Below are 115343 nucleotides of genomic sequence, written 5' to 3' on the forward strand. Positions count from 1 at the left end.
GTCCGCAACAAGGTCGTATGAAGCGAATGTCACAGTGTTAAATGCCAACAAAGCGATGCTCATGAAAGCACTTGAAATAGGGAAATGATGAGCGTGAAAGGAAGAGATGACAGATGCCAATTCAATCGATAAACGGTATAGGTAATGCGACAGGCATGATGAAAATCAATCAAAGCATTCAACCTACCCCGTTCGAAGCGCAAAAAAGCTTCGGATCGTTTTTAAAGGATGCCATACAAGAAGTGAATGTGAAGCAAATCGAATCAGACAAAATGACCCAAAAGCTAATTTTAGGGGAAGATGTCGATTTGCATAATGTCATGATCACTGCACAAAAAGCGTCAATCGCATTGAATGCGACGATGGAAGTGCGCAACAAGGTAATTGAAGCCTACCAGGAAATAATTAGAATGCCAGTATAAAAGCGAAGGCGACCGTTTAGCCCTGACAGTCAGGGCAATGATGTGCTCGCAACGCTTCGCTTTTGCTCGCAAACGCCGTTCTTCGTAACGGCATTTACTATGTAAGCAGACCGGGGGATCAGAATGAAAGAAAGAATGACGAAAATTGGAACTGACGCAAAGCAGTTCTGGTCGAGTCGCACGAAACGACAAAAAACTACATATATCGGGTCCGCGGTTGCTGTCGTTATTTTCGCTGCTTTTCTGACATATTTCTTGTCGAGGACAGAATTTGTTCCTCTGTACAGTGACGTTTCGCGTGCGGAAATTGGCCGTATCAAGGAAGAGTTGGATGCGCAAGGTGTTCCAAGCCAAATCGCTCCCGGAGGCACATCTATTTTAGTTCCAAAAGAAAGAGTGGATGATCTACTGGTAACCCTCGCTGCTGAAGGTTATCCGAATACAGGAACGATCGATTATTCCTTTTTCTCTCAAAACGCCGGTTTTGGCACGACGGATAATGAATTTGATGTGATCAAGCTGGGTGCGATGCAAACTGAATTAGCAAATCTCATTAAAGGGATCCAAGGAGTTAAAGATGCAAATGTAATGTTAACGTTGCCGACGCAAAGTGTCTTCTTAAATGAATCTGTGCAAAGTGCAAGCGCCGCAATCATATTGAATACGGAACCCGGACATCAGTTTACGGAACCGCAAATTACTGCATTATATAATTTAGTGTCAAAAAGTGTACCGAATTTATCTACAGACGATATCGTCATAATGAACCAGTACTCCGAGTATTTCGATTTGAAAACATCAGACCAGTCGATTGGCACAAATGTAGTTAGCCAAATGGAATTGAAGAAGACGATTGAACGTGACTTGCAAAGGAAAGTCCAAATGATGCTTGGCACGATGGTCGGTCAAGATAAAGTCATTGTCTCCGTTACGACCGATATCGACTTTAAGCAAGAAAACAGGCAAGAAAACCTTGTCGATCGCGTTGACGAAGACCTGGACAGTTTAGCAATCAGCGTGCAAAGGATAACAGAGTCATTTTCCGGCAACGGTGCTGTCGCAGGGGGAGTTCCAGAAGCGCAAGACCCTACCGATAACCGTACAAATTTTGTGGAAGGCAACAATGCAAACGGAGAATATGAAAGAGTCGAAGAGACTGTTAACAATGAAGTGAATAGGATCAGAAAAGACATAGTCGAAAGCCCTTATAAAATACGTGATATTGGTATTCAAGTAATGGTGGAACCACCTAATGTAAATGACATCGCATCCTTGACACCAGGTGTAGAAGAAGATATTCGTACGATATTGGAGACGATTATCAGCACGTCAATCGATAAGAGCTATGTGCCGGCTGATGTCACTGATGATTATTGGCAAAACAAAATTGCAATCTCCACGCAAACTTTTAATGGGAAAATGACCCCAGCTCCGCAGACAGCTGAAGCTGTAATTCCTTGGTGGGTTTATGCGATTGGTGCAGCTTTACTTGTTGTCATTGGAATCCTGATCGTTGCATACTTCCGCAAACGCAGGCAGGAAAGAGAAGCGGAAGAGGCGATGATTCTTGAAGAACAGCGTGAAGCGTTGCATGTGGAAGATATCAATTTGGAACAAGAAACAGAAGCAACTCTTCGCAAAAAGCAACTTGAAAAGATGGCCAAGGATAAGCCAGAAGAATTTGCTAAATTATTGAGAACATGGATAGCCGAGGATTGACGGAGGGATGAACAGTGGTAAGGAAAGATAAAGGAATGACGGGCAAGCAAAAAGCTGCACTCCTGCTCATATCGCTCGGCCCTGAAGTTTCAGCAGCCGTCTATAAGCATTTGACTGAAGAAGAGATAGAACGGTTGACACTTGAAATTTCAGGTGTAAAGAAAGTCGATTCATCTGTAAAGGAAGAAATCATCGAGGAGTTTCATAACATTGCTCTTGCCCAAGATTATATTTCCCAAGGCGGTATAGGATATGCGAAGACCGTTTTGGAAAAGGCATTAGGAAAAGAGCATGCTCAAGCAATTATCAATCGGTTGACCTCTTCTTTACAAGTAAGGCCGTTCGATTTTGCGAGAAAAGCAGATCCGAGTCAAATATTAAACTTCATTCAAAACGAGCATCCGCAAACAATTGCCCTCATCCTTTCGTATTTGGAAGCTGAGCAGGCGGGAATGATTCTTTCATCACTCCCGCAAGAAATGCAGGCGGATATCGCAAAACGGATTGCAACGATGGATTCGACTTCTCCTGAAGTCATCAGTGAAATCGAAGCTGTTTTGGAAAGGAAACTATCTTCCACGGTCACCCAAGATTTCACGGAAACAGGAGGTGTGGATGCAGTCGTACAAGTATTGAACGGCGTAGACAGGGCAACCGAAAAGACGATTTTGGACGCCCTCGAAATCCAGGATCCGGAGCTTGCCGAAGAAATTCGCAAAAGAATGTTTGTTTTCGAAGATATTGTCACGTTGGACAATCGTTCCATTCAGCGCATTGTACGTGAGTGTGAGAATGAAGATCTCATTTTGTCAATGAAAGTATCCAGTGAAGAAGTGAGAGATATTCTCTTTAAAAACATGTCTCAACGGATGGCCGAATCATTCCAGGAAGAGATGGAAGTAATGGGTCCAGTCCGTTTGCGTGATGTTGAAGAGGCGCAAGCACGGATCGTTTCCATTATTCGTAGATTGGAAGATTCAGGTGAAATCATCATAGCCCGTGGTGGAGGGGATGACATCATTGTCTAACATTTTTCGTTCTTCCCATACGATTTCCGAAAAAGGAAAAGTGAAGGAAATCGCAATTAGGAACTTGAACATGCCGACGATTGATGGGAAACAAGAAGAGATTTCAAAAGAGGTCCTTTTTATGGAGCGCGACCGTCTGCTGAAAGATGCGCGTAGACAGATTGACATTGAAAAAGCCGAAATTGAACAGTTGAGGCTAATGGCGCAAGAGGACATCGCTGCAATGCAAGCTGCCTGGGAGCAAGAAAAGCAAGCCTTGCAGCAACAGGCTTATGAAGAGGGATTCCAAGTCGGATATGAAGAAGGGCGAAATAAGTCGATATCCGATATGGAGGAATCAGTGAAAACTGCGAATGAAGTCACTGTCCACTCGAAGGAAAACGCACAGAAATACTTGGAGTCGCAAGAAAGAATCATATTGGAGATAGGATTAAGAACAGCAGAACGGATTCTCGGACATACGTTGGAATCGGATGAGGAAGCATTCCTCTCGATTGTGAAAAGGGGATTGAAGGAAGCGAGAGAGATGAAAGAAGTGAAGTTATATGTTTCCGTACCTCATTTTGAACTGATTTCATCGAATCGTGCCGAACTTGCATCCATATTCCCGCCGGACGTCCCGTTTCTCATCTTTGCAAATGATGATTTCGACGTAAATGACTGTATGATTGAAACGAACCAAGGCCGAATCGTTGTCAGTGTGGATGAACAATTAAACGAACTGAAAGAGAAGCTCGTTGAGATGTTGGAAAGTGGTGACTGACGATGAAGAAAGCGAAACAATTGCTTGATATCATCCCAAAGATGAATACCTTTCCGAAATTCGGGCGTGTCGTCCGGGTTGTCGGCCTCATGATTGAATCGCAAGGACCCGAAAGTTCGGTCGGGGATGTTTGCCATATCCATTTGAACAATGGAGGCAAAAAAGATTCGGTTATATTGGCGGAAGTTGTAGGATTCCGAGAAGAAATCGTCATCTTGATGCCTTACTCGAATATTACCGATATATCGAGCGGCTGTCTCGTCGAATGTACAGGGAAACCGCTCGAAGTTAAAGTCGGCATGAACCTGATCGGAAAAGTGCTTGACTCGATGGGGCAACCGATTGATGATAGTCCGCTTCCGAAAGGGTTATCGACCGTTAGGACGGAACAAAATCCACCCAATGTCATGACACGCCAGCCAATCAGTGAAAAACTGGCTGTTGGCGTCAAGGCGATCGATGGAATGTTGACGGTCGGAAATGGCCAAAGGGTTGGGATTTTCGCTGGTTCCGGTGTTGGAAAAAGTACGTTGCTCGGGATGATTGCAAGAAATACGACGGCGGATTTGAATGTTATCGGACTCATCGGTGAGCGTGGACGTGAAGTCCGTGAATTTATCGAGCGCGATTTAGGTCCGGAAGGGTTAAGCAAGACGATCGTCGTTGCCGCAACATCTGACCAGCCTGCTCTCATGAGGATAAAAGGAGCGTTTACGGCGACAGCAATCGCGGAATATTTTCGGGATAAAGGGATGAACGTCATGTTAATGATGGATTCCGTCACCCGTGTCGCGATGGCGCAAAGGGAAATTGGTCTTGCGGTTGGAGAACCACCTGCGACTCGCGGGTACACACCGTCCGTGTTTTCTATTTTACCGAAGCTCCTCGAGAGAACTGGTACGAATGACGTCGGTGCAATTACAGCGTTCTATACAGTGCTCGTTGATGGGGATGATATGAACGAACCTATCGCAGACGCGGTGCGAGGTATACTTGATGGCCATATCGTTTTGGATCGAACGCTCGCAAACAAAGGCCAATATCCCGCAATTAATGTCTTAAAGAGCGTCAGTCGTCTAATGAATCATATCGCGAGCCCGGAACATGTGAAAGCTGCTGAAAAGCTCCGTGAATTGTATTACACCTATGACAAATCGGAAGATCTTATTAACATAGGTGCGTATAAACGTGGTACGTCAAGGGAAATTGACGAAGCGATCGAATTCGAACCACATATTACAAACTTCTTAAAGCAAAGCTATCAAGAGAATGTGAGTATGGAACAATCAATTGAAGAACTGATATCACTTGCTCCAGGAGGTGGCACAAGTTGAAGCCTTATCAATACCGATTTGAAAAAGTGCTGACATACCGGGAACAAGAGAAAACTGAAACCGAAATCGAATTCAAAAAAGCAGTTGATTCCTTCGAAGCAGTGGCAACCGAGTTATACGAACTGTTGAAAAAGAAGGAAGATAACATTGCTGATCATCAGGAAAAAATGAGAAAAGGATTCTCCATTAATGAAATCCATCATTATGCACGGTTTATCGACAGCCTTGAAAAGCGGATTGATGTTCTGCAGCAATCGGTCATAAAAGCCCGTTCCAAAATGAATTGGTATGAGGAGAAATTGCTTGAGAAGACGATTGAAGTGAAAAAGTTCGAAAAGATGAAGGAAAAGGACAAAGAACATTATCGTGCTGAAATGGAACAAAAAGAAGCAAGTATGTTGGATGAAATATCTACATTGAAGTTCCATAGAAGAGAAACAGGGTGGTAATTTGGCGAGGAATTCAAAATTGCAAACTGAAGAGAAAATCGTTGAAAAGAAGAAAGGCACCCGGCTCTTCCAGGAAGTGTTGCTTTGGACGCTTATCCCATTGCTTTTCACGACGATGGTCCTGTTAATCATCGCTTACGTTGCTGATGTGAACGTTTTTGATAAGGCGAAAGAGTGGACCGAATCGCTTCCATTTGGTGAAAAGAAGCAAGATGAGGAAATCGGTGACGATACAATCATCGCAGAGCGCGTCGTTGACTTACAAGCGGAAATTCAAGAGAAGGAAGCGCAAGTTTTCAAACTCCAGGAAGATTTAGCGAAATCAGAGGATGAAAAACAAGCTCTTCTCGACGAACAAACTAGTTTGTTAGCTCAAATTGAAGCATTGAAGATGGAAAAAGATGATTATAAACGTGATATGAAAGAAATCATTTCAACTTTCGAAAAAATGTCCGCAAAATCGGCAGCTCCAGTCATTACAAACATGAGCGATGCAGAAGCGATCCAAATACTTGCGAGCTTAAAGCCTGAAGTTCTCGCATCGATACTTGAAAAAATGTCACCAGAAGATGCCGCGAAATATACGAGTCTTATGACAAAGTAATTGGAACCGATCATTGAAAGGAGGTGAAACGAAAAGTGAACATAGGAGCATTACAAGCGATGACCGGGATGAACATGCAACCTACAGCAGGGAATGCACAAAAAGGTGGAGCAATGGTGCAGAAGTTCGGTTCAGTCCTTGCGAGTGTCACTTCGCAGTCAGCTGGAATTGAACCTGTAGCGAGAGAAAGTAATTCGAAAATTCCGCTTGAATTGATTCCGGATTTATTCAATGCAACGACTATTGACCAATTAGAACAGGCGTTACAAGCTATTTCGGGCAATGAAAAGATAGAGCTTCCTGAAACTCCCGAAGAGATAGGAAATACTGCTAGTTTAGAAGAATTTTCAAAACTATTGTCGGTAAATCCTGATGAAATGCTTGAAAAACTAAAGGAATTGTTGCAGAAAGCCGGGTTATCATCAAACGAGATGGATGAATTAACCGTCACATCAAACATGTGGACGATTATTCAGTCCATCGATGAAGCGGGAATTCGTTTTTTTGAAAATCTGAATAATGAACTTCAAAACCCAGAATCCCGGAATGAAGCCATTCAACTACTCGCTTATTTAAAAACAGTAGAATTGATTGCACCTAAAACCGATATGGTTTTGACGATGGAACAGAAGGTTGACAGTTTCCAAACATTCCTCATAGGAGCTGCGGCGCAATTCGAAGAAAAAGTTGCCGTAATGGGCAAACAAGATCCGTTGCCATTCATCCAGCAGAAGGCGGACTTTAGAATTGTCCTTGAAGCCAATTCATCCATGTCGACCAATGAGGAGAGCACACGACAAAAACAAGCAGAGACACAACCGAATAGTGCAAGTTCCGCCATTGCAAATGTCACTTCACTAAAAGCAGAATTCTCAGTTCAACAGATGGAATCGAATCCGTCGAACCGTAGCGAGTCGCTGTTAAGAGAAATGCAAGCATTAATGAAACGAGCCAATTTCGGACAAGTCGGTGGCACCAATCGGATGCTCATTAAGCTATATCCCGAACATCTAGGCCAAATCCGTATCGAGTTGCTCGAAACGAACGGAATTATGACAGCGAGAATCCTTGCATCAACTGCATTGGCAAAAGGAATGCTCGACAGCCAACTGCATCAACTAAAACACGCGTTTAACCAGCAAAACTTGCAAGTTGAACGGATTGACATAGCACAATCGATCCAAGAAACGAATCGAAGTGAACGAGAGCAATCCTTTAATGAACAATTCAAACGCGAACAACAGTCTGATGAAAACAAGCAAAACAAATCATCAGAAGAAGAGCGATCATTCGAGGAATATATGATCGAATTGGAGGTGTAGAAAATGATAGATGGACAAAAACCGATAACGGAATCCATGTTCCTCATCAATAAACAACGGGATCAACGCAAAACCGGACCCGAGACGATGGACAAAGATGCATTCATGAAAATTCTCATCGCCCAACTGCAAAACCAAGATCCGACGAACCCAATGAAGGACAATGAATTCATTGCGCAGATGGCACAGTTTTCATCTTTGGAACAAACGATGAAATTGGCAAACGCATTTGAAAAATTCGCTGAAGCTCAAAACCAAAGCCAACTAATCCAATACAATCAATTCGTCGGAAAGAATGTCCGATGGCATGAATTGACGAATAAAAAAGACGAAGCAGGGAAGCCGATTGTCAACGAAGGAACCGGCGTTATCCAATCTGCAAAATTCGTAGATGGATCAGTCGTATTTACTATGGCAGACGGGAAGGAACTGTCCCCCGGCAATATTTCAGAAGTACTAGCAAGCTCAGGAAATACAAATAGCTTAGTAGAAGCAAGCCTGTTAATTGGTAAAACTGTTGGATATATGGATGGAGAAGAGGAAAAGTCCGGAACAGTCGTATCTGTCTCAAATAAAGAAGGGAAACTGCAATACATTTTGGACGACGGCAGCCGACTTGACGGAAACACATTCACTTCCATCAGCCAATAAGAAAAAAGGAGCGAGTGTATGGACAAGCTGAACATCCACCACGTTCCATCGCAGCCACTCATCCGCCATGGACAACGAATGAAAACACCGCCACAGCCAACACAATCATTCCTGGAACAGCTGAACAAAGCAATCCAGCCACAGGAACTGAAAATCAGCAAACATGCGACAGACAGGCTAAGAGAGCGGAACATTCATATTACTGAATCTGAATGGGCACACATCACAGACAAGGTGAATGAAGCAAAAGTGAAGGGAATCAAAGAATCGCTTGTACTGATGGACCAAGCAGCACTCATCGTCAGCGCAAAAAATTCAACCGTCATTACAGCGATGGATCGCAAAGAAGCAAGAGACCAAGTTTTCACAAACATCGACGGCACAATCGTGCTCAACTAACTCCGGCAGGACCTCAGAAAGAGGATGCCGACGTACTGCCGACCGACAGAGGCAGACACACTTTTACAATCCGAGAGGGGAAAAATTAATATGTTACGATCAATGTACTCAGGAATCTCAGGCTTACGGAACTTCCAAACGAAATTGGATGTTATCGGGAATAATATATCTAATGTTAATACTTATGGGTTTAAGAAGGGACGTGTGATCTTTAAAGACTTAATTTCTCAGACTGTGGCGGGAGCTTCAGCTGCAAGTGATTCACGGGGGGGAGTTAACCCGAAGCAAGTAGGACTTGGATCACAAATTTCTACAATTGATACAATTCACGCGGGAGGATCAACACAGTTTACAGGGAATACATTGGACTTGGCTATCTCCGGAGACGGCTTCTTCCAAGTAGCAGATGCCACGACTGATATTGAAGCGGTCGATGGAGACGAATTTACATCAAGTCCTTTGTACACTCGCGCAGGAAATTTCTATATGGATAACAGGGGATATTTAGTTAACTCTGATGGGAAATATTTAGTAGGATATTCAGCCGCAGATCTTGAAGGTTTGGATCCAGAGGATGTAGATCCAGATGTTATGCCAGATCCACAACCAATAGTAATCCCTACAACAGCGCAGTCAATGAGTATCGGTCAGGATGGCACCATTACTTTTGTAAATGCTGCAGGAGATTTAAAATGGGCTGGGCAATTAATTTTAGCAAAATTCCCTAACCCAGGTGGTCTTAATAAGGTTGGAGGTAACTACTTCCAAGAATCAACAAACTCCGGGGTTCCAGTACCAGGAGTTGCCACTACAACAGGAATCGGGGAAATTGTATCTGGCTTCCTAGAAATGTCCAACGTCGACCTTGCTGAAGAATTCACTGAAATGATCGTCGCGCAACGTGGTTTCCAAGCAAACACACGTATCATCACAACATCTGACGAAATTCTTCAAGAACTTGTCAATTTGAAACGATAAGAATAAGAATCTAGTGATATATAATAAGAATTAATTATTCTACACTAGGATTGAAGCGTAGGGCGGCGACTCCTGCGGGAACAGCGCGAGCTGAAGACCCTGGACTGAGCGAAGCGAGGGAAGCGGCTGAAGCCGTGCCCGCGGAAAGCGTCCGCCAGCAGCGGAAATCCGGTATTCAAGCATAACCCTGTGTGCTTTGAAAAGTTTATGCGCTTTTAGATGCATTTATGCTCCATTACACACATTTATGCGCATCTCTGACAAGTTATGCGTTTCTAGAGTGATTTATGCGCAATTAAACGAGTTTATGCGTGAGTAAACAACTTTATGCGTTTTTACAGCAAAGGAGGGTCGGGCCGGCCCTGTGCCCGGCCCCTTACATATGATCAAACTTACACGTCTCAACGGCAAAGCGTTCATGTTGAACGCACTATACATAGAAAAAGTCGAATCGTTTCCCGATACGACCATTACTCTGACGACAGGCAGCAAATACGTCGTCCTGGACCCTATCGACGAAGTCAACCGCCGCATTATTGATTTCTATCAATCGGTCCAATTACTAGCGAATCCGCATATCCGGGGTGAAGAAAATGAAGAATAAAGCACTGACTATTATATTAATCATTGTCGTTACGTTAACGCTTGTCGGAATCATTGGATTAATACTTACCCTACAACTAAAAGCCGACTCCGGAGATAAAGAACCGACAATTGATGACATTCTTGAAGCATCCGTAGACGTACCGGAAATCATGACTAACTTAGCAGGACGTCAATTTATCCGGATTTCATTGAAAATCCAAACGACCGATAAAAAAGCGGCTGAAGAATTGGAAAAACGCGACTTCCAAGTCCAAAACATCGTCATTCAAGAGCTCTCGGAAATGACCTCGAAAGATTTTGAAGGAAAAGCTGGGAAGCAGGCATTCGAGGATTCCATCAAAGCACAACTGAATCCACTCATGCAAGAGGGTGAAATTGAAAAAGTGTACATCGTTTCCTACATTATCCAGTAATTAACTGATGGACATATACTATGCCGGGAGGTGGCCTTATGCCGGGAGATATTTTATCCCAACATGAAATTGATGCGTTATTATCAGCATTATCGACAGGTGAAATGTCGGCGGAAGAGATTAAGAAGGAAGAGGAGACCCGGAAGGTCAAAGTATATGACTTTAAACGTGCCCTCCGCTTTTCGAAAGATCAGATCCGAAGTTTGACAAGGATCCATGAAAACTTTGCAAGGTTGTTGACGACTTACTTTTCCGCACAATTGCGGACGTATATTCAAATAAATGTCGCCTCGGTGGATCAAATCCCTTTTGAGGAATTCATCCGATCCATCCCGAATATGACATTGCTTAATATTTTTGACGTTCCGCCACTTGAAGGAAATATCATTATGGAAGTCAATCCGAACGTCGCTTATTCCATGCTTGATCGATTAATGGGCGGTGTAGGGGAAGGCCCTGGAAAAGTGGATAATATGACAGAAATCGAAACAAAGATTTTGACGAATCTATTCGAACGGTCATTTGATAATTTACGGGAAGCGTGGTCTGGCATCATCGAAATAGATCCGTTTCTATCTGAAATGGAAGTGAATCCACAATTCCTTCAAATGATTTCACCGAATGAAACGGTTGTCGTCATTTCATTCAACATTGTCATTGGAGAATCAAGTGGAATGATTAATATTTGTATTCCGCATGTTGTTCTTGAGCCGATTGTCCCGAATTTATCGGTACGGTATTGGATGCAGACGAATAAGAAAGAGCCGACACCTGAACAAAGCATCATTTTGGAAAAACGGTTGAAAAAAGCTACTTTGCCGATTACGACAGAATTAGGGAGTGGGTCGATGTCGGTTGAAGATTTTTTATATTTGCAAGTGGGCGATGTCATTCCGCTTGATCAAAAAATTGAAGATCCGTTACTTGTCAAAGTGGGCGACATACCAAAATTCACAGCCCAACCTGGCCATCATCGAAATAGGATGGCTGTACAAATTATCGATATATTGAACGGAGGGGATGAAGATGATGAGTGATAGTGTGCTATCCCAAGAAGAAATTGAAGCATTGTTACGTGGGGAGCCGATCCGTGCAGAAGAGCCTGCAACATCGTCCTCTGATAATCAGGATTATGACAATCAATTAAGTGAAATGGAGAAAGACGCCTTAGGAGAAGTCGGGAATATTTCCTTCGGCAGCTCCGCTACAGCCCTCTCCTCGTTACTTGGCCAGAAAGTGGAAATTACAACTCCATCGATCTCTGTAGTAGATCTCAGTATGCTAAAGACGGAGTTTATCCAACCGTATGTAGCGGTCCAAGTAGAATATACGGAAGGTTTGCATGGAACGAATCTCCTTGTCATTAAACAAAGTGACGCTGCAATTATCGCTGATTTGATGCTTGGTGGAGATGGAATGGCGCCAAATGAAGAATTGAATGAAATCCATTTGAGTGCAGTACAGGAAGCGATGAATCAGATGATGGGTTCCGCGGCGACATCGATGTCCACTGTATTCAATAAGAAAGTGGATATTTCCCCTCCTTCCATTGATTTAATGAATATGCAAAGCGATGAAGGCATAGATAAGATCCCGAAGGACGAGATGATGATCAAAGTTTCCTTCGAATTGAAAGTCGGAGAGTTAATTGATTCGAGTATTATGCAGCTCTTCCCACTGCAATTCGGTAAAAATCTTGTAACGTCTCTCATGGGGATGGGTGCCGAAGAGGAAGCCGCAGTGACTGTAGAAGAGCCGGTCAGGCCTGCTCCTACATATGGGCAACAACCGAGCCGTCGTGAATATTCACCCGAGGACACTGCCGGATTTTCCAATAATCCAAGCACATCACAAGCAATGGAGCAGCCTTATCAGGAACAACCGTATTATGAGCAGCCGCTTCAACAACAGATGCCACAACGGCAGCAAAAACCACCTGTTCATGTACAGGAAGCCCGATTTGCTAGCTTTGAAGGACCTTCATTGAATCAAGTAGAAACCAACAATTTGAATATGTTGTTGGATATCCCTTTACAAGTGACGGTGGAGCTTGGAAGGACGAAACGGTCTGTTAAAGAAATCCTTGAAATGTCAAGTGGTTCCATCATAGAATTGGATAAGCTGGCGGGAGAACCGGTGGATATTTTAGTGAACAACCGTCATATTGCCAAAGGGGAAGTCGTTGTCATCGATGAAAACTTTGGTGTGCGTATTACAGATATTTTAAGCCAGACAGAACGCTTGAATAACTTACGATAGGATCCGGGAGGTCAAGAGAATGGGTAAACGTATTTTAATTGTGGATGACGCAGCTTTCATGCGTATGATGATTAAAGATATATTGACAAAAAATAATTTTGAAGTGGTCGGTGAGGCTGCTGATGGTGTGCAAGCAGTTGAAAAATATATGGAATTGAAGCCAGATCTCGTTACGATGGACATTACAATGCCCGAAATGGATGGCATTGCGGCGTTGAAATCCATTAAGGAGAAAGATCCATCTGCGACAATTATTATGTGTTCAGCAATGGGGCAACAAGCGATGGTGATCGACGCGATCCAAGCAGGGGCAAAAGACTTTATCGTCAAGCCTTTCCAAGCTGACCGTGTAGTCGAAGCAATCCAAAAAGCAATAGGTTAACTCATGAGAGTATCAATTAATCTGAAACGATTGTTGCCATTGTTTATCGTACTTTTCGTAATGATGCCTTTTGGAAATGTACATGCGGAAGCCGATCAGAACAAGTCTGTCTCCGATTGCTTAGGACAAGGCAATGATTGCGGACAAGATTCAAAGAATGTGAATGAGATAGACGAGCCAGCTGCCGACACGTCGCAAGACGGGGCAGCTGTTGGCTTGTCATTGTGGGATTATATTAAGACGCTCTTTGCATTGCTGTTTGTCATCGGTCTTCTTCTCGCTCTACTGAAGTTCATTAATCGGAAGAACCGCATGTTTGACCAGCATCGATTCATAAAAAATGTCGGGGGGCTCTCCCTTGGTCAACATAAATCCATTCAATTGGTAGTCATCGGCGATTCCTACTATTTGATAGGCGTCGGTGATGAAGTAAGACTATTGAAAGAGATTACAGATCCAAAAGAGATTAAGGCACTCGAGAGTTATTTTGACGAAGACGAACTTCAATCTCCGCCAGGAATTATGAGCAAGTTGTTGACGATGCTTCCTCAAAACAAAGCGGACACATCGCTTAATAGCGACGAACCCGCAGATTTCAAAAAAATGTTTATAACTAGGCTCGATGAATTAAGAGCGGAACGTAAAAAGCATTTGAACCGATTGGCAGAAAAGGAGCGCAAAAAAGATGAATGATTTCGTCCAGTTCTTTTCGGACAGCGATCCGACAAATGTATCGACATCCATCAAATTGCTTCTACTCCTTACTGTCCTGTCACTTGCCCCGGCGATCCTTATACTAATGACTTCTTTTGCACGGATTGTCATTGTTTTGTCGTTTGTCAGGACGGCACTTGCAACGCAGCAAATGCCGCCAAACCAAGTGATTGTTGGGCTTGCCCTATTTTTGACTTTTTTTATTATGGCACCTACTTTCCAAGAGGTGAATGAAACAGCGCTGACACCGCTTTTTGCAGAAGAGATCACATTGGAAGAGGCATATGACCGGGCAAGCTTGCCTTTCAAGGAGTTCATGAGCAAGCATACGCGGCAGAAAGATTTGGAGTTATTTTTACGATACAATCAAGCGGAGCGTCCTGAAACGTTGGAGGACATCCCGTTGACGATGTTAGTCCCGGCTTTCGCTATTAGTGAAATAAAGACTGCATTCCAAATGGGCTTCATGATCTTCATCCCGTTTCTCGTTATTGACATGATTGTCGCAAGTGTTCTTATGTCAATGGGGATGATGATGTTGCCGCCTGTTATGATTTCATTGCCATTTAAGATTTTATTATTTGTCCTTGTCGATGGATGGTATTTAATCGTCAAGTCTTTATTGCAAAGTTTTTAGGTGCAAAGTTTTTAGATGCATAGTTTTTAGGTGCAAATTAGGAGTGGTTATCGAATGACAGGCGAATTAATTATAGCGATAGCCGAACGCGCGGTATGGGTCATTTTATTGACAAGCGGTCCGCTGTTGGTTGTCGCACTGGTTACCGGCCTAATCGTGAGCATATTCCAGGCGACGACGCAGATACAAGAACAGACACTTGCATTTGTGCCGAAAATCATTGCAGTCCTTGTTGCCATCGTCATTTTTGGACCTTGGATTTTAGCTAGGGTGACAGCATTCGCGGCAGACATTTTTGATAACCTCGTCCGGTATATCGGGTGATTAAATGGAAGAACTAATTCCTTCTATCGCTGCTTATTTGCTCATTTTGACAAGGGTGACTGCTTTCATCGTAACTGTCCCTTTGTTTTCCTATCGGGCAATCCCGACGACACAAAGGATCATATTTGCTGCAGTTGTCGCTTGGATCATGGTCTATACGATCGATGCACCTGAGCTCGAAATCGATGGTACATACATACTCCTTGTGATCAAGGAAGCTACAACCGGCCTATTCATCGGGGTTATCGCCTATATCGTCATGTCTGCAATCCAAATTGCGGGAGGCTTCATCGATTTCCAGATGGGCTTTGCCATCGCGAATGTCATCGACCCCCAAACTGGAGCTCAATCGCCGCTCCTTGGTCAGTTTTTCAATGTCCTCGCGATGTTGCTGCTGCTCACATTGAACGGACATCATATGCTTCTTGATGGGATTTTTTATAGTTATCGTTTTATACCGATTGACATGCTTTGGCCATCATTCGGCGAGGAGAGGCTTGCTGAATTTGTCACAAGAACTTTTGCGATGGTCTTCGCCATCGCATTCCAAATGGCTGTACCGATTGTTGCAACTCTATTTCTTGTCGACTTGGCACTCGGCATTACAGCGAGGACAGTTCCTCAACTTAATATTTTCGTTGTCGGCTTTCCCATTAAAATCGGTGTTAGTTTTCTAGTGCTTGTGACGATGTTCACCGTAATGATCGCAATGATGCGTAAATTATTTGAACTGATGATAACAGCGATGAGGGATTTGATGATCATCTTAGGAGGTGGCTAATTTATGATTCGTTTGGATTTACAGTTCTTTGCAGGCGAAAAGACTGAAAAGGCCACTCCGAAGAAGCGTCTCGACTCCCGAAAGAAAGGACAAGTCGTCAAAAGCCAGGATGTCACAACTGCAATTGTCCTTCTTTTTGTATTTTTGTTCCTTTTCTTTACAGCAGGTTTCATGCGGGATCGGTTCTTCGTATTCTTTACACATTCATTTACAGAATTCATTTCGATTAACGTACTGGATATCGATCAAACGATGATCATCTATCAGGAAATAATTGTTCAAATGGCATATATTCTCTTACCTGTCATGGCAATAGCAGTCATTGCGGGAATAGGCGGGAATTTGATGCAGTTCGGAATTCTATTTACTGCAGAACCCTTGAAATTCGATCTAAAAAAAATTGATCCGATCAAAGGACTAAAACGGATATTTTCCATCCGAGCACTCGTTGAATTATTGAAATCGTTGTTGAAAATATCTTTTATTGGATCTGTGACAACAATCCTATTAATGATGAATATCGAAAAAGTTTTAGGTCTTACATTTAAGACGCCCCATGACACATTAGTAACAGTCGGGCAATTGGTCGCGTTGATGGGTATTGTCGCTTCTTTTGTTCTTTTATTCATTTCGATATTAGACTATTTTTATCAGAAATATGATTACGAGAAAAACTTGCGGATGTCCAAACAGGATATTAAGGACGAACACAAAAATACAGAAGGGGATCCGATCATCAAATCGCGCATTAAACAGCGTCAAAGGGAAATGGCGATGAGAAGGATGATGCAGGAAGTACCCCAAGCGGATGTCGTCATAACGAACCCGACCCATTTTGCAATAGCTTTAAAATATGATGATGAAAAAATGGATGCACCAATTGTCATTGCGAAGGGCGCCGACTTCATCGCACAAAAAATCAAGCTGATTGCAAAAGAACATAATATTGTCATGGTAGAAAACCGCCCTCTTGCAAGGGGACTCTACGATGATGTTGAAATCGGTGATCGTATTCCAGACCAGTTTTTCAAAGCGGTCGCCGAAGTATTGGCATATGTATATCGCATTCAACGGAAAATATAACGGGATCAGCAAGTCTGCAGATTTGAAGTACTCCTTCGGAAGCAATCACGCATAGGCGTGATTGATAATATATTTTGAGAAAGTAGGGATGGCATGCAGTTTAAAGATATAGGAGTGCTTGCAGCAGTCATAATGATCGTTGCAATGCTCGTCATCCCATTACCGACTTGGCTACTAAGCTTTCTGATTATCATTAATATTACTCTTGCGCTATTGGTTCTCATGACGTCTATGAATATGCAGGAAGCATTGCAGTTTTCTATCTTTCCTACACTCGTATTATTGTTGACACTTTTCCGCCTTGGCTTGAACGTTTCAACAACCCGTGCAATTCTTTCACAAGGGGATGCTGGCGGTGTGGTTGACACATTCGGCTCATTCGTAACAGGTGGAAATATCGTAGTCGGTCTCGTCGTCTTTATCATATTAGTCATTATCCAATTTATCGTCATTACGAAAGGATCCGAGCGAGTTTCTGAAGTGGCGGCCCGCTTTACGCTCGATGCGATGCCAGGTAAGCAGATGAGTATCGACGCTGACTTGAACGCAGGAATGATTTCCGAGACGGAAGCAAGAGCGCGACGTGAAAAAGTGAGTAGCGAAGCAGACTTCTACGGGGCTATGGACGGAGCAACGAAATTTGTAAAAGGGGATGCCATTGCCGGTATCATTATCGTCTTCATTAATCTCCTTGTCGGAATGATCATCGGAATCGTCCAAATGGATTTGCCGTTTGCAGAAGCTGCGACCAAATTCTCAAAACTCACCGTCGGGGATGGTATTGTTTCTCAAATACCAGCTTTGCTCATATCAACTGCGACAGGTATCGTCGTAACACGTGCAGCTTCCGAGGGTAATCTTGGTTCTGACATTACGAAACAGCTACTAGGACAACCTAAACTACTTTATGTAACTGCCGCAACCATATTCCTGCTTGGCCTGTTTACACCGATCAATGACCTCCTTACGATTCCGTTAGCATTACTTCTCGTCGTCGGAGCGTTTATCATGTCGAGACAGCCGGAAGAAGATCCGGAAGAATTGCTGGAGATGGAAGAAGAGGTTGAAACGGAAGGGATGAAAAGCCCTGAAAATGTCGTCAATCTATTGAATGTCGATCCAATCGAGTTTGAATTCGGATACGGCCTCATCCCGTTAGTTGATGCACAGCAAGGCGGGGATTTACTTGATAGGGTCGTCATGATCAGAAGGCAGCTCGCACTAGAGTTAGGGCTTGTTATTCCAGTCGTTCGGATTCGGGACAATATTCAATTACAACCGAATGAGTACCGGATCAAGATAAAGGGAAATGAGCTAGCTAGAGGGGAACTCCTTCTTGACCATTATCTTGCAATGAGTCCGGGCGGTGATGATTCCATTGTCGGAATCGATACGATTGAGCCTTCATTTGGTCTTCCGGCAAAATGGATTACGGAAGATGTTAAAGAAGACGCAGAAATTATGGGGTATACGGTTGTCGATCCTCCAAGCGTTGTTTCGACGCATTTGACAGAAGTGATCAGGGCGAATGCAGCTGATCTCATTGGACGTCAAGAGACGAAGCAACTCGTCGATCATGTCCGTGAAACGTATCCGATTTTAGTGGATGAACTGACACCAACACCACTTTCCATCGGTGAAATTCAAAAAGTGTTGGCGAAATTATTGAATGAAAATGTATCGATCCGAAACTTGCCGATCATTTTTGAAACATTGGCAGATTATTCGAAGTATACGTCTGATATTGATTTGTTGACCGAATATGTACGCCAATCACTTGCGAGACAAATCACATCCCAATACTCGACGGGCGTCGATGCGTTAAAAGTGTTGACCGTCTCAGGCAAAGTGGAAAAATTGATTGCGGATAATATTCAGCAAACTGAGCAAGGCAATTATTTGTCAATCGACCCTTCACATTCCCAAGAAATATTAGAGTCGATTGCTAGAGAGGTAGAACGAGTCGCTCTTATGGACCAATCACCTGTCATCCTTTGCTCGCCTGCTATTCGAATGTATTTAAGGCAAATTACAGAGCGGTACTTTCCGCAAATTCCGGTGTTATCCTACAATGAACTGGAAGCTTCTATTGAAGTCCAAAGTGTTGGGGTGGTGGATATTTGATGAAAATGAAAAAGTATACAGCTGATACGATGGTGGAGGCAATGAAGAAAGTAAGAGCCGATTTGGGCGATGATGCTGTCATCCTCAGCTCAAATGTCGTCACGACCAAAGGTTTTCTAGGTTTTTTTCAAAAGAAGTCCGTTGAAGTTGTCGCCGGTTTCGACGAGCCAGCTTCTTTTCAAAAAGAATCGGTGCTTTCTTCGAAGCCTGCTCCTACGATGGAAGAAGTGCGGAATGATGATGCGGAATTAAGAAAAGAAATGGTCGAAATGAAAAGACTGCTACAAGAAATGAAGCAGTCCTCCATATTCGAAAATTTTCCCGACGATTTGAAAGTTTTTCTTACCTATTTGGCAGATCAGGAGTTATCACAGCATTTGATTCTCCAAATTGGCAATGAAATCTTTACGAAGATGAAAGAGGAAAAGAAAGATTTTTCGAGGGCGGAACAATTACAAATTGCAAAGAACGTGTTAGCGGAACAATTCTCGGAATTACCTTTTGGAGGCATTTCGTTTTCCAAGAAATATATTAACGTTCTTGGTCCGACCGGTGTTGGGAAGACGACGACAATCGCTAAAATTGCGGCAAGAGCCCTTTTGGAGCATAAAAAGAAGATTGGCTTTATTACAACGGATACATATCGGATTGCTGCAATCGAACAATTGCGCACGTATGCCAATCTATTACAAGCGCCGGTTGAAATCGCCTATAACAGCAAAGACTTTGAAGAAGCCATTGCAAAAATGGCAGATCGTGATTTGATTTTCATAGATACAGCAGGACGAAATTATAAAGAGATGAAATTCGTAAATGATTTGAAGCATTTGATCGACTTTTCGTTGGATATGGAATCATTCCTTGTCTTATCTGTCACATCAAAAGAGGATGATATGAGGACGATTATCGAGAAGTTCACTTCTTTCCCAATTGAAAAATTCATCTTTACGAAAGTGGATGAAACAGGATCGATTGGACCGATGTTCAATTTGATGAAACAATATAGTATTGGAACTGCTTATTATACAGATGGACAGGAAGTACCTGAAGATATAGTTGAAGTCGATATCGACAAGATGCTCAAATTATTATTGGCAGGTGCTGAACATGCGTGATCAAGCAGAAGCACTTCGGCAGAAAATGTTGAAAGCGCAAGGCCGCCTAGCGAAGTCAATTGCAATCGTGAGTGGGAAAGGAGGAGTCGGCAAGTCCAATTTCTCAACAAATTTCGCCCACTCATTGCGTATAAAAAAGAAAAAAGTGATCGTCATCGATATGGACATTGGCATGGGTAATATCCATATATTACTTGGCGTAACACCAACATATAGTTTGAAAGATTATTTGATCGGTGTTCAACCATTGGAAAATGTTATTGCAACAGATGATGAAGGTCTTGAATTCATATCGGGCGGGTCAGGTCTTGACTCCGTATTAGACTGGTCAGAGGCGATGTTTGAGCGTTTGCTTAACGCATTCGAAGAATTGCAGAAGCAATACGATTTTCTAATATTCGACATGGGTGCAGGTGCCACGCAGCGCTCAATTGAATTAATCATTGCTGTTGATGAAGTGATCGTCATCTCGACATCAGAGCCTACGTCTATTACAGATGCATACTCCATGATGAAATTCATCTGTTTGAAAGACCCGGATAAAAAATTCAGCATCGTTAGCAATCGGGTGGCAAAAAATGATGATGGCAATGATGCGGTGACCCGTTTGCAATATGCGATGCGAAAGTTTTTAAACAAAGACACGTCCATTTTAGGGTTTTTACCGGAAGACGATGCCGTCCGTAAAGCGGTAGTCGCCCAAAAGCCATTTATGCTACTCTATCCGAATGCTCCTATTTCAAAGCGAATGTCAGCAATCACTGAAGTTTTTGTCGAAGTGGATAGAACGGATGAAAAGCGGGGGACTCGTTTCCTTACGAAGTTGAAGGGGATATTTTCGAAAGGGCGTGTGTGAAATGGGTGTCGGCAATGTGAAAAAAGTTCTTGTCGTTGACGATTCTGCTTTTATGCGAAAACTCATAACGGAAATGCTTTCGACACACCCGCTATTAGAAGTGATTGGAACTGCCCGTAATGGCAATGACGCAATTTCAAAAGTCATTGAACTTCGGCCCGATGTCGTTACGATGGATGTCGAAATGCCACACATGAATGGTCTCGACGCATTGAAAAGAATTATGGAAGAACAGCCGACACCTGTCGTCATGCTTTCGAGTACAACCGATATCGGAGCAGAAAACACATTGACTGCGATGGAATATGGGGCAGTTGACTTTGTTGCTAAACCGGGAGGGGCCATTTCGCTTAATCTGCAAGAAGTGGAACAGGAAATTGTGAGGAAAGTCGTAGCTGCAACAAACGTTAATATTTCAACTCTCGTAAAACAACCTAAATTGCTACCAAAATTGCAGACCAAGAAAGAGCAATTTACGAATGAATCCAATGTCCCATCGTTAGTTGACCACGCCGATCGAATGGAAGTTTCGATAAAGAAAAAGATTTCCAAAGCACAACCAACTTTTGTTATAATAGGTACATCGACAGGGGGACCTCGGGCACTGCAAGAGGTGTTAACAAGATTGCCATCTACTATAAACGCCCCAATTTTGGTCGTTCAGCATATGCCACCTGGTTTTACAAAATCATTGGCCCAACGGTTGGATGGGTTAAGCGAAATTCGAGTTAAAGAAGCCGAGAATGGAGAACTCATTCAAAAAGGCGTTGCCTATATCGCTCCGGGCGGCAAACATTTGAAATTCGAAAAATGCCCATTAGGATTTTGCTTACGTCTCGACGATTCGGAACCGCCGAGAACGGGGCATCGGCCATCCGTAGATGTACTATTGGAATCGGCTGCTGAAAAGCCTGAACTGCAATTCGTTACAGCTATCATGACAGGGATGGGGCATGATGGAAGAGAAGGGATGCGAATATTAAAATCTTCCTGCTCTACGGTTACGATTGCGGAATCTGAACAGACGTCCGTCGTCTATGGCATGCCAAAAGCAGTAAAAGAAGCCGGTCTCGTAGACAAGGTCGTTGATGTACAGTGCATTGCAACAACAATTATGGAAATCTTACATTCTTGAGGGGGCGTCATTATGGATACAAATCAATACCTTGAAATGTTTCTTGAAGAGAGTAAAGAACATCTTCAAGCGTGCAATGAACACTTGTTGGAATTAGAAAAAAATCCAGAGGACTTGGGGATTGTCAATGAAGTGTTCCGTTCAGCTCATACATTAAAAGGAATGTCCGCGACGATGGGTTATGATGACATCGCAGATTTGACACATAAAATGGAGAACGTACTAGATGCAATCCGAAATTCGAAAATAAACGTCACATCAGAAATCCTTGATGTAGTCTTCAAAGCAGTCGATTACTTAGAAGAAATGGTAATGGATATTGAAGCAGGCGGGACAGGGAAGAAAGATGTACAGAATCTAGTATCTGCTTTAAATAGAATTGAAGCTGGACAAGTACCCTATGATTCCTCTGCAGCAGAAACTGCAGCTACGACAGTAGTAACCGGAACGATTGAATCAGCAGAAGCTCCTACGCTCCACTATGACGACTACGAATTGACGGTTATAGGCCAATCGCAAGAGCAAGGATTTCATGCATTTGAAATTTCGGTAACACTTCGAGAGGATTGCTTGCTCAAAGCTGCAAGAGTGTTCATGGTCTTTGAGATACTTGAAAAATCGGGAGAAATCGTCAAGACAAAACCGACAGTTGAACAGTTGGAAAACGAAGATTTCGATCAACTTTTCACCATCGTTCTCATTACTCAAGAGGAAGCAAGTGTCCTCGAAGCGAAAGTAATGAAAGTGTCTGAAGTGGAACATGTCCATGTTAACCCGATTACTAACATATCCCAACCGAAGGGAAAGCCGACCGCTGGAAATGAAGCGGAACCTGTAGTGGCAGCCCCTGAAAAAACGGTAAAAGAAGAATCCTCTCAAAAAGGAAAACGTTCAGCAAATGCTCCACATGCGAACAAGACAATCCGAGTAAATATCGATCGGTTGGACGTTCTCATGAATCTTTTCGAAGAGCTCGTCATTGATAGGGGACGTTTGCAATCGATAGCGAGTGAATTACATAATCCTGATTTGAATGAAACAGTTGAGCGGATGACCCGCGTATCGGGCGATCTACAAAATATTATTTTGAATATGCGTATGATTCCAGTAGAGACAGTATTCAACCGCTTCCCGAAAATGGTGCGTCAGCTTGCTCGCGACCTTGATAAGAAAATAAATCTTGAAATCATCGGTGCAGAAACTGAATTGGACCGGACAGTTATCGATGAAATTGGCGATCCTCTCGTTCATTTGATCCGAAATGCTTTAGATCACGGCATCGAAAGCCCTGCAGAACGACTAGCGAAAGGGAAACCTGAAGAAGGAACGGTTACTTTAAGGGCTTATCATTCCGGGAATCACGTATTCATTGAGCTTGAAGATGACGGGGCCGGTATTAATAAAGAGCGGGTTCTACAGAAAGCACTTGATCGTGGCATCGTAACTGAAGAGATGGCTGCCACTATGACAGAGCGGCAAATTTCTGAGCTGATTTTGGCTTCCGGTTTTTCAACAGCCGAACAAATTACAGATGTTTCCGGCCGTGGTGTCGGACTGGATGTCGTAAAAAGTACGATTGAATCGCTCGGCGGCTATATAACCATTGATTCCAAGGAAGGGCATGGTTCGCTGTTCCAAGTGCAATTACCATTGACGTTGTCCATCATTTCAGTCATGCTCGTCAATCTTGATAAGGATATCTATGCAATCCCGCTCTCGTCGATTATCGAAACGGCAATTATTCAAACCTCCGATATAATGAATGCACATAATCAAAAAGTGATTGATTTTAGAGGTAGCATCGTTCCACTTGTCAACTTGAAAGGAATTTTCGAAATGGAAGACGAGCCAGAAATGGATGAGTTCCAATCGGTTGTCATCGTTCGGAAAGGCGAGAAGATGGCCGGACTTGTTGTAGATTCCTTTATTGGACAACAAGAGATCGTTTTGAAATCACTTGGCAATTATCTTCAAAGCGTATTTGCCATTTCTGGCGCTACCATTTTAGGAAACGGCCAAGTTGCGCTAATCGTGGATTGCAATGCATTGATCAAATAGGCGGGAGTGAAAAGAATGGCTGAAGTAAGTGGAGTAGTTACGAATGAAATGAAAGTCATTGTGTTCCAGTTAATGGACAAGGAATATGCCGTTGGAGTGGAGGTCGTCGAGTCGATTGAAAAGCTGATCTCGATTACAAAAGTACCAAATACACCTTCCTATATAAAAGGCGTTATTAACTTAAGAGGCGTCGTCACTCCAATTGTCGATTTGCGCGAACGATTCGGCATGGAAAGGAAGCCTCTTGACGATAGCAGCCGAATCATTATCGTTTCTTTGGAGGAATTTGAAGTTGGACTCATCGTCGACGCCGCGAATGATGTAATTGATATTCCTGTTGATTCTATCGGGCCGCAGCCCGAAGTCGTTGGCTCCGTTGAATCCGAATTCATTTCCGGAGTTGCGAAAGTCGGAAAACGTCTATTGGTCATGCTGAATCTGGACAAAGTGCTGCAGCCTGTGAAACGGGTGACAACCGATGAAATCTGATTATCAAATCACCGATATGCATCTAGACGTACTGAAGGAAATCGGAAATATCGGCGCGGCACATGCGGCTACTTCCTTGTCCCAATTACTCGACAGAAAAATCGAAATGCACGTTCCGAAAGTGACACTCGTTTCGTTTGATGAAATGTTTGAATTGGCAGGAGGAGCTGAGAGAATCGTCGCTGGCATCTTCCTGCGGATTCAAGGTGACTTATCTGGCAACATGTTTTTTGTTTTGCCGATTGACTCTGCAAATGAATTTATTAGAAGATTGATCGGTGATGCAACGTTCGACTTCCATGCATTGCCGATTCCGGACATTGGCATTTCGGCAATGCAGGAAATCGGTAATATTTTGTCTGGCTCTTATCTATCAGCTTTGTCGGATTTCACAGGTTTGAAAGTCCATCCAACCGTTCCATCGTTAAGCGTCGATATGGTCGGGGCGATCGTCAGCTTCGGACTCATAGAAGTATCCCATTATAGTGATGAGGTCATCGTTATCGATACGCGTATCGAGGAGGAAGGCGATGACGGTAGTTCTACTGTGGATGGCCATTTCTTTCTGCTGCCTGATCCGGAATCGTATATTACGATTTTCCGTTCTTTAGGTGTGTTATAAGATGAATGTAATGAAAACAGTAGTTAAGGTAGGCATTGCCGACATGAATATCGTTCATGGGCCTAATATGATCCGGACATCCGGTTTAGGCTCTTGCGTCGGAGTTGTCCTGTATGATGAAGTGAAGAAGATAGCAGGACTTCTTCATGTCATGTTGCCGGATTCAAGCCTCGGAAGGTCGAACAATGTAAATGTAGCAAAGTTTGCGGATACGGGCATCTATTCATTGATGGAAATGTTAAAGGCGGAAGGGGTTCGTCCTTTATCATTGAAAGCTAAAATTGCGGGTGGATCCCAAATGTTCCAATTCGGATCAAGTGACTCTATTCGGATTGGCCCCCGGAACGTTGAAGCTGTCAAAAAGGAGCTAGCCCGACTTTCTATCCCGCTTATTGCCGAGGATACAGGTGGTTCGAGCGGGCGAACAATAGAGTTCGATCCGATGACAAGTGCATTAAGTATTCGGACAGTCAATTTAGGTACAAAAGAAATCTGAAGTAAAAATAGTAGTAGTGAAGCGACTGAACGGTTCAGTCGCTATTTTTTGTCGAAATTTGCTATAATAGAATTTAAATAATAACTAATTTTTTCGTGAACATCATGGGAGGTGAGAGATTCGATGTCCAAAGAGGATCTGACGGAAGAAGATGCATGTTGGAAACAATGGTTGAATGACCGGGATCCCGATGCCGGCGATAGGCTTGTCCGGAAGTATACTCCTCTCGTCAATTACCATGTGCAGCGAATCGGATCCAGCCTGCCAAGAAATGTTTCCAGGGACGAGATTATGAGTTTAGGGCTTCAAGGACTGTTCGATGCGTTGACGAAGTTCGATCCAGGCAGGGATTTGAAGTTTGATACATATGCCTCCTTCAGGATTCGTGGATCGATCATAGACGGGTTGCGAAAAGAAGATTGGTTGCCCCGTTCCTCAAGGGAAAAATCGAAAAAACTTGAGGAGGAGATTGCTAAGCTTGAGCAAAAATTGCTTCGGCATGCAACTCCTGAAGAAATTGCGGATCATCTAGGAATCACAGTCGAAGAAGTGTATCAGACAGTTCAAGAACACTACTTCTCAAATGTTCTTTCCATGGATGAAAGTATGAACGAGGATGACGAGGAGGGGCAGAAGTCCTTTATTTTAAAGGATGACCAAGAGCGAACCCCCGAGCAGCAAATCGTGATGGGGGAGCTTGTCGGCGATTTAGCATTAAAAATCAAAGAACTGAACCAGAACGAACAATTAGTGTTGAATCTATTTTACACAGACGAGATGACTTTGACGGAAATCGGTGAAATATTGAACTTATCCACATCTAGAATTTCTCAAATCCACTCGAAGGCGTTGTTTAAATTACGGAAATTACTGTTACCTGAAGTTGTCGATGGAGGGATTTTATGAGTTTAAAAGGTATTGAACTCCAGATTGCAATTCCTAAAACGTTCGAAGCGGGTAGAATGGCAGAGCAAAAACAGCAGCAGTCGCAGCTCCACCAAAATCAGGCGCAACTACTTAATGAAAAAGAACTGTTGAAAAACCGTGAGAGCGTGCGGCATTCCGAGAAGTACGCCAAACTCGATAAGGATTCAAAGAATAATCATCAGGATCACGAACAAAAAGAAAAGAAACAGCAACTTAATGAAGAGGATAAGAAGACGATGCACCCTTATAAAGGATCATTTGTCGACTTTACAGGATGACTCATATGCAAACGGTATTTTTATTATTTTTATTCATACTACAAATAATCGGTTTTTACTTCATGGCGTTACTATATATGAAAATCTCCAAATTTAAGAATTTGGAAAAGAAGCAACGGAAAATGATGGATGAAATGGACGATGCAATCGGTGCATACTTAGCGGAATTGAAAATGGAAAACGAGCGGCTTATAAGTATTATCGAGGAACGACAAGCAAATGAAGAGCCCGCTGAATATTCACCACCAAGCCAAAGGCAACCAGAGCCTGAGCGACCGGCAGGAGAGGAGAAGGCCTTCACGATCACGTCACCTGCTTATCCTGTGAAAGCGGCACTGAAATCCTATCAGACGGCACCTTTATTGACGAAACCAAAATTGAACGAACGAGAGAATAAAGATGCGGAAATGGATGATCGAACAATTGCCATTCATATGCATGACGAAGGAAAGCCGATTGAAGAAATTGCGAAAAGGCTCGGAAAAGGGAAAACTGAAGTCGAGTTGCTTCTGAAATTCAGATGATGTGAGTTGCAATCGTTTTATCGGTATGGTATATTATCAAATGGTGTTACTACACACGTATGTGGATGATTGGAAAAGGTGCCGAAAGGTCATTCCATCACATGAAACATACGGAGGAATCTAACCAAATTGGAGGAAAAACAAATGTCAGTAATCTCAATGAAACAACTGCTTGAAGCAGGTGTGCATTTCGGTCACCAAACTCGTCGTTGGAACCCGAAAATGAAAAAGTATATTTTCGTGGAACGTAACGGAATTTACATCATCGATCTACAAAAGACGGTGAAAAAACTAGAAGAAGCTTATGACTTCATGCGTCAAGTTGGTGCTGAAGGCGGAAAAGTCCTTTTCGTCGGTACGAAAAAACAAGCACAAGATGCAATTAAAGAAGAAGCAGAGCGTGCAGGAATGTACTACATCAACCAACGTTGGCTTGGTGGTACACTTACAAACTTCGGTACGATCCAAAAACGTGTTGCACGTATGAAAAAGATCGAAACGATGGAAGAGGACGGTACATTTGATGTACTTCCGAAAAAAGAAGTATCTGAACTACGTAAAGAGCACGATCGTCTTGTAAAATTCCTAGGCGGTATTCGTGATATGAAATCATTGCCGGATGTCATCTTCGTTGTTGACCCTCGTAAAGAGCGCATCGCAGTTGCAGAGGCAATCAAATTGAACATTCCACTCGTCGGTATTGTTGATACGAACTGTGATCCGGACGAAATCGACTATGTCATTCCAGCGAATGACGATGCAATCCGTGCGGTTCGTCTACTTACTAGCAAGATGGCAGATGCATTAATCGAATCAAGACAAGGCGCTGATGAAGAAGTAACTGAAGAAGCGACTGAAACGGCAGCTGCAGAGTAATAGTAGTAATAGAACAGACGATAAGCGGCCAACCCCCCTTATCGTCTTTTTTACAGAATAGGTTCTGTTAAAACTCATTGTTGAATTATGTGGCTCCGTTGATTGGAGCGAAAGCCGTAACGAAGAACGGCTTTTGCGAGTAAAAGCGAAGCGTTACGAGCACATCATTGCCCCGCCGTAACGAAGAACGGCGTTTGCGAGTAAAAGCGCAGCGTTACGAGCACTATAAATCAACAATGTCGAAGATTGTCGTCTCAAATCACTCATACAGGAGGAACTAACAATGGCAATTACAGCACAAATGGTAAAAGAATTGCGCGAAAAAACAGGCGCAGGTATGATGGACTGCAAAAAAGCACTTACTGAAGTGAATGGTGATATGGAAGCAGCAGTAGACTTCCTTCGTGAAAAAGGCCTATCCAGCGCAGCTAAAAAAGCTGACCGCATCGCTGCGGAAGGGACAACTGATATCCTTGTAAAAGGAAATGACGCTGTCATTTTCGAAGTGAACGCTGAAACAGATTTCGTTGCTAAAAACGAAGCGTTCCAAACGCTTGTTAAAGAACTTGGAGAACACCTATTGGCAACTAAACCGGCTACTCTCGAAGAAGCTACTGAATCTAAAATGGAAAACGGACTTTCCGTTGCTGACCATATTTCCAATGCAGTTTCTAAGATCGGTGAGAAAATCACTCTCCGCCGTTTTGAAGTGAAAACGAAAACGGATAACGATGCTTTCGGTCCTTACCTTCACATGGGTGGACGCATTGCTGTATTGACAATTTTAGAAGGCACAACTGACGCAGAAGCTGCGAAAGATGTTGCTATGCACATCGCTGCTTTGAATCCGAAATACATTTCACGTGATGAAGTGTCCGAGGAAGAAGTAGAGCGCGAGCGTAAAGTCCTCACGGAGCAAGCGTTGAACGAAGGAAAGCCTGAAAATATCGTTGCAAAAATGGTTGAAGGCCGTCTTGGAAAATACTTTGAAGAAATTTGTGTTCTTGACCAAGCATTTGTTAAAAACTCCGATCAAAAAGTACGCGATTTCGTTAAATCGACTGGTGGAACTTTGAAAGAATTCGTTCGTTACGCAGTCGGCGAAGGAATCGAAAAACGCGAAGACAATTTCGCTGATGAAGTCATGAGCCAAGTAAAAGGCAACTGATTAGATATAAAAAGTAATTAGGGGACACAATTTTGTGTTCCCTATTTTTCGAGAAAACTGAGTAGACGGAGGGTACATATGGGCGTCCCAAAATATAAAAGAATTGTCTTGAAGCTTAGCGGCGAGGCGCTTGCGGGTGATAAAGGCTACGGTCTCTCACCGGCAATTATTAAAACAGTCGCTGAACAAGTGAAAGAAGTTGTCGACCTTGGCGTGGAAGTCGCAGTCGTAGTTGGTGGAGGAAACATTTGGCGAGGGAAAGTCGGAAGCGAGATGGGCATGGACCGAACAACCGCCGACTATATGGGTATGCTCGCCACTGTTATGAATTCATTAGCGCTTCAGGATGCTCTTGAAAAATTAGACGTCGAAACACGTGCGTTGACATCGATCGAAATGCGGCAAGTAGCCGAGCCGTACATTCGCAGAAGGGCGATCCGCCATTTAGAGAAAAAACGTGTTGTTATTTTTGCTGCTGGTACAGGAAATCCATACTTTTCAACGGATACAACGGCTGCACTAAGAGCGGCGGAAATTGAAGCTGATGTCATCTTAATGGCGAAAAACAATGTGGACGGTGTCTATTCCGCAGATCCATTAAAAGATGAAAATGCAGTGAAATATACGGAACTGACATACTTGGAAGTCATTAGTCAAGGACTTGAAGTCATGGATTCAACTGCTTCAACCCTATGTATGGACAATGATATCCCTCTCGTAGTATTCTCAATTATGGATAATGGAAATATTAAAAAGGCCGTGCTCGGTGAACCAATCGGTACGGTTGTGAGGAGGAATGGGTAAATGCCGAAAGCGTTAATGGACCAAACGAAAGACAGAATGGAAAAAGCGATTGGATCATTCACAAGACAGCTTGCTTCCATCCGTGCAGGACGTGCGAATGCTTCATTGCTGGATCGGATTTCAGTCCTTTATTACGGAGCTCCGACACCTTTGAACCAAATGGCAGGTATTTCAGTGCCTGAGGCAAGACTGATGGTCATCCAGCCATATGATAAAACGACTTTGGGTGATATTGAAAAGGCGATCTTGAAATCAGATATCGGTATCACTCCTTCCAATGATGGATCGGTCATCCGTTTGGCAGTTCCTGCATTGACGGAAGAACGACGTAAAGAATTGGTGAAAGAAGTTAAAAAGGAAGCGGAAGACTCCAAAATTGCAATCCGCAACGTTCGTCGGGATGCAAATGACGAGTTAAAAAAGCTCGAAAAAAACGGTGAAATCACAGAAGATGAATTACGCCGTGAAGTTGATGAAATCCAAAAATTGACTGATTCCTATATCGTCAAAATCGATGAGATTGCCAAAGATAAAGAAAATGAAATTTTGGAAATCTGATTGAAGAACTTTCTATACAATGGGGCGTCCTACTTTCAGGACGCCTTTTTTTCTGGCCATATTTCATACGTTTCGTTGAATGATAAATATTTCACCATCCAGCAAGCATAACCTAAATGGACACGATCTTTTATTTTCAAAGAAACGATTAGCTGTTTTAAATGAAATTTATCGTCGGATTTGATACGATAGACTATGTACTTGCTCAAAAAGCAGGCGAGTGGAGGAAACGGAATGCTAGATAAACTGTTACGGAAAAAAACTGTAGAGAACGGACCGTCAATTTCCGACAGGCTTACGAAAGTCAAGAGTAGAACAATACCTTCACACGTCGCCATTATTATGGATGGAAACGGCAGATGGGCAAGACGACGAAATTTACCTCGGATTGCCGGACATCATGAAGGGATGAAAACCGTTCGGAAAATCACTCGGGTCGCGAATGAGATTGGCATCAAGGTCTTAACTTTGTATGCATTTTCAACAGAAAACTGGAAACGGCCTAAAATGGAAATCGATTTTCTCATGAAACTGCCTGGAGAGTTTCTGACAACGTACTTGCCTGAGTTAATTGAACAGAATGTCAAAGTGGAGATGATTGGCAACTTCGATGCGTTGCCGCCACATACAAAAGATGCAATCGTGAAAGCAATCGAAGCGACTTCCAACAATGATGGGCTTATCCTTAACTTTGCCATGAACTACGGAAGCAGACTCGAAATGGTGGAGGCAGTGAAAGAAATCGCTAAGATGGCTGTCAACAACCAAATAGTAATCGATGAGATAGACGAAACGTTAATCGAGTCATATCTCATGACATCTCACTTACCCGAACCGGATTTACTCATCCGGACGAGTGGGGAAGTCAGATTGTCGAATTTCATGCTTTGGCAGCTAGCATATGCGGAATTTTCCTTTACAGAGGTTCTCTGGCCGGACTTCGATGAGTCATGCATGTTAAGTGCAATCGAAGAATTCCAAATGCGCAATCGAAGATTTGGAAGTGTGGAAGGGGATACAGAAGTTTGAAACAGAGAATTATTACAGCAATCGCAGCATTGGCTATATTTTTCCCGCTAGTCATCATAGGCGGGCTCCCATTTACAATCGCCATTTACATTATTGCTTCAGTCGGATTATTTGAATTGCTGCGCATGAAAGATATCCGGATTTTTTCTTTCGAAGGTATCCTCGTTTGGATTGCTCTCGCGCTTATTTTGTTGCCATCCGTATGGACTGAAGAAGTGTATCAGTGGATTGGCTATACGAAAATTGAAATGCTGTTCGCACTCATTCTTATTTTATTGATTTATACAGTCATCTCAAAAAACAGGTTCACTTTCGATCATGCGGCGTTCACAGCATTTAGTGCATTATACGTCGGCATCGGATTTTATTATTTGATTGAAACCCGGTTTTATGGGTTTGAATATGTATTCTATGCACTTCTAGTCATTTGGACAACAGACTCGGGTGCTTACTTTATTGGAAGAAAGATTGGTAAACGTAAACTATGGCCAGAAATTTCCCCAAATAAGACAGTAGAAGGCTTTGTCGGCGGAATCGCCTTTGCTGTCTTATTTGCGTGCGTATTTCAAATCTTTTATCCGATTACGACTTCATTTTTAATGTTGACGATTGTAACGGTCATCGCCTCGATTGTCGGTCAATTGGGTGATTTGGTCGAGTCCGCATTGAAGAGGCATTTCGGTGTAAAGGATTCGGGGAATCTTTTGCCGGGACATGGAGGAATACTTGATCGATTCGATAGTCTCCTTTTCGTGTTGCCGCTCATTCATTTTTTACATCTAGTCGGTTGATGGAAAGGAAGATATGTATATTATGACAAAAAAAATTAGTCTACTTGGTGCCACGGGGTCAATTGGCACACAAACTCTTGACATTATTCAATCTAACAAAGAGCAATTTAAACTCGTATCTTTTTCAGCTGGGATGAATATAGAAAAAGTAAGGGAAATTACAGCGCAATTCCAACCTGAGATTGTGTCTGTCATGCAAAAGGACGATGCGCAAAACTTGCAAACCGAATTTCCCCAAACGCGTTTCGTACATGGTAAAGAAGGACTTATGATTGTCGCAGCACAAGCAGGGGCGGACATGCTTGTCAATGCGGTTATTGGGAGCATTGGACTTGAGCCGACGATGAAAGCGATCCAAGAAGGAATTACAATTGCCATTGCTAATAAAGAGACGCTTGTTGCAGCAGGAAACATCGTCATGGAAGAAGCGAGAAAACGGAATGTTTCACTCCTTCCAGTTGACAGCGAGCATTCAGCACTTTTCCAAGCCCTCAATGGCGAAAATCCGAAGCGTATTTCACGGCTTATTCTAACTGCATCCGGTGGTAGTTTCAGGGACTTGACAAGGGAGCAGTTAAAAGACGTTACCGTAGAGCAGGCATTGGCTCATCCAAATTGGTCAATGGGTAATAAATTGACAATCGACTCAGCTACGATGATGAACAAAGGACTTGAAGTGATTGAGGCACATCATTTATTCGACATGCCATATGACAGGATCGATTGCTTACTGCATAAGGAGAGCATTATCCATTCGATGGTTGAATTCGAAGATACGAGTGTCATGGCGCAGCTCGGTTCCCCAGATATGCGAGTGCCGATCCAATATGCGATGACGTATCCGGATCGGATTCCGATGCAAAACGCAAAACCGCTTCGTCTAGAGGAAATTGCTACCCTCCATTTTGAAAAGATGGATTTCGACAGGTTCAAGGCTCTTGCCCTTGCCTATGAAGCAGGCAAGAAAGGTGGCACGTTGCCGACTGTGATGAACGCCGCGAATGAAGTGGCTGTACAATTGTTCATGAAAGGCAAAATTCCTTTCCTGCAAATCGAGGAGATCGTAGAACGGATGATGGACAATCATCAATCAATAACTTCACCGGATCTTGAAACGATTTTGGAAATTGATTCAATTACCCGCAAAATGGTGTATGATATGGTGAAATGAGTAATGTATAAATCGGCCAATTGGCCAGTTAAGGTGGTTTTTTATGGAGACGGTTATTGCGTTTATTATTATATTTGGCTCTCTCGTTTTTTTTCATGAATTAGGGCATTTCCTTTTCGCGAAAAGGGCTGGCATCATGGTCAGAGAATTCGCCATCGGGTTCGGTCCGAAAATTCTTGCCATCCGGAAAAAGGAAACTCTCTATACGATCCGCATTTTACCACTTGGCGGATATGTTAGAATGGCAGGAGAGGATTTCGACACGATTGAATTGCAACCCGGCTATCGTGTAGGGGTTATCTTGAATGAAAACGATAAGATCGAAAAAATTTATTTGAACCGTGATGTCTCAAATCCGAACGTCCTATTTTTAGAAACCGAAAAAGCGGATTTAAGTAAAGAGCTTTTCATCGAAGGGTATGACGAAGATGGAAATCTCGTGAAATATGAAGTTTCCCGAGATGCGGTCATCTATGAAAAAGGGCAAGAGACGCTGATCGCTCCTTATGATCGCCAATTTGACTCAAAGTCTTTAGGAAGCCGGGCAATGGCAATTTTTGCAGGCCCCCTCTTCAACTTTATCCTTGCTTTCTTCATCTTTTTAGCGATTGGCCTGTTGAATGGAATTCCTACAAACGAGCCCATCATTAAGGAAGTCGTTAATGACAGTCCAGCGTATGCTGCAGGTATGGAGGCAGGGGACTATGTCAAAGAAGTGGAAGGCGAGCCCATTGAATCATGGCAAGAATTCACCCAAACAATCCAGGAGAATCCAGGCAAAAGCCTTCAGATAAAAGTGGAAAGAGCCGGAGAAATGGTAACATTAGCGGTAATACCTAATAAATTGGTCGATGCAGGTAGAGAATATGGACAAATTGGTGTCCTATACGAACCTACAATGGAAAAGAACGCCTTAAAAGCTTTTGCGTTCGGGGCAGAGCAGACGTATAGCTGGATGGTAAGAATTTTCGAACTTTTAGGCATGCTCGTTACCGGCAAGTTCACCATTGACGCGTTAAGTGGCCCTGTTGGAATTTATAAAGCTACCGAAACAGTTGCACAATGGGGTGTATTTTCCCTGATGAACTGGGCAGCTGTGTTAAGTATTAATCTTGGAATCATGAACCTTTTGCCGCTTCCTGCGCTGGACGGGGGGAGACTGCTCTTCTTCCTATTTGAAGGATTGCGCGGCAAGCCTGTCGATAAACAGAAGGAAGGCATGGTCCACTTTGTAGGTATCATGTTATTGATGGTTCTAATGCTTGTCGTCACCTGGAACGACATCCAAAGATTTTTCTTCTAATACAACAGAATAATTCTAGAAATTCGAGGTGAAATCTTCATGAAACAATCACGGACATTCATCCCGACAATGCGTGAAATCCCGACCGATGCCGATATCATTTCCCATCAGCTTCTATTACGTGCCGGTTACATCCGGCAACATATGAGCGGTGTCTATTCCTACCTTCCTTTGGCGAAAAAAGTGCTAAGAAAAATTGAGGCAATCATCCGGGATGAAATGGAAGCGATCGACGCGGTCGAATTATTCATGCCGACACTCCAACAATCCGATTTATGGATAGAGACGGGTAGATGGGATACTTATGGTGATGAACTGTTTAGGCTTCAAGACCGTCATGAACGTCAAATGGCTTTAGGACCTACCCATGAAGAAGTCATCACATCACTCGTCCGGGATGAAGTAAAATCCTATAAGAAGCTGCCGTTAACGGTTTATCAGATCCAAACGAAGTTCAGGGATGAAAAACGACCGCGTTTCGGATTGCTTCGTGGCAGGGAATTTATCATGAAGGATGCCTATTCTTTCCACTCCACAGAAGATAGTCTTGAAGATAAGTATAATGAAATGATGCTGGCGTATTCGAATATCTTTACCCGGCTCGGTTTGAATTTCAGGGCTGTCATCGCAGATGGCGGAACGATCGGTGGCAACGGAACCCATGAATTCATGGCATTATCCGATATTGGAGAAGATACGATCGCTTACAGCGATTCATCTTCATATGCAGCCAATATTGAAATGGCTGAAGTCAATGTCGATTATGCAAAGTCAAAAGAAACATTGAAAGAGATTGTGAAAGTAGATACACCTGGCATAAGAACGATTGACGAAGTAGCGTCGTTTTTAAAGATCGAGCCATCGAAAGTGATCAAAACACTCATTTTCAAAGTGGATGGAACTTTAGCTGTCATCTTGTCCCGCGGTGATCACGACATCAATGAAATAAAATTGAAAAATGCATTGCAAGCGAAGGATATCAGTCTTGCAAGCGAACAGGAAATCGAAGAAATGCTTTCTTGTAAAGCGGGGTCTATCGGTCCTGTTAAACTGCCACTTGATTTGAAAGTATACGCAGACTACGCAGTCCAATCTGTTGTAAACGGCGTATGCGGAGCAAACGAAGAGGACCGCCACTTGATGAATGTGAATCCTGAACGTGATTTTGCAATTGAACGATATTTTGATTTGCGATTCATTCAAGAGGGTGACCCCTCTCCAGACGGAAATGGTACGATCCGTTTCGCCAAAGGGATCGAGCTAGGTCATATCTTCAAATTAGGAACAACATATAGCCAGCCGATGAAAGCGACATATTTAGATGATAACGGTAAATCCCAACCATTCATTATGGGTTGCTATGGAATTGGCGTCTCACGAATTCTCGCAGCTGTTGCGGAGCAGCATAATGATGAAAACGGATTAAAATGGCCAAAGCAGCTATCACCGTTCGATGTCCATCTTGTCACGATCAATATGAAAGATGAAGCGCAAAAAAATCTTTCGGATCAGCTTTATCACTTGTTAAAGTCCTATCGCTACGACATTTTGCATGATGATCGGGATGAGAGGGCAGGCGTTAAATTTACGGATGCCGATTTAATCGGAGTCCCTGTACGCCTGACGATCGGTAAGAAAGCGCAGGATGGGATCGTCGAAGTCCGATTCAGGGAGACTGGTGAATCAGTTGAATGGCAAAAGGAAGAAGTAACCGAAAAGCTACAAGCCTATTTCGGATAAAAATAAGTGGAGGAGAGGGAAGGCCAATATAAACTGGCACTTCCCTTCTTTTCACTGTAGAAACGGGGGTATACATATGGATGCGAAAGTGAAATTGTTGACGTTGCTACAGCAGATTGGAATGGCGGACGATCAAACAATCGCCCATTTCGAACATGGAACATTGGAACGTGTTGACATTCATCGTAAATCGAGAATTTGGCAATTTAACGTGGTGCTTGAAAAAACATTGCCTGTCCACATTTTTCAGTTATTCCAACAAAGGCTGAGAGAGGCCTTTACTTCCATAGCAGCAGTCCGTTTGAGATTAACTGTCAGATCGACCGAAGGAGATCCGGAATTGATTGTCGGCTATTGGCCATGTGTTTTGGAAGAAATGAGAGATATGTCTCCACCGATCCGTGAACGGCTTATCGGGCAAACACCGGTACTCGTTGGCGAAAAAATGACGTTGACGTGTGTGAACGATTTTGAACAGCAAACAATGAAAAATAAATATGGCCGTCTAATTGCTGAAGTATATGAATCATTCGGTTTTCCATCGATGGCGATCGAATTTACAATTACTGAAGATGCGGAAGATAATGAAGCTGAACGAATTGCGTTCCTCGCTCAAAAAGAAGCAGAAGAAAAAGAGTATGCAAAGAACGCCCTGGCTAATCTACAAAAAATGGAAGCGATGAAAAAGGAAAATGGAGATAATGGGAATGGGCCATTCGTTTTGGGAGTTCCAATTAAACCTGATGAACCAATTATCGACATCCAGACGATACAAGATGAAGAAAGACGCGTTACGATTGAAGGTTATGTATTTGATGCAGAAGTAAGGGAATTGAGAAGTGGCCGTTCATTGCTCACAATCAAAGTGACAGATTATACTGATTCGATACTTGTTAAAATGTTCTCGCGGGATAATGAAGACGCCGAACTTATGAAGACGTTGAAAAAAGGAGCATGGGTACGTGCAAGGGGCAGCATCCAGAACGATACATTCGTCCGAGATCTCATTATGATGGCTCAAGACATCATGGAAGTCGCTCCGGTTGTCCGAAAAGATACTGCCCCTGATGACCGCAAACGGATCGAATTGCACGCTCATACGACAATGAGTCAGATGGATGCAGTGACATCAGCATCCGCCTTAGTCGCTCAAGCTGCAAAATGGGGGCATCCAGCGGTTGCGATAACAGATCATGCGAACGTTCAAGCCTTTCCCGAAGCCTACTCCGCGGGTAAGAAGCACGGCATAAAAGTATTGTTCGGATTAGAGGCCAATTTGGTCGATGATGGAGTCCCGATTGTTTATGACGAGCAACATCGGTTACTTGAAAATGATACCTTTGTTGTTTTTGACGTAGAGACGACTGGACTTTCGGCAGTTTATGACACGATTATCGAGTTAGCGGCGGTTAAAGTAGTCAATGGGGAGTTGAAGGAAAGGTTTGAAAGGTTCGCCAATCCCCACCATCCGCTTTCTTCAACGACGACAGAGTTGACCGGCATAACGGATGATATGGTGAAAGATGCACCTGAAGTGTCGGAAGTCATACGAGATTTCAAGGAATTCATAGGAGATGCAATTCTTGTCGCCCATAATGCTTCGTTTGATATGGGATTCTTTTACGAGGCAAGCAAGAAGGCTGGTCTGCATGATCGAAACTATCCGGTCATCGACACACTAGAATTGGCACGTTTCCTCTATCCAGAATTGCGCAATCATAGACTGAATACATTGGCGAAAAAGTTTGATATTGAATTGACGCAGCATCACCGTGCAATTTATGACACGGAAGCGACTGCTTATTTATTTATCCGCCTTATGAAAGACGCGGCAACGGAAAAAGGAATCGAATACTTGGATGATTTCAATAAAAATATCGGTGAAGGCGATGCTTACAAACGATCGAGGCCATCCCATTGCACGTTGCTTGCAACAGATGATGAAGGGTTAAAAAATCTATTCAAGCTTGTATCCATTTCACACATGGATTACTTTTACAGGGTCCCGCGAATCCCTCGTTCTTTATTGATGAAATACCGCAATGGCCTTCTCGTCGGTTCGGGATGCGACAAAGGAGAAGTGTTTGAAGGCCTTATGCAGAAATCAATGGAAGAAGTCGAGGAAATTGCTCGATTCTATGACTATTTGGAACTGCATCCAAAGCCTGCCTATTCACATTTGATTGAATTGGAATTGATCAGGGATGAATGGAATCTTGAAGACATCATGAGGAAAATGATCAAGCTAGGGAAAAAGGTTGGACTGCCTGTCTGTGCTACAGGGAATGTCCATTATATTGACGAGACGGACGCCATGTATCGTCAAGTGCTCGTCCGCTCTCAAGGTGGAGCAAATCCGATGAACCGCCATTCCTTGCCTGAAGTCCATTTCCGGACGACCGATGAAATGCTCGACCATTTTTCGTTTTTAGGCAAGGAAACCGCGGAGCAGATCGTCATCGATAATCCGCAGTCAATTGCCAATCGTATAGGGGATGTGAAAGTCATCAAAGATGATTTGTACACTCCGACGATTGAGGGGGCAGATGAAGAAGTTAGGGAACTGACGTATTCAATGGCAAGGCATATTTACGGTGAACAATTGCCCGAAATAATCGAGGCAAGGATTGAAAAAGAATTAAAATCGATTATCGACAACGGCTTCGCGGTTATTTATCTCATTTCGCATAAGCTTGTAAAGAAATCATTGGATGACGGATATCTTGTTGGCTCCCGTGGATCGGTTGGCTCCTCCCTCGTCGCAACAATGATGGAAATCACGGAAGTGAATCCAATGCCTCCGCATTACGTTTGCCCTTCATGTAAGACAGCAGAGTTCTTTGATGACGGGTCAGTCGGCTCCGGTTTCGACTTGCCGGACAAAGCATGCCCGTCTTGCGGAACGATGTTTAAAAAAGATGGACAAGATATCCCGTTTGAAACGTTCTTAGGCTTCAATGGGGATAAAGTTCCCGATATCGACTTGAACTTCAGTGGAGAATATCAGGCGCATGCCCATAATTATACGAAAGAGCTTTTCGGTGAAGATTATGTGTATCGTGCTGGAACAATCGGTACGGTTGCAGAAAAGACTGCGTACGGCTACGTCCGTGGATATATGAACGACAACAATCTCCATTTGCGGGGGGCGGAAATTGACCGTCTCGTGCAAGGATGTACGGGCGTTAAAAGGAATACGGGACAGCATCCAGGTGGAATTATCGTCGTACCAGACAATATGGAAATATTCGACTTCACGCCGATCCAATTCCCTGCCGACGACACGACATCGAGTTGGCGTACGACGCATTTTGATTTCCATTCAATTGACAATAACCTACTGAAACTCGACATTCTAGGGCACGATGATCCAACGATGATTAAAATGCTAGAAGACCTTTCGGGTATCGATCCGAAAACGATTCCACCGGATGATGAAGGTGTCATGGCACTGTTCAGCGGTACATCGTCATTAGGGGTTACAGAAGAGCAGATCGATTGCAAGACAGGAACTTTGGGTGTACCTGAATTCGGTACAAGGTTCGTAAGACAGATGCTTGAGGAAACGAAACCGTCCACTTTTTCTGAGCTTATCCAAATTTCCGGGTTGTCCCACGGGACGGACGTGTGGCTTGGAAATGCTCAAGAGCTTATCCAAAACAAGATATGCCAATTGTCCGAAGTGATCGGCTGCCGTGATGATATTATGGTTTATTTGATTTACCAAGGATTAGAACCTTCTATGGCGTTCAAAATAATGGAATCGGTCCGGAAAGGGAAAGGGCTTACGCCTGAATTCGAAGCAGAGATGAAGGCGAACAAAGTGCCAGGCTGGTATATCGATTCATGTAAAAAGATAAAGTACATGTTCCCGAAAGCCCACGCAGCTGCTTATGTCCTTATGGCGTTACGAATTGCATATTTCAAGGTGCACCACCCGATCATGTATTATGCCGCCTATTTCACCGTCCGCGCGACTGATTACGATCTCGCGACGATGACGAAAGGTTCTGCTTCCATTCGTGCGAAAATCAAAGAGATTAACGACAAAGGATTAGAGGCATCACCAAAAGAGAAAAACTTGCTGACTGTTTTGGAGATTTCTTTAGAAATGTACGAGCGTGGATTCTCCTTCGCCAAACCAGATCTATATAAATCCGCAGCCTCGGAATTTATTATTGATGGCAACCAATTAATACCGCCATTCGACGCAATCCCTTCCTTAGGGACAAACGTTGCCAAAACAATTGTAGAAGCTCGCAAGGATGGCATCTTCCTATCGAAGGAAGACTTGCAGCAACGGGGGAGAGTTTCGAAAACGGTTATTGAATATATGGATTCATTAGGCTGCCTGGAAGGCATGCCCGATTCAAACCAGCTATCCCTTTTTTAAGCAACTCATCGTTTGGCAACAGCAAGCATTTGGCATCGTCTAGACTTCGGGCGCCAGGGGCTTGGGTCATCATTGCTCCCAACGCTTCGCTTTTGCTCGCAAAAGCCGTTCTACGTGACGGCTTTGCCTGTCGCCTCTAGGCAGGCGCCCTCCGCTTTTGTTATCTTCTACAATCCACCACCCTCCGCATTTGGCAGATTGTTTGCATTGATGCCCAGTAGATGGTATGATTGGAGCAACTTTTGCTATAAGTCTTGCGAAAAAAGAGTGGGATTTCCCGCTCTTTTCTGTTGTTCAATTCGAAAAGACATAGTTTGAATCAAATTTCGGGAGGGTTATGATGAGTAAAATTACAGAAGAAGTTGAAAAGCTCGTCAGTCCGATAGTGAACGACCTCGAGTTGGAATTGGTTGACATTGAATTTGTAAAAGAAGGAAGAGATTGGTTTTTACGGGTTTATGTGGATACGCCTGAAGGGAATATCGATATCGAACAGTGCGCACTCGTAAGCGAAAGACTTAGTGAAGAGCTCGACCGCACTGATCCAATTCCACAGAATTACTTTCTTGAGGTTTCCTCGCCTGGCGCCGAACGTCCTTTGAAAAAAGAAGAGGACTTCCAAAAGGCTGTCGGTCAATATGTATTCATTAAAACGTACGAACCGATCAATGGCATGAAAGAGTTTGAAGGCTACTTGCTTTCCTATGGTCCCGATGCTGCAGAAGTTGAAATCCGCATCAAGACCCGGAAATTGCAAGTAGTCATCGACAAGGAAAAAATTGCTTTTGCACGACTAGCAATCGATTTTTCCGCATAATTGAATATAGGAGTGATTAAATATGAGTAGTGATCTACTCGATGCACTGACAGCCCTTGAAAAGCAAAAAGGAATTTCTAGGGATGTAATTGTAGAAGCGATTGAAGCGGCACTTGTTACCGCATATAAGAGAAACTTCAACCAAGCGCAAAACGTCCGAGTCGATTTGAATTTGGAGCGAGGGACGATCAAAGTCTATTCCCGTAAAGATGTCGTGGAAGAAGTGGAAGATGAGAGACTTCAACTTGCACTTGAAGACGCTTTAGCGATCAATCCTGCATATGAGCTTGGAGATATCGTTGAAGAAGAGGTGACTCCACGCGATTTCGGAAGGATTGCAGCGCAAACCGCGAAGCAAGTCGTTACACAGCGTGTACGCGAAGCTGAACGGGGATTGATCTACGATGAATATGTAGACCGTGAAGATGACATTGTCAATGGGATTGTCGAGCGTTTGGACGCAAGGAATCTATACGTTGGTCTTGGCAAAGTGGAGGCGGTGCTTCCTGCGAGCGAACAGATCACTACTGAATCCTATCAGCCCCATGATCGCATCAAGGTATATATTACAAAAGTTGAGCGCACGTCAAGAGGACCTCAGGTATTCGTGTCCCGTACGCATCCTGGCCTTTTACGTAGACTGTTTGAAATGGAAGTCCCGGAAATCTACGATGGCACAGTTGAAATCAAGTCGATTGCACGTGAGGCGGGAGACCGGTCGAAAATCTCAGTCTATACAAATAATGAAGAAGTAGATCCAGTCGGGTCTTGTGTCGGTTCTCGCGGAGCACGAGTTCAATCCATCTCAAATGAATTGAACGGAGAGAAAATCGATATTGTTGAATGGTCGGAAGATCCGGTCGTCTTCGTTGCGAATGCGTTAAGTCCTTCAAAAGTATTGGACGTGCAAGTGAACGAAGAGGACAGATCGACAACTGTTGTTGTTCCGGATTACCAGTTGTCATTGGCAATTGGAAAGCGTGGACAGAACGCACGACTAGCCGCTAAATTGACTGGTTGGAAAATCGATATTAAAAGTGAAACGGATGCTCGTGAATTAGGCATCTATCCTCCTACTTTCAATCATACAGGTGAAGAGGGACTATTTGACGATGATGTATATGCCGTTACCGAAAATGGAAACGATGAATATGATGAGGATCCATATTTCGATAATGAACAAGAAGAGGAATCAGAATTAGAAACGATCGATTTATATTCGGATACAGACGAAGACAACTGATTTGAGAGGATGATTGCCCATGACAAGCAAAAAGAAAATACCTTTGCGTAAATGTGCAGCGACGGGTGAGATGTTGCCAAAGAAGGAAATGATCCGCATTGTCCGCACAAAGGAAGGTGAAGTTTCAGTCGATTTGACAGGAAAGAAATCAGGACGTGGTACATATGTATCGAAAACTGAGCAGGCTGTTGAAACAGCTAAACGCAATCGATCGATTGAAACTCAGCTTGGAACATCGGTGCCTGAGGAAGTTTATGATGATCTTCTGCATGCAATCCGTCGTGAGGCATTGAAATGAATTATCCTTCAGCAATCTTCCAACTGTTAGGGATGGCCGCGAGGGCCCGAAAATTGATTACCGGCGAAGAACTTGTTATCAAAGAAGTTCGTTCGGGGAATGCGCGTTTAGTCATCGTTTCTGAAGATGCTTCAAAAAATACGCAAAAAAAAGTAAATGATAAATGTAATTTTTACAACGTTGAGAAGCATGTGTTCGGGAGCCGTGAAACTCTCGGCCATGCAATCGGAAAAGAGTCGCGGGTCGTACTCGCGTTAACGGATGCCGGCTTCGCCGGAAAACTATCCGGGCTCCTCAACGAATATAACCGGGGGTGGGCTAATGACGAAGATACGTGTACACGAATACGCGAAACGAGTGAATCGGACGAGTAAAGAAGTCATTGAAGAGCTTGGAAAATTAAATGTGAATGTAACAAACCATATGTCGATGCTTGATAATGAGGCGACAGCAAAGTTGGATCAACGTTTTGGAAAAGGTGGTTCTACTCCATCCGATAAGACTAACAGCGGTCAAAATGGCAAGAAACCAGCTTCGAATGCATCAAGATCTACAGGCAATTCACGTCCGCAACATGAAAATCAACAAAAAGGCAATCGTCCAGCGCAAGGACAAAAACGCGATAGCCAAAATGCTCAAGGCGGCAATCGTCAGGCACAAGGCGGTAATCGCACTAACCAAGGTGCTCAAAGTGGAAACCGTCCAACACAAGGCGGCAATCGAGGTAGCCAAGGTGCTCAAGGCGGAAATCGTCCGGCGCAAGGCGGTAACCGCACTAGCCAAGGTGCACAAGGTGGGAACCGCCCAGCACAAGGCAGCAATCGTCAAGGACAAGGTACACAAGGCGGGAACCGTCCGGCACAAGGTACACAAGGCGGGAACCGTCCGGCACAAGGTGGCAATCGTGCGAGCCAAGGAGCACAAGGCGGCAATCGTCAACAAGGCAGTAATCGTCAAGGAGCACAAGGTGCTCAAGGCGGCAATCGCCCAGCAGGACGTGGCGGAAGACCGCCAGCACGTGGCATTAACCAAGGGCGCAGAAGACATCGTCCAGCACCGATGCCTAAAGTGGAAAAACCGCTACCGGAAAAAATCACTTTCTATGAATCGTTGACAGTTGGAGAACTCGCAAACAAACTTGGCAGAGAACCGTCTGAAATTATTAAAAAACTATTCATGCTCGGTGTTATGGCAACGATTAACCAAGAACTTGATAAAGACGCAATTGAATTGATTTGTGCAGAATATGACGTTGAAGTGGAAGAGGAAATCCGCATTGATGTAACGGATTTGGAAATTTATTTCGAAGAATCTGAAGAGCCGGAAGGGGAACTAACAGAACGTCCTCCGGTTGTTACAATCATGGGACACGTTGACCACGGTAAAACAACATTGCTCGATTCCATTCGTGATACGAAAGTGACTCAAGGAGAAGCCGGCGGTATTACGCAGCATATCGGTGCTTATCAGATTGAAGCAGAAGGAAAGAAAATAACGTTCTTAGACACTCCTGGTCACGCAGCATTTACAACAATGCGGGCTCGTGGAGCGAAAGTGACGGACATTACGATTCTTGTTGTCGCTGCGGATGATGGTGTCATGCCACAAACAATCGAAGCGATCAACCATGCAAAAGCAGCTGAAGTACCAATCATCGTCGCTGTAAATAAAATGGATAAACCGACCGCGAACCCTGACCGTGTTATGCAAGAATTGACAGAACATGGACTTTTAGCCGAAGCTTGGGGCGGAGATACAATCTTCGTACCGATCTCAGCTTTAAAAGGTGAAGGGATCGATCAGCTGCTAGAAATGGTTCTGTTAGTGGCGGAAGTTGCAGAATTAAAGGCTAGCAAGAATATCCGTGCAAAAGGGACTGTTATTGAAGCTCAATTAGACCGAGGCAAAGGATCAGTCGCAACCCTTCTCGTACAAGATGGAACTTTACGTGTAGGAGACCCAATCGTCGTCGGAAACACTTTCGGTAAAGTACGTGCCATGATCAATGACCTAGGCCGTCGAGTGAAGGAAGCAGGTCCATCCACTCCTGTTGAAATCACAGGACTAAACGATGTACCGCAAGCAGGTGACCGTTTTGTTGTCTTCGAAGACGAGAAAACAGCCCGTCAAATCGCTGAATCGAGAGCTGGCGATGCTTTGCAGGAGCAACGTAGTGAGAAAACGCGTGTAACGCTCGATAACCTATTCGATCAGATGAAGCAAGGGGATATGAAGGAATTAAATCTTATCGTCAAAGCAGACGTTCAAGGAACTGTCGAAGCGATGGCGGCATCCCTCATGAAAATCGAAGTCGAAGGGGTAAACGTTAAAATCATCCATACAGGAGCAGGCGCCATTAACGAATCAGATATTTCGTTGGCGGCAGCATCTAATGCAATTGTCATCGGTTTCAACGTCCGTCCGGATGTCAATGCTAAACGTGCAGCTGAAGAAGAAGGGGTCGATATTCGATTGCACCGTGTTATCTATAAGGTGATTGAAGAAATCGAATCGGCGATGAAAGGTTTATTGGACCCAGAGTACGAAGAAAAAGTAATTGGGCAAGCTGAAGTTCGCGAAACGTTCAAAGTTTCTAAAATCGGAACAATTGCTGGAAGCTATGTGACCGAGGGTAAGATTACTCGTGACGCGGGTGTCCGTGTTCTTCGGGATAATATCGTTATCTTCGAAGGTGAACTCGATACATTGAAAAGGTTCAAGGACGACGTAAAAGAAGTTGCTAGAGGCTATGAGTGCGGAATTACCGTTAAAAACTTCAATGACATTAAGGAAGGCGATATCTTTGAAGCCTTTGTCATGGAGGAAATTAAGCGGGCATGATCGTCTATGCAGAATGTACATTCTTTATACCTGATGTCCATTCGTTAAAAGGAAAAAGATCCGTGTTGAAACGAATGATGGATCGAGTGAAAAATGAATTCAACGTTTCCATCGCGGAAATCGATTATCAAGATTTGTGGCAAAGGACTACAATCGCTCTCGTGTCGGTAGCTTCGTCTAAAGAAGCGGCCGAAGGGGAGACGAGAAGAGCCATCCGTTTTTTGGAATCGAATCCGGAATGGGAAATGACAGAAATGATACTTGACTACTATTGATACGGAATCGGGGTGACATCCATGTCTATGCGGGCGAATCGTGTTGCTGAACAGATGAAAAAGGAATTGGGCGGAATTATCGGCCAAAAATTGAAGGATCCTCGCATCGGCTTCGTTACAGTGACAGATGTCGAAGTGACGGGCGATCTTCAACAAGCCACGATTTTCATTTCGGTATTAGGAAATGATTCGGAAAAAGAGGCGACTCTTGCCGGCTTGACGAAGGCGAAAGGGTTTATCCGCACGGAAATTGGGCAGCGGATCAGACTGAGGAAGACACCGGAAATCGAATTTGCATTTGATGATTCCGTTGAGTACGGAAATCGTATCGAATCCTTGCTTCGTCAAGTGAACAGTGAAGAAGAATGAACTAATGGAGGAAGTCGGTGTCCAAATGGACTTTCCGGCTTCCTCCATTTTTAGTAACAAGAAAGGAGGATGTGTATGGACGGAATTCTTCCGTTATGGAAACAAAAAGGGATGACTTCCCATGATTGCGTATTCAAGCTTAGAAAAATTTTTGGAATGAAAAAAGTGGGGCATACCGGAACGCTTGATCCGAATGTGGAAGGTGTTCTACCAATATGCCTAGGACAGGCGACAAAGGTCGCGGAATACATTACGGACGCGGGCAAGGAGTATATCGCAACTGTTTCGATAGGTACCTCTACCGAAACGGAGGACGGGGAAGGCGCAATTGTCTTGTCAGATAACTCCTATAAAAAAATTACCCGTAAGGAAATTCTTCAAGCTCTTGAGCAACTCACCGGTAAAATTGTTCAAATTCCTCCGATGTACTCGGCTGTAAAGGTGAAAGGCAAGAGATTGTATGAATACGCTAGAAAAGGCATCGAAGTTGAAAGACCCAAGAGACTCGTACATATCTATGAAATAGAATTACTCGATGACCAGGAATTGTTCGAAGGGGAACAGGTCAATTTCAAGATTCGGATTGCTTGTGGAAAAGGGACTTATATCCGAACGTTATCAGTTCAAATCGGTGAACAGCTTGGTTTTCCTGCCCATATGGCAAGTTTGGTTCGTACTGTTTCCGGAAACTTCCGTCAGCAAGATTGTTTGACGCTGGAAGAAGTGGAAAAGCAGAAAAAGGAAGGCACACTCGAACAATATATCCGTCCACTTGAGGAAGCACTTGCCGAATTTGAATTTGTAGAAACCGATGACGAGTTGTATGGTAAGATTATGAATGGACAAGTGTTACAACAGCATCCTTCACTCATGGAGCGGGATGAAATCGTTTTTACGAAATCAGAAAAAGTGATTGCAATTTATCGTAACCACCCGACAAAAAAAGGGTTGATGAAACCTGAAAAGATGTTTCCATTCAACAGGTAGGAGAGATTTCATGGAAATTTATCATTTACAATATCCATCTCATACAACAAACGATGAGAAAGGCCCTTTTTCGTTAGCAATCGGTTTTTTCGATGGGCTTCATAAGGGGCATCAAACCGTCATCAACGGAGCAAAGGCTAAAGCGGCAGAACTCGGAATCCGCTCCGCTGTCATGACATTCGATCCGCATCCTTCTCATTTATTTGGCAAGGGTGTAAATAAAGTCGGCTACATTACAAAATATCCTGAAAAATCAAGACTGTTGGAAGAAATGGGCATTGACGCACTATTCATAGTGACATTCGATTGGAACCTTGCATCCCTTTCGCCTAAACAATTTGTGGAGATTTTCATCAAAGGCTTAGGAGTCAAACATGTCACTGCCGGTTTTGATTTCACGTTCGGTTCAAAAGGTGCGGGGACGATGGAGCTAATGGCATCATTATCTGAAGGTGCGTATGGTACGACAATCATCGAAAAAGTGACAGATTCCGATGAGAAAATATCATCAACACGTATACGAAACCTTCTTTCGGAAGGAGATGTAGAAAAGACCGCTTCATTGCTCGGGAGACCGTTCAGAACGATCGGTACTGTCGTTGATGGCGAGAAAAGAGGCAGGCTGCTCGGATTCCCTACGGCGAACGTATCCGTTGACGAAGAGACAATTTTGCCTGCAAACGGTGTTTACGCTGTCATATTTTCTGTTGAGGGTCAATCGTATAAAGGTGTTTGCAATGTAGGGGTGAAGCCGACGTTCCATGATCCGAATACGATGAAACCAAGCGTGGAAGTCCATGTGCTCGATTACAATTCCGACCTGTATGGAAAAGAGGCCGCGGTCGATTGGATCGCTCGAATCCGGGCTGAGCAAAAGTTTGGTTCCGTTGATGAACTAATTCTTCAAATCGGCAAAGACAAAGAAACAGCCAAGAAATTATTGAACAAGATGAACTAATAATTTGTTATTTGTGATTCTAGCTACTTGGAGTGAAAGGCGGCGACTCCTGCGGGAATAGCATGAGCTGAAGACCCCGCAACGTAGCGTAGCGAAGTGAGGAGGCTGAAGCCATGCCCGCGGAAAGCGTCCGCCTGAAACGGAAAGTAGCGGTGTAATTTGGGACATCATTGTTGCATCTACGTTTCCCGCGTGTTATGATAAATCAGTGCAAGAGCACAAACCTTTCCTCGGCAAATCGAATCACCAACGATTGCTCGGGATTTGGGGATATTCAATTATTAGGAGGTGAAAAGGATGGCTATTACACAAGAGCGTAAACATGAATTGATCAACGAATTCAAAACTCATGAAAACGATACTGGATCTGCAGAAGTACAGATCGCTATCCTTACTGAAGAGATCAACAACTTGAACAACCATTTACGTACTCACAAGAAGGATCACCATTCACGTCGTGGTCTTTATAAAATGGTCGGTACACGCCGTAGATTGCTTAAATATCTACGCGAAACTGATGTTCAACGTTACCGTGATCTTATTGCCAAACTCGGCCTTCGCCGTTAATAAGATGTATACGAAAAGCGGGCCTTGCCCGCTTTTTTTTATTGAGTCATTAATTTAATGATATTTTTCGCATATGTCCTTCTTTTTTGATACACTACTACTTAATACATACTACTTCGTATGATGTCCATGTTTGAAATTAGAGAGGGGTACCATAATGACAGAACAAAAAAAGGTTTATTCATTTGATTGGGCTGGGAGGCCGTTAACAATCGAAACGGGCCAGCTTGCAAAACAAGCAAACGGCGCTGTTCTTGTACGGTACGGAGACACGACCGTGCTCTCAACAGCAACTGCTTCGAAAAATCCGAAAGCGCTTGATTTCTTCCCGTTGACCGTCAACTATGAGGAAAGACTATATGCTGTCGGGAAAATTCCAGGCGGGTTCATTAAACGTGAAGGACGTCCTTCAGAGAAGGCTGTTTTGACGAGCCGTCTGATTGACCGTCCGATTCGACCGTTGTTTGCAGATGGATTCCGTAACGATGTACAAGTTATCTCACTTGTCATGTCAGTCGATCAGAACTGTTCATCTGAAATGGCAGCGATGCTTGGTTCGTCGCTTGCTTTGTCCATATCCGATATCCCATTCGAAGGACCGATCGCAGGTGTTCAAATCGGTCGAATTGATGGTGAGTTCATCGTCAACCCGACTCCGGAACAATTGGAAGCGAGCGAACTTGACCTCGTTGTCGCAGGAACAAAAGATGCCATTAATATGGTTGAAGCAGGAGCGAAAGAAGTTGCGGAAGATGTCATTTTAGAAGCGATCATGTTTGGCCATGAACAGATTATCCAACTGATCGAATTCCAGGAGAAAATTATTGCGGAAGTCGGCAAGGAGAAAATGGAAGTCACATTATTCGAACTTGACGAAGAGCTGCTTTCAGAAGTGAAAAACAAATGTGAATCCGATTTGATTAGCGCCATTCAAACGGAAGAGAAGCATGCACGCGAAGAAGCGATCAATGCTGTTAAAGACAATGTGATGGAACAATATACTACCGAAGAAGCGGACGAGGAAACGCTCAAACAAGTGAAGAGCATATTGGATCATCTTGTGAAAGAGGAAGTTCGCAGGCTCATCACTGATGAGAAAGTTCGCCCTGATGGCCGTGGATTGGATGAAATCCGTCCTCTCTCAACGGAAGTCGGTATTTTACAGCGGACGCATGGTTCTGGCTTATTCACACGTGGACAAACTCAGGCGCTCAGCGTATGTACATTAGGGGCTTTAGGTGAAGTGCAGATTATTGATGGCCTTGGACTCGAAGAATCGAAGCGGTTCATGCATCATTACAACTTCCCTAATTTCAGCGTAGGGGAAACAGGACCTATTCGCGGACCGGGCCGTCGTGAAATCGGTCACGGTGCTCTTGGTGAACGTGCACTTGAACCGATCATTCCAGATGAAAAAGACTTCCCGTACACAATCCGTCTCGTTGCGGAAGTGCTGGAGTCGAATGGTTCATCCTCACAAGCGTCGATTTGTGCGTCTACAATGGCTATGATGGATGCCGGAATTCCGATTAAAGCTCCTGTCGCAGGAATTGCAATGGGACTCGTGAAAAAAGGGGACAACTATTCTGTCCTATCTGATATTCAAGGGATGGAAGACCATCTTGGAGATATGGACTTCAAAGTAGCTGGAACAGAAAAAGGAATTACAGCACTCCAAATGGACATTAAAATTGAAGGATTATCCCGTCAAATTTTAGAAGAATCTTTAGCTCAAGCGAAAATTGGCCGGATGCATATTCTCAATCATATGATGGCGACCATTTCCGCACCTCGTGAAGAACTTTCGGAATATGCTCCGAAAATCATCATGATCAAAATCAATCCGGATAAGATCCGTGATGTTATTGGACCTGGGGGTAAAGTGATCAATAAAATCATCGAAGAAACTAATGTGAAAATCGATACAGAACAAGATGGAACAATCTATATTTCATCTCCTAATTCGGAAATGAATGAAAAAGCGAAAACGATAATTGAAAATATCGTCCGCGAAGCGAAAGTCGGAGAATATTATTTAGGAAAAGTGAAACGGATTGAGAAATTCGGAGCGTTTCTTGAAATCTTCCCTGGCAAAGACGGACTTCTTCATATTTCTGAAATTCAGGAAGAACGTACGAAGGCTGTTGAGGATGTGTTGAAGATGGGCGATGAACTTTTCGTAAAGGTTATCGAAATCGACAATCAAGGCCGTGTGAACCTTTCCCGCAAAGCTGTTTTGAAAGAAGAGAAAGAAGCAGCTGAAAAAGGGAAAAACGAATAAGCGATTAGCATATTATAATGGAAAGCCCCACTTTACGATGGTGTGAAGATGGTGGCTTTTTCTTCTTTATTCTGCGGGGGGATATGAATTGATACAAAAACAACTATGCCAAAATGGCGTCAGAATCATTCATGAAAAGATGCCATATGTTCGTTCCTTGGCAATTGGTCTTTTCGTGAAAGCAGGTTCCGTCCATGAAACAGAACAGGAATGGGGGCTGTCCCACTTCATTGAACATATGCTTTTCAAAGGGACCTCTACTCGAACCGCAAAAATGATTGCCGAACAGTTCGATCGGATGGGCGGCGATATGAACGCTTACACTTCAAAAGAGATGACTTGCTATTATGCAACGGTTCTAGATCATCATGCGGAAGAGGCATTGACGATATTAGCGGATATGTTGTTCCATTCCCGTTTTGACGAGATGGATATACGAAAAGAGAAATCTGTCATTTTGGATGAAATTGCCTCCGTTGAAGACACACCTGATGATGACGTAGATGAACGGCTTTGGTCTGTCATGTATCCGAATCAGCCAATTGGAAGATCAATTGGTGGAATTGAAAAAACGATTGAATCATTTGATAAGGAAATGATTGAACGGTATTTATCAAAGTACTACACTCCTGAAAATGTCATCATTTCAATTGCAGGAAATTATGATGATTCATTGATAGGCTTTATTGAAGATCTATTCAATTCGTTCGAATCTCCGAGCCGCTCAACGAATGCAAGTGAAGGACCGGTACCTGTCTTCCATAGCGGTAGGACGTCAAAAACTAAAGATATTGAACAGGCACATATATGCATCGGCTATCCGGGCTTAAAACTCACGGATGAAAGGCTACATGACTTGATTCTATTAGACAGCATTGTTGGCGGTACGATGTCTTCTCGCATGTTCCAAAAGATCCGTGAAGAAAAGGGCCTTGCCTATTCTGTCTTTTCCTATTACTCATCGTATTTGACAACAGGAGCCTTCGTCATTTACGGCGGTACTGGACCTGAACATTTAGAGGAAATGGCCTCTACGATGGATCAACTTATCGATGAAATCGTCTCAGTGGGCGTTACAGAGATGGAATTGCACAATGCGAAGGAACAATTAAAAGGCAGCTTTTTGCTAGGTTTGGAAAGTTCGGAATCCAGAATGCATCGGAACGGAAAGAACGAGTTAATCCTTTCTGAACATAAAACATTGGACGAAGTCGTTGAGTTAATCGAGAAAGTGCAATTGGAAAACGTCAATGCAATTGCACGAGAAACGTTTGCTCATCGACGTGCAATATCATTCATCGGTCCGAAAAAAACGGTTAATAGAATCCGATTTTAGAAATATGCAGCTTTGCCTTCTTTAAATCATATGATAAGTCAGGACATGATGAAGGAGGATGGATATGCTGCTATCCGAAATGGCACAAAAAGAGCTTATTCAAGTGGAGGAAGGAATCCGCTATGGTTTCCTTGCAGATACAGACTTGATTTTCAATCGAAAAACAGGGGCGATCATCGGCTTTGAAGTGAAAAAGAAATTTGGGCGGTTTCCATTCCGCAATAGGGAGCAGGAGACAACGGAATTCATACCGTGGAGTGAAATTGTATTGATTGGGGAGCATCGGATTCTTTTTGGAAAAACGCATAGCTTGGGGGAATTTGATATTGACGACAATTGAAGGCAAATGGTTATTCATTGGAACGGACAAGAGATTGGCAGAATGCAGTCGAATTATGAAGGAACACGGTTTCGATGCGTTTCGTTATAATGGAAACGCATATTCGGACCAGTTGGCGCGCATGCTTGATGAAATAGCCCCCGATTATATCGTTTTTCCTATTTTGCAAATGGATGGCACCATTCCAATTGAAAAAATTAAACAATCAGCTGTTCTTTATCCCGGCGTTGCAACGACAGATTGGTTGGCGCCTTTCATTCAAGCTGATTTTACTGTCCGTCCGTATTTGAAGGAAGTTGAATTTGTTTGGGAAAATGCGTTATTAACTGCAGAAGGATTCCTCATTGAATATTATGACATAGCAAAACGTCGAATTTTAGGCGAACATTTCTATATTGCAGGCTTTGGAAAAGTAGGCAAAATGACCGCCGCCGTCCTGTCATCCCTTGGTGCATATGTAACCATTTTGGCACGTTCTGCTGATCAGCTAGGAGAAGCTGCATCAATTGGTTATGAGACAATGGTATTGCCAAACGATACAGTAGACTTAAAAGGAATCCTCGTCAACACGATTCCTGCAAAATGGCTCCAAGTAGGAAACAACTCTACTTTACGCATTTATGATTTGGCATCAGCGCCAGGTTGCCTAAGGGACAATTCCCCTGATGAATACTATACAATACACCTCGGATTGCCGGGAAAACATTTTCCGGTAGATGCTGCTAACGCTTTGTTTAAAGCGTTGCTGAGGATGAATAGTAAATGAAAGGGGAAAAAGATGCTACAAGGGAAAAGAATTGGCCTTGGTATTACGGCATCGCATTGTACGTATGACCAAATATTACCCGTCATTAGCGATTTGCGGGATAATGGTGCAACTGTTGTACCCATCATTACGCATTCGGTCTTAACAGCTGCGACGCGGTTCGGTACAGGCGAAGAATGGATCAGAAGAATTGAAGAAGCAACAGGTGAAAAAGTCGTTTCGACAATCGTAGAGGCTGAGCCATTCGGTCCAAGCAATCCTCTTGATTGCATGATCATTGCTCCCATGACCGGCAATTCAATTAGCAAATTCGCCAATGCTGCTACAGATTCACCAGTGTTAATGGCGGCAAAAGCAACGTTGCGGAACAATAGACCGGTGTTGCTTGGGATTTCAACGAATGATGCGCTAGGATTAAACGGTCCGAACATAATGAAGCTATTAAACATGAAAAATGTATTTTTCATCCCGTTCGGTCAGGATGATCCTTACAAGAAACCGAACTCGATGATCTCCGATTTCACATTGATGGTGCCAGCCGCAGCGGCAGCCCTTGAATACCGACAACTTCAACCACTCTTAATTATTCATAAATAAAAACAAAAATACAAAGCGCAATATCTCTAGGTATGATATAATTCCTCCAATGAACTCTTATAGGACATAGGTTGAAGTTTATTCTTATGGGAAAATTCATTTTCACACCATTGTATGAATAGACGTTCGGCTGTATATTTATCCAAAAGTCCTTAGAAATGTTGAAAGGGAGATAGAGATGAAAAATGAAAATTTGAATGTAGCAATTGTTGGAGCAACCGGAGCTGTAGGTACGCAAATACTTGCAAAACTTGTGGAACGTAATTTTCCTGCAAAATCCATTAAGTTGCTAGCTTCGAAAAGATCCGCGGGAGTTGAAATTACTGCTGGCGGTCAAACATATATTGTCGAAGAAACGGTTCCCGAATCTTTTGAGGGAGTCGACATCGCATTCTTTAGCGCAGGAGGTTCAATCTCTCAAAAGTTTGCGCATGAAGCGGTAAAACGCGGTGCAGTTGTGATTGACAATACAAGCGCATTTAGGATGGATGAAGGCACTCCCCTTGTAGTTCCTGAAGTCAATCCGAACGCATTACAGGAGCATTCTGGAATTATTGCGAACCCGAACTGTTCAACAATCCAAATGGTTGCTGCGCTTCAACCAATCAAGGAAAAGTTCGGCATTAAACGGATCATTGTTTCGACATATCAAGCAGTATCCGGTGCAGGCGCAGAAGCGATTGACGAACTTGAACAACAAAGTAAACAATTCGCAGAGCGTGCTCATATTAAAGCTGAATTGCTTCCAAGTGCTTCTGCGGAACGTCATTATCCGATCGCTTTTAACGCAATCCCTCAAATCGATGTTTTCGATGAATCGGGGTACACTTTGGAAGAACTGAAAATGATGAACGAAACGAAGAAGATATTCGGGGATCAGCAAATGGCCGTTACAGCCACTTGTGTTCGTCTTCCTGTCGTGACAGGTCACTCAGAATCAGTGTACATCGAAACAGATGATGAAACAGCAACTGTTGCCCAAGTCCGAGCTGCATTGGCTAGTGCGCCAGGTGTTGTCGTCTTGGATGATCCGTCAGAACAATTATATCCGATGCCGCTATTCGCGGAAGGAAAAGATGAAGTTTTTGTTGGCCGCATTCGGAAAGATCCGAAAGATCCGGCTGGCTTCCATATGTGGATTGTGTCAGATAACTTGCTGAAAGGAGCAGCGCTGAACTCAGTCCAAATTGCAGAGGAATTAATTAAATAAAGTTATTGAAACGATTGTTCCGTGTCGATAAGCTATGAAAACCGAAGCAATCGCTTCAACATCAAAGCTGAAAAGGAATGGTCAGATTGGAACTTGGACGAATTGGTACAGCGATGGTCACTCCTTTTTCGCATACTGGAGACATCGATTTTGACTTGACGGAGCAACTGATTGAGCATTTGATTTCGACAGGGACGGATTCCTTAATCGTCTGTGGAACTACAGGGGAATCCCCAACGTTAAATCATCAAGAAAAATTCGACTTATTCAGGTACGCGATTGAAATCGTCAGAAAGAGGATTCCAGTCATCGCAGGTACAGGAACCTTTAATACGGCGGAAACAGTCAAACTGACAAAGCAGGCGGAAGAGCTAGGTGCTGACGGGATCATGCTAGTGACCCCTTACTACAATAAACCAGACCAAAAAGGGATTATTACGCATTTCACCCATATTGCAAGTGCTACAGCCCTTCCGATACTACTCTATAACATTCCAGGAAGAGCCGCGGTCAATATGGAAGCGGCAACCGTCATCGAATTATCAAAAATTAAAAACATTCGAGGTGTCAAAGAAGCGAGCGGAAGCCTCGATCAAATGTCGGCCATCATCTCAGGAACGGACAATAGCTTCAAAGTGTATAGTGGAGATGATGCGTTAACATTGCCACTCTTAGCAATTGGTGGAGACGGCGTCATTTCAGTCGCCTCCCATATAGTAGGCACTGAAATGCAGCAAATGATTAAAGCCTTCAACTCTGGGGATACGCTGAGCGCTGCGAAGATGCATAGAACGTTGCTTCCTTTATTCCACGCTGTTTTTTCTGCTCCGAATCCTGTTCCGGTTAAGTACGCCCTTAACAAGATGGGAATCGAGACAGGAGGCGTCAGGATGCCTTTAACGAGTTACGGAGAAGGCTCCGCCTCCTTCGACGACGTATGGAATGAATTCAAGAAAAATGAGCACGTTTTTCGATAAAAGAAAGCCGGAAGCAACAACCGGCTTTTTTTGTTTGTGTAGTTAGGGTATTCTCACGTATAATGAACTTTAGTCGTTGTGGACGGGTATTCAACTTTATCCAGCAAAATTCACCTCTTTCCATAAGTCCCGGGATAAATGTAGAAGTATCAACATACAGTTGGGATTCAATACCTGCCGGATTAAGTTGAAGCCTCCGGCGGATGTTACGGATTTTTAGGGGGATTTATCGAGCTAGCTCGATAAAAATCCGAACGCAATTACGCCGAGGCGTAATTGATTCAACAAACAACAACAACATAATCATTTGAAAATGGACAGTTGGGATTAACATAAGCAAGTATAAAAAGCATACATAGACGGTTCAAGTTTTAACAACGGTCTTTTTCAAACAAAGTATAGGAGGAAACAATGTGGCAAAAACAAAAAATGAAGTAATAAAAGTAATTCCGCTAGGAGGGGTCGGGGAAATCGGTAAGGCGATGTACGTAATTGAAATCGACGATGAACTTTTCATCGTAGATGCGGGTCTTATGTTCCCTGAAGGTGAAATGCTCGGAATTGACATCGTCATTCCAGACCTCACATACATCGAAGAGAATAAAGAGCGAGTGAAAGGGATCTTCTTAACGCATGGGCATGAAGATGCAATCGGATCCATCGCTTATCTGCTGCAAAAAGTGCAGGCTCCCGTATACGGTTCAAAACTGACACTTGCTCTCGCTAAGGAGCATCTGAAAGAAATGCCGGCACCTGCAGGCGTGAAATTCTTTGAAGTGACGAATAAGAGCCGAATGAACTTCAAACAGACGTATGTGACATTCTTCCATACGACGCACAGCATCCCTGACTCCCTCGGCATCGTCTTCCATACGAGCGAAGGAGCGATTGTCCATACCGGAGAATTCAAATTCGACCAATCAGCAAAAGGAAAATATCGACCAGATATCGCTAAGATGGCCGCGTTAGGGGAAGAAGGCGTTTTCATCTTGATGTCAGATTCAAATGAAGCGGAACGCCCAGGCTATACAACTTCCGAATCTGTCATAGAAGACCGTCTGTCCAATACTTTCCATAGCGTGGAAGGGCGCATTCTTGTAGCCTTGTATGCTTCCAATTTCATCCGAATTCAGCAAGTTTTTGATATAGCACTTGAAACGGGCAAAAAAGTTGCGGTCGTTGGAAAGAGCCTCGAAAGTTATTTTGAAGTTGGCAAGAGGTTGGGTTATTTGCAAATTGACGAAGATACCGTTATCTCCGTAAAAGACATCGGGAAGTATTCTGATGACCAAATCGTCATTATCGTTACGGGTAATCAAGGCGAGCCGCTTGAGGCACTTGAAAAAATCGTCCGTAAATTCCATAAGGACATAAAAATCAAAGAGACGGATACAGTCCTTATTACATTCACGCCATCCCCGAGCATGGAAGTGTCCATGTACCAAATGGCGAATGAATTAGCAAAAGCCGGTGCAAACGTTATCACCGCTTCGAAAAATGTTCACGTATCCGGTCATGGAAGCCAAGAAGACTTGAAGCTGATGTTGAATTTAATGCAACCGAAATATTTTATTCCCATCCAAGGGGAATATAAAATGCTCATTGCCCATTCAAAACTCGCGCAGCAAGTCGGATTGCAAAAATCACAAATTTTCATTGCGGATAAAGGCGACATTGTCGAATATAAAAATGATAAAATGAGGATGAGCGGACGCGTGCAAGCAGGCAATATCCTGATTGACGGAATCGGTGTCGGAGATGTCGGCAATATTGTGTTGCGAGACAGGAAACTATTGTCGCAAGATGGCATTTTTACAGTCGTCATTACATTAAGCCGCAAACAGAAAAAAATCGCTGCTGGCCCTGAAATCGTTTCACGTGGATTCGTATATGTAAGAGAGTCGGAGGAATTGCTCGATGAGTCGAGAAACCTCGTTCGGAAAATCGTGGAAAAGTATGTGAATAAAGATACGTTCGAATGGACAAACATAAAGCAAGAGATCCGCGATACATTAAGCTCATTTTTATTCCAGCAAACGAAGAGAAGACCGATGATCATCCCGATTATTATGGAGTACTAAATTCGACACAACAAAAGAACTTGCAAAAGGATTTCCATGCCGACCTGACGGCGGGAAATCCTTTTTTACAAAGGAGAAGTGACATGTCTAAAAAAGCGAAGAAAAAGAAAAAGAAAACGGCTGCTTCATCGAAAAAGAAAAGTGATGGCCTCCATCCGCTCATTTACGAAGTGGGCGGTTTGACGATGATCGGCTTCGCTATCATTATCATTTTTGAGTTCGGGATGGTTGGAAGAGGGTTATCATCTTTTGCAAGGCTATTATTTGGAAATTGGCATGGGGCTGTTCCTTTATTATTAATCGTCCAAGCGCTGCTATTCATGGTCAAACGAACAACGGTAGGATGGAATAACCGTATCGTAGGCGGCAGCTTATTTATACTTGCAAGCCTACTTTTATTCAGCCATATTCACTTGTTCAAGGAATTGTATGAGAGTAAAGTGCTCATGTCCAATTCAGCTTTTAAAGAAACGTGGAAAGTTCTGATCACGAATGAAGGGATCACATCCCGAAGCGGCGCCCTCGGTGGTGGAATGGCGGGGGCTATGCTTTTTGCCGTCTTCCATTCGTTATTCGATTCTGCGGGAGCGACAGTAGCTGGCGTCCTCCTGTTATTGATTGGCATTATTTTACTGACCGGAAAAGCGCTCGTCCCGTATATTGCAGAACATTATCCGAAACTGCTATCGTCAATTAAAACTAAATTGGAACGGAAAGAAAAAAACACGTCTAGAAAAAGTGGTCAATCGAATCTGCCTAGAACGACTCGATCCAAAAAGACAATGGTCGAGGAGGACAAGTCGGATTACTCGACTGCTTCTGCAATCGATGAGCAAGAAGAGATTATCTCCAAGCCGATTATTTCAGCATTTAATGACCGTATCGAGCCGAAATCTTCTATTGATGAGCAAGCGGCTGTCGTTGAGAAAGCAGTAGAGAATGATCAAACAGAGAATCCGGAAGTCGAGGAAGTGCCCACTTATTCGGGTGTATCGGGCGAAGAGGAAAATGTATCATACATTTTGCCGCCTCCATCATTACTTCGACAAACGCCATCGAATGATCAGTCTGCGGAATATGAGTCTATCCATGCGAACGCCCAAAAACTTGAAAGGACTTTTTTAAGCTTTGGTGTTAAAGCAAAAGTCACTCAAGTCCACTTAGGACCAGCCGTCACAAAATATGAAGTACTGCCTGATACTGGAGTCAAAGTGAGTAGAATCGTCAGCTTAGCCGATGATATTGCCCTTGCCCTTGCAGCGAGTGATATTAGAATCGAAGCCCCTATTCCGGGTAAATCTGCTGTCGGTATTGAAGTGCCAAACAATGCAGTTGCAATTGTCAGTTTGCGGGAAGTGATCGAATCGAAGGAAAACAACCGTCCCGATTCGAAGCTTAGTATCGTTCTCGGTAGAGATGTGACTGGACAAGCGATGATGGCTGAATTGAATAAGATGCCGCATGTTCTCGTTGCTGGGTCGACGGGAAGCGGAAAAAGTGTATGTATCAATGGGATCATTATCAGTATATTAATGCGCGCAAAGCCGCATGAAGTGAAGATGATGATGATCGATCCGAAAATGGTCGAGTTGAATGTCTACAATGGCGTTCCGCATCTATTGGCACCTGTCGTGACGGATCCACGAAAAGCGTCTCAAGCATTGAAAAAAGTTGTTTCCGAGATGGAAAGAAGATACGAACTGTTTTCCCATACAGGAACACGCAATATTGAAGGATATAATGATCATATTGAACAGTGGAATGAAGAGAATGATGAAAAGCATCCACGAATGCCGTATATCGTTGTAATTGTGGACGAACTTGCAGACTTAATGATGGTTGCTTCAAGCGATGTAGAAGACTCTATTACACGGCTTGCTCAAATGGCCCGTGCAGCTGGAATCCATTTGATTATCGCAACGCAGCGGCCGAGCGTGGACGTCATTACAGGAATTATTAAAGCAAATATCCCGTCGAGGATCGCTTTTGCCGTTTCTTCCGCAGTTGATTCGAGGACAATATTAGACGGAGCCGGAGCTGAAAAGCTATTAGGACGTGGGGATATGCTATTTCTGCCTGCAGGCGCGTCCAAGCCGGTGAGAGTCCAAGGGGCATTCGTTTCCGATCAGGAAGTTGAAGCTGTCGTAGATTTCGTCATCCAGCAACAAAAAGCCCAATATCAGGAAGAGATGATTCCGACGGAAGTCGAAGAAATTCAGCCGCATGAAGAGACAGATGAGTTGTACGATGAGGCGGTCCAACTCGTTTTAGAAATGCAGACTGCATCCGTATCTATGCTGCAAAGACGTTTTCGTATAGGTTATTCAAGAGCTGCCAGGATTGTAGACCAAATGGAAATGAGAGGGGTCGTAGGACCTCCGGAGGGCAGTAAACCGAGACAAGTCCTGATATCAGCTACTGAGGTCGATTATCATTCATGAAAAGCGTGACAAAAGAAGTACATTTTTTATGGATTTTTCAAGGTTTCATTGTTTTTTGAAAAACAGATGTTTATTTTGTAGTATGAAAATGATATAGTATGGATGATTAACAAATAGGGTAACACATCAGAGGTCTAACATCATCGAGATGGGGGATTAAAATGGTTGTGAAAACAGATCAAAGGCATTTATACGTGCAAGTGATCGAGCGATTGAAAGAAGATATCGACGCTGGAATCTTTAAGGAAAATGAAAGATTCCCATCAGAGTTTGAGCTTGCTAGAACTCTTGGTGTCAGTAGGGCAACGCTTCGGGAAGCTTTACGAGTCCTTGAAGAGGAAAAAATTATTGTCCGTAAACACGGCGTCGGCACTTTCGTAAATCCACGACCATTATTTTCTTCTGGCATTGAACAGCTATCGAGTATTTCGTCCATGATACGAGATGCAGGAATGGTTCCTGGAACCATATTCATGGATGTACAGGAGAACCTTCCAAATGATGAGATGATAGAGAAATTTGATTGTGAGCCGGATGATAGTCTCGTAACAATTAAAAGAGTGAGGACAGCAGACGGGGAACCCGTCGTTTACTGTGTTGACCAAGTACTCTCCAAAAATCTTGAAGCAGGTTCGGACGTCCTGTTGAACGACTCTATCTTTGACTTGATTGAAAAATCTGAGGAGATCAGAATTGTACAGGCGGTGGCGAATATTGAACCTGTCGGGTACGACGATGAAGCGTCATCGATATTAAGATGCGGAGTCGACATTCCACTTCTCGTATTGCTGCAGCATCATTATAGTGAGGAAGGCGAAATGGTCCTTTACTCCAAAAACTATTTCAGGGCTGATAAATTCAGCTTCCATGTAGTCCGAAAAAGGGTATAAGGCATATTTTAAAAAGCAACAGGCTAGCAATCTTCCATTTGACGGGCAGAAAATGCATTTGCAATGACCGCCTGTCTTTTGGACTGCCAATAAACGGCTTTTCAAATGTGCATTAAAGACGTTCTTACGTCATATTGAATACCAAAAATAAAACAAGGGAGGTCCAAAATCAATGAGCAAACGTAAATACGGACTTGCATTATCATTGGTACTCGCAGCAGGCACGCTACTTGGCGCATGCGGCACGGACAAAGACACAGAAAAAGACAATTCATCTTCTACAGGTGGAAACGAATCAGATTTTTCTCTAGCGATGGTTACGGATGTCGGCGGTGTTGACGACAAATCATTCAACCAATCTGCTTGGGAAGGAATCCAACAATTTGGTAAAGACAATGGATTGAGTGAAGGGGACGGCGGTTACGCATACCTTCAATCAAAAGGGGAAGCGGACTATACTTCCAATCTGAATGCGCTTACTCGTCGTAATTTTGACTTAGTTTTCGGAGTCGGTTTCTTGATGGAAGAAGCGATCAATACAATCGCTGAACAGCAACCAGATACAAACTATGCGATCATCGATGGAGAAGTCGATCAGCCAAACGTTGCTAGCGTCATGTTCAAAGAGCAGGAAGGTGCGTTCCTAGCTGGAGTAGCAGCGGCCTTAATGACAAAAACTGATAAAATCGGTTTTGTCGGCGGTATGGAAATTCCGGTTATCGAACGTTTTGAAGCTGGATTTGTAGCAGGTGTTGCAGCAGTAAATCCAGACATCAAAGTAGATGTTAAGTATACTGGAGCATTTGACAAAGCTGAGCTCGGTAAAGCGGAAGCTGGACGTATGTATTCTTCAGGCATTGACATCATTTTCCACGCAGCAGGCGGAACAGGTAACGGGGTATTTGCTGAAGCGAAAGAACGTAAACAAGCAGATAAAGATGCGAACGTATGGGTTATCGGTGTTGACTCCGATCAGTACGATGAAGGTCAAGTCGGCGATGATAACATCACATTGACATCAATGCTTAAACGTGTGGATGTAGCGGTTCAAGATATTGCAGGACTTGCTATGGAAGGTAAATTTCCTGGCGGTGAAACGAAAGTTTATGGAATTGAAGACGATGGTGTCGGATTAGCAGATTCTCGTGGTGCGATTCCTCAAGACGTATTGGATCAAATAGAAGAGTTTAAACAAAAGATTGCAAACGGTGAAATCGAAGTACCAGAATTCGCTGAATAATAATTATTAAAACGAGGGCCGGTTTAGTCCGGCCTTTGTTATGTAGATAATGAATCTGGGAATAAAAGGATAGACTAAAAGGTTTTTAATTAAAAATCTTTTATTGTATTCATTTTATTTTCCAATATAAAGAGAAACTATTATACAAGGAAGTGAATCCATTGGAATATGTCATTGAGATGTTGAACATTACGAAGCAATTCGGTAATTTCCGTGCGAATGACAATATCACTTTGCAATTGAAAAAAGGAGAAATCCATGCATTGCTTGGTGAAAATGGTGCCGGCAAATCAACATTGATGAATGTGCTGTTCGGACTTTACCAGCCTGAAGAAGGCGAAATCCGCGTAAACGGGAAAAAGGTCAATGTGACAAGTCCAAATGTTGCAAACGATCTCGGAATAGGAATGGTTCACCAACATTTCATGCTCGTCGAAAACTTAACTGTTACCGAAAATATTATTTTAGGCAGTGAGCCGAAGAAGATGGGTGTCGTCAACAGTAAAGATGCGGCAAAGAAAGTGGCCGAACTATCAAAACTTTACGGATTAAATGTCGACCCTTATGCGAAAATCGAAGACATTTCAGTTGGCATGCAACAACGTGTTGAAATCCTAAAATCACTCTATCGTGGAGCAAATATACTGATTTTCGACGAGCCGACAGCTTCCTTGACACCTCAGGAAATACAAGAATTGATTGGAATCATGAAAAAGCTTATTACGGAAGGCAAATCGATCATTCTCATCACTCATAAGCTACAAGAGATCATGGATGTTTCCGATCGAGTCACCGTCATCCGGAAGGGGCAAGGAATCGGTACGGTCGTGACTTCCGAAACAAACCCTGAAGAACTTGCAACGTTGATGGTTGGAAGACAGGTTACATTCAAGACGGAAAAAGGTCCTTCCCATCCTCAAGAAGAAGTGTTGAAGATTGAGAATCTTGTTGTCTTGGATTATCGGGGGATTGAAAAAGTAAGAGGGTTGAATCTATCTGTTCGCAAAGGCGAGATTGTCGGCCTTGCGGGAATTGACGGAAACGGGCAATCCGAATTGATAGAAGCGATTACAGGCTTACGGAAAGTGAAGAGCGGCAAAATCACGATTAATTCAAAAGACGTGACAGGTTTGAAACCAAGAAAAATTACGGAAGCAGGCATGGGTCACATTCCGCAAGACCGTCACAAACACGGACTTGTCCTTGACTTCTCTGTTGGTTATAACGCTGCCTTACAAGAGTATTATCAATTGCCATATTCCAAAAACGGAATTATGAATTATGATGCCATCACTGAAAAAGCGAATCAAATTATAGAAGAATTTGATGTCCGGACGCAAGGAGAGCACGAGTTAGCCCGTGCCTTATCCGGAGGAAACCAGCAAAAACTCATTATTGGACGTGAGGTTTCTCGGGATCCCGACCTGCTCATCGCGGCATTGCCGACAAGGGGACTCGATGTCGGAGCAATCGAATTCATTCATAAAAGGCTCATTGAGCAACGGGACAAAGGGAAGGCCGTATTTCTCATCTCCTTTGAACTTGATGAAGTCATGAATGTTTCCGACCGGATTGCAGTTATTCACGATGGCCAGATCGTCGATACGGTCATCCCATCGGAAACAAACGAACAGGAACTCGGTCTTTTAATGGCCGGTCATTCAAAGGAAGAGAAGGAGCAACATGCAATGAAAGAAGGTGCGGATCGAGATGTCTAATAGAGTTATCAACATTTTAGTGCCAGCCATTTCGATCATCCTCGGTTTACTCGTCGGTGCTGCCGTTATGCTCTTCAGTGGCTATGACCCAGTGGCTGGTTATATTGCATTATGGAATGGTATATTCGGAGATAGCTATGCAATCGGTGAAACGATTCGACAAATTAGTCCCTATATCCTTGCAGGTCTGGCAGTAGCTTTTGCTTTCCGAACAGGACTTTTCAATATCGGTGTTGAGGGCCAACTCATGGTCGGATGGTTTGCTGCCGTTTATGTGGGATCAACGTTTGAATTGCCGATGTACATTCATTTGCCTTTCTCTTTGCTAGCCGCAGCAGTGGCAGGAGCACTATGGGGATTAGTGCCAGGCATTTTGAAAGCGGCGCTACGTGTCCACGAAGTTATTGTCACGATTATGATGAACTATATTGCTCTCCACGTCGTAAATGCATTGATTAAAACAGTATCTGGTGGGAGCTATAAAACGGATAGGATACAGCCGACTGCATCTTTACGCTCGGACTTCCTATCGAATTTGACTGATTACTCCACACTCCATTACGGTATTTTTGTGGCGCTTATTATGGCTGTTGTCATGTGGTTCATTCTCGAAAAGACGAAAACAGGTTTCGAATTGAAGTCGGTTGGATTCAATGAGAATGCATCCCAATATGCCGGTATGAACGTAAATAAAAATATTATTCTATCGATGGTCATCTCGGGTGCTTTTGCAGGTCTCGGAGGAGCGATGGAAGGACTTGGTACTTTCGGAAGCATGACGAACCAAGCAGGATTTACTGGAATCGGATTTGACGGAATTGCCGTTGCATTGCTTGGGGCGAACTCTCCACTCGGTGTCATTTTCGGAGCTTCATTATTCGGCTCTCTGAAATACGGAGCGAATAATATGCCGAATGCCGCTAATATTCCACTAGAAATCGTTTCAATCGTCATTGCACTCATTATCTTCTTTGTTGCGTGCGGATATATCATCCGGGTAGGACTGCAACGATTGAATAAGAAAAAGGAGGCGAAATGACATGAGCTTTTTAGAAGTGCTTTATTTTATGGTACCAACTTCAATTGCTTATGCCGCTCCTCTCATTCTCACTGCTATCGGTGGCGTGTTCTCTGAACGCTCCGGCGTAGTTAATATTGGACTTGAAGGACTTATGGTCATGGGTGCCTTTATAGGAATTGTCTTTAACTTGGCATATGCAGACGTATTCGGTGGCTGGACGCCATGGATTGCATTACTAGTAGCGATGCTCGTTTCTGCAATCTTTTCAATTATGCATGCTGTAGCATCTGTCTCTTTCCGTGCGGACCAAGTTGTTTCCGGGGTAGCGATCAATATGCTCGGTATTGCGATTGCCTTGTTCTCTGTAAAAATGATATTCGGGAAAGGGCAAACGGATTTCATCCAACATAAAATCCCGCGTGTCAATATTCCGATTTTGCAGGACATCCCTTTTATCGGACCGATGTTGTTCAAATCAGTTTATGGAACCTCTGTTATGGCAATCCTAATTGCGGTCATTGCATGGTTCGTCATTTATAAGACGCCTTTTGGTCTTCGCCTTCGTTCAGTAGGTGAGCATCCGATGGCAGCTGACACAATGGGAATCAATGTGGCGAAAATCCGTTATACAGCCGTCATCCTTTCCGGAGGTCTTGCTGGAATTGGCGGAGCAATCTATTCACAAACAATGACAGGCGATTTCGGTCATGCAACGATCAATGGTCAAGGATTTATGGCATTGGCTGCAATGATTTTCGGGAAATGGCATCCAATTGGTGCAATGGGAGCCGCCCTATTTTTCGGATTTGCACAAGCACTTGCAATTAGTGCGGGGTCAATCGACATCGACTTCATCCAAAAAATCCCGTCTGTCTACTTCCACATCCTTCCGTATGTGTTAACAATTCTTGCTCTAGCTGGTTTCATTGGGAAGGCGAACGCTCCGAAAGCGAGCGGTGTTCCTTACATTAAAGGTAGTAGATAATCGAGTAAGACCGCCTGGATTCCCAATTGTTGGGACCAGGCGGTTTTGGTATTATCTGATTCTCTAAAAGGTAAACTGGAAAGACGTTTATTTTGCCATGCATATGCGATGAAATGTATATTGTATGGAGGTATTCGTATAATAAAGAAAAAAACGAGGTGTCCGTATGTTTAAAAAGGTCGAGCTTCAAAAGGGAGTCAATTTATACATTCGCAGGACCGAGCAATTTAAAACGATTACAATGTCTATTAAATGGTTGACAGAATTGGATGAAAAACAGGCTGCATCGCGCGCGGTATTGTCAAACGTTCTTCAGGATTCGAACGCCGACTACCCAAAACAAAGTGATCTGCGAAGAGCATTGGACGAATTGTATGGCACCGTATTCTACATGGATGCAACAAAACGTGGTAGTTCACATATCATTACGTTAAATATGGAATGTGTAAACGATGAATACCTTTCTACGTCCGGGGTATTCGATGAAGCTTTAAAATTAGTCCGTTCCGTCATCTTCAATCCAAATTTAAAAGATGGAACTTTTGACGAATCAATCGTCGGTCGGGAAAAACGTACAGTCATTGAACGGATTCGTTCCATTTATGACGATAAAGGAAGATATGCACATAAACGGATGCTTGAACTAATGCGACCAAATGACCCTGCCTCCATGTCGGCAAGCGGTACAGAAGAAAATGTTGAATCCATTACGACTGCTTCTCTCCTAGATACATACAAGAGAATGTTGGATAAGGACGAAATCGATATTTACGTCGTCGGAGATATCCAGGAAGATGAGCTAACTGAAAAAATAAAAACGATGTTTAATTTTACTGCTAGGGAAGCTACGAGGAAACAATATGAACAGCAAGACAACGAAGTGAAAGAAGTCCGCCAGATCTTTGAGAGGCAGGATATGAAGCAAGGGAAACTACAAGTTGGATATAGTACACCCATTTCCTTCTTTCATCCAGACTATCCTAAAATGCAAGTTACGAATGGTGTTTTAGGGGGATTCGCTCATAGTAAATTATTTATGAATGTCCGTGAAAAAGAAAGTATGGCGTACACTGTGAACAGCGCTTATGCCGCTTACTACGGCATCGTTTATGTCATGGCTGGCATCGATGCCGACCTTGAGGAAAAAGCCGTCAAATTGATTGGTGAACAGATTGACGCCATGCAGAACGGAAATGTCACGGACAAGGAGCTAAGTCAGACTGTTGCCTTATTGACGAACAGCATCCGGAGCGCATTCGATTCTGCAAGAGGCCAAATTGAAGTATATGACCAATACAAACAATTGGATGAAGATTTCACAGCCGACAAATGGATTGAGGGATGGAATTCGGTCACAATTGAAGATGTGACAGAGATGGCTTCTCAAATCCACTTGGAACTCATCTATTTGTTATCGGGAAGAGAGGCGTAATTATGGAGAAACTTACATTTGAAAACTTACAGGAAACTTTATTCCATGAAAGGCTCGACAATGGTTTGAACGTCTATATTTTGCCAAAACGAGGATTTTCGAAAACGTATGTGACGTTTACGACGAAATATGGTTCGATTGACAGGACATTCATTCCGAGGGGCAAAGAAGAATTCGTGACGGTTCCAGATGGGATTGCACATTTCTTGGAACATAAAATGTTTGACAAGAAAGAAGGGGACGTTTTCCAGAAGTTTGGTGTTCTTGGGGCATCTGCGAATGCATTCACTTCATTCACACGCACCTCATACTTATTCTCCACGACGGATAATTTGTATGAAAGCACGAAAGTGTTATTGGATTTCGTGCAAGAACCTTATTTCACTGAAGAAAAGGTTGAAAAGGAGAAGGGGATCATCGCGCAGGAAATTACGATGTACGATGATAATCCGGACTGGCAAAATTATTTCGGGACAATCCAAAGCCTATACAAAGAGTATCCGGTTAATATCGATATCGCGGGAACAATTGAAACGATCCAAGAGATTACCGCTGAGCATCTTTACGAATGTTATGAAACTTTTTACCACCCGTCGAATATGGCGGTATTTGTCATTGGTGCAGTTGATCCCGAAGAGATGATGAACTTTATTCGTGAAGACCAGAACAGCAAGGAGTTTTCGGAGCCAATTGAAATCAAGCGGAAATATCCCGAAGAGCCGTTAGAAGCGAATAAAAAGAAAACTGTGCTTGAAATGGATGTATTACGTCCGAAATTCAATTACGGCATGAAGTGCAGCCGAACAATCATGGAAGGCAGCGAAATGCTCCGTCAAGATTTGGCTGTCAATCTTGTCCTCGATATCTTGTTCGGCAAAACCTCTGAATTTTACACGAAAGCATATAGTGATCATTTGATCGATGAGACATACCATTACGATTTCATTTTTGAGAAAGGATACGGCTTCGCGATGGTTGAATCAGATACTGAACATCCTTCCGAGCTCGAAGCTGCAGTCCGGAATACATTGAAATCGCAAGTGGATAATTGGTCGATTTCCGAAGAAGATCTCAATCGAGCAAAAAAACGGAGAATCGGTCAATTCATGCGTTCTTTGAACTCCATCGAATTTATTTCTAATCAATTTACACAATATAATTTCAACGAAATGAATTTATTCGATGTTGTTCCGACGCTCGAGAACATTCAAATCGAGCATTTGCAAGATGCGTTCTCGACGATTTCCAACGTAGATAGCCATACTGTCATGACGATTGTCCCCGGCTCAAAAGAAGGCTGACAATGAAGCGTCATGCAGTAATCCTCGGTTCATCCGGCGGCATCGGGGAAGCAGTTAGCCGTAAACTCGCCGCCGATGGATGGTCGTTGTATCTACATTACAATCGAAACGCGGAAGGTGCTTTAGAGCTGAGGAAGGAATTGATGAAGAACTACCCTAACGGGGACTTCCACGTCGTCCAGTCAGATTTTACACAACAAGACGGTGCACGGAAGCTTGCGGGCCAAGTAGGTCATGTCCAAGCAGTTGTCGTCGCGCTCGGTCAATCGATGCTGAAACTATTGACCGATACGACAATTAGCGACATGGAGGCGCTATGGCGTGTACATATGCAAAACCCTGCAATGTTCATTAGTCTCGTATCTCCTCAACTGCGGAGCTATCCAGTGTCGTATGTCGTTTTTATCGGTTCCATTTGGGGACATACCGGTGCTGCGGGTGAAGTTATGTATTCTGCTGTAAAAGGGGCACAGCATGCATTCGTCAAAGCTTATGCGAAAGAGGCGGCTTATACTGGCACACGGGTAAACGCTATTGCACCAGGATGGATTGAAACGGAAATGAATGAAGAACTGTCCGAAGAAGATAAACAGCTCGTCATCGACCAAATTCCTTTGCAGTCAACTGGTCAGCCTGAGCAGGTAGCGGATCTCACAAGTTTTCTAATTAGTGGGAAGGCGGATTATATGACAGGTGAAATCTTGAAATTGAACGGTGGATGGTATATTTAATCGTTTGTCCAAATAAAAAAGGGGATACATTTTTTCCCCTTTTTCTTTTTTCCTTTTCATCGACTGTCGAATCCGCTATTATAGAACTAAGTTGTGTCTCGTGCGTCCTACAAATTGAAGCGTTTAAAAATGTGCTCGGATGGCTTGCTTTTCATTGAAGCTCAAAAATATGTCGAAAGGGTGGGTCGAATGGGTGAATGGTATGTCGAATATGAGATACAGGTGAATCGGCCGGGTTTGCTAGGAGACATTGCTTCCTTATTGGGGATGTTGCGCGTCAACATCGTGACGATCAATGGTGTCGATGGTGGACACCGCGGTATGCTCGTCCGGACGGAGAATGACGATCAGATCAAGCGTTTTGAATTGATTGCATCCACGATGGAAACCATTCAAGTAAAAAAAATCCGTGAACCGAAACTGCGTGACATTTTGGCGGTCAGACATGGGCGCTATATCAAGCAGGATATCGACGATCGGAAGACATTCAGATTCATTCGTAGCGAACTGGGCGTCCTCGTTGATTTCATGGCGGAGCTGTTTAAACAGGATGGCCACAAACTGATTGGAATTCGGGGAATGCCTAGGGTCGGTAAAACTGAATCAGTCGTCGCTGCAAGTGTTTGTGCAAATAAAAAATGGATTTTCCTTTCTTCCACGATGATCAAGCAGACCGTACGAAACACTCTGGCGGGTGATGAATTCTCGAAAGATAATATATTCATTCTCGACGGTATCGTCACGAGAAAATCCGGAGATGAAAGACATATGCAACTCGTGCGTGAAATGATGAGCATGCCTTCCATCAAAGTAGTCGAGCACCCGGACATGTTCGTTCAGCATTCTGAATACGACATGGAAGATTTCGATTATATTATTGAATTACGGACAGATCCTGACCAAGAAATTACATATGAAATGATGGAGAAAAACCATATGATGTCCGATGTAGGTCCAATGGGTGGATTTGGTACGTTTAACTTTTAAACAGGCAGGTGTTAAAATTGACCGGATTAGGTGAACGTCTTAAAGAGGCGAGAACAGCTAAGGGATATTCACTGGATGATTTGCAATCGATAACAAAAATTCAAAAACGGTACCTTTCCGGTATTGAAAATGAAGATTACAGCATGATGCCCGGCGCATTTTATGTACGAGCGTTCATTAAACAATATTCGGAAGCTGTCGGTTTGGATTCCGATGAAATGCTGTCGTTATATAAAGAATCTGCAATTCATGAAAATTTTGAAGAAGAGGCTTCACAAATCACTCCTCAAATGAAGAGAACACGAGGTCTCAAAGGCAACAGCCGTCTAAATGAATTGATACCGAAATTTATTGTGGCATTATTCATTGTCGTCATTATCGTAGTTGTATGGGTACTATGGCAGAAAACTGCATCTAATAATGCAGGGCTCACAGATGTTGAACCGGAACAAGAGATAACGATGGATAGCAAACAACCGCCAGCAGGCAGTGTTAACGAAGGAACCGTAGACGACGGAACTGACGAAGAAACGACAGAGCCGGATCCTGAGCCGGAGGAAGAAGTTGTGGAGCAGTCGATCACATACGTCAGCACAAGAGGGGAAGACTCCACATATACGCTGACGGATGCAGAAGGGTTCACGCTTCAGATCGATACATCTGGAGATTCGTGGATAGGCGTCCAAGACGAGAAGCGAGTTGAACGAACACCGCTTGCACGTGTTATGAAAGCCGGAGAAACGATTGAATTGGATGTTTCTGATGTTGAATTCGTTCGGATCCGAGTGGGCAGAACACAAAACACTTCTATTTTTGTCAATGGTGAAAAGTTGGAATACGCTTCTGACGCCATTACTCAAAATATCATTATAGAATACGAGAAATGAAAATAGTCATCTATAAAGATGACTTTTTTCATTCCGAAAGGATAAGTGAGACAATTGAATTTACCAAACAAAATTACAGTATCACGCATATTGCTCATCCCGATATTCATCGTTTTCATGTTAGTCGATTTTGGGTTTGGATCATTTGCAGTCGGAGGCACTATTCTATCCGTTGAGCAACTGATTGGTGCGATGCTGTTCATCATCGCTGCTGCGACAGACTGGTTTGATGGACATTTAGCTAGAAAACATAATCTTGTCACGAACATGGGGAAATTTTTAGATCCACTCGCCGATAAACTTCTTGTGTCCGCAGCGCTGATCATCCTCGTGGAACTTGGATCCGCCGCTTCATGGATTGTCATCATCATCATTAGCAGAGAGTTTGCCGTTACCGGATTACGACTTGTACTTGCTGGTGGTGGCGAAGTTGTAGCAGCAAATCAATTAGGAAAGATCAAAACAGCGACCCAATTAGTTGCAATCGCCTTCCTTTTATTGAATAACATTTTCTTCGAAGCGATCAACTTCCCGTTCGGCACAATTATGCTTTATATCGCCCTGTTCTTTACAATTTGGTCAGGAGCAGATTATTTTTATAAAAACCGGAGGGTCTTACTCGACTCCATGTAAGGAGATGTTCGTATGAAAGCTGAAATCATCGCTGTAGGATCGGAGCTCTTGTTAGGGCAAATTAGTAATACGAATGCCGCATATATTTCTGCTCGTCTCGCTGAAGTCGGCATCGATGTATATTATCATACGGTCGTCGGAGACAATCCGAACCGACTCGCGGAAGCGATAAAACATGCACAAAACCGTGCGGATCTTATCATTTTTTCCGGAGGGCTTGGTCCGACAAAGGATGACCTGACGAAAGAAACAATCGCCAACATACTAGGCGTTGAACTTGAAAGCGATTATGCCGCGTTAGTCTCAATTGAAGCTTATTTCAAACGGACAGGTAGGACGATGACCGAAAATAATAAAAAACAGGCACTCGTTCTGGCTGGTTCGACAGTTTTGACGAATCATAACGGTATGGCGCCAGGCATGGCAATAGAGAAGGACGGGATAAGGTATATCTTATTACCCGGTCCACCTCATGAATTGGAGCCGATGTTTGAAAAAGAAGCTATCCCGTACCTATTAGGGACTTCCACGAAGCGTGAGGTTATCGTTTCACGTGTGCTGAAATTTTATGGAATAGGAGAAGCTGAGCTCGAGTATCGTGTTCAATCGATTTTAGAGAAACAGTCAAATCCGACTGTCGCTCCTCTAGCATCTCCTGATTCCGTCACCCTCCGATTAACCGCAAAAGCAGAATCGCATGAGGCTGCCCAAAAGTTGATTGCACCAGTGGAGTTGGAAATCCGTTCAGTCGTTGGTCAATTTATCTATGGTACTGATGAGGATACGTTGTCGTCAAAAGCGGTCGAACTGCTGAAAAGTAATGGGCTGACAATTGCCGCTGCTGAAAGTTTGACAGCGGGTCAATTCATGTCGGAATTGGCAGACGAACCGGGCATCAGCTCTTCCTTTAAAGGCGGAGTCGTCGTCTATGATGAGACCGCGAAAAAGGAGCAGCTTACTATTTCGGATGCATTGCTAGATGCGTACGGTGTTGTCAGTTCGGAATGTGCAGCTGCGTTAGCCCAAAATGTGAAGCGGAAGTTCAATTCGGACATCGGAGTCGGATTGACAGGTGTTGCTGGCCCTGACCCGCATGACGGAAAACCGGTCGGAACCGTTTGGATTGGAATCGCATTTCCTGATGATGTGAAAACATTTAAACTAGAATTATCAGGTTCCCGAAATACGAATCGGAAACGTGCTGCCCGATTCGCCTTCTACTATTTAATACAAGAGATGAAGAAACGGTACCCCGAAAATTAAATTTTGCCCCTTATTCTCATTTAAAATCCACTTTTCACCCTTATTCTCATTTAAAATTGGATTTTGATAAAATAAATCGAATAAGCGTTCGTTTTTTGTTTGAGTATTTCTCATAAAAGGAGTATAGTAGAGACAGGAAGAAAAAGAATAACGCCTTTTAAGGGAGGAATCGTTTTTGAGCGATCGTAAAGCAGCTTTGGACCAAGCTTTGAAACAAATTGAGAAACAATTCGGGAAAGGGTCCGTTATGAAATTAGGGGAAAAGACCGATAGGGAGATTGCTACATCTTCCACCGGCTCTCTTGCACTCGACGCTGCATTAGGGGTTGGCGGATATCCTAGAGGACGGGTCATCGAAATCTATGGACCGGAGAGTTCCGGTAAGACAACAGTGGCATTGCATGCAATTGCGGAAGTGCAAGCTTCGGGCGGACAAGCCGCTTTCATTGATGCAGAGCATGCATTGGATCCTGTTTACGCGCAGAAGCTTGGCGTCAATATTGACGAATTGCTTTTGTCACAGCCGGATACCGGCGAGCAAGCGCTAGAAATCGCCGAAGCTCTCGTTCGGAGTGGAGCAATCGACATTGTTGTCATTGACTCCGTTGCGGCATTAGTACCGAAAGCAGAAATCGAAGGGGAAATGGGCGACTCGCATGTGGGCTTACAAGCACGTCTCATGTCCCAAGCGCTACGTAAACTGTCTGGTGCTATTAACAAATCGAAGACGATCGCTGTCTTCATTAACCAAATTCGTGAAAAAGTCGGTGTCATGTTCGGAAACCCTGAAGTAACACCTGGCGGCCGCGCATTGAAATTCTATTCCTCTGTACGTTTGGAAGTGAGAAGAGGCGAAGCCATCAAGCAAGGCACAGACATCATGGGGAATAAAACCCGTATTCGTGTCGTGAAAAACAAAGTCGCTCCTCCGTTCCGTACTGCGGAAGTGGACATTATGTATGGGGAAGGGATTTCTAGAGAAGGAGAAATCGTCGACCTCGGAGCTGAACTCGAAGTTGTCCAAAAAAGTGGAGCATGGTATTCCTATGAAGGCGAAAGGCTTGGCCAGGGTCGTGAAAACGCCAAGCAATTCCTGAAAGAAAATCCGGATATTCGTTCTGAAATTGCAAACAAAATCCGTGATTCTTACGGAATGGCTGCTCAAAACTACGTCATCGCAAGCCATGACGAAGAGGAAGAAGACGAACTTGAACTATTCCTTGAAGAGGAAGAATAATTGATTGACGAACCGGACTGCCTTTTAACGAGGCGGTCCGGTTTTTTATCGATTCATCCAATGATACATACGTTCCGAAAAAAGCGTAATAAAGGTGCATAACGCTTTACATTCCTTGACATGTCAATTTTTCATCGATACAATTAGAATTGTATAATTTCACATCAATGAAATCATTATGGCAGTATGTTGATTGTTAATATACGAGCCGACTGAAAACGAAAAGAATAGCAGGAGGAGGTGACCTGGATGCCAGATGGAATCATCGGAAACATCATCTCCGCTTTGCTCGGTCTGTTCGTCGGTGCAGTTGTTATCTATTTAGTTATCAAAAAGGTGAATGATTCAAGAGTGACGGGTGCCAAGAACTCTGCTGAACAAATCGTCGAAGACGCGAAACGTGAAGCGGAGGCTTTGAAAAAAGAGGCACTGTTGGAAGCGAAAGATGAAAATCACAAACTGAGAATTGAAGCGGAATCAGAAATCCGTGAGAGAAGAGCGGAACTGCAAAAGCAGGAAAACCGCCTTTTGCAACGGGAAGAAAATCTTGACCGCAAGGATGATGCTCTCAATAAAAGAGAAGCAGGACTGGAGCGCAAAGATGATGCGCTTTCCAGTAGACAACAGCATATTGAACAAATGGAACGCAAGGCGGAAGATCTTGTTGCCATGCAACAGACGGAACTTGAAAGAATCTCGGCCCTTACAAGGGATGAAGCAAAACGTATCATCCTGGACGACGTTGAGAAGGAACTTTCCACAGATATCGCCGTCATGACGAAAGAATCGGAGCAACGTGCAAAAGAGGAATCTGAAAAGAAAGCTCGCGAAATCCTCTCCCTCGCATTGCAACGTTTCGCAGCAGACCATGTTGCCGAAACAACCGTTTCTGTCGTCAACTTACCAAACGATGAAATGAAAGGCCGTATCATCGGAAGGGAAGGTCGAAATATCAGGACATTGGAAACTTTGACTGGTATTGATTTGATCATCGACGATACACCTGAAGCAGTAATACTTTCAGGCTTCGATCCCGTCCGTCGTGAAACCGCGCGTCTCGCACTTGAAAAGCTCGTGCAAGACGGCAGGATCCACCCTGCACGGATTGAAGAGATGGTCGATAAGGCGCGCAGGGAAGTGGATGAATTGATCCGTGAAAAAGGTGAACAGACTACATTTGATGTAGGAGTTCATAATCTACATCCGGATCTAATCAAAATCCTTGGAAGATTGCATTTCCGCACAAGCTACGGCCAAAATGTCCTAAAACATTCCGTAGAAGTCGCTTATCTTTCAGGACTGTTGGCGGCTGAAGTCGGAGAGGATGTCACACTCGCAAGACGAGCAGGACTTCTCCATGATATCGGCAAGGCCATCGACCATGAAGTCGAAGGTAGCCACGTCCAAATCGGCGTTGAACTTGCGACGAAGTACAAGGAGCATCCTGTTGTCATCAACAGCATCGCCTCCCATCATGGGGATGAGGAAGCGACGTCGGTCATCGCAGTATTGGTAGCGGCAGCAGATGCGTTATCGGCAGCGAGACCAGGTGCAAGAAGTGAAACTCTTGAAAATTACATTCGCAGACTACAAAAACTCGAAGAAATTTCAGAGTCGTACGAAGGTGTGGAAAAATCATTCGCCATCCAAGCGGGCCGCGAAGTTCGAATTATTGTCCGACCTGACCAAATTGATGATATCACAGCACATCGTTTGGCCAGGGATATAAGGAAACGGATCGAGGAAGAACTCGATTATCCGGGTCACATTAAAGTGACAGTCATTCGTGAAACGCGTGCAGTCGAATATGCAAAATAATGTAGATGACTCCTGTCCAACCATGGTTCAGGAGTCATTTTATTATCTTAATAAAAGATTGGATGAAAAGGATTGTATTAAGTAGAAAGAGGTTGCAAATATGAAAGTACTATTTATAGGCGATATCGTCGGGTCAATCGGTAGAGAAATGGTGTTTGATCATATCGCTCGATTGAAGAGGAAATACAAGGCTGATGTAGTCATTGCCAATGGTGAAAATGCTGCTTCCGGCAGAGGGATTACAAAAGCGATATTTGACGATCTTCTCCGTTCAGGAGTCGATGTCGTAACGATGGGCAACCATACGTGGGATCAAAAGGAAATTTATGATTTTATCGATGAAACGGATTACTTGATTCGCCCAGCGAATTTTTCAGACGAAGCTCCAGGAAAAGGAATGACGATAATTACAAAAAACGGTATAACATTGTCAGTCATCAATTTGCACGGCCGAACTTTCCTTCCACCTCATAGCGATCCATTTGAGAAGGCAGAGGGATTGATTGAAGAAGCTCGCAAAATATCGCCGCTTATCTTCGTCGACTTTCATGCGGAAGCAACGAGTGAAAAAATAGCGATGGGATGGCATCTTGATGGAAAGGCATCCGTCGTAGTTGGGACACATACACATGTTCAAACAGCAGATGATCGAATTTTGCCAGGTGGAACGGCTTATTTGACAGATGCAGGAATGACAGGCCCGTATGACGAAATATTAGGTATGAAAAAAGAGGATGTCATTTATCGATTCCGTACAAATTTACCTGTCCGTTTCGAAGTGCCGAAAAGAGGGCGAGGCCAATTAAATGGGCTCTTCGTCGAGTTGAATGATCAAACGGGAAAAGCGGTAGCGATCGAGCGTATAATGATTAATGAGGATCATCGATTCGAAGCATGAAGTGAGTCTAATCATCACCTTCTTTTCATAAGATGACGTATGGATAAATACATTCCATAGACATCGTGAAAACAAGGAGGAAACATGGTGAGTCCATTGAAGGTATCATCCCGCTCTAATCCGAATTCCGTCGCAGGAGCACTCGTAGCGGTAATAAGGGATCAAGGGTATGCAGAAATGCAGGCGGTCGGGGCCGGCGCATTAAACCAGGCCATCAAAGCAGTCGCAATCGCACGTGGCTTCGTCGCCCCAAGCGGCAGCGACCTCGTATGTGCCCCAGCATTTACTGATATTGAAATTAACGGTGAGGGAAGAACCGCCTTGAAGCTGTTAGTTGAAAAAAGAAAGAGAAGTTAAAAGAGAAACGCTAAAAGGTTCAAGATGTGGATAATCGAAAGACCGAAAATCGCCAGAACGGCTCGCTTTCCGCGGGCGTTGCCTTAGCCAATCGAACAGCGGAGGGTTCGATTTGCCGTATTTCTGCGATCTCAGAAATTTAGGCATCCTAAAAGGTGCTCGTAACGCTACGCTTTACTCGCAAAAGCCATTCTTCGTAACGGCTAGTGCAGAGAGATGTGCTCGCAACGCTTCGCTTTTGCTCGCAAAAGCCGTTCTTCGTAACGGCTAGTGCAGAGAGATGTGCTCGCAACGCTTCGCTTTTGCTCGCAAAAGCCGTTCTTCGTAACGGCTATTGCAAAGATGTGCTCGCAACGCTTCGCTTTTGCTCGCAAAAGCCGTTCTTCGTAACGGCTTTCGCATGAGTCTCGCCTTTTCTGGCGATTTTCTAGAAACTGCTAATAATCAAAATAACAGCAAACAAGTGAAGGGGCAAACAGCTTTCTTCACTTGTTTTGTTATTAGCCATGTAAAAAGATGTAGTGATTGGTTTTGTATTCTAGTTGATTGGAGCGGAGGGCGGCGACTCCAGCGGGACAAGCGAGACAGCTGAGACCCCGCAAGGAACGAAGTGACTGAGGAGGCTCAGCCTCGCCCGCGGAAAGCGTCCACCTGAAGCGGAAATCAAAGTTAATAGTGAATTCTTAGTCTAAACTGTCACACAGTTGACTCAAACACATGTTATTTCATGAATCATGAAATAACGCCACTTCAAAGTGGTAGAAAGTTCATGTATAATGAAAACGAATCTGTTCAATTCCCACAAGGTTTGAAGAAAGGGGAAGTTTTTGCATGAATGAAGAACAACGCCTGGAAGCCGGGCTTGTCAAACCGGATACAGTGAAAACTGCATCTGCACCGGAAAAGGATTATAGTAAATATTTTGAAACTGTCTACACACCACCTTCCTTGAAGGAAGCAAAGAAGCGCGGAAAAGAGGAAATTGCTTATCACGACGATTTCAAAATCGAAGAGCGTTTTCTTGGCATGGGTGCTGGACGTAAATTTTATATCCGTACATACGGCTGTCAAATGAACGAACATGACACCGAGGTCATGGCGGGCATTTTTACCGGTTTAGGATACGAAGCGACGAACACCGTGGAAGATGCGGACGTCATCCTTCTGAATACATGTGCCATCCGGGAAAATGCGGAAAACAAAGTGTTCGGTGAATTAGGGCATTTGAAGCCGCTGAAGTTGGAAAGACCGGACCTGCTCATTGGCGTTTGTGGTTGTATGTCACAGGAAGAGTCAGTCGTCAATAAAATCCTAAAAACGTACGATCAGGTAGACATGATTTTTGGCACGCATAATATTCATAGATTGCCGAATATTTTGCACGAAGCCTATATGTCCAAAGAAATGGTCGTTGAAGTCTGGTCGAAGGAAGGAGATATCATTGAAAACCTTCCAAAAGTTCGCCACGGTAATATAAAAGCTTGGGTCAACATTATGTATGGATGCGATAAGTTCTGCACATATTGCATCGTTCCTTACACAAGAGGGAAAGAGCGTAGTAGACGCCCGCAAGACATCATCCAAGAAGTGAGACAACTGGCCGCACATGGTTATAAGGAAATCATGCTTCTCGGCCAAAATGTCAATGCGTACGGAAAAGACTTCGACGATATCGATTACCGTCTTGGAGATTTGATGGATGATCTTCGTAAGATTGACATTCCACGCATCCGCTTTACGACAAGTCATCCAAGGGATTTTGATGATCACCTTATTGAAGTTCTTGCAAAGGGCGGAAATTTGCTTGATCATATCCATTTACCAGTTCAATCGGGTTCAAGCGATATCTTGAAAATCATGGCACGGAAATATACAAGGGAACAGTTTTTAGAACTAGTCGGTAAAATAAAGGCTGCCATCCCGAATGTCACGTTGACAACGGATATTATTGTCGGCTTCCCGAATGAAACGGATGAGCAATTTGAAGAAACACTTTCTTTGTATAAGGAAGTCGGATTTGAAATGGCGTATACGTATATTTATTCTCCACGCGAAGGGACGCCTGCCGCTAAGATGGTGGACAATATTCCGATGGAAGTGAAAAAGGAACGTCTCCAACGTCTAAATAAGCTTGTCAATGAGATGTCGGCAGAAGCGATGAAGCCTTACAAAGGAAAAGTTGTAAAAGTGCTCGTTGAAGGCGAAAGTAAGAGAAACCCAGATGTGCTTGCCGGTTATACAGAGAAGAATAAACTTGTTAATTTTAAAGCACCGCGTTCGGTGATCGGTGAAATTGTCAATGTTAAAATTACAGAGGCTAAAACATGGTCGCTCGACGGCGAATTTATCGGCGTCGTAAATGAGGAAAAGGTGATGTCATAATGGAAAAATTTTACACTAAAGAAGAGATAATCGAAAAAGCACGGGAAATTGCACATATGATCGCGAATACGGAGCAAGTAGAATTTTTCAAGCGCGCGGAAGAACAAATAAATGAAAACAAAAAAATTCGTGAAAAGATTAATAGCTTGAAGTCATTACAAACACAAGCTGTTAATTTCCAAATGTACGAAAAAGAAAGAGCTCTTGCCATCATCGAAGAAAAAATCGAGAAAATCCAGGCAGAAATTGATGAAGTTCCGATTGTGCAAGAATTCAAGCAATCCCAACTTGATGTGAACGAACTACTCCAATTAGTCTCCAACACAATCGCAAACAGTGTGACAGATGAAATCATCGAATCTACAGGCGGAGATGTCCGACGCGGGGAAACGGGTTCATATGTCAAAAGTACGCAACATAAACCATTATCATAATTTAGGGAACACGATTATTAGGGTTCTCCTCAGCCTGATTGAAAATGTCAACAGGCTGAAAACCGATGAGGATAAATTCCTCGTCGGTTTTTTTCACTTTCTGGGCTTCTGGTGCATAGGATAAATAGACGTAAACGAAGGAGGAAACGAACTGAAGAATTTACGGCAAATTGTAACGAAGGCAGTCATTGCAAAAGGAAAGTTAAGGACGGAGTCGGATGTTACGCTCAAGCCGCCGAATAAACCATCGAGCATCTTGGGGTGTTGGGTAATTAACCATAGCCATCAAGCGAAAAAAGTGGGACGTTACATCGAAGTGACAGGTAAATTCGATGTTAACGTCTGGTATTCGCATCATGACCACTCCAAGACTTCAGTCTATTCGGAATCAGTACCGTACAAAGATAGGATCAGACTCCACTATCGAGATGAGCCGGTGTCCGGTCAAGAGGAGATTATCGTCAACGTTCTGCAGCACCCGAATTGTACGGAGGCACTCATCTCTGAATGCGGTGAAAAATTCGTCATAAAAGTGGAGAGAGAACTAGTCGCAGAAGTTGTCGGGGAGACAAAAGTGTGCATCACTGTCCATCCACATCAGTTTGAAGAGGAATGGTCATTTAAAGATGAATCCTCTTCCCATCACGGCCACGATCAAAATCATCAAAAAGTAGAAGAAGAGAAGCGTCACGAGGACAGAGGAAGGGATTCACGTCCATTTTAAGCCGGAAGGATCATCCGGCTTTTTTTTCTTTTGTTCTCAAATCGATGACCGACAATGCTACTGTGGAGCTGGATGTTTTGCTATAATATAAGAAAACGTAAGTTTAGTGAGGTTCTGGAATGACTACATATACACCGATGATTCAACAATATTTACAAGTAAAATCCGAATATGAGGACGCGTTCCTATTTTTCCGATTAGGAGACTTCTATGAAATGTTTTTCAACGATGCCATCGAAGCATCCAATATCCTTGAAATTACATTGACTAGCAGGGACGGGGGAAGTGCGGACAAGATCCCGATGTGCGGAGTGCCTTTCCATTCGGCTGAAGGCTATATTGAAACATTAGTTTCGAAAGGACATAAAGTCGCAATCTGTGAACAGACAGAGGATCCTAGAGCGGCGAAAGGGATTGTAAAGCGGGAAGTCGTTAAAGTCGTCACTCCGGGAACAATCACCGAAGGAAAATCACTCGATACGAATGCAAATCATTTCATCGGAGCCGCCGACCAATTGGACGAAAGACGGTATGCGTTAGCCTATGTCGATCTTGCGACGGGGGAAGGAAAAGCGGAAATCATAGTAGGCGATGAACGGACATTGATCGGTGAAATTGAAGCACTCGGAATGAAGGAGATCGTCGTTCGGGAACAATTACATATTGCTTTGAACGAATGGATGGCAAAAAGGGATATCGTTCTATCGATGGAAAATGTCGATGGCGATGGCAGTTCTCTTTCGCTTGGCGCTACTATGCCAAGCGAATTGAACGAAGCGTGTGAAATTCTTGTTTCCTACTTGAAACGTACCCAAAAAACCTCTTTGGAGCATTTACGTCCTTTTGAATACATTCAGAAATCAGAAAAGCTGTCCATTGATGCCAATTCAATGCGTAATTTGGAGCTTGTCCAATCGATTCGGAACGGAAGCAAAGAGGGGACTCTTTTCTGGCTTTTGGATGAAACATCAACTGCGATGGGTGCAAGGAAATTGAGGATATGGATCCACCAGCCATTGGCAGACAGAGTTGCAATAGAAGATAGATTGAATATCGTGTCCGACTTGATTGAAGATTACTTTCTTCGAGATGAATTGAAAGCATCTTTGAAAGAAGTTTATGACCTCGAACGATTGTCCGGAAGGATTTCTATGGGGAATGCGAGTGGAAGGGATCTTGCGCAGCTAAGGAATTCGTTACGAAAGGTGCCTCATTTGAAACAAGCACTCCAGCAATCCGGCCGTGAACGTTTGCAGCGGTTCTCTGAACAGATTGATCCATGTAACGAGGCTCTCGACTTATTGGAGGCATCGATTGCTGAAAATCCTCCGCTTTCGGTCAAAGAAGGCGGCATTATCAAAGACGGCTATCATGCAAAGCTTGACCAGTACAGGGACGCATCAAGAAACGGGAAGGAATGGCTTGCGGGACTTGAACGCGAAGAACGGGAACGTACGGGAATTAAGTCATTGAAAATCGGCTATAATCGCATTTTTGGCTATTTTATCGAGATTACTAAATCCAATCTCCATCTAGCCGATTTATCCCGTTATGAACGCAAGCAGACTCTTGCCAACGCAGAGCGCTTTATTACCGCCGAGCTAAAGGAAAAGGAAGATTTGATCTTAAACGCTGAGGCGGAAGGCCAGGACCTTGAATATACGCTATTCTGCAATGTCCGTGATGAGATGAAAAATCATATCCGTAGAGTGCAGCAATTGGCAGGCGTTCTATCCGAGCTCGATGTACTGCTTTCATTTGCAGAGGTGTCGGAAAAGCAACGGTTTGTCAGACCGCAATTCCATGATGGACGGGCATTGGAAATCAAGAACGGACGCCATCCCGTTGTAGAGAAAATGATGGATCATTCATTATACGTGCCGAATAGCTGCAACCTGACCGAAGATGCAAATATGCTGCTCATTACTGGTCCGAATATGTCTGGTAAAAGTACATACATGCGTCAAATCGCTTTGACAGTCATTATGGCGCAAATTGGCTGTTATGTGCCTTGCGAATCCGCAATTCTTCCAGTGACAGATCAAATTTTCACGCGAATCGGGGCAGCGGACGATCTAGCATCCGGCCAAAGTACGTTTATGATGGAAATGATGGAATCCCAACATGCGATAGCTAATGCAACCCGAAACAGCTTGCTACTATTCGATGAAATTGGTAGAGGAACGTCAACGTACGACGGAATGTCACTTGCCCAGGCAATGATGGAATTCATTCATAATGAAATCGGAGCAAACACATTGTTCTCGACTCACTATCATGAGCTGACTAAGCTCGACGAAGAATTGGATAGGCTCGTCAATGTCCATGTGGCTGCAATGGAGCAAGAAGGAAGAGTCGTATTCCTCCATAAAGTGATGGCAGGACCTGCTGATAAAAGCTACGGAATACATGTAGCACAGCTCGCGGGCCTACCGGAAACGATTGTAGTTCGAGCTAAAGAGTTACTTGACGTTTTTGAGAGCGGTGAACAGGCTGCTGCGGCGACTTCAGCATCCGAGCAATTGACATTCTTTGATTTGAACGAGGAATCAGATCCGATGGCAGAATTGGACAAGTCTGTTCTCAATCAAGTGAAACAGACAGACATATTGAATATGACACCGATGCAGGCGATGGGCTTAATACACGATTGGCAAAAACAATTACGTTCTGCCGAGAAAGCAGACTGATTCTGTCTTGCTCGTTAGAAGTTTCACTATTTTTTGATCAAAGAAGGAGGGGTCCTATGGATATCATTTCGGTTATGGATGATTCACTATCCAATAAAATTGCTGCTGGGGAAGTCGTCGAGCGCCCGGCTTCAATCGTCAAGGAATTGGTAGAGAATTCAATAGACGCGGACAGCACATCGATTGAGATTGCACTGGAAGAAGCTGGCCTCACCTCCATTCGGGTGACCGATAACGGCAAAGGCATGTCACGTCGTGATGCTGCTCTTGCTTTTGAACGTCACGCAACGAGCAAAATATCGAATGAACGGGATCTATTCAGAATTAGGACTCTCGGATTTAGGGGAGAGGCACTGGCCAGTATCGCTTCCGTGTCCAAAGTGAGCCTGTTCACTTCAGACGGGGAGACGGAAGGGACGGAAGTGCAGCTCGACGGCGGTAACATCATCAAACAGTCAAATGCTGCATTCAGAAGAGGGACCGATATGACAGTTTCGCAACTTTTCTATAATACCCCAGCTCGGCTGAAATATATGAAAACGATCCAAACAGAACTTGGGCATACGATAGATCTTGTCAACCGGCTTGCCCTTAGCCATCCACATATTGCTTTTAAACTGTCACATCATAGCCAGACCATTTTGCATACGTCAGGCAGTGGAGATCGCCGTAAAGTGCTTACTGATATATACGGCATGGCGGTTGCGCGAAAAATGGTGCCATTTGCCGGGGAGAATGCAGATTTCAAAGTGGATGGATATGTCACTTTACCTGAAATGACGAGGGCATCGAAAAACTATATGACACTTATTGTGAACGGAAGATGGGTAAAGAGCTACACTGCAAATCAGGCCGTGCTCGATGGCTTGCACACCTATTTGCCAATTGGACGTTTTCCGATTGCAGTCATTAACGTCGAAACAGACCCGTTTTTGACGGATGTCAACGTTCACCCATCCAAACAGCATATACGGCTTAGTAAAGAGGCTGAGCTATTTGACCTAATAAAATCTTCTGTCCGTGAAGCGGTGAAACGGTCAATTATCGTACCGGATGCAGTAAAAAGGGAGCCAGTGAAGAAAGTGCATTCCGAGCAAGTGACGATCTGGAATGAATTCCAACCGGCAAACAGTTGGAAGAACAAAGAAGTTGAGAAGTTGACAACTGTGAAGGAAGAGCCTGATAGCGTTCAGGAAGATTTGAAGAGTGAATCGAATCAAATCGAAAAGAAACCGCTCCAAACTGTTTACGAACCCGCTATAAATAAATATGAGCAAGCAGTTCAACCAGAGCAAACAGTTCAACGGGACCAAGCAGTTCAACCTGAAAAGGTGATGGAAGTTCAAGAAATTCCCGCTCCTGAAAAAAACGAAGTAAAGGAAAAAAGATTCCCGTCACTCGTTCCAGTCGGCCAAGTACATGGAACGTATATCATCGCCCAAAATGAGGATGGTTTTTACATGATCGATCAGCATGCGGCGCAAGAGCGGATCAAATATGAATTCTTCAGAGAGAAATTGAGTAAAGTGGAAGAGGATGAAAGGCAAATGCTGTTAATGCCCCTCATCTTCCATTATTCCGGCGATGAGATGGTGAAAATAGAGGAAAATCGGGAAGCGCTGAATGATGTAGGTGTTTTTCTAGAGGAATTTGGTCCTTCTTCCTACACCGTGAAAGAATATCCAGCGTGGTTTCCTGCAGGAGAAGCATCGACGCTTATCGAAGAATTGATAGAGCAAGTGTTGACGACTAGGAAAACGGATATCGGAAAGCTTCGGGAAGAGACGGCAATAATGATGAGCTGCAAACGATCGATTAAAGCAAACCATCATTTATCGATTGCGGATATGGAAAGGCTACTTTCCGATTTATCGCATGCAGAGAATCCATACACATGCCCTCATGGAAGACCAGTCCTCATCCATTTTTCCACTTATGAAATTGAAAAGATGTTTAAGAGGGTAATGTAAAGGAATCGGGAAGTGCTAGCTTTGTAAGTGTATGCATATTTAGCAAGAATTCTAAAGTTGAACAAGGGGGAGAACAGGGAATGGGTGAGTTCATATTAACGATTGACCAAGGCACGACAAGCACTCGGGCAATTCTATTTAATCGCAAAGGCGAGATGGTCCATACAGCGCAACAAGAATTTAAGCAAATATTCCCGAAACCTGGCTGGGTGGAGCACAATGCTAATGAAATATGGGGTTCAGTCTTGTCCGTTATCGCTAAAGTTCTTACCGAAAGTGGTCATCAACCGGAAGATATTGACGGAATCGGCATTACAAATCAGCGAGAAACGACTGTCATATGGGACAAGAGAACAGGCCAACCGGTTTACAACGCAATCGTTTGGCAATCAAGACAAACGCAATCAATTATCGAAGAGTTACGGAATGACGGCTTGGGGGAAATCATCCGTAAAAAAACCGGATTGCAACTCGACCCTTATTTTTCCGGTTCAAAAGTAAAATGGATCCTCGACGAGGTGGAAGGCGTGCGGGAGCGGGCGGAAAAAGGGGACTTGCTCTTTGGCACAATTGATTCATACCTTATTTGGAAGTTGTCGAATGGTGCAGTTCATGTTACAGATTACTCGAACGCTTCACGTACGATGCTTTTCAATATCCATGAGCTGCAGTGGGATAAAGAACTTTGTGACATGCTTGATATTCCGATGGGCATGCTGCCTGACGTGAGAATGTCTTCAGAAATCTACGCGCACACTGACCCATCCGTCTTTTTCGGAGCTTCCATTCCAATAGCCGGCGCAGCGGGTGATCAACAATGTGCCTTGTTCGGTCAAGCCTGTTTTCACGAAGGAATGGCAAAAAACACGTACGGAACGGGTTGCTTCATGTTGATGAATACAGGCGAACAACCGGTCACGTCTGAAAACGGACTTCTCACAACGATTGCTTGGGGGTTGGATGGCAAAATTACATATGCACTCGAAGGCAGTGTGTTCGTTGCAGGCTCCGCAATCCAGTGGCTCAGAGATGGGATGCGCATGCTCCAAAAAGCAGCTGATTCAGAAATGTATTCGACACGAATTGCCTCGACGGATGGTGTGTATGTCGTACCAGCGTTCGTTGGCCTAGGAACACCGTATTGGGATTCGGATACAAGAGGAGCCGTATTCGGTTTGACTCGAGGAACGGAAAAAGAGCATTTTATCCGCGCTACAGTTGAATCATTAGCTTATCAGACGAAAGATGTATTATTGACGATGGAAAAAGATGCAGATATGGAGATTAATATTCTTCGTGTAGACGGAGGCGCTGTCGCGAATACATTCCTCATGCAATTCCAAAGTGATTTGCTGCAGATTGAAGTAGAGCAATCGGCTTATTTGGAGACGACCGCACTTGGTGCTGCTTATCTTGCAGGACTTGCAACTGGATTTTTCGAGTCCCGCGAGGCTGTTGAAGCACTCTGGTCGAATGCAAAGACGTATTTGCCGAAGATGAAAGTGGAAGAGCGCGATGCGCTATATAGCGGTTGGAAAAAGGCTGTAGAGGCAGCACGGATATTCAAAATTTGACTGGAGGGAAGCGAAGGATGTTATCATCGATCACAAGACCGAAAGTGAAACAATTCATGCGCGACTATCAGTTTGACCTGCTCGTCATTGGAGGTGGGATTACCGGTGCCGGTATTGCCCTAGATGCAGTGACAAGGGGATTATCTGTCGCTCTCGTTGATATGCAGGATTTTGCGGCAGGCACTTCCAGCCGCTCGACGAAGCTCATCCATGGCGGATTGCGTTATTTAAAACAGATGGAGTTGAAAATCGTTTCGGAAACCGGTAGGGAAAGGGATATCGTCTATCGAAATGCACTCCATGTGACAGAGCCCGAGCGGATGCTTCTCCCTTTCCATAAAGGCGGCTCATTTGGCAAGCTGACAACTTCAGCAGGATTATTCGTCTATGATAAATTGGCAGGCGTGAAAAAAGAGGAACGTCGTGAAATGCTGACTGCTGAAGAGACGCTTGAAATGGAACCTTTACTCCGGGAGGAAGGCTTACTTGGCGGCGGACATTATGTAGAATATAGGACAGACGATGCCAGACTGACGATAGAGGTATTGAAAAAGGCGGCTCAGAAAGGTGCACTTTGCCTAAATTATATGAAAGTGGAGCAGTTTCGATATATGGAAGGGAAAGTTGCCGGGGTCAATGTACGGGACATGCTCACAGGCGACGAAATGGACATCAGCGCCTCCGTAGTCGTCAACGCAACTGGACCTTGGGTGGATGAAATACGCGCAAAAGATGAATTGTCAAACGACAAACGTTTACGGTTGACGAAAGGTACCCATATTGTAATCGACCAGGCAATTTTCCCTTTACGCCAAGCTGTTTATTTTGATTCACCGGACGGCAGAATGATTTTCGCAATTCCAAGGGGCAATAAAGCCTATATTGGAACGACTGATACATTTTACGATGGCGATCTGACGAACCCGATTGCGACTGAGGCGGATATTTCTTATCTCCTAGAAGCCCTTCACTATATGTTCCCTTCTGTAAAAGCCGGACGCAATGATATCGAATCAACTTGGGCAGGCGTCCGTCCGCTAATTTACGAAGAAGGAAAAGACGCTTCCGAAATTTCACGTAAGGATGAAATTTGGGGATCTGGCACAGGATTGATTACAATTGCGGGCGGTAAATTGACCGGCTATCGAAAAATGGCGGAAACGGTTGTAGATCAAGTCGTTCAACGATTTCCAACTACATCATTCGGCCCGTGCATAACAGAGCATCTTCCATTGTCGGGCGGAGACTTTGAAAGCGAAGAACAGTTTGCTGCTTTCCTTAACAGCAAATCGAACGAAGCCGAATTATACGGACTGACAAAGGAAGAGGGACTGAAGCTTGCTTCCTTGTACGGGACGAATGTCGATCACGTCTTTACCTATGTGAGTGCTGTTTCAACAGATACTACAGAGCTGCCAGCTGTTTGGAAAGCGGAAGTACTCTATGCGATTCATCACGAAATGGCAATGACACCATCGGACTTCTTCATTCGCAGGAAAGGTGATCTCTTTTTCAATATGATCTATGCAAAACTTTACAAAGAGGCAGTGACGGATTATATTGGCGCGATTCTTTCCTATTCAGCGAAGATGAAAGAGCGTTATCTTTCCCAATTGGAGCAACAGATAAAAGAAGCTGAAGGAAAGGTTGGTGAGCGTGTTTGAATGAAAAGACGATAAAGATGTCCGACGGTTTTTCCATCCATACTGTTTTTACAAGGCCTTCTGATCGACCGCTAGCACATATCCATCTGCTGCATGGCATGGCAGAGCACATTGGACGGTATAAAGAGTTTATGGCATATCTCGCAGATGAAGGCTTTGCCGTTTCCGCACATGATCATCGCGGCCACGGTCAGACCGCAACATTGAATGGAAAATTGGGTCATTTCGGCGATTCGACAGGCTTCGATCGTATCGTTGAAGACGCCCATGAAATCATCGGCTTTTATCGGAATGAATTTCAAACACCAAAATTGATCCTTTTCGGACATAGCATGGGGTCATTTGTTGCGAGGAGATACGCGCAAAGATACGGAAATGATCTTTACAAACTGATTTGTTCGGGCACTGCCGGCGACCCTGGACTCAGCCGGGTCGGCGGACAAGCAATAGCTTACCTGAAAGGCAAGGCAACAAAATTTGATGAACCCGATTATTTTATAAATAAATTGGTGTTCGGTGCATTCAATAAAACAGTAAGCGAACCGAGAACCCCTTTCGACTGGCTGACGAAAGACAAAGAGACGGTAGAGAGATATATAAATGACCCATTATGTGGTTTCGTTCCGACAACCCGTTTTTTCATCGATCTGTTTGACGGGTTAGCAAAAATCAATGACCGTGAAAAAATACGGGAAATTCCAAGCGGATTGCCAATCCTACTCCTATCTGGATTGGATGACCCTGTTGGTCTGAAAGGAAAAGGGGTTTGGCAGGCTGCTGAGCAATTTACCGATGTCGGAATAACAAATATAACGGTGATGCTCTATGAAGGCGGTCGCCATGAAATGTTGAACGAAGTGAATCGGAAACAAGTATTTAATTTCATTACAGATTGGATAATAGAAGAATGAAACAAACAAATAAAGTCATCGCAATTGTCGGACCGACTGCATCCGGCAAAACGTCGCTTAGCATCGAACTCGCCAAAAGGCTCGATGGAGAAATTATCAATGGGGACGCGATGCAAGTATATAAAGAATTAAATATCGGCACTGCAAAAATTACAGACGATGAAAAAGAAGGGATTCCCCATCATCTATTTGACATAAAGGAACCTACTGAATCTTTTTCGGTAGCAGAATACCAGTCGGCTGTAAGAAGCTGTATAGAAGATATACGGAGTCGGGACAAGCAACCGATTATCGTTGGCGGCACTGGATTGTATATCCAGTCAGTCCTCTTCGATTTCAGGTTTACAGAAGAGGCGGGGGATGAAAAGATCAGAGCCGAATTGGAAAAAGAACTGGAATTGGAAGGCGGCGCAGAGCGTCTATACAATCGTTTGCAAAAGATAGATCCTGTAAGTGCTGAAAAAATCCATCCGAATAACCATCGTCGGCTAGTACGTGCGCTTGAAATCATCGAAGTGACAGGTAAAACGAAAAACGAGCATGAGCAAGGAGCGGGTGAAGAACCTTTATATGATCATCTAATTGTTGGCCTGACCTTGGATCGGGAACTGCTCTATGAGCGAATCAATCAACGGGTGGATCAAATGATGAATGATGGTTTATTGGAGGAAGCGAGAGGATTATGGAACAAGGGCGTCCGCAATGTCCAATCGGTCCAAGCTATCGGTTATAAGGAGCTCTATGAGCATTTTGAAGGTCTCATCACGTTAGACGAAGCAGTCGACTTGATCAAAAAAAACACACGGCATTACGCAAAACGTCAAATGACATACTTCCGGAACAAAGTTAACATCTCTTGGTTTGATGCGCTTTTAAATAAAGAAAAGATTGTGGATGGAATTTTATCGATTTTGAAGGGTTTTGAAGAAGCGAAATCGAATAAGTAATTAGCAAGAGAAATATAGAAGCAATTGGAGGCTGGGGTGTATGGCGCAAGGTAATATGCAAGAAACTTTTTTGAACTCATTACGGAAAAATAATACGTTCGTCACTGTTTTCCTATTGAATGGGTTTCAACTGAAAGGTCTTATCAAATCATACGATAATTACACCGTTCTATTAGAATCGGACGGCAAGCAACAACTGATTTATAAACACGCAATTTCGACGTATGTGCCAGCGAAACCGGTAGTGTTAAAGGAAGAGGAATAACAATCATATGTACCAACAGAGGAACAGGCTCATCATGCCTGTTCCTTTTTTTAAGTCATCGTGACCATTTATCATTGCGAGGAAGTGCCCATCGATAATGATAAGAAAGAATACGAAGGCTTGCGACTATTACGAGCAAACCATATAACATCCAATCATAGGCGTGAAAACCGTTACCGACAAAAAATCCAGCGCCAGCCGCCCAAATGGCATAAATATCTTCTTTGAATATAAGGGGGCGTCTGCCAGCGAGTATATCCCTGATAACCCCACCGCCTGCACCTGTCAATACTGCTGCAACCATTACTGTAAAAAGTGACATATTCATATCGACTGCAAGCATTGCCCCTTGAATGGCAAACGCAGCCAAACCAATTGCATCGAAATAGGTCCCCCACCGATTCCAATGGGAAATGATCGATTTAGAAAAAAAGAAAACGAATGTAATTAAGATCGAAGCGACGATGAAAAGGAAATGCTGATTCCACAATACGGAAGCCGGAATTCCAAGAAGAATATTCCGAACTGCCCCTCCACCGAATGCCGTGACCATACCTAATATATACACACCGAAAATATCATATTCTTCATCCTGCGCAACGAGAGCTCCCGAAATGGCAAAAGCCGCAGTACCGATAAAACTGAAAACATCCCAAGCCAATTAAGATCCTCCTCGTTAAAATATGTAATTTCCACTTCATTGCACAGAAATGGTTAAGATATCATATTGCATATTGTATATGAAAACAGTATCTTCGCCAATGCAGACCATTTTTCATTGACCTATTTCATCAGACTGATAAGATATACTAGTGACTATTTGTAGGAATGAGGAAATGGAAATGAAGATAAATGAATTTGCTTCCGAAATCGAAAGAAATGCGGAGGCAACTGAACAAAAACTGATCCCTTATTTTAAAGAAGTGGAAAAGACGGCTTTTTTTAATCAAAGAAAAGTGCTCGCTGCCTTCCGTAAAAACATGGTGAGCGATTTTCATCTGACCGGATCAACTGGATATGGTTATGATGACAGTGGTAGGGATGTACTCGAACAAGTATACGCGGACACTTTTGGAGCGGAAGCCTGTCTCGTTCGAAATCAGATCATTTCTGGCACACATGCTATTTCACTAAGTTTGTTCGGCGTACTAAGACCGGGGGATGAACTTCTTTATATAACGGGTAAACCTTACGATACACTCGAATTGATTGTTTCCGGAAACGGTGAGGATACTGGGTCACTCATTGATTATGGAATCACATATAAACATGTCGATCTAAAGGAAGACGGTTCTGTTCATTTCGATGAAGTAAACAGAAATATCCATAGCAAGACGAAAATGGTCGGCATCCAGAGATCGAAAGGTTATTCGGATCGTCCATCCTTCCATATTAAAGAGATCGAAGAGATGGTCCGATTTGTCAAATCGATTAACCCCGACATTATCGTTTTCGTCGATAATTGCTATGGCGAATTCGTTGAAACACAAGAGCCGGTTGAAGTCGGAGCAGATCTGATGGCAGGATCCCTTATCAAGAATCCGGGTGGGGGACTTGCAAGAACTGGCGGGTATATCGCGGGTCGTGCAGATCTTGTGAAAAAATGTGCATACCGGATGACTTCACCAGGAATTGGTGCGGAAGCAGGTGCATCTCTTGATACACTTTTAGAAATGTACCAAGGATTCTTTATTGCCCCGCATGTCGTCAGTCAAGCGGTAAAAGGCGCTTTATTTACGGCTGGTTTCCTTGACAGCTTCGGATTCGATACGACTCCGCATTATTCGGCTTCGCGTACAGATTTGATACAGTCTGTCAATTTCACCAATGCTGATCAAATGATCGCTTTTTGCAAAACAATCCAGGAAAATTCCCCGATCAATGCGCACTATGCACCTGAACCATCGTATATGCCAGGTTATTCTGACGATGTCATCATGGCAGCAGGTACATTCATACAAGGCTCTAGCATTGAACTTACAGCCGATGGACCCATCCGCCCGCCGTATACGGCTTATGTTCAAGGGGGCTTGACATACGAACACGTCAAGTCAGCTGTTATGTCATCGATGGACAAGCTATTGAAACAAGACATGATGAATAAATGAAATGAAAAGAGGATGGGGCTGTCCAGAAAGATTAGTTTTCACTCACTTTCTGGACAGCCTCGATCCATTAGTTAGTATGAGTAATCATAAAACCCGATAAGTGATCATAAAAGCCGATAAGTGATCATAAAAGCCGACATGTGATCATAAATCCCGCTAAGTGATCATAAAACTAGGCAAGTGATCATAAATCGCGCTAAGTGATCATAAATCCCGCCAAGTGATCATAAAACCCCGCAAGTGCTAATAAACCTCCACATGTGATCAAAAAATACCACCCTATAATAAAAAGACTGCCAGGAAAGTCGATTCATCGACTTTCCAGACAGTCCCATTCTCTTTGATCATTAATGAATTTGACGATAGACGCCGACGACTTTTCCAAGGATGGAAACTGAATTAACGATGATCGGTTCCATCGATTCATTTTCAGGCTGCAAACGGAAATAATCTTTTTCTTTGAAGAAGCGTTTCACCGTCGCCTCGTCCTCTTCCGTCATAGCAACTACAATTTCTCCATTATTCGCTGTATGCTGCTGTTTGACAACGACATAATCTCCATTTAGAATCCCAGCCTCTATCATACTATCTCCAACAATTTCAAGCATGAATAGTTTATCGTCCGTTGTACCATACGTATCTGGCAACGGAAAGTATTCTTCAATGTTCTCAATTGCAGTGATCGGCAAGCCGGCGGTAACCTTCCCAACAAGCGGAACATGGACCACTCCCGATTTAAGGGCCGTTAGACCTTCTGGATCCAATACCTCAATCGCTCTCGGTTTTGTCGGGTCTCTGCGGATATATCCTTTACTTTCCAGTCTGGCTAGGTGACCATGCACCGTTGAGCTTGATGCAAGTCCGACAGCTTCCCCGATTTCACGAACGGAAGGCGGATACCCTTTTAGTTTTACTTCATCTTTAATGAACGTAAGAATATCCTGCTGTCTCTTTGAGATTTTTTTCATCTTTCCACCCCTCCAATTAATAGGTTCATTGATTTGCAATTTACGAACGCATGTCCACAACCTCAATTATTACTTACCAAGAGTATAACAGGTGTTCGGGCAATTGGCAAACAAAGGTTCGAGAATTTGTTGACTTCTCAAAATACCTATCCTATAATGGGAACAAGTATTCCGAACAAACATTCTAGGAGGGGTTTTATTATGACTTTCATTCAAAAATACGGCTATATCCTATTAATAGTATTCCTTTGTACCGCTTTTACGATTGCAGGTGTCATGAAAGAAGCGAAGTCAACATCGAATTCATTCGTAGAAATTACAATATCGGAAGGTGATACGCTTTGGGGATTAGCACAATACCATTCCAATGATGAAGATCCAAAAAGATGGATAGCGAATGTCATGGAGCTAAATGACTTGCAAACCACATTAATAAAATCAGGAGAAACATTGAAATTGCCATCGAATAATCCTATATTTCCAGATACGATGATGGTCGAATTGGCAGGAGAAGAATAATGACAAATAAAAAAAAGACATGCGCCATCTATTGCCGTGTGAGTACTGAAAAAGAGGAGCAAGAAACATCCTTATCAAGGCAAGAAGAGGAATTAAAAAAGCTTGCAGATGACCTTGGGTTAGTACCCGTACATATTTTCAAAGAAAAACATAGCGGTTACGACATGGAACGTGAAGGATTGCTCGACTTATTAGACTGCATTCGTGATGAAGAAATCGATGCAGTGCTCATACAAGACGAAACAAGACTCGGTAGAGGAAACGCAAGAGTTGCCATTTTGCATTTGCTTGCAAAGACGAATACAACAGTTATTACGAATACCGATAGCGGAGCATTGAAATTGAATGAGATGGATACGATGCTGTTAGAAATACTAGCAATTGTGGAAGAATATCAACGTAAACTGCACAATGCCAAAATCAGAAGGGGTATGAAGCGTGCTGTTCGCGAAGGATACAGACCAGAACGGAATCTTAAAAACAAAGGAAATCTCGAAGGACGCGAACGAATCGAAGTGCCACTAAGTGAAATCGTTTCATTGCGACAAAAAGGTCTAACATTTGAAGAAATTGCGACAGTCTTGAAAGGCCTCGGCCATAACGTTAGCAAAGCGACCGTCCATCGCAGATATAAAGAATACGAAGTAGAGCAGGAAGGCTGATTGGTTGCACTTCCTGCTCTTTTTGTATACCTTCAAAGTATGCTTTTTAATGAAATCCACTATATGTTTTTATGTGGAGAATACAACTGGAGGAATTCGATGTTATCAAAAGATAAAATTAAACGAATCAACGAACTGTCGAAAAAATCAAAAACGATCGGCTTGTCAATTGAAGAAGCAAAAGAACAGACAAAGCTGCGTAAAGAATACTTGGAATCATTCCGGTCATCCATGCGCGACACAATCGAAAATGTCAAAGTCATCGACCCACAAGGCAACGACGTCACCCCAGAAAAAGTAAAAGACGCGCGTAATAAAAAGTTCCTGAATTGACCAACCGAACATAGGATGGATTGTATTTCATCTATAGATTGACTACACTATAGATGGTATAACAATTGCAACTATAAGATAAGCATGGGAAAGGATGTTCTGAATGACCGAAAAGATTGACCAATTAGCAATAAACACAATTAGGACGTTATCCATCGACGCGATTGAGAAAGCGAATTCCGGCCACCCGGGATTACCGATGGGAGCTGCTCCGATGGCTTATACTCTCTGGACGAAGCATATGCATCACAACCCTTCGAATCCAAATTGGTTTAACCGCGACCGTTTTGTTTTATCAGCAGGTCACGGTTCCATGCTGTTATATAGCCTGCTTCACTTGAGCGGATATGGACTCCCGATGGAGGAGTTGAAAAACTTCAGACAATGGGGGTCGAAAACTCCTGGTCATCCGGAATATGGACATACCGTAGGGGTTGAAGCAACAACTGGTCCACTTGGACAGGGAATCGGTATGGCGGTAGGAATGGCTATGGCCGAAAAGCATTTGGCTGCAATTTATAACCGTCCAGGTTTCGATATTGTAGATCACTATACGTACGCACTCTGCGGAGACGGCGACCTTATGGAAGGTGTGGCAGCAGAAGCGATTTCCCTTGCAGGCCATCTGCAATTGGACAAATTGATTGTCCTATATGATAGTAATGACATTTCATTGGACGGAGAATTAGATATGTCATTTACGGAAAACATCCGTAAACGATTCGAATCATACGGCTGGAACTATATCCGTGTTGAAGACGGCAATAATGTCGAACTAATTTCTAAAGCGATTGAAGAGGCGAAAGGCAATTCAGGCGGTCCTACTATGATCGAAGTGAAGACTGTTATCGGATATGGCTCACCGAATAAATCCGGTAAAGCAGACGTCCATGGTGCGCCTCTTGGCGAAGATGAAATGAAGCTTACGAAAGAATACTACAAGTGGACGTATGAAGAAGATTTCTGCGTTCCTGAAGGCGTCTATGAGACATTCAAAGAGGCTACCGATGAATTGGGTGTTCAGAAGGAACAACAGTGGAATGAACTGTTCGCTCAATACGAAAGTGAGCATGCCGATTTAGCTACTCAATTGAAAGCAGCTATTAAAGGTGACATGCCTGAAGGGCTTCTAGAAGCACTTCCAACGTATGAAGCAGGCTCCTCCCATGCAACACGTTCCGCATCAGGAGAAGCAATCAATGCCATTGCAAAAGTGTTACCTTCTTTCTTTGGAGGAAGCGCAGACCTTGCAGGTTCTAATAAGACAACAATCAAAGGTGCAGGTGATTTCCTACCAGGCGATTACAAAGGTCGTAATATTTGGTTTGGTGTACGTGAATTTGCGATGGGGGCAGCCTTGAACGGAATGGCGCTCCACGGTGGACTGCATGTATTCGGCGGAACATTCTTCGTGTTCAGCGATTATGTGAGACCAGCAATCCGATTGTCTGCACTTATGGGTATGCCTGTCACGTACGTATTTACACATGACAGTGTAGCGGTCGGTGAAGACGGCCCAACACATGAACCGGTTGAACATTTATCATCTCTTCGTTCAATGCCTGGATTGACTGTCATCCGTCCAGCAGATGGCAACGAAACATCAGCTGCTTGGAATATCGCGGTCTCCTCGAAGAATCGACCGACAGTGCTAGTGCTTTCCCGTCAAAATTTACAAGTGTTGCCGAAATCCGGTGAACTTGCGATGGATGGCGTAAAACGCGGTGCCTATGTAATTTCTCCAGCAAACAAGGATGTGGCTGACGGAATTCTTATTGCGACAGGTTCCGAAGTAAATCTTGCAGTTGCAGCGCAAGCGAAACTCCAAGAACAAGGAATTGATGTGTCCGTCGTGTCCATGCCTTCATGGGACTTGTTCGAGCAACAAGATGAGCAATATAAAGAAAGTATACTGCCAAAAGCAGTTAAAAAACGCCTATCTATTGAAATGGGCGCATCCCTCGGCTGGCATAAATATGTCGGAGACGAAGGCGGCGTCATGTCAATTGACACGTTCGGTGCAAGTGCACCAGGCGAAAGAGTCATTGCAGAATATGGCTTCACAGAAGAAAATGTAGTTCGAGAAATGAAAACGATCCTCGGTCGTAACTAATGGATGCCGCTTCGGAATAGGTAATGCACTTTTTCCGAAGCGGCATTTTTCAACGACTATTTAACTTACTATTGGAAAACTTTCGACAACAATAGTGTCTTTCTTTACCGTGTTTTGACAAACTTTTTACTTTGGTTAGGTTAGACTATGTAAAAGGAGGGATGGTCATGAGAACTTATGATATTTATAAAGTAAAAGAAAGATACCAATCATTTATTCTAGGCAGGGAAGGACTTCTTTATGAATTGCTAAAAGATCATGCACAGGAGAATCCCTTGCAGGAAGTTCAGTATTTATGCGATGAAATCGAGGAATCCGCGATTGACCAAGCAATCCTTAGTCATTTGGGAAAAAGTTTTACGACGGTCGAAAGTGATGATGGTGAATATAAATTGTCGCATCCGATGAAAGGTTCCATTCATATTTCGCTAACACCTTATTCCCTGCAAGCGTACTGCGATGGCTCACGCATGTTGGACCTAGATCTGTTTGTCGCTTTGTCCGGGTCTGATGATCGTTTCTTTGCAGTGATGGACAAGCATGGGGAGTGGGGCTGGTTGAAACCCGTAAAGCAGGAGAACCAACTCGGGAAAGATAGGACAATCTTATTTTAAAAATTGTCTATACGGATTCTTCTCGAATTATTTACTGCCAGTCATTGCTATCCGCCATCCCTTTGTTGTATAATCCATCATGGTAGAGTATTCTCGAATTACGGTAGTGAAGGAGGTATAGCGGATGGGAACGACTTGGTGGATCCTCATAGTCATCGTCGCGCTAATCGCAGGTGTGGCCCTCGGATTTTTCATCGCACGTCAATATATGATGAAATATTTGAAGGAAAACCCGCCAATCAATGAACAAATGTTACGTATGATGATGATGCAAATGGGACAAAAACCTTCACAAAAGAAGATTAATCAAATGATGGCACAAATGAACAAGTTAAATGACAATGCAGGTAAGAAAAAATAAGTTAGCTTATTCTTCATAGGACAAGCTTCCTTCTGCATTCGATTTTTTGTTTATAAACTATCTAGTAAGTGATTCAATCGACAAAAAACCACTTTTGACTGATGTAATTAATCAGGAAAGTGGTTTTTTATTTGAAGACAGCAATAGCCATTTTGACATTTCTTATGAACTCATGGAGTGCATCAACTGCTAAAGCAACTAAATGATTCTCCTTTGTAACAAGATGACTTGAATTCAAGATGTGTTTATTGTGTTTTGAGAGATTGGTTGGTAAAGTAGAAATGATAATATCAAAGGTTAAAAGGCCCATACAGCATCATCCGAATAGTAAATTAGTTCAAGTAAATACATATACAAAGTAATAAACTGAACAAAGCATATTATTGTACGGGCCAATTTTAAAAGCACAGGGAAAGGAGTTAGCAGATGGGAAACTGGATTGTGGACCACGCGCATTCCGTAGTTGGATTTGAAGTGAAACATATGATGGTATCTAAGGTAAGAGGTCAATTCGACTCCTTTACAGCCAACATAGAAGCTGATGATATAGATGATTTAACAACTGCAAACATCGTATTCCAATTTAACGGAAACAGTATAAACACTAAGCATCAAGAGCGAGATGCACATTTAAGGTCAGCAGACTTTTTCGATGTTGACAATTACCCTGTGATCGACTTCAAATCTACGAGTATTCTGAAGAACGTCGATGGATATCAAGTAACGGGCGATTTGACGATTAAAGGTGTTACGAAACCAATTACATTTGACGTAAAGTTTGGTGGTAAAGCTATAAACCCACAGGGAATCTTAGTTTACGGCTATGAAGCAGAAGCGACGATTAATCGTGAAGAATTTAACCTAATGTGGAATGCAGTACTGGAGACCGGTGGGGTACTAGTTGGTAAGGAGGTCAAAATTAAAGTTGAGTTGGAATTAAACGAGCAAAATGGCGGTTTTTCAAATACAGCCAAAGTAGAACATTCAACTTCAATCGAAGACAATCAATTGGATCATCATACAATTAGCAATCAAATCCATCAGGTGATTGCCGAAAACCTGACTGACTTTGTTGCGATCATTGATCGAAATGGTGAAATTCATTACGCATCTCCATCATTTGAAAATGAATTGCAATATAAAATTTCTTTACTTCAAAACAGCAATTTCTTTGAGAAAATCCATCAAGATGACGAACACGGAATCCGAAATGACATAAAAACCTATTTTGGTAGAACGATAAAGAAGACTTTGAAATGCGAATTCCGATTTCGTCGTGAAAATGGAAATTATATGGATGTAGAAGCTAATATCATTACGATCGACGAACATTTTCTTTCGGAGGAAGACGAATTACTCTTAATCGTCATGCGTGATATTAGTGAGCGGAAAGATGCGGAAAAAGCTGTTTATCAATTGGCTTTTCATGATTCTTTGACAAAACTTCCGAATCGGCGTTCGTTAATGAATGAGTTACGAAATGAGATCGTCAATAGGAAATTATCAAAATCTCCGTTTTACGTACTTTTTCTTGATCTGGATAATTTCAAGCAAATCAATGATCATTGGGGACATGAAGCAGGTGATATTGTTCTTAAAGCGGCAGCAAAACGGATATGTTCTGTTATTCGATCAACAGACATCGCAGCCCGATTTGGCGGAGATGAATTTGTTATCATATTGAAAGATGTGCAGGATGAAAAAGATGTCATCACAATTGTCGAGGCGATAGTAGATCAGATTCAAAATCCTATAAACGAAATTGGCCAAGATGTTAAACTTACTTGCAGTATTGGCGTGGCACACTATCCAACACACGGGCAATCTTCAGAAGAACTGATCAAAAATGCGGACACTGCACTTTATTATGTAAAAGAACGAGGTAAAAATGATTATATGTTCTTTACTCAACAAATGGAACATCAATCTTTGGAACGTCGAATACTAGAAAATGCATTGAGACAGGCGATCAAAGAGCAACAATTCTACTTGGAATATCAACCGAAAATTAATATGTCCACGAATGAGTTGATTGGCATGGAAGCATTAGTCAGATGGGAACATCCGGATTTGGGGATCATTCCACCTGGTAAATTCATCCCCTTAGCGGAAGAAACGGGGTTGATTGTTCCGTTGGGAGAATGGATTCTTAAGGAAAGTTGTATTCAAGCACATGCGTGGCAAAACAAGAATACTCCACAACTAGTATTATCCGTCAATATATCGGTCCGTCAGTTGGAGGAATCAGATTTTATTACTAAAGTCACATCGATTTTACACGAAACAGGACTGGATCCAAGCAGGCTTGAATTGGAGATAACCGAAAGTGTCTTGGCCAATGTTAAGAGTATTGCGCCTGTTTTAAAGGAAATTCAAAAACTAGGAATTCGTATTTCAATAGATGATTTCGGAACGGGGTATAGTTCCTTAACTTATATAAAAGAACTTCCAATTGATACATTGAAAATTGACCAATCGTTTGTGAAGGACATTCATACAAATAGAGAAAGCAAGGAAATTGCGAAAGCAATCATAAACTTAGCAAACTCTATTGGGTTAAGTGTCATTGCAGAAGGGGTCGAAATAAAGGAACATGTTGATGAACTTTGTGAAGACGGTACTATCTTTGGACAAGGATACTATTACAGTAGACCATTGAAGGCGGAGGCATTCAAGGATTATATGAAGACTGCCTATGAAGCATCAGTGAGCTTGAACTAACAAATTGTTTTTTGTTTAATACAGGATTAATAGCAGAATGATAGATACACCTTCCTAAGTTTTTAGGAAGGTGTATTATTTTCCACTTAAATGAATTATTCGATAATAAGAGCTTCATATATGGTATAATAGCCTGCAATGGAATATGTAATAAATAACAAAATATATACGGAAAAGGGGAATTGAAATGGACGTAAAATATCCAATTGGCAAATTGCAAGTTCCTGACAACGTAACCTTAGAAAATGTTCAAGAATGGCTAAAAGAAATCGAAACGTACACGATTCGATTAAGAGAAGTTGTTGACCCGTTAAATGATGAGGAATTGAGCAAGACATATCGTGAAGGTGCGTGGACAGTTCGTCAACTTGTTCATCATATTGCGGATTCCCAGTTGAACATGTATCAACGTTTAAAGCTAGCCCTAACGGATAAAAATCCAACAGTACCAGCCTTTGATGAAGAACAGTGGGCTATTCAACCCGATACACAGCTCCCCGTGGAAAGTTCCATTAAAATGTTGGAAGGAATCAATGAGCGCATCGTATTTTTAGGAAACAATATAGCTGAAGAGCAATTGGATCGGACTTTTATACACTCGAAAAACGGAGAAATAACAGTTGCGACTAAACTTGCAAAATTAGCTTGGCACGAAAATCATCACTTGGCCCATATAAAACTTGCATTATCAAAATAATTTTTATAGGTTTCTATTTAAACGCCTTCCTTACAGAGAGGGCGTTCATTTTGTCTGTATATGTGTTTTTCAGCTCTAGTTAATGAAAGGGTGGATTCTGGGATGAAACTAAGTTTACATAAAGATGTTTTTAATGAAATTACCACATATACCGAAAACGTGAGAAAAGATATGCACGCCTCAGGCTCTGCGTTGGTTATTATAAAAGATAACAAAATAGTACACGAGTCGTATTCGGGATATCACCATTTTGAAGAAGGGGCAAAAAAAATAAATCAAGAATCCTGGTTCAATGTGTATTCGGTTAGAGTCACTTACGTTGGATTGGCAATTGCTTTGGCGATCTATGAGGGTTTTTTAGATTTGGATAGTAAATTAAGTGACTATTTAAATGAATATAATGAAGATATTCTAGGAGAAACAACGATTAGACATTTAGTCACAAGGTGTACGGGTCTGAAATTTGAAAATGGAGGCGTCTACCGTTCCTTTGACGAAGGCACTGGTATTGAGGGGAAAAGACCAGAAATCTTAGCGAAAATCCTATATAAAGCTACTGGGAAAACAGTAAATGAGATCATCACGAATAGGGTGTTTGCCCCTTTAAACTGGACTAACAGCAGATGGGTAACTGAAGGGAATAACAATTTAGTATGTGATATAGATACGTCTAAAAATTATCCTACATTGAGAATTGGTTCAAATATAGGTGATGAAAGAAATTTATATGTAAGTGCAAGGGATTTGGCGTTTTGGGGAAATTTACATTTACAAAAAGGTAAAGTTGAAGGTAAACAGATAATTCCGCAGGAGGTTTTTAATCTCACTACTTCGATTCAAAGCCCTAATACCTTACCTGAACATCTTCCAAAGTTCGGTTTTTTATGGTGGGTTAAAGATGGAGAAGTATCTGTTGATTACAACGAATTAGGTTCAGAGTTACCAGACGGTTCATATCAAATACTAGGGGCGTCAGAGTGTTCCTGCACTGTCATTCCCGAATATAACGCAGTTGCCGTTAGAATGTTCAACAGTCTACATGCACACGACAACTTAGGATTTGATTATATAAAAGACATTCAAATGTTTGGCAACCAGGTAATCTCAAGTTTAAAGAACCTATAATTGCTGATTTATTGTTTAATTCAATCAGGCGCGTATCGTTGAAAAAAGTTATAGGAAGACACTTAGTTGATTGGAGTGGAAGGCGGCGACTCCTAGGGGATAAGCGAACACCGTTACGAAGAACGGTGTTTGCGAGCAATGTTTTTTGCGACCCAAAGCGAGCTGGATATGGAGGCTGCCTTAATTTCTGCAAAAGGCGCAGAGATACGGCCAATCGAACCGTTCGCTGTTCGATTGGCTGAAGCGACGCCCGTGGAAAGCGTCCGCCTGGAGCGCAAATCAACGTTTACAGAGCCACAATTTAAAAGACCTTCCTTTCTGAAATTCAGAAGCAGAAGGTCTTTTTATTTTTCAATAAGTCGCAAAGCCGAAATTATGTAGGAAGCGCAAAACTTCCTTTTCATATTCCTCCGGGTTCTCATTAAATGATTTTGCATGAGCCCCTTTATCGAACAGCCTCAACATCTTCTTGTCTTCCTTCAATTCATACAACTCTTTCGTCATCTCCGGCAAAATAAAATCATCCTCCATACTATGGATGAACAACATCGGTTTTTTAATATTTCCGATGACTTCTCTCGGTGAAACAAGATTCGTCGTGTAACCGTCCCTAATTTTCAAAAATAGATTGGCGACACGTAATGTCATTGATGAGCGAAGAGGCGTAGTCGTGCGTAAAATATGAAGAATCTGTTCGGTGAAATCGGAGAAAGCACAATCGACAATATAAAAGTCGACTTCATCTTCAAATTCTCCAGCGTACAAGATCGTTGTCGCTGCTCCCATCGATTCACCGTGGATCCCGAGTAATGCTCGTTTGCCGATGCGGTCGCGTACAGCAGATACTAACGCATTCAAATCAATTTTTTCATAAAAGCCGAAGCTTGTCGTCTTTCCTCCAGAATCACCATGTCTCCGATGATCATAAATGACAGAATTAAATCCTAATCGTTCAAACAATCTTGCGTATTTAATCGAGTTAATTTTATTTTCCGTTACGCCATGACATATAATCATCGTTCTTGTCGTCTCAAGCGGCTGTAAAAAAACCGCACGCAATGGATAACCATTTGGAGAATCGACCCAAAAGTCTACTTTGCGTACGGTTTCATACCAATGCTCATCAAAACGCTTTGCAAGGATTTCACGTTTGACGATTAAATCATGGTCTTTCAACTTCATAAACATTAACCGATTTGCCGCATAAAAACCAAGAACTGTCAGTATGGCGGTATATATGCTTCCAATAATGCCTGTTATATAAAGGAAGCGCCGTTTCAATCAACCTCAACTCCTTCAACTACTGCGATTTTTGTACAATTTGTACATTCCTGTTTCGATAGGATGCGAAACATGAGGAGCTATCATTCCAACTGCCTCACAAATCTTTTCTACATCAATTCCTGTTTCAATGCCTAACGAATGAAGCATATGAACGACATCCTCTGTCGCTACATTCCCTGTTGCGCCAGGAGCAAAAGGACATCCTCCGAGGCCTCCTGCTGAAGTATCAAAACGATTGACGCCTGCTTGCATTGCCGCAAAAATATTAGCAATTGCCATTTTACGCGTATCGTGGAAATGAGCCGTCAAAAGGACATCAGGGAAAAGATCTTTTAGTCGATTGAACAATTCATAGCTTTCCATCGGATTTGCCATCCCAATTGTATCCGCAACACTTAACTCATCCACCCCCATGGAAATGAATCGGCTGCAAAGCTTGCTAACTTCTTCAATCTCTATCTTCCCTTCATACGGACAATAAAACGCAGTAGAAATGCATGCTCTTACGAAGATGCCATCACTTTTCAATTTTGCGATGACAAGTTCAAGTGAATTCATGCTTTCAATAGTCGTACGATTAATGTTTTTCTTATTAAACGTATTGCTGACCCCTACAAAGACGGCAATATTTTCGGCACCTGCTTCGATTGCTAAATCCGCCCCTTTTTCATTCGGCGCCAGTACAAATTGTCGTCCTATCTTTTTTGCTTTTTCTACGATGTTTTTCGCATCCGCCATTTGGGGCACCCATTTCGGTGAGACAAAGGAAGTAAGTTCCATTTCCTTGATTCCTGCAGATTGTAGTAAATGGATGAATTCCAATTTTTCTTCTTCACCGACATGATTTTTTTCGTTTTGAAGACCATCTCTAGGTCCAACCTCGATAATTGTAACGTTCTTTGGTAAAATGAACATATCATCCCTCCTGTATATATTGTACTGAAGGGGTGCAAAAAAGGGCAATGCGGAATAAAGAAATCTACGTAATTATGAACATGAAAAAAGATAGGGGGATTCGTAATGTCAAACGAAGTAGTTATTGTAAGCGCTGTACGTACAGCGATTGGATCTTTTTTAGGATCATTGAAAGATGTATCTGCAAGTGAGCTAGGCGGGATTGTAATTAAGGAGGCACTTTCGCGATCTGGCGTAAAGGCGGAAGATGTGGATGAAGTGATTATGGGGAATGTGTTGCAGGCAGGACTTGGACAAAACCCTGCGAGACAAGCGGCTATCAAAGCCGGTTTGCCTGAAACCGTTCCTGCTATGACAATCAATAAAGTATGTGGTTCCGGTTTGAAAGCAGTCCACTTGGCGAGACAAGCAATACTTGCAGGCGATGCCGATATCGTTGTTGCAGGTGGTATGGAAAATATGAGTCAAGCACCGCATTTACTGAAGAATGCTAGAGATGGGTTTAAGATGGGTGACCAGAAGCTCGTTGACAGTATGATTTCAGATGGACTATGGTGCGCTTTCAACGATTATCATATGGGAATTACGGCGGAAAATCTATGCGATCGTTATTCAATTACGAGGGAAGAACAGGACGCGTTTTCGGCTGCATCCCAGGAAAAAGCTGCCGCTGCGATAGAAAACGGAAAGTTCAAGGAAGAAATTGTTCCTGTAGAAATTCCTCAACGTAAAGGCGAACCAATTGTGTTCGACACAGACGAGTACGTAAAACTGGGAACGACAACTGACAAATTAGGAAAATTGAGACCTGCATTCAAGAAAGACGGCAGTGTAACTGCGGGCAATGCATCCGGAATAAACGACGGTGCTGCCGCTTTTGTTGTCATGTCAAAGGCAAAAGCGGATGAATTAGGGATCACACCGTTAGCGATCTTGACTGCAAACGCAAACGCTGGTGTCGATCCTGCTGTAATGGGTATCGGACCTGTTCAAGCAGTGAAAAACGTACTTGAGAAATCAGGCATGGATCTTGCGGATATAGATCTCATCGAAGCTAATGAAGCTTTCGCTGCACAATCACTCGCAGTCGATCGTGAATTGAATTTCGATAAAAATAAATTGAATGTGAATGGCGGAGCAATCGCCCTAGGCCATCCAATCGGGGCAAGTGGTGCTAGAATCCTTGTTACATTAATTCATGAAATGAGACGGCGCGATGCTAAAACAGGTCTTGCTACATTATGTATCGGTGGCGGACAAGGCGTCGCAACAATCGTCCAACTTCCTTAAAACGAAAGTGGGTGGGACAACTATATGGCAAAGAAGAAATCAAAGACAATAGTAGCTGTTAAGCAGGAAAACGAAAAAATGACGCTTTCTGATGCACTTGATAGTGACGTTTTACTGAAATTGAAAGATGCCAAAAAAGAAATGACGGCAAAAATCGAAGCCGAAGAAGCGGAGCGTCAAGAACAGCTAAGACGGGAACGAAAAGAACGTGAAAAGAACAAAAGCTTTGCGGAATTACTGGAAGAATACGGTGACAGCGGCTCAAAATATTAATGATTTAAACGGGTGGAATTGCCATCCGTTTTTTCTTTGCTTAAAAAGCGAAAAAACCCGAATAGAAGAAGAAAAGTTACACATTCTATCGATGATTATATGACAAGGAGTGACGAGAATAATGAAAAAATTAGCGGTTTTTCCGATTTCGTTGGTGCTTATGCTTTCTCTCATAGGGTGTGCAGCCAATAGGGATACGACACATACGCAAGGAAGCGGGACGAACAGCCAAAGCAACACGGACAACAACGGTACCGGTGAATCGGCTGCAGGAACTAATAATACGAACAACAATAACGCAGAAAATGGTAGGAACGAGTCTAAAGTGGAAGTCGCTGATGATGCGGCCGATAAAATTGCTGCAATGAATGAAGTGGATAGTGCGAACGTTCTCGTAACGGATCGAAATGCATATGTCGGTGTCGTATTGAAGAATGGCACTACAGAAAACGAAGAATTGAAAAGGAAAATTGCGGATGAGGTTCGAAGTGTCCGTACAGATTTCAACAATGTATACGTATCATTCAATCCAGACGTTGCCAACCGGTTGACCGAATATGGAAATCAAATCCGTTCTGGTGAACCAGTAGAAGGTTTTTTTGATGAGTTTACGACAGGACTAAATCGGATGTTTCCAGAGGCAAAATAGTAATTTGATGTTTATCGAAAAAGGGGAAGGGGTATATATACGTACCTCTTCCTTTCATTTGTGACGAATTTATGACAAATGTTTTATTTTATGAATTCCTCACATAATTCGACATAATTTTCAACTGGTCTACATTATGATAGGCAAGGGTAAAAAAATTGACGGAGGAAATGAGATGCGATTGATTGGCAAACAGCTTTTATCTTTTAAAATCTACATGAAAAGATCGAAGATGGTCAAAATAGCGAAGGATCGGGGATATACTCATCCAGCAGTGGTAGCAGTCAGCCAAGAATTGGATTCCTTATTGAATCGTTATCAAAATATAGCTTAAAAAAGACATACCATAAAATGGTATGTCTTTTTTATTAGGCCAATTTCGCCAGTTCACTTTTTAATTCAACGACCCAGTCGAAAGGATCATTTTCTTTACCTGTTTGGATGTTGGAAAGGGTGTCGAATAATTGCTTCGCCAATGGTCCTGTTTCACTATTGTTAACGACCATTTTATAGCCATCCCAATTCAGCTCCCCGACAGGCGATATGACAGCTGCTGTTCCTGTGCCAAACACCTCTTCCAGTTTCCCTTGATCATAGGCAGCTCGTATCTCATCCATCGAAATTTTTCGTTCTACAACTGGAATCTCCCAGTGGCGAAGAAGCTGAAGAATCGATTTACGGGTAATCCCTTCTAGAATGCTTCCGTTGATGGCAGGTGTAATGACTTCACCGTCAATTTTGAAGAAAATATTCATGCTACCTACTTCTTCAACATATTTCCTTTCGACGCCGTCCAACCAAAGTACTTGGGAGTATCCTTTCTGATCAGCGACTTCTTGAGCTTTCAGTCCTGCTGCATAATTTCCTGCAGTTTTGGCACCACCCGTTCCGCCTTTCACAGCTCTGACAAATTCATTTTCCACAAGAATTTTAACAGGGTGAATCCCTTCTTTATAATAAGAGCCTACGGGGGAGAGAATGATGAAAAATTGATATTTCTTTGCTGGTGCAACACCTAGGAAAGCTTCATTTGCAATGACAAAAGGCCGTATATAGAGAGAAGTTCCTTCCGCAGTCGGAATCCAATCTTTTTCAATATGGAGTAGCTCTTTCAATGCATGCAATGCAGATTCTTCGTCAATTCTGGGCATGCATAGGCGGTCCAAGGATAAGTTCATCCGTTTCATGTTTTCTTCAGGGCGGAAAAGTCGGACAGTTCCGTCTACTGCTGAACGATATGCTTTCATTCCTTCGAAAACAGTTTGCCCATAATGGAAAACAATCGACGCAGGATCCAGTGTGACAGGGGCGTACGGGACGACACGGTGGCTATGCCAGCCTTTTCCTTCATCATAATCAGCAACAAACATATGATCCGTAAAGCTTCTGCCAAAAACGAGATGATCCGAATTCGGTTTCTCTTTTTTAGTATCACTTAGTTTAATCTGGATGGGTACTCTTGTCATTCAAATCAAATCTCCTTCTATTTAATCAAATAAATTATGTAATAGGGAATAGAATAATTATACTGCTTTTTTCGAAAAAAGAAAGGGTTAAATTATTATATAATTATTGCGATTTTGAAAACGCTTGCAATAAGCTATGTTTGTATGTATGATTTTCCGCTTGTACAATATACGTAAAGTGAAACTTTACTCAGTCGGGAATCTCTTATCCCCACTGAGTGTTAGTTGAAGCAATCGGGCATTTACTGGCAGTCGATCTCCCACTTTAGTTGGAGTTTTACTGCCAGTTGATGCGAGATAAAACGAAGAAAAGGTGTTTGACATGGAACAGATCATTATTATTGGCGGCGGAATTCTCGGTGCATCAACCGCTTATCATTTAGCAAAAGGCGGAGCGAAAGTAATGCTGGTCGATCGAAAGGACGCGGGTCAAGCGACAGATGCTGCAGCCGGCATCATATGCCCTTGGTTATCCCAGCGGAGAAATAAAGCATGGTATGCTTTGGCAAAAGAAGGAGCATCCTATTATCCTGAGTTGATTAAACAATTAGAGAATGACGGTGAATCTCAAACAGGTTATCGGAAAGTCGGTGCGATTAGCTTACATACAGAATTGGACAAGCTTGAAAAGATGCAAGCCCGCGCATTGGAGAGAAAGAAGGAAGCACCTGAAATAGGGCAAGTGAAGTTGATAGATGAAATTGGGACTGCAGATCTGTTTCCACCATTATCAGAAGGCTTCTCATCTGTCCATGTAGAAGGTGGCGCACGGGTGGATGGTAGAGCTTTAAGAGAAGCTCTATTAAGCGCTTCAAAAAAGCTTGGTGCAATTATAAGACAAGGCTCTGCAAAGCTTAGTATAGAAGAAGGTAAAGTCAATGGTGTTTATATTGGTGAGGAATATATAAAAGCATCCAAACTGATCGTAACTGCAGGAGCATGGGCAGGGGAGTTATTGAGGCCACTTAATTTGAATATCGAAGTAACTGGGCAAAAGGCACAAATCGTCCACCTTCACTTAAACGGACAACACGATACTTCAGAATGGCCGGTCATCATGCCTCCGACAGACCAATATATTTTGCCAGCTACTGATGGAAAGATTATTATCGGAGCCACACATGAGGATGACGCAGGCTTCAAAATGGAACCAACAGCAGGCGGAATCTATGAGGTTTTGGACAAAGCATTAACAATTGCACCAGGATTGGCTGAAGCATCATTTGAAGAAGTGAGAGTCGGCTTCCGACCGTTCACACCCGGTTTTCTTCCAGTGATTGGAGAAGTACCGGGTCATCCCGAGCTGCTCTTTGCAAACGGTTTAGGAGCTTCCGGATTAACAGTTGGCCCCTATCTAGGCAAACAACTGGCGAACATCGCGCTTGGGAATACCGTCGATATAGACCTAACCTTGTATGAGGTAGACAAAGCGATAGGAAATGCGAAACATGACGGATGAGGCATTGAAAATATTATTTCTTGCAATCAACGAAACAAAAGTTTACAATATAAACAAATGTTTAAAGGGTGATGGACTTGAATGAAAAGGAAAGGGCAGTTCTGGACGTAATCCGAGCCAATCCTTATTTATCACAGCAGGAAATGGCGGATGCCCTCCAAATTTCTAGACCTTCCTTGGCGAATATCATTTCCGGTTTGATTAAACAGGGAAAAATATTAGGCCGTGCGTATATCCTGCCGGAGGATACGGAAATTATTTGCATCGGTGGAGCGAACATAGACCGTAAATTCCATCTGAATGGTAGGACGCAACTCGGAACTTCGAATCCGGCATCTATGGGTGTTTCTGTCGGTGGCGTTGCCCGAAATATTGCTGAAAACTTAGGCCGTCTCGATCATCATGTTAGGCTACTTACAGTTGCGGGCAATGACAGTGATTGGGATTTGATTGTCGGGGAATCCTCTTCATATATGGATCTTTCAGATGTCGGGCAATTGATCGGGAAATCGACGGGCTCCTACTCAGCTGTATTGGATCCCGAAGGTGAACTAGTCATAGCGATGGCGAATATGGAAGTCTACGACTCGCTAACTCCTGCCTACTTGGAGGAAAAGTCGAGAATCATCTCAAACGCATCGTTGATTGTTATTGATTTGAATTGCCCGAAGGAATCTGTCGATTATATTAAAAACCTAGCCAATCAAAACGGCAATTCTCTCGTCATTATTCCGGTATCTTCGCCAAAAATGAACAGGATGCCGAGTGATTTGAAAGGTGTCACGTGGTTCATTTGCAATCGTGATGAAGCAGAGACGTATACAGGTTTGACGATCGGTAATGAAGCGGACTGGAAGAAAGCAGTCCACGAATTGCTTGCATTCGGTGCGGAAAATGTCGTTGTCACTGCAGGCGCCAGAGGAATTATGGCCGCGACTGCAGGCGGAGAGCCCATTCATTTTCCCGCAGTGGAAGATGTGCACGTAGAAGATGTAACAGGAGCAGGAGATGCGTTTGTATCCGGATTGCTTCATGGACATTTGGTTGAAGGGACATTAGAGGAAAGTGTCCGCATGGGATTGTTGAATGCGGCCAAAACTTTGGAAAGTTCCTTTACGGTAAGACCGGAATTAACAATAGATCTTCTTAATAAAGAATTGGAGGAATTACGATGAAACAATATTTAACGTATTCAAAAGAAGTACAAGAAGCGTTTGCCTCAGGTAAACCAGTAGTCGCTTTAGAATCAACAATCATTTCTCACGGTATGCCATACCCACAAAACGTGCAAACTGCGCGTGAAGTAGAACAGATTATCCGCGATAACGGTGCTGTTCCTGCAACAATCGCCATCATTGATGGAAAGATTAAAATCGGCCTTTCAGACGACGAGCTTGAAATGTTCGGCAATAGCCAAGGAGTTGCAAAAGCATCAAGACGTGACCTAGCGTATTTGGTAGCAACGAAACAACTAGGGGCTACAACAGTTGCCACGACGATGATTGCTGCATCACTCGCGGGCATTAAAATCTTCGTGACTGGCGGAATCGGCGGTGTCCACCGTGGTGCAGAAACGACAATGGATATTTCTGCAGACTTGGAAGAGCTTGCGCAAACTGATGTTGCTGTCATTTGTGCTGGTGCGAAATCTATCCTTGACCTCGGATTGACGCTTGAATATTTGGAAACGAACGGTGTGCCTGTCGTCGGTTACGGCACGGATGTCCTTCCAGCATTCTTTACGCGTGAAAGTGATTTCAAACTTAATATCCGAGCGGACAATCCGGAGACAGTCGCTGACATTCTTCGTGTGAAATGGGACCTTGGCTTAAAAGGTGGCGCGGTCATCGCTAACCCGATCCCGGAAGCTGACGCAATGGACAAGTCTTTCATCGATGGCATCATCGAAGATGCGCTGAAAGAAGCGGAAGAGCAAAATATCTCAGGAAAAGACGTTACACCATTCATGCTAGGTAAAGTGAAAGACCTTACAGAAGGCCGGAGCCTAGATGCAAATATCGCTTTAGTTAAAAATAATGCGGTAGTCGGAGCGAAAATCGCAGTTGCATTGAACGCAAAATAATAGAACATTCATAGGGGCTGTCCAGGAAATCGTCTGGACAGTCTCTTTTTGTATAAAATGGACCACGTCTAAAGCAGCCTTGCGCCCAAAGCATCCTTTTAGGACTCACCTTTTTCTAGTACAATGAAAAGGTAGAGTGTATAGAAGGAGTTTTTTAGCATGAAATTGATTTCTTGGAATGTCAATGGGTTAAGAGCGTGTGTCCGAAAAGGGTTTCTCGACTATTTTAAAGAGCAGGATGCCGATATTTTCTGTATACAGGAAACAAAGCTCCAAAGCGGGCAAATTGAGCTTGAGCTAGAAGGTTACCATCAATATTGGAACTATGCGTTGAAGAAAGGCTACTCGGGTACTGCTGTTTTCACGAAAGAAGAACCGATTGCCGTGAAATATGGAATCGGCGAATCGGAAACTGAAGACGAAGGTCGGATTTTAACATTAGAATTTCCGGAATTTTATCTGGTAAATGTATATGCACCGAATGCGCAACGAGATTTGGCTCGCCTTCCTTTTCGCCTCGACTGGGAAATAAAAATGAGAAACTACCTAAGCCAATTAAAAAGTTCTAAATCTGTAATCTTCTGTGGGGATTTAAATGTTGCCCATCAAAATATTGATATCCGTAACTATAAAACAAATGTTGGAAATTCAGGATTTACGGTCGAGGAAAGAGGCGAATTTTCGGCATTATTAGATAAAGGTTTCATAGATACATACCGTCATTTACATCCTGATGTAGAAGGGGCGTACACATGGTGGTCCTATATGCGTGACGTCAGGGCGAGGAATATTGGGTGGCGGATCGATTATTTCCTCATTTCGAATTGTCTGCTCCCTAATTTGAAAACAGCAGACATTCATGCTGAAATCATGGGAAGCGACCATTGTCCAATCATGTTGGAGATGGAACTTAGCAAGCAATGACATCATGCGGCAACCAAAAAAACAGCTGGAAGTGGTTGATGAAAAACCGTTTCCAGCTGTTTTGTTCATATCACTACTTAACGTCTAATTTTTCGATTACTCATCGACGGC

At 43.2% G+C, this 115343-nt stretch carries 114 protein-coding genes (2 of these 114 cut by a window edge); 108 read left to right on the top strand and 6 right to left on the bottom strand.

The features are described 5' to 3' along the window. From flgC to hfq, 90 genes are all read left to right on the top strand, one after another. On the top strand, positions 1-88 hold the 3' portion of the coding sequence (flgC, locus tag MHZ92_RS01895) for a flagellar basal body rod protein FlgC (protein ID WP_239429789.1). 374 nt of this gene lie to the left of the window's left edge; only the last 88 of its 462 coding nucleotides appear in the window; its start codon lies beyond the left edge, outside the window; it ends in the stop codon at positions 86-88. 25 nt (positions 89-113) lie between these two features. After that, positions 114-422 (top strand): flagellar hook-basal body complex protein FliE, encoded by a 309-nt coding sequence (fliE, locus tag MHZ92_RS01900; RefSeq protein WP_239429790.1) that lies wholly within the window; start codon positions 114-116, stop codon positions 420-422. Positions 423-545: 123 nt separating this feature from the next. Next, complete coding sequence (fliF, locus tag MHZ92_RS01905; protein ID WP_239429791.1) at positions 546-2141, top strand: flagellar basal-body MS-ring/collar protein FliF; 1596 nt, start codon at positions 546-548, stop codon at positions 2139-2141. Between the two features lie 35 nt (positions 2142-2176). Beyond that, positions 2177-3169, top strand: coding sequence for a flagellar motor switch protein FliG (fliG, locus tag MHZ92_RS01910; RefSeq protein ID WP_255723339.1), 993 nt, complete (start codon positions 2177-2179; stop codon positions 3167-3169). Further along, positions 3153-3932 (top strand): flagellar assembly protein FliH, encoded by a 780-nt coding sequence (gene fliH, locus MHZ92_RS01915; protein WP_239429793.1) that lies wholly within the window; start codon positions 3153-3155, stop codon positions 3930-3932. The genes fliG and fliH overlap by 17 nt, the downstream gene beginning before the upstream one ends. Positions 3933-3934: 2 nt before the next feature. Next, positions 3935-5266 carry a flagellar protein export ATPase FliI gene (gene fliI / locus MHZ92_RS01920; protein WP_239429794.1) on the top strand — a complete coding sequence of 444 codons (1332 nt, stop codon included), beginning with the start codon at positions 3935-3937 and terminating at the stop codon, positions 5264-5266. Further along, positions 5263-5715 carry a flagellar export protein FliJ gene (gene fliJ / locus MHZ92_RS01925; RefSeq protein WP_239429795.1) on the top strand — a complete coding sequence of 151 codons (453 nt, stop codon included), beginning with the start codon at positions 5263-5265 and terminating at the stop codon, positions 5713-5715. Before fliI ends, fliJ begins: the two co-directional genes overlap by 4 nt. A gap of 1 nt (position 5716) precedes the next feature. Further along, positions 5717-6319, top strand: coding sequence for a MotE family protein (locus tag MHZ92_RS01930; RefSeq protein ID WP_239429796.1), 603 nt, complete (start codon positions 5717-5719; stop codon positions 6317-6319). 35 nt (positions 6320-6354) lie between these two features. Further along, positions 6355-7641 carry a flagellar hook-length control protein FliK gene (locus MHZ92_RS21540; protein WP_239429797.1) on the top strand — a complete coding sequence of 429 codons (1287 nt, stop codon included), beginning with the start codon at positions 6355-6357 and terminating at the stop codon, positions 7639-7641. A gap of 3 nt (positions 7642-7644) precedes the next feature. Further along, entirely contained in the window at positions 7645-8292 is a 648-nt protein-coding gene (locus tag MHZ92_RS01940) for a flagellar hook capping FlgD N-terminal domain-containing protein (RefSeq protein WP_239429798.1), read from the top strand. Positions 8293-8310: 18 nt separating this feature from the next. Continuing rightward, positions 8311-8691 carry a TIGR02530 family flagellar biosynthesis protein gene (locus tag MHZ92_RS01945; RefSeq protein WP_239429799.1) on the top strand — a complete coding sequence of 127 codons (381 nt, stop codon included), beginning with the start codon at positions 8311-8313 and terminating at the stop codon, positions 8689-8691. 90 nt (positions 8692-8781) lie between these two features. Beyond that, on the top strand, positions 8782-9669 hold the full coding sequence (flgG, locus tag MHZ92_RS01950) for a flagellar basal body rod protein FlgG (RefSeq protein WP_239429800.1): 888 nt from the start codon (positions 8782-8784) through the stop codon (positions 9667-9669). A 50-nt stretch (positions 9670-9719) separates the two neighbouring features. Next, positions 9720-9854, top strand: coding sequence for a hypothetical protein (locus MHZ92_RS21320; RefSeq protein WP_255723314.1), 135 nt, complete (start codon positions 9720-9722; stop codon positions 9852-9854). A 197-nt stretch (positions 9855-10051) separates the two neighbouring features. Next, complete coding sequence (locus MHZ92_RS01955; RefSeq protein ID WP_239429801.1) at positions 10052-10273, top strand: flagellar FlbD family protein; 222 nt, start codon at positions 10052-10054, stop codon at positions 10271-10273. Next, positions 10263-10688, top strand: coding sequence for a flagellar basal body-associated protein FliL (gene fliL / locus MHZ92_RS01960; protein WP_239429802.1), 426 nt, complete (start codon positions 10263-10265; stop codon positions 10686-10688). The genes MHZ92_RS01955 and fliL overlap by 11 nt, the downstream gene beginning before the upstream one ends. Before the next feature lie 38 nt (positions 10689-10726). Then, positions 10727-11725 carry a flagellar motor switch protein FliM gene (gene fliM, locus MHZ92_RS01965; RefSeq protein WP_239429803.1) on the top strand — a complete coding sequence of 333 codons (999 nt, stop codon included), beginning with the start codon at positions 10727-10729 and terminating at the stop codon, positions 11723-11725. Continuing rightward, positions 11718-12947, top strand: coding sequence for a flagellar motor switch phosphatase FliY (gene fliY, locus MHZ92_RS01970; protein ID WP_239429804.1), 1230 nt, complete (start codon positions 11718-11720; stop codon positions 12945-12947). Before fliM ends, fliY begins: the two co-directional genes overlap by 8 nt. A gap of 19 nt (positions 12948-12966) precedes the next feature. After that, positions 12967-13329, top strand: coding sequence for a response regulator (locus tag MHZ92_RS01975; RefSeq protein ID WP_239429805.1), 363 nt, complete (start codon positions 12967-12969; stop codon positions 13327-13329). 3 nt (positions 13330-13332) lie between these two features. After that, complete coding sequence (locus tag MHZ92_RS01980; protein WP_239429806.1) at positions 13333-14022, top strand: flagellar biosynthetic protein FliO; 690 nt, start codon at positions 13333-13335, stop codon at positions 14020-14022. Continuing rightward, a complete protein-coding gene (gene fliP, locus MHZ92_RS01985) occupies positions 14015-14680 on the top strand; it encodes a flagellar type III secretion system pore protein FliP (protein ID WP_239429810.1) in 666 nt (221 codons plus the stop codon). The genes MHZ92_RS01980 and fliP overlap by 8 nt, the downstream gene beginning before the upstream one ends. 54 nt (positions 14681-14734) lie before the next feature. Continuing rightward, positions 14735-15004: a flagellar biosynthesis protein FliQ gene (fliQ, locus tag MHZ92_RS01990; protein ID WP_239429811.1), complete on the top strand. Its 270-nt coding sequence runs from the start codon at positions 14735-14737 to the stop codon at positions 15002-15004. 4 nt (positions 15005-15008) lie between these two features. Then, positions 15009-15785 carry a flagellar biosynthetic protein FliR gene (gene fliR, locus MHZ92_RS01995; protein ID WP_239429812.1) on the top strand — a complete coding sequence of 259 codons (777 nt, stop codon included), beginning with the start codon at positions 15009-15011 and terminating at the stop codon, positions 15783-15785. Between the two features lie 3 nt (positions 15786-15788). After that, positions 15789-16868 (top strand): flagellar biosynthesis protein FlhB, encoded by a 1080-nt coding sequence (flhB, locus tag MHZ92_RS02000; protein WP_239429814.1) that lies wholly within the window; start codon positions 15789-15791, stop codon positions 16866-16868. A 93-nt stretch (positions 16869-16961) separates the two neighbouring features. Beyond that, complete coding sequence (gene flhA, locus MHZ92_RS02005) at positions 16962-18992, top strand: flagellar biosynthesis protein FlhA (RefSeq protein ID WP_239429819.1); 2031 nt, start codon at positions 16962-16964, stop codon at positions 18990-18992. Beyond that, the gene (gene flhF / locus MHZ92_RS02010) at positions 18992-20107 is read left to right on the top strand and encodes a flagellar biosynthesis protein FlhF (RefSeq protein WP_239429825.1); all 1116 of its coding nucleotides are present in this window, start codon (positions 18992-18994) and stop codon (positions 20105-20107) included. The genes flhA and flhF overlap by 1 nt, the downstream gene beginning before the upstream one ends. Then, positions 20100-20963: a MinD/ParA family protein gene (locus tag MHZ92_RS02015; protein WP_239429827.1), complete on the top strand. Its 864-nt coding sequence runs from the start codon at positions 20100-20102 to the stop codon at positions 20961-20963. Before flhF ends, MHZ92_RS02015 begins: the two co-directional genes overlap by 8 nt. 1 nt (position 20964) lies before the next feature. Continuing rightward, positions 20965-22098, top strand: coding sequence for a protein-glutamate methylesterase/protein-glutamine glutaminase (locus MHZ92_RS02020; RefSeq protein ID WP_239429829.1), 1134 nt, complete (start codon positions 20965-20967; stop codon positions 22096-22098). Positions 22099-22110: 12 nt separating this feature from the next. Then, entirely contained in the window at positions 22111-24156 is a 2046-nt protein-coding gene (locus tag MHZ92_RS02025) for a chemotaxis protein CheA (protein ID WP_239429831.1), read from the top strand. Between the two features lie 15 nt (positions 24157-24171). Then, positions 24172-24645 carry a chemotaxis protein CheW gene (locus MHZ92_RS02030; RefSeq protein ID WP_239429832.1) on the top strand — a complete coding sequence of 158 codons (474 nt, stop codon included), beginning with the start codon at positions 24172-24174 and terminating at the stop codon, positions 24643-24645. Next, on the top strand, positions 24635-25267 hold the full coding sequence (locus MHZ92_RS02035) for a chemotaxis protein CheC (protein WP_239429833.1): 633 nt from the start codon (positions 24635-24637) through the stop codon (positions 25265-25267). Before MHZ92_RS02030 ends, MHZ92_RS02035 begins: the two co-directional genes overlap by 11 nt. Before the next feature lies 1 nt (position 25268). Continuing rightward, positions 25269-25763, top strand: coding sequence for a chemotaxis protein CheD (locus tag MHZ92_RS02040; RefSeq protein WP_239429834.1), 495 nt, complete (start codon positions 25269-25271; stop codon positions 25761-25763). Positions 25764-25886: 123 nt separating this feature from the next. After that, on the top strand, positions 25887-26669 hold the full coding sequence (locus MHZ92_RS02045) for a FliA/WhiG family RNA polymerase sigma factor (protein ID WP_239429835.1): 783 nt from the start codon (positions 25887-25889) through the stop codon (positions 26667-26669). Next, entirely contained in the window at positions 26666-26968 is a 303-nt protein-coding gene (locus MHZ92_RS02050) for an RNA polymerase subunit sigma (protein ID WP_239429836.1), read from the top strand. The genes MHZ92_RS02045 and MHZ92_RS02050 overlap by 4 nt, the downstream gene beginning before the upstream one ends. Before the next feature lie 5 nt (positions 26969-26973). After that, positions 26974-27492, top strand: coding sequence for a hypothetical protein (locus tag MHZ92_RS02055; protein ID WP_239429837.1), 519 nt, complete (start codon positions 26974-26976; stop codon positions 27490-27492). A gap of 144 nt (positions 27493-27636) precedes the next feature. Next, a complete protein-coding gene (rpsB, locus tag MHZ92_RS02060) occupies positions 27637-28368 on the top strand; it encodes a 30S ribosomal protein S2 (RefSeq protein WP_239429838.1) in 732 nt (243 codons plus the stop codon). Between the two features lie 283 nt (positions 28369-28651). Beyond that, positions 28652-29536, top strand: coding sequence for a translation elongation factor Ts (gene tsf, locus MHZ92_RS02065; protein WP_239429839.1), 885 nt, complete (start codon positions 28652-28654; stop codon positions 29534-29536). 78 nt (positions 29537-29614) lie between these two features. After that, entirely contained in the window at positions 29615-30340 is a 726-nt protein-coding gene (gene pyrH / locus MHZ92_RS02070; protein ID WP_239429840.1) for a UMP kinase, read from the top strand. Beyond that, positions 30341-30898 (top strand): ribosome recycling factor, encoded by a 558-nt coding sequence (gene frr, locus MHZ92_RS02075; protein WP_239429841.1) that lies wholly within the window; start codon positions 30341-30343, stop codon positions 30896-30898. 234 nt (positions 30899-31132) lie between these two features. Then, positions 31133-31927, top strand: coding sequence for an isoprenyl transferase (locus tag MHZ92_RS02080; RefSeq protein WP_239429842.1), 795 nt, complete (start codon positions 31133-31135; stop codon positions 31925-31927). Further along, entirely contained in the window at positions 31924-32718 is a 795-nt protein-coding gene (locus tag MHZ92_RS02085; RefSeq protein WP_239429843.1) for a phosphatidate cytidylyltransferase, read from the top strand. The genes MHZ92_RS02080 and MHZ92_RS02085 overlap by 4 nt, the downstream gene beginning before the upstream one ends. 22 nt (positions 32719-32740) lie before the next feature. Next, positions 32741-33889, top strand: a complete 1149-nt coding sequence (locus MHZ92_RS02090) for a 1-deoxy-D-xylulose-5-phosphate reductoisomerase (protein WP_239429844.1) — start codon at positions 32741-32743, stop codon at positions 33887-33889. A gap of 43 nt (positions 33890-33932) precedes the next feature. After that, on the top strand, positions 33933-35192 hold the full coding sequence (rseP, locus tag MHZ92_RS02095) for an RIP metalloprotease RseP (RefSeq protein ID WP_239429845.1): 1260 nt from the start codon (positions 33933-33935) through the stop codon (positions 35190-35192). A gap of 39 nt (positions 35193-35231) precedes the next feature. Next, positions 35232-36932: a proline--tRNA ligase gene (locus MHZ92_RS02100; protein ID WP_239429846.1), complete on the top strand. Its 1701-nt coding sequence runs from the start codon at positions 35232-35234 to the stop codon at positions 36930-36932. Positions 36933-37008: 76 nt separating this feature from the next. Further along, on the top strand, positions 37009-41325 hold the full coding sequence (locus MHZ92_RS02105; RefSeq protein WP_239429847.1) for a PolC-type DNA polymerase III: 4317 nt from the start codon (positions 37009-37011) through the stop codon (positions 41323-41325). 340 nt (positions 41326-41665) lie between these two features. Continuing rightward, positions 41666-42142 carry a ribosome maturation factor RimP gene (rimP, locus tag MHZ92_RS02110; RefSeq protein WP_239429848.1) on the top strand — a complete coding sequence of 159 codons (477 nt, stop codon included), beginning with the start codon at positions 41666-41668 and terminating at the stop codon, positions 42140-42142. A gap of 22 nt (positions 42143-42164) precedes the next feature. Then, on the top strand, positions 42165-43385 hold the full coding sequence (gene nusA / locus MHZ92_RS02115) for a transcription termination factor NusA (RefSeq protein ID WP_239429849.1): 1221 nt from the start codon (positions 42165-42167) through the stop codon (positions 43383-43385). A gap of 19 nt (positions 43386-43404) precedes the next feature. Further along, positions 43405-43683 carry an RNase P modulator RnpM gene (rnpM, locus tag MHZ92_RS02120; RefSeq protein WP_239429850.1) on the top strand — a complete coding sequence of 93 codons (279 nt, stop codon included), beginning with the start codon at positions 43405-43407 and terminating at the stop codon, positions 43681-43683. Further along, positions 43680-44057: a YlxQ family RNA-binding protein gene (locus MHZ92_RS02125; RefSeq protein ID WP_239429851.1), complete on the top strand. Its 378-nt coding sequence runs from the start codon at positions 43680-43682 to the stop codon at positions 44055-44057. Before rnpM ends, MHZ92_RS02125 begins: the two co-directional genes overlap by 4 nt. Then, positions 44005-46524: a translation initiation factor IF-2 gene (gene infB / locus MHZ92_RS02130; RefSeq protein WP_239429852.1), complete on the top strand. Its 2520-nt coding sequence runs from the start codon at positions 44005-44007 to the stop codon at positions 46522-46524. The genes MHZ92_RS02125 and infB overlap by 53 nt, the downstream gene beginning before the upstream one ends. Continuing rightward, on the top strand, positions 46521-46799 hold the full coding sequence (locus MHZ92_RS02135; RefSeq protein WP_239429853.1) for a DUF503 domain-containing protein: 279 nt from the start codon (positions 46521-46523) through the stop codon (positions 46797-46799). The genes infB and MHZ92_RS02135 overlap by 4 nt, the downstream gene beginning before the upstream one ends. Positions 46800-46820: 21 nt before the next feature. Beyond that, on the top strand, positions 46821-47168 hold the full coding sequence (rbfA, locus tag MHZ92_RS02140; RefSeq protein WP_239429854.1) for a 30S ribosome-binding factor RbfA: 348 nt from the start codon (positions 46821-46823) through the stop codon (positions 47166-47168). 75 nt (positions 47169-47243) lie between these two features. Continuing rightward, the gene (gene truB / locus MHZ92_RS02145; protein WP_239429855.1) at positions 47244-48155 is read left to right on the top strand and encodes a tRNA pseudouridine(55) synthase TruB; all 912 of its coding nucleotides are present in this window, start codon (positions 47244-47246) and stop codon (positions 48153-48155) included. A gap of 10 nt (positions 48156-48165) precedes the next feature. After that, positions 48166-49113 (top strand): bifunctional riboflavin kinase/FAD synthetase, encoded by a 948-nt coding sequence (locus tag MHZ92_RS02150; RefSeq protein ID WP_239429856.1) that lies wholly within the window; start codon positions 48166-48168, stop codon positions 49111-49113. Positions 49114-49410: 297 nt separating this feature from the next. Then, positions 49411-49680, top strand: a complete 270-nt coding sequence (gene rpsO / locus MHZ92_RS02155; RefSeq protein ID WP_239429857.1) for a 30S ribosomal protein S15 — start codon at positions 49411-49413, stop codon at positions 49678-49680. Positions 49681-49837: 157 nt separating this feature from the next. Then, positions 49838-51961 carry a polyribonucleotide nucleotidyltransferase gene (gene pnp / locus MHZ92_RS02160; RefSeq protein WP_239429858.1) on the top strand — a complete coding sequence of 708 codons (2124 nt, stop codon included), beginning with the start codon at positions 49838-49840 and terminating at the stop codon, positions 51959-51961. A gap of 88 nt (positions 51962-52049) precedes the next feature. Then, positions 52050-53297 (top strand): M16 family metallopeptidase, encoded by a 1248-nt coding sequence (locus MHZ92_RS02165; RefSeq protein ID WP_239429859.1) that lies wholly within the window; start codon positions 52050-52052, stop codon positions 53295-53297. 64 nt (positions 53298-53361) lie between these two features. Further along, on the top strand, positions 53362-53637 hold the full coding sequence (locus tag MHZ92_RS02170; RefSeq protein WP_239429860.1) for a YlmC/YmxH family sporulation protein: 276 nt from the start codon (positions 53362-53364) through the stop codon (positions 53635-53637). Next, positions 53624-54403, top strand: a complete 780-nt coding sequence (locus MHZ92_RS02175) for a hypothetical protein (RefSeq protein ID WP_239429861.1) — start codon at positions 53624-53626, stop codon at positions 54401-54403. Before MHZ92_RS02170 ends, MHZ92_RS02175 begins: the two co-directional genes overlap by 14 nt. Before the next feature lie 12 nt (positions 54404-54415). Then, on the top strand, positions 54416-55000 hold the full coding sequence (locus MHZ92_RS02180) for a dipicolinate synthase subunit B (protein ID WP_239429862.1): 585 nt from the start codon (positions 54416-54418) through the stop codon (positions 54998-55000). Between the two features lie 178 nt (positions 55001-55178). Continuing rightward, complete coding sequence (locus tag MHZ92_RS02185) at positions 55179-56210, top strand: aspartate-semialdehyde dehydrogenase (RefSeq protein WP_239429863.1); 1032 nt, start codon at positions 55179-55181, stop codon at positions 56208-56210. 86 nt (positions 56211-56296) lie between these two features. Then, the gene (gene dapA / locus MHZ92_RS02190; RefSeq protein ID WP_239429864.1) at positions 56297-57187 is read left to right on the top strand and encodes a 4-hydroxy-tetrahydrodipicolinate synthase; all 891 of its coding nucleotides are present in this window, start codon (positions 56297-56299) and stop codon (positions 57185-57187) included. A gap of 413 nt (positions 57188-57600) precedes the next feature. Further along, a complete protein-coding gene (locus MHZ92_RS02195) occupies positions 57601-59268 on the top strand; it encodes a ribonuclease J (protein ID WP_239429865.1) in 1668 nt (555 codons plus the stop codon). 83 nt (positions 59269-59351) lie between these two features. Next, positions 59352-61709, top strand: a complete 2358-nt coding sequence (locus MHZ92_RS02200; protein WP_239430073.1) for a DNA translocase FtsK — start codon at positions 59352-59354, stop codon at positions 61707-61709. Between the two features lie 161 nt (positions 61710-61870). Next, positions 61871-62599, top strand: coding sequence for a GntR family transcriptional regulator (locus MHZ92_RS02205; RefSeq protein ID WP_239429866.1), 729 nt, complete (start codon positions 61871-61873; stop codon positions 62597-62599). Between the two features lie 172 nt (positions 62600-62771). Continuing rightward, entirely contained in the window at positions 62772-63839 is a 1068-nt protein-coding gene (locus MHZ92_RS02210; RefSeq protein WP_239429867.1) for a BMP family lipoprotein, read from the top strand. Positions 63840-64000: 161 nt separating this feature from the next. Beyond that, complete coding sequence (locus MHZ92_RS02215) at positions 64001-65557, top strand: ABC transporter ATP-binding protein (protein ID WP_239429868.1); 1557 nt, start codon at positions 64001-64003, stop codon at positions 65555-65557. After that, the gene (locus MHZ92_RS02220; RefSeq protein WP_239429869.1) at positions 65550-66596 is read left to right on the top strand and encodes an ABC transporter permease; all 1047 of its coding nucleotides are present in this window, start codon (positions 65550-65552) and stop codon (positions 66594-66596) included. The genes MHZ92_RS02215 and MHZ92_RS02220 overlap by 8 nt, the downstream gene beginning before the upstream one ends. Position 66597: 1 nt before the next feature. Then, positions 66598-67563: an ABC transporter permease gene (locus MHZ92_RS02225; protein WP_239429870.1), complete on the top strand. Its 966-nt coding sequence runs from the start codon at positions 66598-66600 to the stop codon at positions 67561-67563. A 166-nt stretch (positions 67564-67729) separates the two neighbouring features. Then, positions 67730-68995: an EF-P 5-aminopentanol modification-associated protein YfmF gene (gene yfmF, locus MHZ92_RS02230; RefSeq protein WP_239429871.1), complete on the top strand. Its 1266-nt coding sequence runs from the start codon at positions 67730-67732 to the stop codon at positions 68993-68995. A 2-nt stretch (positions 68996-68997) separates the two neighbouring features. Then, positions 68998-70296: an EF-P 5-aminopentanol modification-associated protein YfmH gene (yfmH, locus tag MHZ92_RS02235; RefSeq protein WP_239429872.1), complete on the top strand. Its 1299-nt coding sequence runs from the start codon at positions 68998-69000 to the stop codon at positions 70294-70296. Positions 70297-70298: 2 nt separating this feature from the next. Beyond that, positions 70299-71027 carry an elongation factor P 5-aminopentanone reductase gene (gene ymfI / locus MHZ92_RS02240; protein ID WP_239429873.1) on the top strand — a complete coding sequence of 243 codons (729 nt, stop codon included), beginning with the start codon at positions 70299-70301 and terminating at the stop codon, positions 71025-71027. A gap of 189 nt (positions 71028-71216) precedes the next feature. Then, complete coding sequence (locus MHZ92_RS02245) at positions 71217-72014, top strand: YmfK family protein (RefSeq protein ID WP_239429874.1); 798 nt, start codon at positions 71217-71219, stop codon at positions 72012-72014. An 8-nt stretch (positions 72015-72022) separates the two neighbouring features. Next, entirely contained in the window at positions 72023-72901 is an 879-nt protein-coding gene (locus tag MHZ92_RS02250; RefSeq protein WP_239429875.1) for a helix-turn-helix domain-containing protein, read from the top strand. Positions 72902-72955: 54 nt separating this feature from the next. Further along, positions 72956-73534, top strand: coding sequence for a CDP-diacylglycerol--glycerol-3-phosphate 3-phosphatidyltransferase (gene pgsA / locus MHZ92_RS02255; RefSeq protein ID WP_239429876.1), 579 nt, complete (start codon positions 72956-72958; stop codon positions 73532-73534). Between the two features lie 12 nt (positions 73535-73546). Beyond that, positions 73547-74797 (top strand): competence/damage-inducible protein A, encoded by a 1251-nt coding sequence (locus MHZ92_RS02260; protein WP_239429877.1) that lies wholly within the window; start codon positions 73547-73549, stop codon positions 74795-74797. 175 nt (positions 74798-74972) lie between these two features. Then, positions 74973-76034 carry a recombinase RecA gene (gene recA / locus MHZ92_RS02265; protein ID WP_239429878.1) on the top strand — a complete coding sequence of 354 codons (1062 nt, stop codon included), beginning with the start codon at positions 74973-74975 and terminating at the stop codon, positions 76032-76034. 249 nt (positions 76035-76283) lie between these two features. Then, the gene (rny, locus tag MHZ92_RS02270) at positions 76284-77852 is read left to right on the top strand and encodes a ribonuclease Y (RefSeq protein ID WP_239429879.1); all 1569 of its coding nucleotides are present in this window, start codon (positions 76284-76286) and stop codon (positions 77850-77852) included. 100 nt (positions 77853-77952) lie between these two features. Continuing rightward, complete coding sequence (locus MHZ92_RS02275; protein WP_239429880.1) at positions 77953-78750, top strand: TIGR00282 family metallophosphoesterase; 798 nt, start codon at positions 77953-77955, stop codon at positions 78748-78750. Between the two features lie 87 nt (positions 78751-78837). Then, the gene (locus tag MHZ92_RS02280) at positions 78838-79107 is read left to right on the top strand and encodes a stage V sporulation protein S (protein ID WP_153010004.1); all 270 of its coding nucleotides are present in this window, start codon (positions 78838-78840) and stop codon (positions 79105-79107) included. Positions 79108-79313: 206 nt separating this feature from the next. After that, on the top strand, positions 79314-79511 hold the full coding sequence (locus MHZ92_RS02285; protein ID WP_239429881.1) for a hypothetical protein: 198 nt from the start codon (positions 79314-79316) through the stop codon (positions 79509-79511). A 427-nt stretch (positions 79512-79938) separates the two neighbouring features. After that, the gene (gene miaB, locus MHZ92_RS02290; RefSeq protein ID WP_239429882.1) at positions 79939-81489 is read left to right on the top strand and encodes a tRNA (N6-isopentenyl adenosine(37)-C2)-methylthiotransferase MiaB; all 1551 of its coding nucleotides are present in this window, start codon (positions 79939-79941) and stop codon (positions 81487-81489) included. Continuing rightward, positions 81489-81923, top strand: coding sequence for a RicAFT regulatory complex protein RicA family protein (locus MHZ92_RS02295; RefSeq protein WP_239429883.1), 435 nt, complete (start codon positions 81489-81491; stop codon positions 81921-81923). Before miaB ends, MHZ92_RS02295 begins: the two co-directional genes overlap by 1 nt. A 187-nt stretch (positions 81924-82110) precedes the next feature. Next, positions 82111-82647: an outer spore coat protein CotE gene (gene cotE, locus MHZ92_RS02300; RefSeq protein ID WP_370644605.1), complete on the top strand. Its 537-nt coding sequence runs from the start codon at positions 82111-82113 to the stop codon at positions 82645-82647. Between the two features lie 119 nt (positions 82648-82766). After that, positions 82767-85337, top strand: a complete 2571-nt coding sequence (gene mutS / locus MHZ92_RS02305; RefSeq protein WP_239429884.1) for a DNA mismatch repair protein MutS — start codon at positions 82767-82769, stop codon at positions 85335-85337. Between the two features lie 56 nt (positions 85338-85393). Continuing rightward, positions 85394-87307: a DNA mismatch repair endonuclease MutL gene (gene mutL / locus MHZ92_RS02310; RefSeq protein WP_239429885.1), complete on the top strand. Its 1914-nt coding sequence runs from the start codon at positions 85394-85396 to the stop codon at positions 87305-87307. Positions 87308-87387: 80 nt separating this feature from the next. Further along, a complete protein-coding gene (gene glpK / locus MHZ92_RS02315) occupies positions 87388-88881 on the top strand; it encodes a glycerol kinase GlpK (RefSeq protein ID WP_239429886.1) in 1494 nt (497 codons plus the stop codon). A 17-nt stretch (positions 88882-88898) separates the two neighbouring features. After that, a complete protein-coding gene (locus MHZ92_RS02320) occupies positions 88899-90545 on the top strand; it encodes a glycerol-3-phosphate dehydrogenase/oxidase (RefSeq protein ID WP_239429887.1) in 1647 nt (548 codons plus the stop codon). Beyond that, positions 90542-91456 carry an alpha/beta hydrolase gene (locus MHZ92_RS02325; protein ID WP_239429888.1) on the top strand — a complete coding sequence of 305 codons (915 nt, stop codon included), beginning with the start codon at positions 90542-90544 and terminating at the stop codon, positions 91454-91456. The genes MHZ92_RS02320 and MHZ92_RS02325 overlap by 4 nt, the downstream gene beginning before the upstream one ends. Next, a complete protein-coding gene (gene miaA, locus MHZ92_RS02330) occupies positions 91453-92403 on the top strand; it encodes a tRNA (adenosine(37)-N6)-dimethylallyltransferase MiaA (protein WP_239429889.1) in 951 nt (316 codons plus the stop codon). Before MHZ92_RS02325 ends, miaA begins: the two co-directional genes overlap by 4 nt. Before the next feature lie 40 nt (positions 92404-92443). Next, positions 92444-92668, top strand: coding sequence for an RNA chaperone Hfq (hfq, locus tag MHZ92_RS02335; RefSeq protein WP_239429890.1), 225 nt, complete (start codon positions 92444-92446; stop codon positions 92666-92668). Between the two features lie 55 nt (positions 92669-92723). Here the strand turns inward: hfq and MHZ92_RS02340 are convergent, their stop codons facing one another. Beyond that, positions 92724-93329: a trimeric intracellular cation channel family protein gene (locus tag MHZ92_RS02340; RefSeq protein WP_239429891.1), complete on the bottom strand. Its 606-nt coding sequence runs from the start codon at positions 93327-93329 to the stop codon at positions 92724-92726. A 181-nt stretch (positions 93330-93510) separates the two neighbouring features. Here MHZ92_RS02340 and MHZ92_RS02345 point away from each other — a divergent pair, with 181 nt between their 5' ends. Beyond that, positions 93511-94776, top strand: coding sequence for a methionine gamma-lyase family protein (locus MHZ92_RS02345; protein WP_239429892.1), 1266 nt, complete (start codon positions 93511-93513; stop codon positions 94774-94776). 347 nt (positions 94777-95123) lie between these two features. Here MHZ92_RS02345 and lexA read toward each other — a convergent pair whose 3' ends face one another. Next, positions 95124-95744 carry a transcriptional repressor LexA gene (gene lexA / locus MHZ92_RS02350; protein WP_239429893.1) on the bottom strand — a complete coding sequence of 207 codons (621 nt, stop codon included), beginning with the start codon at positions 95742-95744 and terminating at the stop codon, positions 95124-95126. A gap of 201 nt (positions 95745-95945) precedes the next feature. Between lexA and yneA the strand changes: the two genes are divergently transcribed. The 9 genes from yneA to MHZ92_RS02395 all read left to right on the top strand — a co-directional run bounded on the left by yneA (position 95946) and on the right by MHZ92_RS02395 (position 104889). Further along, a complete protein-coding gene (gene yneA / locus MHZ92_RS02355) occupies positions 95946-96263 on the top strand; it encodes a cell division suppressor protein YneA (RefSeq protein WP_239429894.1) in 318 nt (105 codons plus the stop codon). Then, complete coding sequence (locus MHZ92_RS02360; protein WP_239429895.1) at positions 96263-96925, top strand: YneB family resolvase-like protein; 663 nt, start codon at positions 96263-96265, stop codon at positions 96923-96925. Before yneA ends, MHZ92_RS02360 begins: the two co-directional genes overlap by 1 nt. A gap of 99 nt (positions 96926-97024) precedes the next feature. Then, the gene (locus tag MHZ92_RS02365; protein WP_239429896.1) at positions 97025-97258 is read left to right on the top strand and encodes a DUF896 domain-containing protein; all 234 of its coding nucleotides are present in this window, start codon (positions 97025-97027) and stop codon (positions 97256-97258) included. A gap of 103 nt (positions 97259-97361) precedes the next feature. Next, positions 97362-99371, top strand: a complete 2010-nt coding sequence (gene tkt, locus MHZ92_RS02370) for a transketolase (protein ID WP_239429897.1) — start codon at positions 97362-97364, stop codon at positions 99369-99371. 167 nt (positions 99372-99538) lie between these two features. Continuing rightward, on the top strand, positions 99539-99985 hold the full coding sequence (gene sirA, locus MHZ92_RS02375; protein WP_239429898.1) for a sporulation inhibitor of replication protein SirA: 447 nt from the start codon (positions 99539-99541) through the stop codon (positions 99983-99985). Between the two features lie 124 nt (positions 99986-100109). Continuing rightward, on the top strand, positions 100110-100346 hold the full coding sequence (locus MHZ92_RS02380; RefSeq protein WP_239429899.1) for a YneF family protein: 237 nt from the start codon (positions 100110-100112) through the stop codon (positions 100344-100346). Positions 100347-100772: 426 nt separating this feature from the next. Next, the gene (locus MHZ92_RS02385) at positions 100773-103067 is read left to right on the top strand and encodes an EAL domain-containing protein (RefSeq protein WP_239429900.1); all 2295 of its coding nucleotides are present in this window, start codon (positions 100773-100775) and stop codon (positions 103065-103067) included. 187 nt (positions 103068-103254) lie between these two features. Beyond that, on the top strand, positions 103255-103764 hold the full coding sequence (locus MHZ92_RS02390) for a YfiT family bacillithiol transferase (RefSeq protein WP_239429901.1): 510 nt from the start codon (positions 103255-103257) through the stop codon (positions 103762-103764). A gap of 102 nt (positions 103765-103866) precedes the next feature. Next, a complete protein-coding gene (locus MHZ92_RS02395) occupies positions 103867-104889 on the top strand; it encodes a serine hydrolase domain-containing protein (protein ID WP_239429902.1) in 1023 nt (340 codons plus the stop codon). A 351-nt stretch (positions 104890-105240) separates the two neighbouring features. Here the strand turns inward: MHZ92_RS02395 and MHZ92_RS02400 are convergent, their stop codons facing one another. After that, on the bottom strand, positions 105241-106170 hold the full coding sequence (locus tag MHZ92_RS02400) for an alpha/beta hydrolase (protein WP_239429903.1): 930 nt from the start codon (positions 106168-106170) through the stop codon (positions 105241-105243). A gap of 15 nt (positions 106171-106185) precedes the next feature. Then, the gene (locus MHZ92_RS02405) at positions 106186-107088 is read right to left on the bottom strand and encodes a hydroxymethylglutaryl-CoA lyase (protein ID WP_239429904.1); all 903 of its coding nucleotides are present in this window, start codon (positions 107086-107088) and stop codon (positions 106186-106188) included. A gap of 105 nt (positions 107089-107193) precedes the next feature. On the opposite strand from MHZ92_RS02405, the gene MHZ92_RS02410 reads away from it, so the two are divergent. The 4 genes from MHZ92_RS02410 (at position 107194) to MHZ92_RS02425 (ending at position 109634) form a co-directional block, all read left to right on the top strand. Continuing rightward, positions 107194-108378 (top strand): acetyl-CoA C-acetyltransferase, encoded by a 1185-nt coding sequence (locus MHZ92_RS02410; protein ID WP_239429905.1) that lies wholly within the window; start codon positions 107194-107196, stop codon positions 108376-108378. A 24-nt stretch (positions 108379-108402) separates the two neighbouring features. Then, complete coding sequence (locus MHZ92_RS02415) at positions 108403-108651, top strand: YqkE family protein (RefSeq protein ID WP_239429906.1); 249 nt, start codon at positions 108403-108405, stop codon at positions 108649-108651. 121 nt (positions 108652-108772) lie between these two features. Next, complete coding sequence (locus MHZ92_RS02420; protein ID WP_239429907.1) at positions 108773-109300, top strand: YhcN/YlaJ family sporulation lipoprotein; 528 nt, start codon at positions 108773-108775, stop codon at positions 109298-109300. Between the two features lie 175 nt (positions 109301-109475). Next, positions 109476-109634, top strand: coding sequence for an aspartyl-phosphate phosphatase Spo0E family protein (locus MHZ92_RS02425; RefSeq protein ID WP_239429908.1), 159 nt, complete (start codon positions 109476-109478; stop codon positions 109632-109634). A gap of 34 nt (positions 109635-109668) precedes the next feature. Here MHZ92_RS02425 and MHZ92_RS02430 read toward each other — a convergent pair whose 3' ends face one another. Continuing rightward, complete coding sequence (locus MHZ92_RS02430) at positions 109669-110766, bottom strand: branched-chain amino acid aminotransferase (RefSeq protein WP_239429909.1); 1098 nt, start codon at positions 110764-110766, stop codon at positions 109669-109671. A gap of 322 nt (positions 110767-111088) precedes the next feature. On the opposite strand from MHZ92_RS02430, the gene MHZ92_RS02435 reads away from it, so the two are divergent. The 4 genes from MHZ92_RS02435 to MHZ92_RS02450 all read left to right on the top strand — a co-directional run bounded on the left by MHZ92_RS02435 (position 111089) and on the right by MHZ92_RS02450 (position 115232). After that, complete coding sequence (locus MHZ92_RS02435) at positions 111089-112225, top strand: NAD(P)/FAD-dependent oxidoreductase (RefSeq protein WP_239429910.1); 1137 nt, start codon at positions 111089-111091, stop codon at positions 112223-112225. Positions 112226-112302: 77 nt separating this feature from the next. Further along, complete coding sequence (locus tag MHZ92_RS02440; RefSeq protein ID WP_239429911.1) at positions 112303-113400, top strand: PfkB family carbohydrate kinase; 1098 nt, start codon at positions 112303-112305, stop codon at positions 113398-113400. Then, on the top strand, positions 113397-114308 hold the full coding sequence (locus MHZ92_RS02445; RefSeq protein ID WP_239429912.1) for a pseudouridine-5'-phosphate glycosidase: 912 nt from the start codon (positions 113397-113399) through the stop codon (positions 114306-114308). Before MHZ92_RS02440 ends, MHZ92_RS02445 begins: the two co-directional genes overlap by 4 nt. A 159-nt stretch (positions 114309-114467) precedes the next feature. Beyond that, entirely contained in the window at positions 114468-115232 is a 765-nt protein-coding gene (locus tag MHZ92_RS02450) for an exodeoxyribonuclease III (protein ID WP_239429913.1), read from the top strand. 100 nt (positions 115233-115332) lie between these two features. Here the strand turns inward: MHZ92_RS02450 and MHZ92_RS02455 are convergent, their stop codons facing one another. After that, on the bottom strand, positions 115333-115343 hold the 3' end of the coding sequence (locus MHZ92_RS02455) for a KGG domain-containing protein (RefSeq protein ID WP_239429914.1). The gene runs 292 nt beyond the window's last position; only the last 11 of its 303 coding nucleotides appear in the window; its start codon lies off the right edge, out of view; it ends in the stop codon at positions 115333-115335.

Origin of the sequence: Sporosarcina sp. ACRSL (assembly GCF_022346605.1) — a bacterium.
Taxonomy (GTDB): domain Bacteria; phylum Bacillota; class Bacilli; order Bacillales_A; family Planococcaceae; genus Sporosarcina.

Coding starts and splice junctions, on each gene's coding strand:
- fliE (WP_239429790.1), top strand. CDS start 114: ATGCCAATTCAATCGATAAACGGTATAGGTAATGCGACAGGCATGATG.
- fliF (WP_239429791.1), top strand. CDS start 546: ATGAAAGAAAGAATGACGAAAATTGGAACTGACGCAAAGCAGTTCTGG.
- fliG (WP_255723339.1), top strand. CDS start 2,177: ATGACGGGCAAGCAAAAAGCTGCACTCCTGCTCATATCGCTCGGCCCT.
- fliH (WP_239429793.1), top strand. CDS start 3,153: ATGACATCATTGTCTAACATTTTTCGTTCTTCCCATACGATTTCCGAA.
- fliI (WP_239429794.1), top strand. CDS start 3,935: ATGAAGAAAGCGAAACAATTGCTTGATATCATCCCAAAGATGAATACC.
- MHZ92_RS01940 (WP_239429798.1), top strand. CDS start 7,645: ATGATAGATGGACAAAAACCGATAACGGAATCCATGTTCCTCATCAAT.
- MHZ92_RS01945 (WP_239429799.1), top strand. CDS start 8,311: ATGGACAAGCTGAACATCCACCACGTTCCATCGCAGCCACTCATCCGC.
- flgG (WP_239429800.1), top strand. CDS start 8,782: ATGTTACGATCAATGTACTCAGGAATCTCAGGCTTACGGAACTTCCAA.
- MHZ92_RS01955 (WP_239429801.1), top strand. CDS start 10,052: ATGATCAAACTTACACGTCTCAACGGCAAAGCGTTCATGTTGAACGCA.
- fliL (WP_239429802.1), top strand. CDS start 10,263: ATGAAGAATAAAGCACTGACTATTATATTAATCATTGTCGTTACGTTA.
- fliM (WP_239429803.1), top strand. CDS start 10,727: ATGCCGGGAGATATTTTATCCCAACATGAAATTGATGCGTTATTATCA.
- fliY (WP_239429804.1), top strand. CDS start 11,718: ATGAGTGATAGTGTGCTATCCCAAGAAGAAATTGAAGCATTGTTACGT.
- MHZ92_RS01975 (WP_239429805.1), top strand. CDS start 12,967: ATGGGTAAACGTATTTTAATTGTGGATGACGCAGCTTTCATGCGTATG.
- MHZ92_RS01980 (WP_239429806.1), top strand. CDS start 13,333: ATGAGAGTATCAATTAATCTGAAACGATTGTTGCCATTGTTTATCGTA.
- fliP (WP_239429810.1), top strand. CDS start 14,015: ATGAATGATTTCGTCCAGTTCTTTTCGGACAGCGATCCGACAAATGTA.
- fliQ (WP_239429811.1), top strand. CDS start 14,735: ATGACAGGCGAATTAATTATAGCGATAGCCGAACGCGCGGTATGGGTC.
- fliR (WP_239429812.1), top strand. CDS start 15,009: ATGGAAGAACTAATTCCTTCTATCGCTGCTTATTTGCTCATTTTGACA.
- flhB (WP_239429814.1), top strand. CDS start 15,789: ATGATTCGTTTGGATTTACAGTTCTTTGCAGGCGAAAAGACTGAAAAG.
- flhA (WP_239429819.1), top strand. CDS start 16,962: ATGCAGTTTAAAGATATAGGAGTGCTTGCAGCAGTCATAATGATCGTT.
- flhF (WP_239429825.1), top strand. CDS start 18,992: ATGAAAATGAAAAAGTATACAGCTGATACGATGGTGGAGGCAATGAAG.
- MHZ92_RS02015 (WP_239429827.1), top strand. CDS start 20,100: ATGCGTGATCAAGCAGAAGCACTTCGGCAGAAAATGTTGAAAGCGCAA.
- MHZ92_RS02020 (WP_239429829.1), top strand. CDS start 20,965: ATGGGTGTCGGCAATGTGAAAAAAGTTCTTGTCGTTGACGATTCTGCT.
- MHZ92_RS02025 (WP_239429831.1), top strand. CDS start 22,111: ATGGATACAAATCAATACCTTGAAATGTTTCTTGAAGAGAGTAAAGAA.
- MHZ92_RS02030 (WP_239429832.1), top strand. CDS start 24,172: ATGGCTGAAGTAAGTGGAGTAGTTACGAATGAAATGAAAGTCATTGTG.
- MHZ92_RS02035 (WP_239429833.1), top strand. CDS start 24,635: ATGAAATCTGATTATCAAATCACCGATATGCATCTAGACGTACTGAAG.
- MHZ92_RS02040 (WP_239429834.1), top strand. CDS start 25,269: ATGAATGTAATGAAAACAGTAGTTAAGGTAGGCATTGCCGACATGAAT.
- MHZ92_RS02045 (WP_239429835.1), top strand. CDS start 25,887: ATGTCCAAAGAGGATCTGACGGAAGAAGATGCATGTTGGAAACAATGG.
- MHZ92_RS02050 (WP_239429836.1), top strand. CDS start 26,666: ATGAGTTTAAAAGGTATTGAACTCCAGATTGCAATTCCTAAAACGTTC.
- MHZ92_RS02055 (WP_239429837.1), top strand. CDS start 26,974: ATGCAAACGGTATTTTTATTATTTTTATTCATACTACAAATAATCGGT.
- rpsB (WP_239429838.1), top strand. CDS start 27,637: ATGTCAGTAATCTCAATGAAACAACTGCTTGAAGCAGGTGTGCATTTC.
- tsf (WP_239429839.1), top strand. CDS start 28,652: ATGGCAATTACAGCACAAATGGTAAAAGAATTGCGCGAAAAAACAGGC.
- pyrH (WP_239429840.1), top strand. CDS start 29,615: ATGGGCGTCCCAAAATATAAAAGAATTGTCTTGAAGCTTAGCGGCGAG.
- frr (WP_239429841.1), top strand. CDS start 30,341: ATGCCGAAAGCGTTAATGGACCAAACGAAAGACAGAATGGAAAAAGCG.
- MHZ92_RS02080 (WP_239429842.1), top strand. CDS start 31,133: ATGCTAGATAAACTGTTACGGAAAAAAACTGTAGAGAACGGACCGTCA.
- MHZ92_RS02090 (WP_239429844.1), top strand. CDS start 32,741: ATGACAAAAAAAATTAGTCTACTTGGTGCCACGGGGTCAATTGGCACA.
- rseP (WP_239429845.1), top strand. CDS start 33,933: ATGGAGACGGTTATTGCGTTTATTATTATATTTGGCTCTCTCGTTTTT.
- MHZ92_RS02100 (WP_239429846.1), top strand. CDS start 35,232: ATGAAACAATCACGGACATTCATCCCGACAATGCGTGAAATCCCGACC.
- MHZ92_RS02105 (WP_239429847.1), top strand. CDS start 37,009: ATGGATGCGAAAGTGAAATTGTTGACGTTGCTACAGCAGATTGGAATG.
- rimP (WP_239429848.1), top strand. CDS start 41,666: ATGAGTAAAATTACAGAAGAAGTTGAAAAGCTCGTCAGTCCGATAGTG.
- nusA (WP_239429849.1), top strand. CDS start 42,165: ATGAGTAGTGATCTACTCGATGCACTGACAGCCCTTGAAAAGCAAAAA.
- rnpM (WP_239429850.1), top strand. CDS start 43,405: ATGACAAGCAAAAAGAAAATACCTTTGCGTAAATGTGCAGCGACGGGT.
- MHZ92_RS02125 (WP_239429851.1), top strand. CDS start 43,680: ATGAATTATCCTTCAGCAATCTTCCAACTGTTAGGGATGGCCGCGAGG.
- infB (WP_239429852.1), top strand. CDS start 44,005: ATGACGAAGATACGTGTACACGAATACGCGAAACGAGTGAATCGGACG.
- MHZ92_RS02135 (WP_239429853.1), top strand. CDS start 46,521: ATGATCGTCTATGCAGAATGTACATTCTTTATACCTGATGTCCATTCG.
- rbfA (WP_239429854.1), top strand. CDS start 46,821: ATGTCTATGCGGGCGAATCGTGTTGCTGAACAGATGAAAAAGGAATTG.
- truB (WP_239429855.1), top strand. CDS start 47,244: ATGGACGGAATTCTTCCGTTATGGAAACAAAAAGGGATGACTTCCCAT.
- MHZ92_RS02150 (WP_239429856.1), top strand. CDS start 48,166: ATGGAAATTTATCATTTACAATATCCATCTCATACAACAAACGATGAG.
- rpsO (WP_239429857.1), top strand. CDS start 49,411: ATGGCTATTACACAAGAGCGTAAACATGAATTGATCAACGAATTCAAA.
- pnp (WP_239429858.1), top strand. CDS start 49,838: ATGACAGAACAAAAAAAGGTTTATTCATTTGATTGGGCTGGGAGGCCG.
- MHZ92_RS02170 (WP_239429860.1), top strand. CDS start 53,362: ATGCTGCTATCCGAAATGGCACAAAAAGAGCTTATTCAAGTGGAGGAA.
- MHZ92_RS02180 (WP_239429862.1), top strand. CDS start 54,416: ATGCTACAAGGGAAAAGAATTGGCCTTGGTATTACGGCATCGCATTGT.
- MHZ92_RS02185 (WP_239429863.1), top strand. CDS start 55,179: ATGAAAAATGAAAATTTGAATGTAGCAATTGTTGGAGCAACCGGAGCT.
- MHZ92_RS02200 (WP_239430073.1), top strand. CDS start 59,352: ATGTCTAAAAAAGCGAAGAAAAAGAAAAAGAAAACGGCTGCTTCATCG.
- MHZ92_RS02205 (WP_239429866.1), top strand. CDS start 61,871: ATGGTTGTGAAAACAGATCAAAGGCATTTATACGTGCAAGTGATCGAG.
- MHZ92_RS02210 (WP_239429867.1), top strand. CDS start 62,772: ATGAGCAAACGTAAATACGGACTTGCATTATCATTGGTACTCGCAGCA.
- MHZ92_RS02220 (WP_239429869.1), top strand. CDS start 65,550: ATGTCTAATAGAGTTATCAACATTTTAGTGCCAGCCATTTCGATCATC.
- MHZ92_RS02225 (WP_239429870.1), top strand. CDS start 66,598: ATGAGCTTTTTAGAAGTGCTTTATTTTATGGTACCAACTTCAATTGCT.
- yfmF (WP_239429871.1), top strand. CDS start 67,730: ATGTTTAAAAAGGTCGAGCTTCAAAAGGGAGTCAATTTATACATTCGC.
- yfmH (WP_239429872.1), top strand. CDS start 68,998: ATGGAGAAACTTACATTTGAAAACTTACAGGAAACTTTATTCCATGAA.
- ymfI (WP_239429873.1), top strand. CDS start 70,299: ATGAAGCGTCATGCAGTAATCCTCGGTTCATCCGGCGGCATCGGGGAA.
- MHZ92_RS02245 (WP_239429874.1), top strand. CDS start 71,217: ATGGGTGAATGGTATGTCGAATATGAGATACAGGTGAATCGGCCGGGT.
- MHZ92_RS02260 (WP_239429877.1), top strand. CDS start 73,547: ATGAAAGCTGAAATCATCGCTGTAGGATCGGAGCTCTTGTTAGGGCAA.
- rny (WP_239429879.1), top strand. CDS start 76,284: ATGCCAGATGGAATCATCGGAAACATCATCTCCGCTTTGCTCGGTCTG.
- MHZ92_RS02275 (WP_239429880.1), top strand. CDS start 77,953: ATGAAAGTACTATTTATAGGCGATATCGTCGGGTCAATCGGTAGAGAA.
- miaB (WP_239429882.1), top strand. CDS start 79,939: ATGAATGAAGAACAACGCCTGGAAGCCGGGCTTGTCAAACCGGATACA.
- MHZ92_RS02295 (WP_239429883.1), top strand. CDS start 81,489: ATGGAAAAATTTTACACTAAAGAAGAGATAATCGAAAAAGCACGGGAA.
- mutS (WP_239429884.1), top strand. CDS start 82,767: ATGACTACATATACACCGATGATTCAACAATATTTACAAGTAAAATCC.
- mutL (WP_239429885.1), top strand. CDS start 85,394: ATGGATATCATTTCGGTTATGGATGATTCACTATCCAATAAAATTGCT.
- glpK (WP_239429886.1), top strand. CDS start 87,388: ATGGGTGAGTTCATATTAACGATTGACCAAGGCACGACAAGCACTCGG.
- MHZ92_RS02320 (WP_239429887.1), top strand. CDS start 88,899: ATGTTATCATCGATCACAAGACCGAAAGTGAAACAATTCATGCGCGAC.
- miaA (WP_239429889.1), top strand. CDS start 91,453: ATGAAACAAACAAATAAAGTCATCGCAATTGTCGGACCGACTGCATCC.
- hfq (WP_239429890.1), top strand. CDS start 92,444: ATGGCGCAAGGTAATATGCAAGAAACTTTTTTGAACTCATTACGGAAA.
- MHZ92_RS02345 (WP_239429892.1), top strand. CDS start 93,511: ATGAAGATAAATGAATTTGCTTCCGAAATCGAAAGAAATGCGGAGGCA.
- lexA (WP_239429893.1), bottom strand. CDS start 95,744: ATGAAAAAAATCTCAAAGAGACAGCAGGATATTCTTACGTTCATTAAA.
- yneA (WP_239429894.1), top strand. CDS start 95,946: ATGACTTTCATTCAAAAATACGGCTATATCCTATTAATAGTATTCCTT.
- MHZ92_RS02360 (WP_239429895.1), top strand. CDS start 96,263: ATGACAAATAAAAAAAAGACATGCGCCATCTATTGCCGTGTGAGTACT.
- MHZ92_RS02365 (WP_239429896.1), top strand. CDS start 97,025: ATGTTATCAAAAGATAAAATTAAACGAATCAACGAACTGTCGAAAAAA.
- tkt (WP_239429897.1), top strand. CDS start 97,362: ATGACCGAAAAGATTGACCAATTAGCAATAAACACAATTAGGACGTTA.
- sirA (WP_239429898.1), top strand. CDS start 99,539: ATGAGAACTTATGATATTTATAAAGTAAAAGAAAGATACCAATCATTT.
- MHZ92_RS02380 (WP_239429899.1), top strand. CDS start 100,110: ATGGGAACGACTTGGTGGATCCTCATAGTCATCGTCGCGCTAATCGCA.
- MHZ92_RS02385 (WP_239429900.1), top strand. CDS start 100,773: ATGGGAAACTGGATTGTGGACCACGCGCATTCCGTAGTTGGATTTGAA.
- MHZ92_RS02390 (WP_239429901.1), top strand. CDS start 103,255: ATGGACGTAAAATATCCAATTGGCAAATTGCAAGTTCCTGACAACGTA.
- MHZ92_RS02395 (WP_239429902.1), top strand. CDS start 103,867: ATGAAACTAAGTTTACATAAAGATGTTTTTAATGAAATTACCACATAT.
- MHZ92_RS02405 (WP_239429904.1), bottom strand. CDS start 107,088: ATGTTCATTTTACCAAAGAACGTTACAATTATCGAGGTTGGACCTAGA.
- MHZ92_RS02410 (WP_239429905.1), top strand. CDS start 107,194: ATGTCAAACGAAGTAGTTATTGTAAGCGCTGTACGTACAGCGATTGGA.
- MHZ92_RS02415 (WP_239429906.1), top strand. CDS start 108,403: ATGGCAAAGAAGAAATCAAAGACAATAGTAGCTGTTAAGCAGGAAAAC.
- MHZ92_RS02420 (WP_239429907.1), top strand. CDS start 108,773: ATGAAAAAATTAGCGGTTTTTCCGATTTCGTTGGTGCTTATGCTTTCT.
- MHZ92_RS02425 (WP_239429908.1), top strand. CDS start 109,476: ATGCGATTGATTGGCAAACAGCTTTTATCTTTTAAAATCTACATGAAA.
- MHZ92_RS02430 (WP_239429909.1), bottom strand. CDS start 110,766: ATGACAAGAGTACCCATCCAGATTAAACTAAGTGATACTAAAAAAGAG.
- MHZ92_RS02435 (WP_239429910.1), top strand. CDS start 111,089: ATGGAACAGATCATTATTATTGGCGGCGGAATTCTCGGTGCATCAACC.
- MHZ92_RS02445 (WP_239429912.1), top strand. CDS start 113,397: ATGAAACAATATTTAACGTATTCAAAAGAAGTACAAGAAGCGTTTGCC.
- MHZ92_RS02450 (WP_239429913.1), top strand. CDS start 114,468: ATGAAATTGATTTCTTGGAATGTCAATGGGTTAAGAGCGTGTGTCCGA.